The organism is Corynebacterium mendelii (genome assembly GCF_017307055.1).
Lineage (GTDB): Bacteria > Actinomycetota > Actinomycetes > Mycobacteriales > Mycobacteriaceae > Corynebacterium > Corynebacterium mendelii.
In genome coordinates this window covers 436,932-536,712 of record NZ_JAFLEQ010000003.1, presented here as the reverse complement: position 1 = coordinate 536,712, position 99,781 = coordinate 436,932, and the positions used below count along the sequence as shown (strand labels likewise).

Sequence of the window (99,781 nt, the reverse complement as noted above, 5' to 3'; positions counted from 1 at the left end):
CATCAGGGGGCCGGGAATGTTGTGCGCGCAGTACCAGCCCATGTCCTCCATCACGCGGGCGGCGCTGGACAGTCCGGCACCGGACATGCCGGTGATCAGTACCGGAGCCTCATCGATGGCACGGTCCGTGGATTCGCTTTGCTCGCTCATAGTTGCCCATAGTAGCCAAACGGGCATTGCCTGTGGGAGCCGTGTGTCTCACGGGTGCAAACTGTCGTGGACGGCCTGGGCCAGCTGGGGGCCGAAACCTTTCACCTCGCGGATCTCCTCGACCGTGGCCTGTTTGAGCCGCTTGACCGAACCGAAGTGTTTGACCAGTTCGGTGCGTCTGGCAGGCCCCAGGCCCGCCACCCCGTCCAGTTCGGAAACCCGCAGCCGTTTGCTGCGCTGCTGCCGGTGGTAGGTGATGGCGAAACGGTGCGCCTCGTCACGGATGTGCTGCAGAAGAAACAGCCCGTGGCTGCCGCGGGGCAAAATCACCGGTTCATCATCATCGGGCACCCAAATCTCTTCCAGCCGTTTCGCCAGACCGATCAGGGTGACATCGGTGACCCCCAGTTCGTCGAATACTTCCCGGGCGGCCGCCACCTGCGGGGCACCACCATCGACGATGAACAGCTGCGGCGGGTAGGCGAATTTTCTGCCGTCGGTGGACTGCTCCTCGATGTCGGGGGCTTCATCGCGGAAACGGCTGCCGTCGAATTCATCCTCCCCGGGCACCCGTCGGATGTCCTCGCGGTGGCGCAGGAACCGGCGGCGGGTGATTTCGGCGATCGACGCCACATCATCGGAGTGGCCGTCACCTGCGGCATCTTTGATGCGGTAGCGCCGGTAGTCGGATTTTTTCGGCAGACCGTCCTCGAACACCACCAGTGAGGCGACCACATCGGTGCCGGAGATATGCGAGATATCGGTGCATTCGATCCGCAGCGGTGCGTCCTCCATGCCCAGCGCCTGCTGGATATCGCCCAGGGCCTGCGAGCGGGTGGTCAAATCGCCGGTTCTTTTCAGCTTGTGCTGTTTGAGTGCTTCCGCCGCGTTTTTCGCCACCGTGTCGGCCAGTGCTTTCTTGTCTCCCCGCTGGGCAACCCTGACAGTGACTTTCGCCCCGCGCAGCTTACTGAGGAAATCGCAGGTCTCCTCCACATCACTGGGCAGCACCTGCACCAGGACTTCCCGTGGCACCGGTGATACCCGCGCCAGGTCGGCGTGTTCATCCTTGTCGACTCCCCGCCGCACAATAGTGCCGGTGGTGTCGTTTTCGCGTTCCACGGCATCGCCGTAGAACTGGACGAGAAAGTTCTGCACCATCTCGGCGAGTGCCGGGTCAGAGTCCACATCACCTGCCGCCCGGCCGAAACTGTCACCGGTTTTGTCGACCACCCAGCCGCGCTGGCCGCGGATACGCCCGCCGCGGACGTGGAAGATTTGGATTGACACCTCCAGCTCGTCGGCGGCCAGGCCCACCAGGTCGGCATCGGTGCCGTCCCCCAACACGACCGCCTGGCGCTGCATGGCTTTGGAGATCGCGGTGAGATCATCGCGCAGCCGGGCGGCTTTCTCGAACTCCAGATTTTCCGAGGCTTTCTCCATCTGGCGGGTGATGTTTTTGACGACCGCGTCGGTGTGCCCGGACATGAACGAGCAGAAATCGTCGACGATGCGCCGGTGTTCGGCGGGGCTGACCCGGCCGACACAGGGCGCGCAGCATTTGTCGATGTAGCCCAAAAGACACGGCCGGCCCAGCTGCCGGTGCCGGTTGAGCACCCCGGTCGAACAGGTGCGCACCGGAAACACCCGGGTGAGCAGATCCAGGGTTTCCCGGATCGCCCAGGCATGGGAATAGGGTCCGAAATAGCGGATGTGTTTGCGCCGCGGGCCGCGGTAGACAAACGCCCGGGGAATCTCCTCACCCGTGGAGACCGCCAGAAAAGGATAGGTTTTGTCGTCGCGGTATTTGACGTTGAACTTCGGGTCGAATTTTTTGATCCAGGTGTATTCCAGCTGCAGGGCCTCGACCTCGCTGGCCACCACCGTCCATTCCACGGAGGCGGCGGCCTGCACCATCTGCCGGGTGCGCGGATGCAGCTGCGACAAATCCTGGAAATAGTTCGACAGCCGGGAGCGGAGATTTTTCGCCTTGCCGACGTAGACGACCCGCCGGCTGGCGTCACGGAATTTGTACACCCCCGGATCGGTGGGAATGGTCCCCGGTGCCGGGCGGTAGTCGGTGGGGTCAGCCATGGTGGGCCACCGGTTGCTGGAGGGCGGCCCGGTGGTGTGAACCGGGCCGGACAGAGCTGTTCGAGGTCAACGCCATCGATCAATCTTCGGGCATGTATTTGTCTTCCAGCACACTGAAGTCGTGGACGGCCTTAACCACGTCGGCGCCATCCCCGGCCTGGAAAGCCAGCAGCGGGACGAATTCGAATTCGGGAAGCTCAAGCCTGGCCCACCGGGCGGTGCGGGGAAAGCTCAGCCCGTAGACGACTTCCCACGGGTAGAACCGGGCGGTGGTGAGGTTGCGAACTTCCACGCCGTCGCAGTTGGCGCGCACCCGCGGCCGCATGATCGACAGCGCCAGCCCGGAGAAAATCAGCCCCAGGCCGATAAACGCCCACTGGTCGACCGGGGTGACCCGCACCCCGGTGTCCCCGATACCGACAACAATGGCCATGAAAATGTGCACCGCCATAATCACCGCCACCGCTATCCAGGCGACCACCACCAGTCGTTTTGAGGTATGGGTGAACTCCCACGGTTTCAGGCTCGTCGAGGCACCGTCGGCGATGGCGTACTGCGCGATTTCGGAGCGGTTGTCCACGGCTGCTGACGCGTCGTCTGCGTGCGCGGTTTCGTTTCCAGACACTGAAATAGTCAACGCTTTCATTCGAGTGGTCGGACAGGTGTGCGGTAACCGGTGGCGGGCCGGAAGCCACGGCGCCCGGGCACCTGAGATGATTGTAGTAGCCGGCCAACGTTCGCCCGCAGGCGGCGGGCGAACGGCGGGCTGTCAACCGTGCGGGGTCATCGCCGGGGATTCGCGCTGCGCGTGGCCCTGCCGCATGGCCACAATGGCGTCGATGTATTTGGCGAACAGGTCGATTTCGAGGTTGACCCTGGTGCCGACGGCCAGATCACCGAAAATGGTGTTGCCCAGCGTCAGCGGGATCAGCGAGACCTCGAACCAGTGCTCACCCCGCTCGGAGACCGTCAGCGAGATGCCGTCCAGGGCAACCGGTCCTTTGCGCACCAGGTGGGTGGAAAAACGCTCCGGAACCGTAAACCGCAGGGTGTCGAAGTGGTCGGTGCTGCGGCGGGCGACAAGTTCGGTGACATCATCGATGAAGCCCTGCACCAGATGCCCGCCCAGCGGGGTGTGCAGCGCCAGCGGGGTTTCCAGGTTGACCCGGCTGCCCTCGGTGAGAAGCCCCAGGTTCGTCGCCTGCAGGGTATCTTCCATCACCAGCGTGGAAAACACGCCGCCGGCACTGGACAGCACCGTCAGGCAGCAGCCGTTGACGGCAATCGAGCTGCCTTTGGTGATGGTCTCGCCCAGCCTCGGCGCGGACACTTCAAGCCGTGCCGCATCCCCCAGATCCTCTGCCTTGGTCACTGTGCCGATTTCCTGCACGATTCCGGTAAACATAAGCGGACGAACGGCTCCTTTGGTTGGCGGCTGCGGGCGGCCCGCGGGGCGCGGGGGCTTCCCGGCCCGGGCACCTGTCGGTTGCCCCGGCCGGGATCGGCGGGGATGGGTTGGACACTGCTGGCTTGCGGCGGGTGCGCCGGGGGAGAAAAACTCCGCCGGACACCCTTTTCATGCCCTGTTGCGGACATGGACCTGTCCGGGGGTGGAAAACGGTCGCCACCAGTGCCTGTGCAATAACGGCATAAACCTAGGTCAATGCTAGTTGCTCCGTCGGCGCGCCGGGTAATCCGGGGGTGGTGAACCAACCCCGACGGTATCCGTAGCTGGCAATCTCGGGTTGGGTTTTCGGTCCCGGACGCGGTCAGTCACGCCCCGCCGGGACACCACGGGCGGTATCCGCCAGCTCCCGCAGGACAGTGATTTCCCCGTTGGGGTCATCCGCCCCGTAGACCGCCGAACCGGCCACGAAGGCGTCACACCCGGCTTCGGCGGCCTGGGCGATGGTGGCGCGGGAAATACCGCCGTCGATGTTGATGTCGACGTCAAGCCCGTGGCTGTCGATGTAGCTGCGCAGGGCACGGACTTTACCGAGGACCTCCGGCATGAACGCCTGGCCGCCGAAACCGGGTTCCACACTCATCACCAGCACTTCGTCGACGTGGTCGAGACCGGCCAGATAGTCCTCGATGGGGGTGCCCGGCTTCACCGAAATACCGGCCCTGGCGCCGAGTTGGCGGATGGTGTCGCACACCGCGGTGAAATCCTGGTCCGGGGCAAGCGCTTCGACGTGGAAGACAACCGTGTGGGCGCCGGCCCGCACATAATCCGGCGCCCACCGGGCGGGATCGTCGATCATCAGGTGCACATCCAGCGGAATGTCGGTGCTGGCGTGGACGGCTTCGGTGACCCCGACGCCGAAGGTGAGGTTCGGCACGAAATGGTTGTCCATGATGTCGACGTGAATCCAGTCGGCGTTGCTGACCGCGTCAAGTTCGTCGGCCAGCCGGGAAAAATCGGCGGACAAAATGGAGGGGGCAATAAGGGATCGTCGCATAGTCCACGAGTCTATCCGCCGGATTCGGCCGCCGCCGCGGATTGCCCGACCCGACGCACCCGGTCGCGGCACCGGCCGTGTCGACCGGGTGGGCGGGTCAGATGGTTTTTTTCAGCACCGCGGCAAACATGGCGTCGGTTCCGTGGCGGTGCGGCCACATCTGCACCGAGGCAAACCCACCGGTATCCCTCATGCCGCAGAAATAGCTGCCGGCGGGCAGTTCCACCAGGTTGTCGTGGGATCCCGCAACAGCATCGACCACCCCGCGGGTTTCCCGGATATCGGGCGAACAGGTCGAATAGATGATCACCCCGCCGGGACGCAGCAGCCCCACCGCCGATTCCAGCAGTGCCTGCTGCAGTTCGGTCAGCTCCGCGATGGCGGATTCCCGTTTCACCCAGCGGGCTTCGGGCCGGCGGCGCAGCGCACCGAGACCGGAGCACGGCGCATCCACCAGAATGCGGTCGTAGCCGGGCTCCAGCGGCGGGTTGGTGCCGTCGGCGGTGATCACCGTCACCGGCATGTCGCGGACTGTTTTCCTGATCAGCTCCGCCCGGTGCGGGGCCAGCTCCACGGCATCCAGGCGGGCACCGGCAATGGCGGCAATACCGCCGATCAGGGCGGCTTTGCCGCCCGGCCCGGCACACAAATCCAGCCACCGCCCGCCGTCGGGGCCGTCGACGGGCACTTCGGTCAGTGCCCGGGCGATCAACTGCGATCCCTCATCCTGCACGGCGGCCAGCCCCTGGCGCACGCAGTCGAAATCGGCCGGGTTGCCGGAGTCGAGATACGCCCCGTAGGGACTGAACCGGGCCGGTGCGGCACCGGTGAGCGCGCACAGTTCTTCCTGGGTCAGTTCGCCGGGGCGGGCCACCAGGTGGATACCGGGGCGGCTGCTGTCGGCGGCCAGGGCCTCATTCAAATCAGCGGGAAGCTTCCCGTCGGCGGGCCGCGGTCGCGGATCCTCCGGCCCGGCCGCGAGCGCCGCGGCAAAACTCTCGGCAATCCATCCCGGGTGGCCGGTCATCCAGGCGGCGCGCGCCAGCGGATCAGACGGCGCCAGCGTGTCCAGCCACACCGACGCTGGGGTACGGGAGATTCGTCTCATCACCGCGTTGACGAACCCGGTCACCCGTCCCCCTGCCAGAAGCCCCGCCAGACGAACGGTGGTATCGACTGCCGCATGGGACTCCACTTTGGTAAACAGCAGCTGGTAGACGCCCAACCGCAGGCAGTCGAGCACCACCCCGTCCAGTCGGCCCACCGGCCGGTCACTGGCCGCGTCGATAATGGCGTCGCAGATACCCATGGTGCGCAGGCTGCCGTAGGTGATCTCGGTGGCAAACGCCGCATCCCGGCCGGACAGCTGCGCCTCGCTGAGAAACTGCGGCAGCACCAGGTTGCCGAATGCGCCGTCCTCGCGGACTTTCCACAGCACATCGACAGCCACCCGGCGTGCCATATCCACCGCCGGGCCGTCTGCCGGGGCAAGGAACCGTCTGTTTTTCGGGTTGCCTGCTCTGCCCCGTGTGGCGGCCGCACCGCCGCTACCGGCGGCGCCGCGCCGGGAGTGCGCGGCCGGGCCGGCGGTTGCGTTTTCCCGCCCGCCCCGGTGGGTCCGTCGGCCCGGCCGGCCGGCAGCCGACGGGGCGGGGGTTGTCGGTGGGGTGGGTGGGGTGCCGCCTGCCCGGGACCGGAATCCGCCGCTCATTGCAGCACCATCCCGTCAATGTCGCGGTTGCCGTTGACGAAAGCATCGGCGTCCATCATCGGTTTTCCGGGCGGCTGGATTCGGGTGATCTCCACCGGGGTGGTGCCGGTGGCGACAATAAGCCGCATCCCGTCGATAATCACCTGCCCGGGCTGACGCTGCGGGGTATCCGCACTCTCGGGGCCGGGGTCGGTCAACCGGCCGATTTTGATCCGCCTGTCCCCCGCCATGGTCCACGCACCCGGTGCCGGGGTCACCGCCCGCAGCATCCGGTCAATGGTTGTTGCCGGTGCGCTCCAGTCGATGCGGGCATCGGCGGTGGTGATTTTCCCGGCGTGGGTGACCCCTTCGGCGGGCTGCGGCTGCGCGACAATCCGGCCGTCGGCCAACCCGTCCATGGTGGAGCTGAGAAGCTCGGCCCCGCAGTCGGCCAGCTTGCCGAGCAGACTGCCCGCGGTGTCGGTGCCGGTGATCGGGCACGGCTGTGCCGCCAGAATCGGCCCGGTGTCAAGTCCCTTGTCGATACGGAAGGTCGTCGCCCCGGTGGTGGTGTCACCGGCGGCGATCGCCGACTGCACCGGGGCGGCGCCCCGCCACCGCGGCAGAAGGGAAAAGTGCAGGTTGACCCACCCGTGGGGGGCGATAGCGAGAAGATCTTCCGGGATCAGCGCCCCATAGGCCACCACCGGGAGGCAATCGGGTTCCAGTCCGGCCAGTACCCGGCGGATCTCATCGCCGTCGTCGGTTCCCGCGGCAAGCATCTGCGGGGTGAACACGTCAATGCCGTGCTCGAGGGCGAACTGTTTGCAGGCCGAGGGATGCAGGGTGCGTCCCCGGCCGCGGCGGGCATCGGGCCGGGTGATCACCGCGGCGATCTCATGGCGGGGGTTGGCGGCCAGTGCGGCAAGCACATGGGCGGCGGGGGTGGGTGTTCCGGCGAAAACAAGACGCATGGGTGGACTGTGTACCGGTGCCTTCCTGGTGTCGGGAAAAAATCAATGGGCGGACAAACAAGCAAAACTGTTGGGGTGCACCCGGCGGTGCACCCGGCGGCGGCAACGGCCGAAACGGTCCTCCGGGGAAAAACAACCGTTCCCCGGCAACAGGCCGCCGTGGTTTGATCATAGCGGCACACAGACACAGCACCACCCCCCCGGCGGCACCCCAGCGGCCCACGGGGCGCACCCGGTACCCCACGGAACGGCCCCCGGTGGGGGTGGATTCGCCGCGGCTAGCCGACAGTCAAGGGATCAACCTGGATTCTCAGGGGGGCGCCGGGGGCGGTCACCGCCCGCAGTACCCGTGCGGCCCGTAAGGCCCCACCCAGCAGCGTCCGGTCGGCGGCCGTACCCGGGCAGCGGACAATCAGCCGCTGGGCAACCCCCAGGGCTTTGTCATCCCAGTGGCCGGGAAGGCCCACCCCGCGGGGAAGATCGACGGGACCCAGGATGTCAAATTGTTCCGGCAGGTCAAGGCCCGCGGCAAATTCGGTGATGGTGGCCTGCGGGGCGTCGATGACAGCCATGTGCACCGCCGGGGGGAAGCCCACCTCCGCCCGGTCGGCCAGCTCCCGCCGGGCAGCACCCACCGGGTCGAAACGGATCAGATGCTGCACCACCCGGTGGTGGGGTTCGGCAACCACCACCACTTCTCCCCCGGCATCGGCCGGGCGGGCCAGAAACGCCGCCTGCAGCCAGTGCCGGAGGGCTTTTTCCTCCGCCCGCAGATCATCCCGGCCCAAAAGCGCCCAGGTATCCAGCAGCAGTACCGCACCGTAGCCGGGGCCGGTGGCCACCGGTTCCGCCCCCGGGGTGGCCACCACCACCCTGGCAACGTCGCCGTCAACGGAGTCGATGACATGCCCGGACCCGGAGGAAACAACCGAGCAGGGGGCGAACGCCCGACCCAGCTCTTCTGCGGTGCGGGCCACCCCTTTGACCTGTGCCCGCAGCTTCACCGACCCGCACTCCGGGCAGCGCCAGTTGGCTGCCGGGCGCCCGCACCAGCGGCAGGTGAGCACCCCACCGCCGTCGCGGTAGCCGACCGGGCCATTGCACGCCGCGCAGCGCGCCGGGGTGAAACAGCTCCCGCAGCCCAACGACGGCACATAACCGGCCCGGGGCACCTGAACCAGCGCCGGGGTATTGTTGGCCAGCGCTTTTTTCACCGCCTGGTAGGCCACAGACGGCAGCCGGGCGGACCCGGCCCGCGGATCCCGGTGCAGCGCCTGCACCGAATCGGCGGCCGCCCGCACCACCGGTCGGCCGGCCCGGAGGACATGGTCGTCGCCGAGAAGATCATGCGCCCAACCCGACTCGACCATCATCTGCACTTCCGCGGTGCGGCTTATTCCGCCCAGCACCAGCGCGCAGCCGGTCAATGCCGAGCGGGTGGTGACCACCTCCCGGGCATGGTCGTAGGGGCTGCGCGGATTGACCAGATTGTCGTTGCCGTCATCGATGATCACCGCCAGCCGCAGATTGGCCACCGGGGCGAAAGCCGCCGACCGGGTGCCGATGACCAGCCGTGACTGGCCGGAAGCGATGGATAGAAAGCGCCGGTAGCGTGCCTGATCACCCAACGCCGAGTGAAGCACCGTGATCTGTTTGGCCCCCACCCATTTTTTCAGCTCCCGCTCAACCCGGTCCAGATGCCGCTTGTCGGGAACCACCACCAGCACCCCGCCGCCGTCCATGGCGGTTTTCGCCGCCAGCGCCGCCACGGCGGTGGCCGGGTTGTGCCCGGGGGCGATCTGCCAGGCGGCGCGGACTGTTTTTCCCGCCAGCACCGCATCGACGAACCCGGTGCCGTGCCGGTAGAGCGCCCAGGGGGACAAATCCGGCTCTGTTGCCTGGCCCAAGTCCTGCCAGGGGGTGGAAAAGTCCGATTTCTCTGCGGCGGCGATCCGCGGCGGAACAGCCGCCCGGATGACATCCTGGGTGATCGCCCCGTAGCGCACCGCCAGTTTGTCGATCAGGGCGAACATGTGGTCGCCGACAACCGGCGACGGGGTGACAACCTTGTTGATGAAGGCCAGGGACCCGTGGTGGGTCTGCTGGTCGGTGCGGTGGTAGACCAGCCCGTCGACCAGCCTGCCGGAAAAACGGATCCGCACCTTCACCCCGCGCACACAATCGTCGGCCAGTTCAGCCGGGACCCGGTAGTCGAACAACCGGTCCAGGTGGGCGGTCCGCACAAGAGGCAGCACCTGTGCCACATCGTTGTCGGGTGCGGGGGTGCGGGGTGCCATGAAACCTTATGCTAGATCACAACCCGGCGGCCTGCCGCAGTGCCTCGGCGCGGTCGGTGTTCTCCCAGGGAAGGTCGAGATCAGTCCGCCCGAAATGACCGTAGGCCGCGGTTTGGGCGTAGATGGGGCGCAGAAGATCAAGATCCTTGATGATCGCCGCCGGCCGCAGATCGAAGACTTTCTCCACCGCAGCCTGGATGTCGGCGTCGCTCAGCCCGTCGGTGGCGGTACCGAAGGTTTCCACATACAATCCCACCGGTTTGGCCCGGCCGATGGCATAGGCGACCTGCACCTCAACCCGGTCGGCAAGACCTGCCGCCACCACGTTTTTGGCCACCCAGCGCATGGCGTAGGCACCGGAACGGTCCACCTTCGAGGGGTCTTTGCCGGAGAATGCACCACCGCCGTGGCGGGCCATGCCGCCGTAGGTGTCGACAATGATCTTCCGCCCCGTCAAACCGGCATCCCCCATCGGTCCGCCGACCACGAAGGATCCGGAGGGGTTGACCAGAAGGTTCAGCCCATCGTCGACGAAACGGCCCAGATGCGCGTCCCGCACCACGAAATCAACGACGTGTTCCTTAATCTCCCGGGCCAGCTGCTCCTGGGAGACGTCCTCGGCGTGCTGGGTGGACACCACCACCGTATCCAACCGCAGCGGCTGGTCATTGTCGTCGTAGGCGAAAGTGACCTGCGTTTTGCCGTCCGGCCGCAGCCCGGGGATGATGTTGTCCTTGCGGCACTGGGTCAGCCGGCGGGCCAGCCGGTGGGCGGTGGCAATGGGAAGCGGCATGTATTCCGGGGTCTCGTTGGTGGCGTAGCCGAACATCAGGCCCTGATCCCCGGCCCCTGCCTTATCCAGCTCATCGGTGCCGCCGCCGCGGGCTTCGGTGGAGTTGTCCACCCCGGCACCGATCTCCTGCGACTGCTCCCCGATGGCCACGGTGACACCACAGGTGGTGCCGTCAAAGCCCACCTGGGAGGAAGTGAACCCGATGTCTTTGAGTTTCTGGCGCACAATCTGCGGGATTTCGACGTAACCGGCGCAGCGGACCTCACCGACAATATGCACCAGCCCGGTGGTGACCACCGTTTCCACGGCAACCCGGGAATTCGGATCCTGGGCGAGCATGGCGTCCAAAATAAGATCGGAGATAGCGTCGCAAATCTTGTCCGGGTGCCCCTCGGTCACTGATTCGCTGGTGAACAGTCTCGTCGCAGAGCTTGTGTCAGACACGGTCGGTCACTTTCTTTCGCTGCAGATGTTTTTTCAAAAACGCTCGGTGCCGACGGGATCGTCCCCGGCCGGCATCGGCCGGTTCCCGCGCGGGGCAGCCACCGGGCCGCGCACCGGACCATTGCCGACGGCCGTTTACCGGCACCGGACTCAATCTAGACCAAGCTGTCTAAAAAGGCAAGCCCCGGCTTGTTCCCTCCCGTTTTGCCCGTTTTTCCAGCAGTTTTTCCTCGCGGCGGCCGGGTTGTCCGGGTGGGGCACCGCGGTAACCCGGGGAGGTGCCCGGACTAGAAGCGGGCGGCGACCGCCTCCAGGATGCGGCGGGCAACAACAAATTTGTCCCCCCGTTCGATCGTGGTCACCGATCCGTTGCTGCCCAGCACCCATCCTGCATTGATGTTCCGGCCGAACACCTGTCCGTCGGAGACATCGTTGACCATGAGCAAATCCACTCCCTTGGTGGCCAGCTTTGCGCGACCGTGCTCCAGCGGCCCGGCGGTGTCATCGCCGGTTTCGGCGGCAAAGCCGACCAGGGTGATCCCCTCCGGCAGCTGCCCCTGTCGGCGGGCATGAACCAGACCGGCCAGAATATCGGGGTTTTCGGTCAGCTCAATGTGCCCGAGGCTGTCGCGCCCGCCGGCTTTTTTGATTTTGCTTCCCGCGGTGTGGGTGGGCCGGAAATCAGCCACCGCGGCAGCCATGATCACAATGTCGGTGTCAGCGGCCCGGTGATTGACTTCCTGTGCAAGCTCCAGGGCGCTGCGGACACGGATCAGCCGGGCACCGCAGGGAGTGGGAAGACAGTCGGTGGCGGCGGCAATGACACTGACCTCAGCCCCCATGTGGGCGGCGACTTCCGCCAGGGCGAATCCCTGCTTGCCGGAGGACCGGTTGCCGACAAAACGCACCGGATCAATATCTTCCCGGGTGCCGCCGGCGGTGACGAGAAGTTTTTTCCCCTCGAAAAGTCTGGACAGGCTGCCTGTTTCCCGCACCAACGAGGCCATGCGGTGGATTTGCTCCGGTTCAGGCAGGCGCCCGGTGCCGGTGTCCTTGCCGGTCAACCGTCCGCTGGCCGGTTCAAGCACCGTGATCCCCCGGCCACGCAGGGTAGAGACATTGGCCTGTGTCGCCGGATTGAACCACATTTCGGTGTGCATCGCCGGTGCCACCACGATCGGGCAGGTGGCTGTCAAACATGTCGCGGTGAGCATGTCATGAGCCATTCCGGCGGCCAGGCGGGCCATAAAGTCGGCGGTTGCCGGAGCCACCACCACCAGATCGGCGTTTTTACCCACCGACACATGCCGCACACTATCGACATGCTCGAACACACCGGTGGTCACCGGGTTGTGCGACAGCGCCTCAAAAGTGGCGGCCCCGACAAACCGCAGCGCATTCTCGGTCGGAATGACCGTGACATCGCAGCCAGTCTCGGTGAGAGCCCGCACCAGGTGACAGGCCTTGTAGGCGGCGATGCCACCGGTAACGCCGACGACAATACGGGCGGGCTGCTGATCGACCGTTTTCAACGTGGGTCCTTTCGTGACAGAAAAGCGGCGGCAGCCGCGGGGTTTTGAAAAAACCGGAGCGGTTTCCGGTTCAAGGCTATCGGAGTCCCCGTCGGACAGGTGACCAAAGGGCAGTAAAACCCCCGTCCTGTCCGCCCACGTGCGCTGCCGGTGTGCGGCGGATTCCGGGATCATGCGGCGGGCATGAAAAAACTCCCGCGGCGGGCATGGACTGGCCACACCCCGGTGCGGGAGTATTTTTCAAAAAACAACGACGTCTCTTACCGCCCCACGTCCCGGGTCAAGGGCGTGGTCGACGAACCCGGTGGGATGTGTGCGCACACCGTCACCGGGTCAGACCTGGCGCCTGCTCTAGCCTTCTTTGTGCTCGAGAAGGCCTTCGTCGATTTCCCTCAGGGCAATCGACAGCGGCTTTTCGCGCTGCCGCTGCGCGACCAGGGGGCCGACGAATTCGAAGACGCCGTCATTGGCCTGCTGGTTGTAGCTGTTGATCTGCCGGGCGCGTTTGGCCGCGAAAATCACCAGGGCGTACTTGGAGGTGACGTGCTCGAGAAGCTCATCGATCGGCGGATCGGTGATACCGGTCGGCGGATCGAAGACCTTTTTGTTGGCGGTATTGTCCTGACTCACGGTTTCTATTGGTTCACCTTCGAAAAAAATGTGCGGATGGGTGTTGTCTTTGTATTCTGCACCATGGTGCAGCTGCGGTGGCTACTCGGTAGTGCCGGTGAGAATGTCGCGGAGCGCGGCGACAGCGTCGTCGACATTGTCGTTGACGATAATGTGGTCGAATTCTTCCCTGGCGTCAAGTTCCCGGCGGGCGGTTTCCAGCCTGCGTTTGACAGCCTCGTCGGTTTCAGTCCCCCGGCCGGTCAGCCGTTTGACCAATTCTTCCCAGCTCGGTGGGGCGAGAAACACGCTGATGCATCCCGGACGGGAGGCCCGGACATTGCGCGCCCCGGCCAAATCGACTTCCACCAGCACGGGACGGCCTTCTGCCACTGCCTGATCAACCGGTCCGGCCGGTGTTCCCGAGCGTTGCAGCCCACCGTGGATGTCGGCCCATTCAAGCATCTCCCCGGCTTCGATGTGCCGCTGGAACTCGGTGGGGCTGACAAACAGGTAGTCGCGACCATCAACCTCCCCCGGCCGGGGGTTTCTGGTGGTCATGGACACCGAAAAATACAAGTCCGGGATTTCCTCGCGGAGCCTTTGGACAACCGTGGATTTGCCGACCGCGGAGGGTCCGAGCAACACCACGAGACGACCTGTGGAACAACCGGTGGCGGCCATGTACTTCGTGTCTGCCTTTGATCTGGGGTGGAAAAATCTGTGTCGGGGCGGTGGTGCCGGCGGTGAAACCACCGGACCAGCTGCCCCGCCCCCTTGGCTCGGCTCCCCGGGCCGCAGCGGCCGCAGGGTGTGCCGGCCGTTTTGGCGGAAGGGAAAAAGGGGGCTTAAACGGTGATGACCGGGGGCACGGTCTGTGCCCCCGGGAAATCAACCGTGGTGTTTATTTGTCAGCTTCGAAGCCGAAACGCTCCAGCAGAGCGCGGCGCTGGCGGTCACCGAGACCACGCAGGCGGCGGGTCTGGGCGATTTCCAGCTCTTCCATGATCTCCTTGGCCTTAACCTTGCCAACCTTCGGCATGGCTTCGAGCAGTGCGGAAACCTTGGTCTTGCCGATGATCTCATCGGACTGCGCTTTTTCCAGAACCTCTTTCAGGTTCGTTCCACCGCGCTTGAGCTTTTCTTTCAACTCAGCACGGGCTTTGCGCGCTTCTGCTGCTTTGGCGAGGGCTTCTTTGCGCTGCTCATCGGTCAACTTGGGAAGGGCCACTGGGTTCCTCCGTTACTTGTAGGTGTGTTCTATCAAAAAGTGTTGTCCACGCGGCGGCGGAGTCCGCCCGGCATAAAGAGAATCTTTCGCCCCGGCCGCGTGGTGGTCCTGCACCGAAAGGCACAGGTGACGGCATAATTTCACGGCTGTACTTTGCCGAGCTTTGATCAGTGTAGCACTGCGGGAATAAACCGGCAGGTCATAACCGTACTAGGTTACCCGTTATCTTGCGACATCGGGTCTGACCTCGGGTTTTCACCACCCGGGGTATGCCCTGCCGGAACCCTACTCCCCCACCACCGTTTTTACAGCTTTCCGCAGGTCAGCGACGTCCGGACCATGGTGGAGGAGGCTACGTGACACACTTGGCAAACTCAACACCCTCTTGTTCTTTGTGAGTGACGACACATCAGCGAGTGTGGCGCCCTGGGCGCCGACGCCGGGCAAAAGAACCGCCGCATTCAGCTCCGCGATCTCCGGGGGGTCGGTGACCGTGGCGCCGAGAACCACACCCACCGGCCCCTGGCAGGCCGGATAGGCTTTGTTGATCTCGGCTGCCTGGTCGACCATCAACTGGTCGGTACGGCGGCCACCGGCGCCTTCTGCGCGCTGCACACTGGGTCCATCAGGGTTGGAGGTCGCGGCCAGGACGAACAGTCCCCTGCCGGTTTGCTGCGCCATCTCCACTGCCGGGGCCAGCGAACCGAAGCCCAGATAGGGAGACACCGTGACGGCATCGGCTGCCAGTGGTGAGCTGTCGGCAAGCCACGCCGCAGCGTAGGCGGCCATGGTCGAACCGATATCGCCCCGTTTGGCGTCGGCGATCACCTGGGTGGGTGAGTCGGCCAGTTCCGCGAATGCTTTTTCCAGCACCGCAAAACCGGCCGCCCCGTAGGCCTCGTAGAAAGCGACCTGTGGTTTGACTGCCGCGACATGCCCGGCGAACGCTTCCACGCACCGCATGGTGAAGGTGGTCAGCCCGTCGACGCTCACCGGCAGCCCCCAGGATTCCAGCAGCCGCGGGTGCGGATCGATGCCGGCACACAGCGCCGCGTAGGTGCTGGCCGCCGAATGGAGCCGACTCCCGAATCCTGCCGGAACTTCCGTGTCAGCCATTAGTTGTCACCCCGCGGGGCGTTGGCGCCGTGGTTGAGATCCTGCAGGGCGGTGACCCCCAGCTCGCCTTCCTGCAGCGCCTCAATGCCCTGCACGGCAGCAGTAACCCCCTGGACGGTGGTCACCAGGGGAATGCCCTGGTGGACCGCTGCGGAACGGATTTCATAGCCGTCGTGGCGGGTGGTCGACGATCCGGCCGGGGTGTTGAGGATCAGGTCAATCCCGCCGGAGTTGATGCGGTCGACAATGGAGCGTTTACTGCTGTCCTGTTTGGCTTCGGAGGCTTTGACCACGGTTTCACAGTCGATGCCGTTTCGGCGCAGCATCTGGGCGGTACCGGCGGTGGCAACCAGATCAAAACCCATGTGGGCCAGTCGCTGGATGGGGAAGATCAGGGTGCGCTTGTCACGGTTGGCAACTGAAACAAACACCGTTCCACCGGTGGGAAGCCCACCGTAGGCGGCATCCTCGGCTTTGGCGTAGGCGGCGCCGAAGTTGTCGGCCAGGCCCATCACTTCACCGGTTGATTTCATCTCCGGCGACAGCAGCGAGTCGAGCATCGTGCCGTCGGGCCGGCGGAAACGGTTGAACGGCAACACGGCTTCTTTCACCGCGATGGGGCTGTTCAGGGGCAGCGATCCACCGTCGTGGTCGGTGGGGATCATCCCTTCGGCTTTCAGCTGGTCCAGGCTTGCCCCCATCATGATCCGGGAGGCGGCTTTGGCCAGCGGGGTGGCTGTCGCCTTGGACACGAACGGCACCGTGCGCGAGGCCCGCGGGTTGGCTTCAATGACGTAGAGAATGTCGTCTTTGAGCGCATACTGGACGTTCATCAGGCCCTTGACGCCGATGCCGTGGGCCAGTTTGACCGTCGATTCACGCACTTTGGCGATATCTTCCGGCCCCAGTGTCATCGGCGGCAGGGCGCAGGCCGAGTCACCGGAGTGGATACCGGCCTCCTCGATGTGTTCCATCACCCCCGCCAGGTAAACGTCCTCGCCGTCGCACAGTGCGTCGACATCGATTTCGATGGCGTTGTCGAGGAACCGGTCGACCAGCACCGGGTGATCGGAGGTGATTTCGGTGGCCCGGTTGATGTAATCCTCCAGCGACTGCTCGTCGTAGACGATTTCCATGCCGCGTCCGCCCAGCACATAGGAGGGGCGCACCAGCACGGGATAGCCGATCTCACCGGCCACGGCTTTGGCCTCACGGAAAGAGGTGGCGGTGCCGAACTCTGGTGCGGGCAGACAGGCTTTGCGCAGCACCTCACCGAATTCGCCGCGGTCTTCAGCCAGGTCGATGGCTTCCGGTGAGGTGCCGACCACCGGAACGCCCGCATCCCGCAGTTTCGCGGCCAGCCCCAGCGGGGTTTGCCCACCGAGCTGCACAATCACCCCGGCGACAGTTCCGGACTCGCATTCGGCGTGGTAGACCTCCATGACGTCTTCGAAGGTCAGCGGTTCGAAGTAGAGCCTGTCGGCGGTGTCGTAGTCGGTGGAGACGGTCTCCGGGTTGCAGTTGACCATCACTGTCTCGTAGCCCACCCGGGACAGTTCCAGGGCGGCGTGCACGCACGAGTAGTCGAATTCGATGCCCTGGCCGATACGGTTGGGACCGGAGCCTAAAATAATGACTTTTTCCCGCTCGGTCTGCGGGGCGACCTCGGATTCGGCCGCCGGGTCAAGTTCGTAGGCCGAGTAGTGGTAGGGGGTTTTCGCCTCGAATTCGGCGGCACAGGTGTCCACGGTTTTAAACACCGGGCGGATTCCCAGTGACAGGCGCAGCCTGCGCACCCCGTCTTCGCCGGCGAATTCGGGCCGGAGCATCGCGATCTGCTTGTCGGAAAGACCCAGGTATTTCGCCTCACGCAGCAGTTTTTCTGTCAGCACCGGCGCGTTTTCCAGCCGGTTGCGGAAAGCCACCAGGGCTTCGAGCTCCGCCACAAACCACGGGTCGATGCCGGAGGCTTCGTAGACCTCGTCGACACTGGCCCCCAGGCGCAGGGCGAGCTCCGCGACATAGATACGGCCCTCGGTGGGGCGGCGCAGCAGATCAAGTGCCCTGTCCTTGTCCTTCGCGGCGTCACCGGCAAATGATTCATCGGCCACAGTCCAAAAACCGGTGGCTTTGGTTTCCAGCGAGCGCATGACTTTACCCAGGCCCGCAATGTAGTTGCGGCCCAGTGCCATTGCCTCACCCACCGATTTCATGGTGGTGGTCAGGGTGTCGTCGGCGCCGGGGAATTTCTCGAAGGCAAACCGCGGGGCTTTGACGACCACATAGTCGAGGGTTGGTTCGAAAGCGGCGGGAGTTTCGCCGGTGATGTCGTTGGTGATCTCGTCCAGGGTGTAGCCGATGGCCAGTTTCGCGGCGATTTTCGCGATCGGGAAACCGGTGGCTTTCGATGCCAGTGCCGAGGAGCGGGACACCCGCGGGTTCATCTCGATGGTGATCAGCCGACCGTCGTCGGGGTTGATGGCGAACTGGATGTTGCAGCCACCGGTATCCACGCCCACTTCCCGCAGGATCGCAATCCCCTGGTCGCGCATGCGCTGGAATTCCCGGTCGGTCAGTGTCATCGCCGGGGCCACGGTGACCGAGTCGCCGGTGTGCACGCCGAGCGCGTCAACGTTTTCGATCGAACAGACAACCACACAGTTGTCGTCGCCGTCGCGCATCAGCTCCAGTTCGTATTCTTTCCAGCCGAGGATGGATTCCTCGATGAGCACATTGGCTTCCGGTGAGGCGGCCAGGCCACCACCGGCGATGCGCTCCAGGTCGGCGTCGTTGAACGCCAGGCCCGACCCCAGTCCACCCATGGTGAAGGAAGGACGGACCACCACGGGAAGACCGAGTTCGGCGACTGTGGCTTTGACCTCGTCCATGTTGTGGCAGACCCGGGAACGGGCGGATTCGCCGCCGATTTTTTCGACGATGTCCTTGAACTTCTGGCGGTCCTCACCGCGTTCGATCGCCTCGATGTCGGCGCCGATTAATTCGACACCGTATTTGTCGAGCGTGCCGCGACGGTCGATGGCGATGGCGGCATTCAGGGCGGTCTGCCCGCCGAGGGTGGCCAGCACCGCATCAATGGGGTGCCCGGCCTGTTTTTCGGCCTCGAAGATTTTCTCGATGTATTCGGGCCTGATCGGCTCGACATAAGTGTGGTCGGCGAACTCGGGATCGGTCATGATCGTCGCCGGGTTGGAGTTGATGAGGGTGACCCGAAGGCCCTCTTCTTTGAGTACTCGGCACGCCTGGGTGCCCGAGTAGTCGAACTCGCAGGCCTGTCCGATAACAATCGGACCGGACCCTATGACGAGAACGTGGTGCAAATCTGTGCGCTTGGGCATGGAACTCTTTTCCGGAAAATATCTGTGCTACAAGAAAGAAATTGTCTGTCTGATCCGTTACATCAAGCCCGAAGGCTTGTTCCAACGTGCTGCCGCGGCATCACGCCAGGTGTTCGGGCCCATGTGCATGGGTGGCCATCAGCTCGATGAACTGGTCGAACAGGGGGTTGGCGTCGTGCGGACCGGCGGCGGCCTCCGGGTGGTACTGGACCGAGAACCCGAGTCCGTTGTCCAGTGCCAGGCCTTCGACGACACCGTCGTTGAGACAGCTGTGCGAGACATGGGCCGGGCCGAAGGGGGTGGAAAATTTCTCGCCCGGTGTCCCTTCCACGGCGAACCCGTGGTTTTGGGCGGTGATCTCAATGGCGCCGGTGTCGTGGTTTTTCACCGGAATGTTGATGCCGCGGTGGCCGAATTTGAGTTTGTAGGTTTTTCTTCCCAGAGCGCGGCCGAAAATCTGGTTGCCGAAGCAGATGCCGAAAAACGGGATCTTGTGCTCCAGGACTTTTTTCACGGTCTCCACCATCGCATCGGCGGTGGCCGGATCCCCCGGCCCGTTGGAGACGAACACCCCGTCCGGGTGCAGCTCACTGATTTCCTCGAAGGTGGTGGTGGCGGGAACCACGACTGTTTCAATGCCGCGGGCGGCGAAGTTTCTGGGGGTGTTGGTCTTGATACCCATGTCGAAGGCCACCACCCTGGCGCGGGTGATACCCATCGCCTCGACGGTGTAGCTGGCATCGGTTGTGACATCCCCGGCCAGGTCTGCACCGGCCATCGGCGGCTGGTTGCGGACTACGTCGAGAAGTACGTCGGTGTCCTGCTCTGCCTGGGCACCGGTGAACAGGCCCGCGGCGATCGAGCCGTGGTTTCTCAGGTGGCGCACCAGCGCCCGGGTGTCGACACCTTTGATACCCGGAATGTTCTGGGCTTTCATCTCCTCGTCCAGGCTGCGGCAGGCCCGCCAGTTCGATACCCGGTGGGCCAGGTCGCGGATGACCAGTCCGGTCACCCAGATTTTGTTGCCCCGGGACTCGTTGTCCTGGTCATTCCAGCCGGTATTGCCGATCTGCGGGGCGGTGGCCACCACAATCTGCCGGTGGTAGGAGGGGTCGGTCATGGTTTCCTGGTAGCCGGTCATGGCGGTGGTAAACACCGCTTCACCGAGCACGCTTCCGGCTGCACCGAAGCCTTCGCCCCGGTAGATGCTGCCGTCAGCCAAAACCAGGACGGCGGGTAGTGGTTGTGCACATGTGTTGTCTTGCGGCGTGCGGGAGTCTTGTTCACTCATGAACGTTTCGTTTTGCCTGTTCTTGTTCGTGTCTGACTGGGTGCTTGATGTCGGGTTATCGGGCAGGTGTGTCCACGGCGTCGGCGGCCTGACCGTCGGCGCAGGTGATCCGCCCGCGCAAAATGGTGTGGGTCACTTTGGCGGAAAACTCCATGTCCTCATACGGGGTGTTGCAGGCTTTCGACGCCAGCCGGTCACCTTTGACCGTCCAGGAGCAATCCGGGTCAACGATGGTGAGGTTGGCCGGTTCCCCGGCTTCGATGGGCCGCCCGTGACCGGGAAGACGGGTGATTTCGGCGGGCTTTTCACTCATGACCTTCGCCACGAAACGCCAGTCGGCGCGCCCGGTTTCGACGAACAGTTTGGAGATGATCGCCAGTGAGGTTTCCAATCCCAGCATGCCGGGGCGGGCGGAGACGAACTCGCAGGCTTTGTCTTCCTCACCGTGGGGGGCGTGGTCGGTGGCGACACAGTCGATGATCCCGTCCAGCAGTGCCTGCTGCAGGGCCCGGGCGTCGGTCGATTCCCGCAGCGGCGGGTTGACTTTGTTGACCGCGTCGTAGGTCTCCAGCCGTGAATCGTCGAGCAAAAGATGGTGCGGGGTGACTTCCGCGGTGATGCTGCAGCCGTGATTTTTGGCCCATTCGACAAGTTCGACGGTGCCTTTGGTGGAGGCATGGCAGATGTGCACCCGGCCTTTGTAGTCGCGCTGCATGATCGCATCGCGGACCACAATGGCTTCTTCGGCGACCCGCGGCCAGCCGGTCAGCCCCAGCCGGCCGGCGGTGGCCCCTTCGTGGGCGCAGGCGCCCTCGGTCAGAAGTGGTTCCTCACAGTGCTGGGCGAGCAGCACATCTTCACCGGCGGCGTATTCCACGGCCCGGCGCATCAGCAGCGGGTTGGCGACGCATTTGCCGTCATCGGAAAACATCCGGACTTTCGCGTCCGAGTTTTTCATCATGCCGAATTCGGTGAGTGTTTTGCCTTCCAGGCCTTTGGTGATCGAGCCGACCGGGTGGACATCGCAGATGTTGTAGCGCTGTCCTTTCGCCCACACCGACTCGGCGATGATCGGCTGGTCGGTGACCGGGTTGGTGTTGGCCATGGTGAATACGGCGGTGAAACCGCCGCGGGCGGCGGCCCGGGAGCCGGTGAGAATCGTTTCCGTATCTTCCCGTCCCGGTTCACGCAGGTGCACGTGCATATCGACGAGACCGGGCAGAAGCACCCGGTCTGTGCCGTCGATGATCTGGTAGCCGGTTGTGTCGAGGTTGGCGCCGATGGCGGTAATGGTTCCCCGGTCGATGAGAACATCCACCGGGGTGCCCTCGCCGTAGGGGCGGATATTGGTGATGGCCAGCGGGGTTTGTGCACTGGGGGCCAGGTGGCCGGTGGGCGCCCAGGTGCTGGGTGTGGTCGGTGTCATGGGGTGATTGTTGTCCGATTCCGTGTTGGTTTTTTTGAAGTAAGTCGTCTCAGGGTCAGTGGCTGCCCCGGCGGCGCGAGCCACCCGCGGGGCTACAGGGTGCTGTCAGCGGCCAGCAGGGTGAACAACACCGCCATGCGGACATGGACACCGTTGTTGACCTGCTGGAGAACCGCCGTTTTGTCTTTGTCGGCCACCGCGTAGTTGATTTCCATGCCACGCAGCATCGGCCCCGGGTGCATGACGATCGCATGATCGGCCATCGCCGCGTACCGGGCTTTCGACAGCCCGTAACTGGTGGCGTATTCCCGGTGGGAGGGGAAAAAGCCGCCGTGCATGCGTTCGGCCTGCACCCGCAGCATCATCACCACATCTGCATCCGGAATCTCGGCATCGAAGTCGCAGGTGGTTCTCACCGGCCAGTTGCCCACTCCCGGCGGAAGCAGGGTGTTGGGCGCCACCAGCACCACTTCGTTGCCCAGGCTGGTGAGCAGGTCCACATTCGAGCGCACCACCCGGGAATGCAGGCAGTCACCGACAATGATGATCTTCCTGCCGGACAGATCACCCAGTCGCTGGCGCATGGTCACCGCATCCAGCAATGCCTGTGTGGGGTGCTGATGCGCCCCGTCACCGGCGTTGATGACACTGGGGCCGTGGCCGTCGGGGGCCACCCAGCGGGCCAACTGGTTGGGCGCACCGGAGGCCGGGTGCCGCATGATGATCGCATCGGCGCCAACGGCTTTGAGCGTCAGCCCGGTGTCCTGGAGTGATTCGCCCTTGGCCACCGATGACGAGGAGGCGGAGATGTTGATGACATCGGCACTCATCCATTTGCCGGCGGTTTCAAACGACGACCGGGTGCGGGTGGAGTTTTCGTAGAACAGGGTGAAGATGGTTTTACCCCGCAGGGTGGGAAGCTTTTTGATCTCCCGGTTTTTGAGAACCGCGACAAAACGGTCGGCCTCATCCATCAGCCCGGTGATCTCATCGGCGGTGAGATCCGCGATCGAGATAAGGTGTTTCATTTATTTCTCGCCTTCCGGGTTCGCCTTGTGTGTCAGTTCGACGCCGTCACGGCCGTCAATTTCGGTCAGGTAGACGGTGACGTCCTCCCGGATGGAGGTCGGAATATTTTTGCCGACATAGTCGGCGCGGATCGGCAGCTCCCGGTGTCCCCTGTCGACGAGAACAGCCAACTGTGTTTTCGCCGGGCGGCCGATATCGCGCAGCGCATCCAGGGCGGCGCGGATGGTGCGGCCGGAGTAGAGCACATCGTCGACCAACACCACAATTTTGTTGTCCACCCCGCAGTCGGGGATGGTGGTTTTCTTCAGTGCCCGGTGCGGTCCGCGGCCCAGGTCATCGCGGTAGAGAGTGATATCCAGGGCGCCGCACGGAATCTCCGCGGAAGTGAATTCCCCGATTTTACCGGCCAGGCGTTTCGCCAGCGGCACCCCGCCGCTGGGGATCCCCAACAACACCACCTCCCCACAGGATCCGGACCCTATCTGGGTTTTCTCGATGATCTGGTGCGCGATGCGCGCCACCGTGCGGGAGACATCGTCCGGGCTGAACAGTTCAGCCGGTCCGCTCTCCTGGTTAGGGCTTGACATCGTGACCTCCTTTCCCGCCTCACAGTGCGGTTCTTTAAAGGACGTCCAACCGCGTGAATCCCGCGGTAAAACGACTGGTGTTGATTTGTATGCGCCGCCGGCACCGGTATTCCGGATGCCAACAGCTACCCAGACTAGCACCCGGGACCGTTTCCCGGGCGGTGGCGCAACCCCCTTCCCCACCCACGAAATCCCCACCTGGAAAACCCGTGGCGGGGGCTTGACCGCCCACGCAATCACCGGGGCCAATCCCCGGTGCACCACCGCAGAGTGCACCCTGCCGCCGACCGTGCCGCAGCCTGCCTTGTGTCTTTCGGCTAGATTGGCTGGCAGTACCGTTTCCCAGCTCCTGTACCCCACCCGGACAGCCCCCACCATGACCCTGACAACCTCCCATTTCCTGCCCTCCGACAGACAACAGGTGTGGAACTGGCACACCCGACCCGGTGCCGTGGTCCGCTTGACTGCCCCTTTCACCTACATGACACCGGTAGAGCAGGCATCCAATCTGCGCGACGGAAAGACTGTCTTTGCCATGCCCGCCGGTCTCCGGTGGGTAGCCCAGCACCGACCCGACGGTTACCGCGACGGACACCAGTTCACCGACGAAGTGGTCTCCCACCCCTTTGCGGCCGCCACCCGCTGGGTGCACCGGCACACTTTCTCCACCGATTCCGGTGGAACCATCATCACCGACCGGGTCGCAACCACTGTTCCCGGCTTTGTCCTCACCGCCCCGTTCGCCTACCGGCAGCACCAGCTCATCGCTGATTTCGCTTTCCTCAAACGGCTGGGACACTGGGCCGGCGGACTCGATACCACCGCCACGGTGGCGGTGACCGGTTCATCGGGCACTGTCGGCCGCCAACTCACCGCCCAACTGTCCACCCTGGGTTTTTCGGTGATCAAACTGGTGCGCTCCCACCCTGCGGCGGGTGAAAGACTGTGGAACCCCGACAACCCCGACCCCGATTTACTGCAAGGCACACGTGCCCTCATCCACCTTGCCGGGGCACCGATAGCCGGGCGTTTCACCACCGAACACCAGCAGGCGGTGCGTGACTCACGGGTGCGTCCAACCGAAAAACTCGCCGAATTGGTGGCTCGAACCCCCTCGGTTGACACGATGGTGTCGGCCTCAGCGGTCGGCTACTACGGTGCCGACCGGGGTGAGGAGAAACTGTCCGAATCCTCCTCCAGCGGCGATGACTTCCTGGCGGCTGTGTGCCGCGACTGGGAAAAAGCCACCGCCCCTGCCGAAGCCGCCGGCAAACGCGTCGTTCGTGTCCGCACCGGTCTGGTGCTGGCGGGCAACGGCGGCCTGCTGCCGATCCTGCGGCACGTGTTTTTGACCGGTTTCGGCGGCCGGATCGGTTCCGGAAACGCCTGGTTTCCGTGGATCGCCATTGATGATCTGACCGACATCTATATCCGTGCCACCTTCGATGACTCACTGACCGGGCCGATCAACGCTGTGGCCCCGAATCCGGTCAGAAACAAAACAATGTCGAAAAAACTCGCCGCGGTCCTCCACCGCCCGGCCCTCGTCCCGGTTCCCCGCTGGGCGCCCGGGATTGTTCTGGGAGCCGAGGGCGCGCAGCAAACCGCACTGTCGAACCAGCGGGTGGTGTGCACTGCCCTCGACAGTGCCGGACACCAGTTCAGGTATCCGTCGATAACCGGTTGTCTGGCCCACGAACTGGGTGCCGAAAAACCGGTTGGCGTGAAAAACACCGGATAGCACTGTGCCCGTTACCGCCCGCACAACTGCGACGGCTACGGCCGAATGGCGTGCGGCCCTGTGAACTTTTTCCCAGTCCACCAACGATTGCGACCACTGTGACACAAACAACACCCCTGCCACCGGTAACGCTTGACCGCATCGGGGAGGCGCTGACCGCATTGAACCTGAAATTCGTCACCACCTCCCGAATCGCCGATCCGCCCGTTGCCCTGGAACGCACCACCATCGCCACCGGCTTCGAGAACTTCTCGATGTTCATCGACATGCTGGATACCACCATCAGGGCCCGCTCTGTCTGGCGCGGGGAACCCGCCGCCGACCGCGCCCCTGATGTGTTGCACCTGTGCAACGACTATCAGCTGCAGTCACAGGCACCGGCCATGTCGTTTTCCACCGGCGTCCATGACACTCTGGTGATCACCATGCACCAGTTCCACCCCGCCCCGGCAGGGGCCACGGACGCACAGATCTCCTCCGCGGTCACCGCCATGATCCGGTGGGCCATGCAGGCCTGCCACACCCTGGACACCACATTCCCGGATCTTGTCGACTGGAGCACCAACCATGGCTGACCATTTTTCCGCAACACCGAACCCCGTCACCGTGGACCGGGTGCTGGCCATGGCCACCGGCGCCGGTTTCAATCTCGATCACGTCACCGACCCCGTCTCGGGTGAGGAACTGGTGGCCGGAATGGTCGGCGACTATCCGGCCAATATTCTCCTCTGGCAGGACTGGCTGCTCATCCGATTGGACCATCCCACCGGCAGTCACGACAACAACCAGCTTTCTTCCCTGCTGCTGGCCGCCAACCGGTGCAACAATGCCGCCCCACGGGCGCGCACCCTGATCATTGACACCCCCGACCAGTTTGTGGTGCGCACCGACTACTCTGTCGATATCGGCGAAGGACTGACCGACACCCAGTTGAAAGCAGTCATCCGCCAGTCATTCGTGCTGGCGATGGGCGCGATGGAAAGCTTCCACCTCGCCCGAAAAAACATTGCCACCGGGTAGAAAACAACCACCCAAATCCTCTGCGCGACACCGCTGCGCCCACCGCTAACCCCGTCGGGGTTGGCGGTGGGCGCAAATATTTCCCCGGTGCCTGCGACCGCACCCCCTGGCGTCTGCTGATGCAAAACGGGTGAGTGGCAGCCCCGGCGGGATTAGGTGGCGGCCAGGCGGCGGCGCTGGGTCTCGATGTCGAAATCGGCCGGCGGCCACGACATATCCATGCTGCGCAGCGCATCAAGCAGCAGATATTTCACCACCATCCGGGCATAGGGTTTGTTGTCGCTGGGCACGCAGTACCAGGGTGCATCCGGGGTGGAGGTCCGCCGCAGAGCGATCTCGTAGGCCTGCTGATAGTCATCCCAGAAGGCACGCTCGTCAATGTCACCGGGGTTGAATTTCCAGTACTTGTCTTCCCGGTCGAGCCGCTTGAGCAGGTTTTCCCGCTGGAACTCGGGACTGATGTGCAGCATCACCTTGATGATGCGGGTGCCGTTTTTGGCCAGCTCATGCTCGAAATCGCGGATCATGCCGTAGCGTTTTTCCACCTCCTCCAGCGGGGTGAGTTCGTGGACACGGTGAATGAGCACATCTTCGTAGTGGGAACGGTCGAACACCCCGATATGCCCGATCCGGGGAAGTTTGTTGCGGATGCGCCACAGAAAATCGTGGGCTTTTTCTTCCTCGGTGGGCGGGCCGAAGGCGGCCAAATCCACGCCCTGCGGATCCAGGGTGCCGATAACATGCCGGATCATGCCTCCCTTACCGGAGGTGTCCATGCCCTGCAGAACAATCAGCACGCTACCGGTCCCGGGAACCTTCGCCCGCCAGTTGGCGTAGAGCATCTCCTGGAGTTCGGAGAGTTCTTTGTCGATCTCTTCGAACTCGTGCTCCAGCTTGTCTTTGTCGCCTTTGAAATGGGGGGTCGACTGCGGGGAAATATCAGCCAGGCTAAAACCCGGGCCGACGAACAGCTTTTTCGCGTCTCCAGTACTGAAATTGGCCATGGTTCCATCCTAGGGTCGCCGCCGGTGGACGCTGTATCCGGCATCCACCACGAGGTAACCCAATCCAGGGGTGGTTCCGGATTCATGACTGCACGGGCCCGGTTCCGGCTGCAGGTCAGGGAGGTTTACACTGAATCACATGGTAGATACAGACGATAGGCGACGCGGGCCGAAACCGAAGTTCACGTTGGAGGATGCCGTCGACATCGCCCTGGATTTGGGACTGGCGGAGTTTTCCCTGGCGGCCGTGGCGAAGGAACTCGGCTTTTCCACGCCCTCGCTGTACCGGGTGATTGAAAACCGGGACGATCTGGTCGACAAATGTTTGGAGCGCATCAGCCGGACCCTGCAGCTTCCCCCGGCTGACCAGCCGTGGCAGGACCAGCTGCGTATGTTCACCGACGAGATGTGGCGCGTGCTGGACGAGTACCCGGGTCTCGGCGAGGTCGTGCTGACCCGTCCGCTGTCAACCCTCCACGCCAAAGACTACATCTGGCAGTTGGTCGACCAGTGCCAGGAGGCCGGCTACGGCGATGACCGCATGGGCTTTTCCTTCGGCCTGATGATGCTGTCGGACATGATCTTCATCAATCACATTGAGGTGGAGCAGCGCCGCAAGCAGCACAAAAATCATCCCCGGCTCTCGGAGGAAATGGTCAAGCCGAAGGGCCGGATTTCACTGTCCCAGCGGCTGTTTTTCAAAACCGACGAGATTTGGCTCGACCGCGGCAATCTGCGGGACAAAGTCAACTTCATCATCACCGGTATGGAGGCCCAGCGTCAGCAAAACTGCGCGAACCAGACCGCAAACGACGACAACTAGCCCCACTTCAACGGTGCCGCCTCAGGCCCAGGTGAGCTCACACAAAAAACCGGCGGCGGAGTTGTTTCCGCTGCCGGTTCTCTGTTTTTTTAGCTGCCACACTCAGATAACCCAGTTTGATACCTGGGTTGCGCCGGTGCCGTTGTCACTGTCGGCGTTGTCTTCGTTGTCCGTGCAGTCACTGTGCCGGGTTGACGGCTGATCCGGATTCCGGCTGCTTTCCGCCTCCGGCTCAGCCGCCGGTGCGGCAGAATCCGGGGTGCTGTCGCTGTCTGAATTCCCGGCCGGAGCATCGGATCCTTCGGCTGCTGGGGCCGGGGTACCGGTGCCGTCACTGTCATGCACAGCCGGTGCATCGTCTGGTCCGGCGCACTCACCGGTCTCAGGGGTCGACGCGGTCTCCGCCCCGGCACCGGTGTGGGGCGAGCAGTCACCGGAGTCTGCCGCTGTATCTGCTGGTGCGGTGCCGGTGCCGGAAACAGGTTCGGGTTCACCTTCCACGGGCCTGTCGACGGTGGTGGCGCCTTCCTCGTCGGCCCGGTCACGGTTGATACGGGCTTTGATGTCGTCGACATCGTCTGCCATGCGGTCGAGCATGGCGTTGATGTAGGCCGGGGACGACGCGTCGGAATACTGGCTGGCGAGTTCGGTGGCTTCCACAACCGCCACTTTGGCGGGAACATCCGGGCTGTAGAGCATCTCCCAGACAATGACCCGCAAAATAGCGCGGTCGGTGGCCGCAATCCGGCCCAGTTCCCAGTCATCGGTCAAATAGTTCACGATGACTTCGTCAACGGTGTTGAGTTCGACTGCCACGCCTTCAACGATTTTCCTGGTGTAGGCATTGACGGGTCGAACGTCGGAATCGGGCTGGCAGGCCATCGAGCTGCGTTCGTCGCAGATGGCCACCGGATCCACGTCGCGGGCTTCCGCTTCGAAAATAATGTCGACTGCCCGCCTGCGTGCCTTGTAGCGGGAACCGTGGCGTTTGTACCTCGGTGTGCTGTTGCGTTCGCCGGGATGGGAGGAATTCGGTGAATCCATGGGAATCGTCAATGTCCGCTTCTAGGAAATGAGGTGCAGATGGTCAGTTGTCACAGAGCAGGAGTCCGGCGGGTGCCCGCCGGTGTTTGTTACCGGAAAAAACACGGAAGTTCACCGGTGGTATCCGGCGACAGGCGTTGATGGGCGGAAAAACCCACTCGCCCGCCTCTGTTGGGTGGGAACTCTACGGGCCTGGTGCCGGGTGTGCAACACCACCGGTTGGGCAACCGGTGGTGTCTGGGGGAACAAGGCGATCGGCCACCAGGCCGAACAGCATTTAGTTGTTCACGCGGGAGACGTATGAGCCGTCACGGGTGTCGATTTTAAGGACGTTACCGGTTTCGATGAACAACGGAACCTGAACCTCGGCGCCGGTTTCCAGGGTGGCGGGCTTGGTGCCGCCGGTGGAACGGTCACCCTGCAGACCGGGATCGGTGTGTTCGACTTTCAGCTCGACGGTGACGGGAAGCTCGACGAACAGCGGCTCGTTTTCGTGGAAGGAAACCTGGACGGTGGTGTTTTCCAGGAGGAAATTGGCGCCGTTACCCATCAGGTGGTTGCCGATCTCGATCTGGTCGAAGGTTTTCTCGTCCATGAGAACGAAGGATTCGCCGTCGTGGTACAGGTAGGTCATGTCACGGCGGTCAACGGTGGCGGTTTCCACCTTGACACCGGCGTTGAAGGTCTTGTCAACAACTTTGCCGGAGACAACGTCCTTGAGCTTGGTGCGCACGAAAGCGGGTCCCTTGCCCGGCTTCACGTGCTGGAACTCGACGATCTGCTGCAGCTTGTTGTCGATTTTGAGCACAAGGCCATTTTTGAAGTCAGCGGTTGTTGCCACGCGGGTACAGCTCCTCGGATTATTTAAACGGATATTTCGTTGACTATGCGGTGCGGCTGCCGGAGAACCCAGCCACACACCTGACGGGTGCGCCGGATCCGGGCCGAAAGACATGATAGCACCAGCAGCGCACAACCTAGGGAGCAGTCTGCTGGCGCGGCCCGCCCGCACGCACCGGGGATCCGGCACGCAACGCGTGGTGGTGGGGCCTCAAGCCACCGCCCCGCCTTGCGTGCCGGTGCCTTCGCTTAACCGATGACCGTCAGGTCCTTGCTCATGGTGGTGATCACCTTGGGGGCGCCGTCGGTGATGATCAGGGTGTCTTCAATACGTACGCCACCTTTGCCCGGAATGTAGATGCCCGGCTCGATGGTCAGTGTCATATCCGGCTCCAGAATGCCCTCTCCCTTGGTGGATGCCATCGGTTTTTCGTGCACATCCAGCCCGATGCCGTGTCCGGTGGAGTGGACGAAGTATTCGCCGTAGCCGGCCCGGTCGATAATGTCGCGGCACACGGTGTCGACGTCAACGAGTTTCGCCCCCGCCACGGCGGCTTCCACGCCGGCGGCCTGGGACTGGTGGACGACACCGTAGATTTCTTCGGCGAAGTCGGTGGCATGCCCCATGATGAAGGTGCGGGTGCAGTCGGAGTTGTAGCCGTCCAGATGCGCACCGTAGTCGATGGTGACGATGTCACCGTCGTCAATGATCTTGTCGGACACACCGGCATGCGGCTTGGCTGAATTCAGCCCGGAGGCGAGGATGGTGTCGAAACTGGTTCTTTGGGCCCCCAGTTTCAGCATCCGGTACTCCAGATCGGCGGCGACTTCATGTTCTTTGCGCCCGACCGCCAGCTCACCGGCATCTAGCAGCTGTTTGAGGGCTTCGGTGGCAAGCTCGGCCACAGCCTGCAGGCGATCGAGTTCGGTGTGGTCCTTGATCAGCCGGCACTGTTCGATGATGCCGGTGACCGGAACCAGGGTGACGTTGTCACCGGCGGCCTCTTTCAGTTTTTCCAGCTCGCTGACCGAGGTGTAGTCGGCTTCGAAACCAACCCGCCGGGGCCCCTCAACCTCCCGCAGCAGATCCGGTCCGCAGGCCCGGGCGCACAGGCAGTCAAGATCAGGAACCTGATCGGCGATCTGGGTGGTGTAGCGGCCGTCGGTGGCGACTTTCGCCGACAGATCCTTGTTGACGATGACCCCACCGTTGGAGCCGGTGAAACCGGTCAAATACCGCACATGGGTCAGATGCGTCACCAGCATGGAGTCCAGACGTTGGGCCGCGAAGTGGGCGGCAATCTTGCGGCGGCGGTTTTCGAAACGGGTGTCGGCGAGCAAAGCCACGGTTATCTTGTCCTCCTTGGTGACGAACGGCACGGAAGACTCCCGTATGCCACAACGGGAAAAGACATGCCGTCCGCGTAACGGTACAAAGTGCCGGTAGCCGGTATCCGGCCCCGACGGTGCTGGTGCCACACGGTGCGCGGGGTAGGCGGGAAAATACCCGGTGTTCCCGCGCTGCCGCATCACACCATTCTACCGCCTAGCGCGCACCAGTGGACTGCAACCGGTCGACGGTGGCGCGCAAAGCCAGAAGATAGCCCTGGGTTCCCACACCGGCGATCACCCCGACCGCGATCGGCGACAGATAGGAGTGGTGCCGGAACGGTTCCCGGGCGTGGATGTTGGAGATATGCACCTCAATGAAACCGGGACCGTCGGCGATTTCGGCCAGGGCGTCTCGCAACGCAACAGAGGTGTGGGTCAAGCCGCCGGGGTTGATGATCACCGCGGAGTTGGTCTCTGCCGCCCGGTGAACCCGGTCGATGAGTTCACCTTCATGGTTGGACTGGAAAAACGACACCGTGCAGCCGAGGGTGCCGGCCAGGTCAGCCATTTTCTTTTCGACATCGGCCAGCGTTTCACGGCCGTAGATGTCGGGCTGTCTTTTACCCAGGCGGTTCAGGTTGGGTCCGTTGAGACAAACAATGTGCATGCGGTCAAACCTACCGGCACAGCGCACCGGCCGTGGCATCCATCCCCGCTGCCGCTTCTGCCGCAGCTTCTAGCCGCTGATGCGCCCATAGGCCAGCGTCAACTGTTCCACCGATGGGCCGGTGAGAATCGTGGGCTGGCACAGCCCCTCCAGAACCACAAAGCGCAGCACCCCGGCACGGGTTTTTTTGTCCCGCAGCATCGAGGCGAGCAGGCTGTCGAACATTTCCGGCCGGTAGCTGGTGCCAAGACCGACCGAGGAAATGATTGCCCGGTGACGGTCAACCAGCTGTTTGTCGATCAGTCCTGCCGTATGCGCCAGTTCGGCGGCGAAAACCATGCCCACGGCCACGGCGGTGCCGTGACGCCAGGTGAAGTTTTCCTTTTTCTCGATCGCGTGGCCGAGAGTGTGCCCGTAGTTGAGAATCTCCCGAAGGCCGGCTTCCTCCAGATCGGAGGCGACGACGTGCGCTTTCACCGCCACCGAGCGGGCGATCAGTTCCGGCAGATGGCTGCCGCCCTGTAGACAGTTGGCGGGATCTTTTTCGTAGAGTTTGAGGATCTCTTCATCGGCGATGAACCCGGTTTTGATGATCTCCGCGCTGCCGGCCACGATTTCGTCTTCGGGCAGGGTCGCCAGACGGTCCAGGTCAATGAACACCGCCGCCGGTTCATGGAAGGCACCCACCAGGTTTTTGCCGGCCCCGGTGTTGATTCCCGTTTTTCCGCCGACCGCCGCATCGACCATGGCCAGCAACGTGGTGGGCACCTGAATGACTTTCACGCCCCGCATCCAGGCGGCGGCCACGAACCCGGCCAGGTCGGTGGCTGCTCCCCCACCGACACCGATGACGATGTCTTTGCGGCCGAATGCCTTCTCGCCGAGCACATCCCAGCATTTCTGGCAGGTCGCCAGTGTTTTGCCGGCTTCGGCGTCATCGATGACCATGCTGGTTACTGCAAGACCGGCCTGTTCCAGCTTGCTGGACAGGCTGTGGGCGGCATCGCCGAGCACCGGCTGGTGGATGATCGCCACCTGGGTGGCTTCGCCGGAGGAGACCACAAAGTCGACGATGGCCCGGTTGAGGTCGTGGCCGATGGTCACGTCATAGGGTTTGTTGCCGTTGACGCTGATGACGCGGGAAAAATCGCTGGTGGTGGTCATGGCCGGGGGCCACTGTCCTTTCGGGGTGGGAGAAAAAATTACACGCGGGGTACCCGATGCCCGGATCCGACTGTCTGCTGTGGACCGGGGTGAATGGAGGATTGTCGGGTGTTGCGGCGGGTGCCGCCGGGAAGTGATGTCTTCGCAGCCGACGGCACCCGGCAGCGGTGGAGGCGTTGTCAGTCGGTCTCGGGGTGGTGGATGACCGGACGGCGTTCCTGCCGGTCGGCGGACTTTTCCTCATCCAGCCAGTTGAGCACGTCGGCGACGATCTGCGGGGGCCGTTTGTTGTCGGTGCGCACCTTGTGGGCGGCAACCGACCGGTACAGCGGTGCGCGGCGGGCGAGAAGTGCCGTGTATCTGGCTTTCGGATCATCGGCGGCCAAAATGGGGCGGGAATCATCACCGGAGGTGCGCCGGGCGCCTTCCTCGGCGGAGACATCCACCCACACAACCCGGTGCCCGGCCAATAAGGTGCGGACGGCCTCGGTTTCGACCGCGCCCCCGCCAAGAGCCACAATGCCACCTTTGGCCAGGGCTTTTTCCACGGCAGCGTATTCGAGTTCGCGGAACGCTTCCTCGCCGACTTCGGCGAACACTTCCCCGCAACTGGTGCCGTGGTCCTGGGCTATGAGGGCATCGGTGTCGGTAAATTCAGTGCCCAGGGCACTGGCCAGCCGGCGGCCGACGGTGGTTTTCCCGGCACCGGGGGGTCCGACGAGAACTGCTTTGGGACGGTGGGACATGGGACTAGGACTCCTCCTGCCCGTTGAAGGCCAATCGGGATGTCACCTGCTCGAGGTAGCCGTCGATGTTTCGTTTGGTTTCTTCCAGGCTGTCGCCGCCGAACTTGGTGAGCACGGCACGGGCAACAACCAGGGCGACCATGGCTTCGGCGACGACACCGGCTGCCGGGACCGCACACACATCAGAGCGCTGGTGGATGGCGGTGGCGGGTTTGCCGGTGGCCATATCCACCGTTTTCAGTGCCCGCGGCACCGTGGAGATCGGTTTCATGGCCGCCCGGACAACCAGCGGCTGGCCGTTGGTCATTCCGCCTTCCAGGCCGCCGGCCCGGTTGCTGGTGCGGGTCACCCCGCGGTCGGTGTCGACAACCATTTCATCGTGCGCCCGGGTACCGCGGCGACGGGCCTCAGCGAAACCGTCACCGATTTCCACGCCTTTGATCGCCTGGATACCCATGACGGCGGCAGCCAGCTGGGCGTCGAGCCGGTCGTCGCCGGAGATGTGGCTTCCCAACCCGATCGGCAGACCGTGGACCACAACCTCAATGACCCCGCCGAGGGTATCGCCCTGTTTTTTGGCTTTCTCTATGCAGTCGATCATCGAGGCTTCGGCCTCCGGGCCAAAGGCACGCACCGGGGAGGCGTCAATGGCGTCCCGATCGGAAAATTCCGGCAGCGGGCCGGAATAGGGTTCCGATTCACCGATGGAGATGACATGGCTGACCACTTCCACGCCGAGGGTTTCCCGCAGCAGGGAACGGGCAATCTCCCCGCAGACCACCCGGGCGGCTGTTTCCCTGGCCGAGGCGCGTTCCAGAACCGGACGGGCTTCGTCAAAACCGTATTTGAGCATGCCGGCGAAATCGGCGTGACCGGGGCGCGGCCGGGTCAGTTTCGCCCCACGGCCCGACTCCATGGCTTTGACGACCTCCGGGTCATCCATGTCGACGGGTTCGGCGGACATGATGGTGGTCCATTTGGGCCACTCACTGTTGCCGATGACAATGCTGATCGGCCCGCCGAGGCTTCGTCCGTGCCGCACGCCGGTGAGAACGGTCAGTTCATCGGCCTCGAATTTCATGCGGGCGCCGCGCCCGTAGCCCAGTCGCCGCCGGGCGAGCTGCTCGGCTATCTTCCCGGTTGAGACGGGCACACCGGCCGGCATGTGCTCGACTGTCGCGACGAGCGCCTGACCGTGGGATTCACCTGCTGTTGTCCATCGGAGCATGCACCCATTGTGTCAGAACGGTGACCATCACCGGCCACGGGGCGCAGTTTTGGTTGAAAAATCGTGGCGCATACCCCTCATCCGCCCCGGCCGCAATGCCCGCAACACTGTCACCGGGAGCGTTGTTCGGGGTCGTCTCACACCGGGGCGCCGGTGATGGTGCAGGCCACCGAGACCAGGCATCCCACAACCATCGCCGGTGCATGCGGGATTGTGTCCCGTTTGCCCGCCACCAGCATGACCACAGTGGCCACCGCGGCCACGGCGATGGCCAGACACACCCCCAGCACCCCGCCGGTGGCACTGGCTGTGCCCAGGGCCGGGGCGAATTTGATGTCGCCGCCGCCCACCCCGCCCACACACCCCGCCACCACCAGATACAGCACCGCCCAGGCCAGCCCGCCGACGGCGAGTTCCGGCCGCCCCCAGGCCACCGCCCCGATGAGGGCGGCAACCGTTCCCGGCCAGGTCAACACATCGGGCAGAAAACCCGTGCAGCAGTCCATGACCGCCAGCCCCACCGCCCAGACACCGACAGTGATACAGGCCACCAGGCCAAATACCACCGCCCCCTGGGTGAGGGAGCGACAGATGATCACCACCGCCACCGTTGCCGCCGTGGCGGCGGCACACACCGCGGCTACCCGGCCCGGAGGAACTGCGACAAGACCACGACACACCCCGCCAGGATCCCGGCCGACACATCGGGTGCCGGTGCAGCTGGTGGGTGCGGATGCGGGGTGAGCGGTCATGGGCCATGACGCTAGAACCTGCCGGGCAGGCCGAACAAGGACGATGACAGCTTATGGGGCGTGCGCTGTGGAGCACACCCGGTTATCCACCGGGCCGGGGCCCTGGCGGCACCGGGCATGCCGGCGGATCCACGGACAGCGTGTGCCCGCTGCTGGAAACCTGATCCGGCTGAGCCTGCTACAGGTAGGCCTCAAGGCTGGCGCGCATGGCTTGGGTGGGTGCCGGATGACCGGTGAACTGCTCGAATTGGGAATAGGCCTGGCAGGCCAGCATCACGTGCCCCCCGACGGCGGCAACGCCGTTGGCCCGGGCCGCCGACACCAGTGCCGTGGGCCACGGGTTGTAGATGACATCGACAACCGGAACCTTCGCCAGACGGTGTTCCAGACCGACAATCGCCGCCGACGGGACAGTGGAGACCACCACCGCACTGGCTGCCACCAGCGTGTCGAGGTCGGCGTGTTCGGTGGGATGGAAACTGACACTGACCCCGCAGGCGCGGGCCAGATCACGGAACTGGTCGCTGCGGTCGGAACGGTTGACGATATCAATGTGGTCGACGCCCCTGCCGCCGAGCGCCCACACCGCCGGGCGGGCGGTCCCCCCTGCCCCGACCACCAGCGCCCGGGCGCCGGACAAGTCACGGGCCACCCCCAGCTCGTCCAGTGCGCCGGCCACGCCGTCACAGTCGGTGTTGTCGGCCCGCCACACCCCCGGTTCCACCTGCACCAGGGTGTTGGCCGAGCCGATTGATGTGGCCCTGTGCGTGGCATGGTCGGCCACCGCCAGGGCCGCGAACTTGCAGGGCATGGTGCAGGAAAAACCGGCGTAGCTGCGGCCCTGACCGGCGAGAAGGGGCGCAACCCCGTCAGCGTCGCAGTCGATGCGCCCGTAGCTGAAATCGTCCAGGCCTAAGGCGGTGTAGCCGGCAGTGTGCAACACCGGCGACAGCGAGTGGTCGACCGGATGGCCGATAACAGCCGCCCGGCGGGCTATCGAGGGGTGTGCGGGAGCAAGAGGGGTGTTCACGGTGGTGGGCAACCAATCCTTGGAAAAAGGGTGCGGGCACGAAACGCTTTATCCGCGGACACAGCCCCGGGACCGGCGATGCGGCTAGGGCGGTGCCTGCCACCGCGGCAGGATTTATCCCACTGTGGTGGCGGGGGTGGGAACCTGGTGGACTACTGGGCGGGCGGAGCCTGGTCGGGGTCGGCGGTATCGGACGGGCTGTCGCCGCCGGCCGCCGACTGGTCACGCTTGGAATCCAGCACCCCGGCATCGAGTGCTTTCTGGGTGTCGCTGAGATGCTCGTCGAAGGTGTTGTTGAACACGGTGGTGCCGTCTTTGTCGATGGTGACGAAAAACAGCCAGTCGCCGTCGGCCGGGTTTTCCATCGCTTCCAGCGCCTCCACCGACGGGGAGGCGATCGGGGTGTCGGGCAGGCCGTCTTTGGCGTAGGTGTTCCACGGGGTGACCCGGGCACGGTCGTCGTCGGTGGTGGCGACTTCCTGGTCGGCCAGGTCGTAGTTGACGGTGGAATCAAACTCCAGCCGCATGGGGGTGTTTAGCCGGTTGATGATCACCCGGGCGACTTTGTCGAACTCGCCCGCCGGGGATTCCCGTTCCACCAGCGAGGCCGCGGTCAGAAGCTGGTAGGGGGTCAACCCGGTGGCCTCGGCTTTTGCGGTGATGCCGGTTTTGTCCCACACCGCGGCGGAGCGGGTGACAAGATCGGTGAGGATTTCGGTGGCGCTCATGTGCGGGTTGACCACATAGCTGCCCGGGGCAATCAGCCCCTCGATCCGCCGGGGATCATCGCCGCGGGCGGTGACCGCGTCAACGGCCCAGGCCGGAACCCCCAGTTCCACCGGGTCGGTGGTGGCTGCGGCATCGGCAAGTTTCGCGACGGTGACACAGTTGGAGTCGGGTTTGTCCCCGCAGGCCAAAGCCGCGATGTCGGAGAAAATCCCGAAGCGGGTGCCGCCGCCGACCACGGTCACATCGTTGAGTGTCGACCCGCCGTTGACGGTGAGCAACTGCACCTTGTTGGCCGGATCCACGAGTGCTTCCACCGCGGAGACCGCCGACATCTGTCCCTGCAGCCGGTAGAAACCGGGGGTGACGGTGGAGGCCTTGTCGTTGGCGCCGGCGGCTTTCTGGAAAGCGGCGTTGGATTTGACGATGCCGCGTTCGACAAGCTCCGGGCCGAGAGCCGACACCGAGGATCCGGGGGTGATCTCCACCAGCTCGGTCACACCGTTGCCGGTGCCCTCGAAATCAGGGGTGACGGGCATTCTCAGCCGCCCCAGCCCCACCAGTGCCAGCACCATCACGATGATGAGAATACTGGCGCTGGCCACCCCGATAAAGCGGGCTTTGCCTCTGGCATTGGAAGAAGATCTGCTCATCGGTTTATCTCTTACCCCGGGATTGTCGTTCGACGGAAAAAATGGCTGGCCCGGCACACACGTGTCCCGCGGTGCCGGACAGCTGTGATGGCAACACCACCGGTACCGGCAGCACGGATGCGGACCCTAGCGGGCGTGGCACCTTTTCAAGGCGTGGTCCCCAGCTTATATGTTTACCGGTTGGTTTATCCCCGCCGAGGCCCACCCGGCGTGCCGGCGCTGTGGGCGGCAGGCTACGGCGCGGCAAGCCGCCGGGACCGGGCATCCAGCCAGGACTGCAGGATTTCACAGGCGGCGGCCTGGTCGATGACGGCGCGGCCTTTTTTGGTGTTGACACCGCAGTCCCGCAAATGCCGTTCGGCGGCCACGGTGGTCAGCCGTTCATCGGCGAAACGCACCGGCACCACCGGCAGGGAATCGGTGTTGGTCATCCGGCGGGTGAGCCTGAAGCCGATTTCTTTGGCGTGTTTGACCGACGACGAGCCGTTGGCTTTCAAATCCCGCGGTAAACCGATGATGATTTCCACCGGCCGGTACTGCCCGATCAGCCACAGCAGCCGGTCGATGTCGGCTTTGTCGCGGTCTTTGAAACCGGTGAGCCTGTCGACGGTTTCCACCGGTGAGGCCAGCATGGCGGCCGAATCACTGACCGCCACCCCGATGCGCACCGTGCCGACATCAAGCGCCAGCCTGCGGCCGGGGCCGGGATCGTCGGCGCCGGGGGTGTCCGGTGTTGGTTTAGCCATGGCTGAGATCTTCCTTGTCTGACCCGGTCACCAGCTGCTGTCGGCTGTTCTGGTCACCGGTGCACTAGAACACCGGATACAGGCGGGTTTCGCCGCGGCGCATCGCCTGCACCTGGTGATGGGTGGGGTGAGAGAGATCACCGCGCCGGGATCTAGCGGGTGGCCAGATCATCGGTGACGGCGGTAAACGCCGCATCGAAACCGCCGGCGTCGGTTCCCTGGCCCTGGGCCATATCGGGTTTTCCGCCACCGCGGCCGTTGACGTGCCGGGAAACGAGCTTGACCATATCCCCTGCTTTCACGCCGCGGGCGATACCTTCGGCGGTGACACCGACAACAAACGGTGCTTTCCCGCCGTCATCGGAACCCAGCACAACCACACCGGGCACATCGCCGAGACGGTTTTTCAAATCGGTGGCCAACTGCCGCAGCTCGCCGCCGCCCAGGCCCTCCAGTTTCTCGGCGATCACGGTGAAGGCACCGACGGTGGAGGCATCGTCGACGAAGGTGCCGGCCTGCTGCTGCAGCTGCTGTTTTTTGAATTCGGCGATCTGTTTCTCGGCGGCTTTCAGTTTCTCGGTCAAAGCGGCAATACGGTCGGGAAGCTCGTCGGTGGGGGCTTTCATCGACGATGCCAGACCTTCGGCCAGGGCGCGTTCCTTGGACAGGTAGCCGAAGGACTCGAGACCCGAATAGGCCTCGATGCGGCGCACCCCGGAGCCGACGGATGATTCTCCGAGCACCGCCACCGGGCCGATCTGGGAGGAATGGTCGACATGCGTGCCGCCGCACAGCTCCATCGAAAACGGTCCGCCGATTTCCACGACGCGGACATTGTGGCCGTAGTTTTCACCGAACAGTGCCATCGCCCCCATGGCTTTGGCTTCCTCCAGCGTGGTTTCGATGGTGTTGACCTGCCAGTCGACATCGACGGCCTCGTTGGTGACTGTTTCGATCTGCTGCAGCTGCTCGGCGGACAGCTGCTCGGTGTAGTTGAAGTCGAAGCGCAGGTATCCGGGTTTGTTCATGGAACCGGCCTGGACTGCCGTGGGCCCCAGAATCTGCCGCAGGGCAGCGTGGATGAGGTGGGTGGCCGAGTGCGCCTGGCGGGCGGCGTGCCGCCACTTTTTATCCACTTCGGCAACCGCGGTATCGCCCACCCCGATCTCACCGTTGGTCACCACTGCCTTGTGGACCCACAGTTTCTTGCCGATTTTCTGCACATCGGTGACATCCAGCACGGTGTCGCCCACCCGGATGGTTCCCCGGTCACCCAACTGCCCGCCTGCTTCGGCGTACATGGGGGTGGTGTCCAAAATGACTTCGACCTGCTTGCCCTGACCGGCGTGGGTGAGCTTTGTGCCGTCGTGGACCAGGCCCAGCACCGTGGCCTGGTCGGTCAGGTTGCCGTAGCCGGTGAAACGGGTGGGGTGACCGTCGACGAATTCGCGGTAGACACTCAAATCAGCGCCGCCGTGTTTTTTCGCCCGGTTGTCGGCCTTGGCGCGGGCTTTCTGCTCGGCCATCAGCGCATTGAAACCTTCCCGGTCAACCTCCAGGCCGGCTTCGTGGGCCATCTCCAGGGTGAGGTCGATGGGGAAACCGTAGGTGTCGTGCAATGTGAAGGCCTTGTCCCCCGACAGGGTGGTCTGGCCTTTCTCCTTCGCCGCTCCGAGGGCGTCCTCGAACAAGTGGGTGCCCGATTCGAGGGTGCGCAGGAAAGCTTTTTCCTCGGCGACCGCGGTTTTGATGATGCGTTCCCGCGATGAGGCGATCTCCGGGTAGGACGGTGTCATGGTGTCCATGATGGTGGTCATGAACTTCTCCATTGTGGCCCCTGTCGCCCCCAGCAGCCGGGCGGAACGGATGATGCGGCGCAGCAGACGGCGCAGAATGTAGCCGCGGCCCTCATTGCCGGGGGTCACACCGTCCAGGATCAGCATCATGCCGGTGCGTGAATGGTCGGCGATGACCCGGAAACGGATGTCGGAGTCGTGGTCTTTGCCGTAAGGGCTGCCGGTCAGTTTCTCGGCAACATCGATCACCGGGCGCAACAGGTCTGTTTCGTAGACATTGTCGACGCCCTGCAAAATGCAGGCGACACGTTCGATACCCAGACCGGTGTCGATGTTCTTTTTCGGCAGGGGACCCAAGATCTCGAAATTGTCTTTGCCGGTACCCTCCCCGCGGCGGTTTTCCATGAACACGAGGTTCCAGATCTCCATGTAGCGGGTGTCGTCGACAACCGGTCCGCCGTCTTTGCCGTATTCCGGTCCCCGGTCGTAATAGATTTCCGAGCACGGCCCGCAGGGGCCGGGAATACCCATCGACCAGTAGTTGTCGGCCATGCCCAGCCGCTGGATGCGGTCTTTGGGCACCCCGAGTTTTCTGTGCCAGATATCGGCGGCCTCATCGTCGTCGAGGAACACCGTCACCCACAGCCGCTCCGGATCAAGTCCGAAGCCGCCTTCGTCAACCGGGTCGGTCAGCAGCGTCCAGGCGTGGGTGATCGCCCCTTCCTTGAAGTACTGGCCGAAAGAGAAGTTTCCGGCCATCTGGAAGAAAGTGTTGTGCCGGGTGGTGATGCCCACTTCGTCAATGTCGAGGGTGCGCACGCACTTTTGGATCGATGTCGCGGTGCCGTTGGCAAACGGCGGGTTTTGCTGCCCGAGGAAATAGGGTTTGAACGGCACCATGCCGGCGTTGACGAACAGCAGCGTCGGATCGTCGAGGATCAGCGGGGCGCTGGGGACCTCGGTGTGACCGGAATTGACGAAATGATTGATGAACCGTTCCCGGATCTCGTGGGTCTGCACTGTTAAATCAACAACCAATCTGGAAAAGACGTGTGTATGGGTGATCGTTTTATCTGGGGCACCAACCGGCCGGGGCCGCACCGGTGTGTGGCTGCACACCGGCGCCCGGGTGCGGGCGGCCCTTTCGGGTTATTCCCAACCGGTCACTCTACCCGGGAGATTGCCGATGGTGATACTCAACCGGCCGACGGGCCGCCGCGGACAATCCCGCGCAGCCGGGCAAGGAAGGAACGGATGCGTTTTTCATCCCCGTGGTCGGTGGGCCGGTAGTAGACGGCACTGTCGAGGGTGTCGGGAATATAGCGCTGGCCGACCACCCCGTGCGGGTTGTCGTGCGGGTAGACATAGCCGACGGCATTGCCCAGTTTTTTCGCCCCCGCATAGTGGCCGTCGCGCAGGTGCGGCGGCACAAACCCGGCTTTGCCGTCGGCGACATCTTTCAGCGCCCGGTCGATGGCCACATACACGGCATTCGATTTCGGTGCCAGCGCCAGGTGGATGGTCGCCTGCGCCAGGGTGAGCCGGGCTTCGGGAAGACCGATCATGGCCACCGCCTGGGCGGCGGCGGTGGCGGCCTGCAGGCTGGTCGGATCGGCCATGCCGATATCTTCGCTGGCCAGAATGATCAGGCGGCGGGCGATAAAGCGCGGATCTTCCCCGGCGTGGATCATCCGGGCCAGATAGTGCAGGGCGGCATCAACATCCGATCCCCGCACCGATTTGATGAAGGCACTGGTGACGTCGAAATGCTGGTCGCCGTCCCGGTCGTAGCGCACCACCGCCTTGTTCACGCTGTCGCGGATGGTGTCGATGGTGATGGTGCCGCCGTCGCCGACGGCCTCTGCGGCGGCCTCCAGGTAGGTCAGGGACCGTCGGGCGTCCCCGCCGGCCAGAAGGACCAGCTGGTTGATGGCTTCGTCGGTGGCGCTGACACTGCCGCCCAAACCCCGCTTGTCGGCCAGGGCCCGGGTGATCACCGTGGTGATGCCGGCATCGTCGAGCGGCTCCAGCTGCAGCAGAAGCGACCGGCTCAGCAGCGGGGCGACAACCGAAAACGACGGGTTTTCCGTGGTGGCGGCAACCAGCAGCACAATCCGGTTTTCCACCGCCCCCAACAGCGCATCCTGCTGTGTTTTGGAAAACCGGTGGACCTCGTCGATGAACAGTACCGTGCGGGTCCCGGCGATGAGATCCTTGCGCGCCCGGTCAATGACGGCCCGGACATCTTTCACCCCGGCGTTCAGGGCGGACAAAGCGACGAAGCGGCGGCCGGTGGCCGATGAGAGCAAAGACGCAATCGTTGTTTTGCCCGTCCCGGGAGGACCGTAGAGAATCACCGACGCGTCGCCTGAGCCTTCCACCAGCCGCCGCAGCGGTTTGCCCTCGCCGAGAAGATGCTCCTGGCCGACCACCTCGTCGAGGTTGGTCGGGCGCATGCGGGCGGCCAGCGGCGCGGTGGAGCCGGGATGGAAATAGCTGGTGTGCTCATCCGTGCCGCCGGGGCTGACCGGATCGTCGGCGGCATCACCGAACAGTGCATGTTGGGCCATGGCGTAACGTGACCTGCTCCCCGGTTTAACTGCCGTCGGCGCCGTGGTTGCGGTGCGCCATGGCGGTGGGGGTGGCCCCCAGTTCCTCCAGGCGGGCAAGAACGGTGTCGGCGAACTCTTTGACCGGCGCAAAACGCGGATCACCGCCGCGGGCGGCAAGCCGCGACAGGGCGGAAAAAGTCTCGTGCAAATCCCGCCTGGCCAGCTGACCGTCTTCGCCCATATCGTGCAGCAACGATCCGGCCAGCACATCCTCGTCGTCATCGGTGGCGGTGGCCATGGCCAGATGATCCATATCCGGTACCGCCGAGGGATCATCCGGGTGGCGCCGCAGGGAGATTTCCATCTCCTGGACCATCTGCGCCATCGAACCGTGGTAGAGGTAGGCGATCGAGCTGAGCGCCCAACCGATCAGCGCGGTGATGATGCGGGCGCGCAGACGCACCGGATTGGTCACATTCGGCCAAATGTCTTTCACTTCGCCCACCCAGGCGGCGATGAACGCCTCCGCTTCGGCGTCGGAGAGCGGATTGGCGAACAGGTACTGCGGGAATCCGCCCACAACGCAGGCCACATCGTAGGCGGCGTCCCGAAAACCCGCCCACTCGTAGTCGAGGAACTGCGGGGTACCGGCCATGAGAATATTGTCGGGGCTTAAATCAAAGGGGGTGAATGCCCGGTGCCTGCCCGATGACAGGCGGCGTTTGGCGTCGATGGCGAATGCGGTGACGATCTCTGGCACCGGGATACCCGCGGCGGTGACCAGCTGCAGTCCCCGGTCGACGGCGGCCAGAAGAGTCTGGTCCCGCAACCGGTGGATATCGGCGGTATCCGGGTATTTGGTGAGCATCCTGTTGAACAGGATGTCGAAGTGTTCCTCCCGGTCGGCGGTGGCCGCATGCATCGATCCGATGGCCCGGCCCAGCAGGCGGATCAGTTTCATTCGCTCGGCCGGGTCGGCATCCTGCAGCAGGCTGTCGAAGGTCTCCCCGTCACCGGCATCACCGATCACCAGAATCCGCCGGTCAATGTCGTAGGCCAGCAATTCCGGCCCGGGCCGCGCTGTCGTCGGCAGCGAGGTGGTGAACTGGTAGGACACCACTTCCCTGACCAGGGCCGCATCATCGAACAGATCCCCCGACAGCGGCACAAATTTCAGCACCACACTGCGGGCCTGCAGAAATGGCGACGGCGCCACCCGGCAGCGCAGGACTTTGGCGGTCCCCAACCCCCCGAGATCTTCCGGGTCGGTGAGGTTCTGGGTGCCGCCGAACCGGTTGGTCAGCAGTTCTTCGGCGATCCCCACAATCTCGTCGGTGGTGCGCATCGGATCCATCCCGCTTTCTCATTTCTCGCTGTCGGGCCGCAGCCCCTCCCCCGGCACCGAGTGGTCCCGGCCCGGCCGGACACGGCCGTGGGTGGCGGTCCGCGGCGTGCGGGCCACCGGTAGGCAGTTTAGCCCACCCGGCCGGCACCCGATCCCCCCGGGGATTGCGCACCACAGCTCCCGCCCCGCCGGCACACCACCCAATTAACCCCTTTTAAGGGGGTGGCACCACCGTTTATCCGGGCAGTGCCGCCACCAACCGCCCACAACGGGTGGGCCTGCGGCGCTTGATCGGGGGCGGCGGCGCTGTCGGCCGGTCCGCTGTGGTGGAGGGCAGAGTTTTTCTTCCCGCCCACAACCACCGCCACCCGGGTAGATTCGGCTGGCATGGACACCACGCGCGAGGGCCGGACAGTGCCCGGCAGCCACACCACCGCCCTGGCCAGCATGCTCTCGGGCAACTGGTACACCGCCGATGATGGGCAACTGGTGGCCATGGCCGACCGGGCGCGCCGCGCGCAGCATGAGTTCAACACCACCTACCCGTCCGATCCGTCCCGGGCGCAGACAATCCTGGCCGGGATTGCCGCGCACGTTGGGTCCGGCACCCATGTCAGGGCACCGATTGCCATCGACTACGGGGCGCATCTGTCCATCGGGGACGACACCTTCATCAACTTCGGGTTGACCGCGCTGGATGTGGCCATGATCGTTATCGGCAACCGCTGCCAGATCGGGCCGAACTGCCAGTTGCTGACTCCGGTGCATCCGCTTGATCCGGCGCTGCGGGCCACCGGGATCGAGGCCGCCGATCCGATCACCGTGGGCGATGATGTGTGGTTGGGTGGCGGGGTGATTGTCTGCCCCGGGGTCACGATCGGCAGCGGCAGTGTCATCGGCGCCGGGGCGGTGGTCACCCGCGATATTCCGCCGTATTCGGTGGCTGTCGGCAACCCGGCCCGGGTGGTGGGAACCTCTCCCGGCCATCCTGCAGGCGGGAACTGACATCCCGGCCAGGACGGTACCGGGGGTGTGGGAGAACCACCGGTATCAGCCGCTGCCGGCAGCAAAGCCCAGGCGCTGCCGTTCGGCGGCGATAATGGCCTCTGCCATCGCTTTTTCGCTGATATCGACCGCGTCGGCCACATCGGCGGCGGCGGAATCCCTGGCGAAGCTGTCGAACAGGGTTTTTTTGCCCTTGAGGATGACCAGCATCCGTTCGTCGACGGTGTCATCCCCGATGAGCCGGTAGACATGCACCGGGCGGGTCTGGCCCATCCGGTAGCTGCGGGCGATCGCCTGTTCCTCGACGGTTGGTTTGACCTGTGGTTCAGCCAGCACCACCACATCGGCGGACTGGATGTTCAACCCCTGTCCCCCGGCGGTGATCTGACTGACCAGCACACTTCCCGCCGGGGCAGCGGCCAGCCCATCGACCAGTTCCTGCCTGCGCGACGGCGTGACAGAACCGTCGATCACCCCGCACACCACTTGCCCCAGGTGCGCGGCGATGACGTCAATGACCTCCCGGAAAAAGCTGAACACCAGCACTTTTGAGCCGTCGGTTGCAGCTTGGGCGACAATCTCGTCGAGCCGGGCGAGTTTGGCCGGTATCCCGCGGTCTGTCAGCCAGGCGGCCCGTCGCATGAGCATCCAGTTTCCTTCCTTGACCGCCCGGGCGTAGATCTCCTGGTCGGCGGCGGTCAATTCCACCCATTCGGTTTCCTCTGTTTTCTCCGGCAGCTCGTCCAACACTTCGTCGACATTGCGGCGCAGATACACCGGGGCGATACGGGTGGCGAACACATCGGCCGGAAGGCCTGCCATCGCCTCGGTGACCAGACCCGGACTGACATAGCCGACCAGTGTGACGAACTCGTCGACCCGGTTTTCCATCGGGGTGCCGCTGAGCAGCATCACCGTCGGGGCCGCGGTGATCAGGGCCGCTGCCGCCCGGGAGCGTTGGGCCCGCGGGTTTTTGATGAAGTGGGCTTCGTCGACAATGAGGAAATCGGGTACCGCCAGCCGCATAACGCGGGCGGTACCGAAGGTCGTCACCGCCACCCCGCCGCGGGAGATCCAGGCCGCGTGGTTGGCCTGCCGGGCAGGACCGTGCAGCCGCCACACCGGGAAATCGGTGTGTGTGTCTGTCTCGTGCAGCCAGTTGACCAGCACGCTGGCCGGACAGATCACCAGGATGCGGGCCGGGCGGGCAGGAGCGGCCCCGGTGGCTGACGCCGCCGGCGGGGTCCAGGACTGCCCCGGAGCGGCATTGCCGCTGTCGTCGGTGTCATCGGTGTCATCGGCGGTGTCGCTGTCGTCGCCGCCGGTATCGGCCCCGCAGAAACACACCGGCCCGTCCAGCCACGGCCCCCGGGCGGCGATGTGGCTGGCAACGGCCAGGGCCTGGATTGTTTTGCCCAGCCCCATCTCGTCGCCGAGGATGGTTTTTCCGCCCACCACCGCAAACCGGGCACCGAAAGACTGGTAGCCGCGAAGACTCAGCCCCCGCAGTCGTGACGTGTCCAGCTGCAGGGCACGGATTTTTTCCACCGTGCTGTCATCGAGATGGTGCTCCCGGCCACCGACACTGTCGTGGTCGAGGTTGATCAGCTGGGCTACAAGCGCATGGTAGCGGGCCGGGTCGGCCTGGTAGTCCTGCCAGGGGTCGGTGACCCGGCCGGCGGTTCTCCCCGGGCTGAGCACCCGCGGATCGACGATGGCCCACGCCAGATCCTCGGTGAAGCTGTCCCATGCGGCGCGGTCGCTGACCAGCACGTCCCAGCTGGTGGTGGAGCCATGTGGGGCGGGTACCCCGGCCAGCACCTCCACCAGGCGTGCCCGGCGGGCGGTGACCACCGGGTCGGTGTCGGCCACCGCGGCATACCGGGCCGCCACAGCGACCAGCTGCTGGGCGGCCGCGGTGGGTGTGTGGCCGATGGACAGCCTGTGGCAGCTGGCCCGGGCTTCATGGTCCAGGGTGCGGGCCGCGGCCAGAATCCGGCGGGCGGTTTTCTCCCCGATGCCGTCGACCGCCATCAGTTCGGCGGTGGTGCGGGCCAGCACATCGTTGACTGTTGTCACCCCGATGGTGTCCAGGCCGGCCAGCCGCAGCCGGTGGGGGCTTGTTTTGGCCAGCACATCAACAGCCATCCCGGACAGGAGTTGGGCGGCGCGTTCCCGGGTGAGTTCGGCGACCGCCTGCCGGGCCAGGCGTGCCAGATTGCCCGGTGAATCCGGATCCTGTTTCAGCCGGGTGATCCGCGCGATCACCGCCGGAAGGTCGGTGACCGGCAGGCTGGTGACGGTGACCGTGCCCTGCATTCCCGCCGCTTCAGCCAGCCGGTAGCGGGCGGTGGTGGTCCAGGAATCCGGTTGCCCGTGGATACCGGGGGCCACATGCACGCCGCGGCGCTGCTCGGCGGCGGCCCGCCGCACGGCGTGGCCGATCTCGCCGCAGCGGGCCGAAAGAGCGGCAAGCACCGGATCGTCGAGATGGGAGCGCAGGCGACCGGCTGCCGCGGCTGCGGCGGGGCTGACCGTGCGGGAAAAAAGCGACCGCAGAAACGATCCGCCGGCTGCCGCAGCGACAGCGTTGTCGCGGTGGAACCGCAGCGTTTCAACGCGGGCGGCGAACTCGGGGAAATCCGCGAGGCCGCCACAGTCGTCGGCTGCCGCCCGGGCGTAGAGATCATCCGGCCATTTCACGGTGTGCGGGGTGATGATCAGCGCCCCGGGCACCCTCGGGCCGGGTGTGGCACGATCCCCGCTGCCGGGGGCCGGGACGATACCGGCACCGGTCACCAGCGGCGCTGCGGGAGGCCGTGACAGCGCCGCCACCGCCCCCGTGATGGTGGCGGCGTGACCGATCACCGTGTCCGCCCGGGAGATGATGCGGTCGAATTCCGCCTTGTCCATGCCGCCAATTGTGGCAGAGACAACCGGTACCCGCCGGATGCAGGGGACGAAAAACCACCGGCCGGTGATGCGGAGGCAGGCATCACCGGCCGGTGGGCGCGGTCATTTGTTTTACCGGATCACGGACCCGGGGTCAGCGGCTGTCACCCGGAAGGTGGTGCTCAGGCGTCTTTTTTGCCGTCTTTTTTGGCTTCGCCGGGTTTTTTCGGCTTGGCGTCGATACCGGATTCGCGCCGCTGCTCCGGGGTGATCGGGGCCGGTGCATCGGTCAGCGGATCAGCACCGCCACCGGACTTGGGGAAGGCGATCACGTCGCGGATCGACTCGTAGCCGCCCAACAGTGAGGTGATGCGGTCCCAGCCGAAAGCGATGCCGCCGTGCGGCGGGGCGCCGAAGGCGAACGCATCGAGCAGGAAGCCGAATTTCTCCTGCGCTTCCTCCTCGGTGATTCCCATCACCTTGAAGACGCGCTCCTGCACATCGCGGCGGTGGATACGGATCGAGCCGCCGCCGATTTCGTTGCCGTTGCAGACAATGTCGTAGGCGTACGACAGGGCGCTGGCCGGATCCTCGTCGAAGGTGTCCATGCATTCCGGCTTCGGGGAGGTGAACGCATGGTGCACCGCAGTCCACTTGGAGTGGCCGAGCGCGACATCCCCGGAGGCGGTGGCATCGGCGGCCGGCTCAAACAGCGGGGCATCGACAACCCAGGTGAAAGCCCAGTCACCGTCTTTGATCAGACCCAGCTTGTTGGCGATCTCCCCGCGGGCCGCCCCCAGCAGCGCACGGGAGGGCTTGGCCTCGCCTGCGGCGAAGAAGATGCAGTCGCCCGGCTTGGCGCCGACATGGGCGGCGATTCCGGCTTTTTCCTCGTCGGTGATGTTTTTGGCCACCGGGCCGGTCGGCTCGCCGTCCTCCCCGATGAGAATGTAGGCCAGGCCCTTCGCGCCGCGCTGTTTGGCCCATTCCTGCCAGGCATCCAGCTGGCGGCGCGGCTGGGAGGCACCGCCGTCCATGACCACCGCACCGACGTACGGGGCCTGGAAGACCCGGAAGGTGGTGTCTTTGAAAAACTCGGTGCATTCGGTGATCTCGATATCGAAGCGCAGGTCCGGCTTGTCGGAGCCGTAGCGTTCCATGGCTTCTTTGTAGGTCATGCGCGGAATCGGGGTGGGAATGTCGTAGCCGATCAGCTTCCACAGCTCAACCAGGATTTCCTCCGACAGGGCGATGATGTCGTCTTCGTCGATGAACGACATTTCCACATCGAGCTGGGTGAATTCCGGCTGCCGGTCGGCGCGGAAATCCTCGTCCCGGTAGCAGCGGGCGATCTGGTAGTAGCGCTCCAGTCCCGCCACCATCAGCAGCTGCTTGAACAGCTGCGGGGACTGCGGCAGGGCGTAGAAGGTGCCGGGGCGAAGCCGCGCGGGCACCAGAAAGTCGCGGGCGCCCTCCGGGGTGGCGCGGGTCAGGGTGGGGGTTTCGACCTCGGTGAAGCCGTGCGAATCCAGCACACTGCGGGCCGCCCGGTTGGCCTGGGAGCGCAGTTTCAGTGCTTTGGCCTGGGATTCGCGGCGCAAATCCAGGTAGCGGTACTTCAGGCGGGCTTCCTCACCGACTTTGTCTTTGCCGGCGTCTTCCACCTGGAAGGGCAGCGCGGCGGAGGCGTTGAGAATCTCCAGCCTGCTGACATTGACCTCGATCTCGCCGGAGGCCAGGTTCGGGTTTTCGCTTCCCTCGGGGCGGGCTTCCACCACACCGGTGACCTGGATGCAGTATTCGCTGCGCAGGTGGTGGGCTTTTTCGGCGACCTCCGAGTTGCGGAAGACAACCTGTGCCAGACCCGTCCGGTCGCGCAGATCAATGAAGATGACCCCACCGTGGTCGCGGCGGCGGGCCACCCAACCGGTCAATGTGACCTCTTTGCCTGCCAGGTCTTTTCCTAATTCTCCTGCGAGATGGGTACGCAACACGGTTGTTCTACCTTCTTACCTTTCATTCGTCGGCGCCCGACCGGGCATGGCGCCCGGTTGTGCCGCCGGTTAACCCCCGGGGACAGGTTCTTTTCCGCTCCGCACGGGGGTGATTGTTTCACACGGCGATTATTACCGTCGGCCATCCTACCCGCCGGGGTAACGCCGGGGTTGTGGCGCTTCCGGTTTGGGCGTGCACCGCACGCACCGGTTGTGTCCCGCCGGTCCCCCGGCCTGTCAGCTGTGATGGCCGTGGTCGGGAAAAACGCCACCGGCCTTGCCCGGGCCGTCGCCGTGGTGGTGTGTGGCACAATAAGCGCCATGACGTTCAAGGACAATGTGGCCAAAAGCGGCAACCGGGCTTCCCGCGGCGGAATGTCGCGCGGTGGAATGATCGCCGGGGGCGGCGGCATCGGGACCCTGATTTTGGTGGGGGCTTTCCTTCTTCTCGGCGGGGATCCCTCCCAGTTGGGCAGCCTGGTGGGCGGGCAGTCACCCAACCAGCTTCCCGCCGGTCAGAACCAGCAGGCCCCGGAAGGTGTGGACAACTGCCAAACCGGCGCCGACGCCAACAGCAATGTCGACTGCCGACTCGAATTCACCGCCATCTCCTTGGACAAGGTGTGGCAGACCCAGCTTCCCGACCAGGCCGGAATCGACTACGAGAAACCGGGGCTGACACTGTTTAACCAGCAGGTTCAAACCGGCTGCGGTATCGCCGGTTCCTCCACCGGGCCGTTTTACTGCCCCCGCGACCGGACAGCCTACTTCGATTCCTCCTTTTTCCGGCAGATCGAACAGCTCGGGGGAAGCAACGCCCCGCTGGCACAGGAATACATTGTCGCCCACGAGTTCGGCCACCACATCCAGAATCTGGAGGGCAACCTCGGCCTGTCGGACTACTCCGATCCCGGCGCCGACTCCAACGCAGTGAAAATCGAACTGCAGGCCGACTGCTACGGCGGGGTGTGGGCGCACTACGCCGACAAAGGCGAGGACGCCCTGCTCGAGCCGATCACCGACGAGCAGCTTCTCGACGCCGTCGAAACCGCCCGGGCGGTCGGCGACGACAATATCCAGCAGCGCACCCGGGGCCAGGTCAACCCGGACGGCTTCACCCACGGAACCTCCCAGCAACGCCAGGAGGCGTTTTTGGCCGGATACAACTCCGGCCGCATGGCATCCTGTGATTTCCTCGGCACCGGCGGATACCGGTAGCAGCCCCGGACCCCGGCCACTTAACCGATAGTGTGCACTATCGGTTAAGATGGTTCCGTTACACCGGACCGTCCGGACTCGTCCCGGGCCCAGCCCCCTGCCCGACCGGCGGTCCCCGACGGGTTTTTTCCAGGAGTGGTCCGTTCATGCGCAGGGACGCCAAAAAACGCAGGCTGAAAATCATTGACGCCGCCACCGAGCTTTTCCGCGAGCATTCCCACACAGTGCCCCTGGAAACCGTCGCCGCCCGCGCCGGGGTCGGTATCGCCACGCTCTACCGCAACTTCCCCGACCGCACCTCGCTGCTGCATGCCTGCGGATCAGCTGTTCTGGCCCGGGCGATTGATCTGCAGGACGATGTGCTCGCCCATTTCGACGATGATCCCCGCAGCCAGTGGCACCGCTATGTCACCGCACTGGTGGATATGGGGCTGGGCGCGATGGTGTCCACCTTCGCGCCCGAAGACATGGACCGTTTGCCGGCTGATGTGGCGGCTTTGAGAACCCGGGCGGCGGAACTGGGCAATGAGATTTTGTCCCGGGCACATGCCGCGGGCCTGGTCGCCGAACCCATCACCCACCAGCGTTTTCTGGCGGGGCTGGTGACAGTCACCCGCCCGCCGGTGGTCGGTATCAGAAAACTCGAACCCGACACCCTGCCCTGGCTGGTCGGCATCTATGTGGCCGGACTCGCACACGGCGGCACCCCGCAGATACCCACCGGCGGGACCGCCGGATAACCGGCCGAAAGCCCGCGCAGCCACCCCGGCGGATCTACCAGGCCCACACCTGGGCGGTACCGCCGTCCCGGTCGGCGCACACAAACAGCGTCCCATCATGTTCGGTACAGATCATGTTGTACTGTCGCCCGGTCGCAGGCGAGGTCACGGTCATTGTCCGCGGCGAGGAGTAGTGGATGTTTTTGGCCGGATCGGCACCTGTCATCGAGGTGGCGAACACCTTCATGGCGAACCCGCAGCTGGTATCGGGTCCCGCCACCACGATCCGGGTGCCGTAGGCGTTGAATGTCCGGCACACCGTACCGGTGGCCCCGAGCACTGTCAGCGGCTGTCCGGTCTGCCCGTCACGCGGCAGCCGGGCAGCAAGATTTCCCCCCGCGACATCCGGGGTGCGCTGCACTGTCGGCGCCAGGGGGTTGGCGGGCAGACGGGTTGTCCCGCCGCCGAGAACCTGTGACGACAGCGACAGCCAGCTGGTCGCGTAGTCGTGGAGCGGTCCGGCTGCCGCCGGGGCGGGAAAGGCCACCAGCGCCACGGAACTGGCCACGGCTGCCGCAACCATTGAAAGACGTTTTTTCACTCGGGTCATAACGGTCTGGGTCCCTTACATTTTCTTTTGCACGCAACCGGCACAATCCGCCCGCGCACCCGCTGGGGGCAGCAACTGTGAGCCCGGCACGGGACGTGCGGCCGGTGGTCCATTCCTTCAAACACCAACACCACCGGTGTTGCGCACGGTGTCTTTTGTTCACCAGTGTGACACACGGGGTGCGATTTCGGCCACCATCACCCTTCCCTTTTTTGCTTTGCCCGGCTCCCGGCGGGGGCTTGTCCCGCAGACCCCTTCGGCACACCGGGTGTGACAAGTTTTCCGGTTCCAGCCCCGCGGTGCCGGCGCAGAAGCTCTCCCGCCGCGGCCACCTCGCCCGGGGGCACCACTTTTTCCTAGGCTGGGGGCGTGAGTGAATCAACAAGCAACGACCATGGCGAGACCATCACCCGGGCGGAGCGTTTCATCGCGGCCTTCAACGGTATCGAGCAGACCCTGCGGGAAGAGTTGAACATGCGCCCCGGGGTCTATTTCACCGAGGTCGTGAAAAAAGCCCGCCGCACCCACCTGATCACCGACGATATCGCCGAGTCGCTGTTCGCCTACGCCCGGCTGCGCAACGCCATCAGCCACGACCGCTACAAAGACGGCGAACCGATTGCCGATCCGCGCGCCGATGTGGTGGAAAAAATCGAGGGCATCCGCGACGTCGTCACCGCCGATACCCGGGTGGTCAGCATTTTGGGCCACACCGAGGTTGTCACATTAACCCCAGCCACGCATCTGGACGAGGTACTGGCGGCGGTGAGGAAAACCGGCTACGCGCGCTTTCCTGTCTATGACGGGGATAAATTCGTCTATCTTCTCACCGTGCAGGCCATCGCCAAATGGCTGGCCAATGATCTCTCCGACAACAACACCATCAACGCCACCACCGTCGCCGATGTCCAGCAGTACCTGTCGGCCTCTGACCGGGCGGAGCTGGTGGCCAAAGACGTCACCGCCCCGCAGGCACTGACCCGCTTCAACAAACTCGACGACAGCGGCCACTCGCCTGCCGCGCTGATCATCACCGAACACGGCCGCCCGACCCAACGTCCCATCCAGATTGTCGTCGCCTCCGATATTCCGCGTCTTCTGGCAGCCGTCGACTATTAGGCCAACCGCCGGCCCAGGCGGCGAACACCAAAAACCCGCCCGTGGCACACACCACGGGCGGGAAAGTCAAGGCAAAAACCTTGTCTTTTTGTTGTTTTTCACGGTTTCAGCGGCCCAGTTTGGTTGCCAGGTAGTCAGTCAAACGGTCAAAGGAGACGTCCTCCTGAGTGTGGGCGGCCAGATCTTTGACAGCCGCAGTCGAGGTTTCCAGTTCCCGGTCACCGATGACAAGCGCAAATTTCGCGCCCGCCCGGTCGGCACCTTTCATCGCGCCTTTCAAACCCCGCTGGCCGAAACTCATGTCCGCCCGAAGACCATGGGTGCGCAACACATGGGTGATCGCACCGAGTTTGATGCGGGCCGCATCCCCCATGGCGACACCGTAGATATCGCAGCGGGAGCTGTCGACCGGGCCGACGCCTTCAGCCTCCAGCGCGAGAATGGTGCGGTCGACCCCGAGGCCGAAACCGATGCCGGACAAATCCTGTCCGCCCAGTTGCGCCATCAAACCGTCGTAGCGGCCGCCGCCACCAATACCCGACTGGGCGCCGAGTCCGTCGTGGACGAATTCGAAACAGGTCTTGGTGTAGTAGTCCAGCCCGCGGACCAGCCGTTTGTTGATGACATAGTCCACGCCCATCTCATCGAGCAGCCCGGTAACGGTCTCGAAATGCTCGCGGCATTCGGCTGAGAGATGGTCCAGCATCAGCGGCGCGTCGGCGGTCATCTCCCGCACTTCAGCACGTTTGTCGTCGAGCACCCGCAGCGGGTTGATCTGCGCCCGGTGGCGGGTCTGCTCATCCAGCGGCAGGTCGAGCAGGAAGTCCTGCAGTTTCTGCCGGTAGGCCGGACGGCAGGAATGATCGCCCAGGCTGGTGATCTCCAGCCGGTAACCGGTAAGCCCCACCGACTTGTAGCAGCGGTCGGCCAGGGCAATGACCTCTGCATCAAGGACCGGATCATCCACGCCGATGGCTTCCACACCGACCTGCTGCAGTTGCCGGTAGCGCCCGGCCTGCGGGCGTTCGTAGCGGAAAAAAGGTCCGGCGTAGGTCATTTTCACCGGCAGCTGACCGCGGTCCAGATTGTGTTCGATCACCGCACGCATCACTCCGGCGGTACCTTCCGGACGCAGCGTCACCGACCGGTCACCTTTGTCGGCGAAGGTGTACATCTCTTTGCTGACCACATCGGTGGATTCACCGACTCCGCGGGCAAACAGAGCGGTGTCCTCGAAGATCGGCAGCTCGATGTGCTCGTAGCCGGCCAACCGGGCCTGATGGCTGAATGTGTCCCTGACATGCAAAAATGCTGCCGATGACGGGGGAACGTAGTCGGGGACGCCTTTGGGGGCGGAAAAGGATGTTTTCTTCGCTTGGCTCACGGGCGCACAGTATAGGCGAGATGACCGCTTCCGCGGCCAGGTGCCCTCCCCGGCAAAGCAATAACGATTGCCAGGGGCGGCACGACAGCCAGCAACACCGGCCGGCCTGGTCCCAAGGGCCGCTACCGGTTGTGGAACTTGCGCAGGAACGGATTGGTGGCGCGCTCCGATTTCATGGTGCTCGACGGACCGTGGCCAGGAAGAATCTGCAGTCCGTCATCGAGCGGCCAGACCTTGTTCTCCAGGGTGTTGTCCATCTGCGGCCAGCTGGAACGCGGCAGATCGGTCCGGCCGATCGATCCTTTAAACAAAACGTCACCGCTAAAACACAGGGTTTTACCCACCAGCAGCACCGAACCAGGCGAGTGCCCCGGCGCATGGTGGACAGCAAAGCTCTCTCCGCCGATGGTGATGGAATCCCCGTCGGAGAAAAAGCTCCGGGCCTGCGGATCGACGGTGACCAGATGATCCGCATCATGGAGGGCCATGGCCTGCACCGAGACCCCGGCAGCCGGATCGTCGAGCATGAATTCATCATCGGCATGGATGAACACCGGAACGTCATAGGCCTGCTGCAGGCTGCCGGCATCGCGGGTGTGGTCGATGTGGCCGTGGGTGAGGATAACCTTCTCCAGGCGCAAACCGTTGTCTTTGATATACCCGTCAACGGTGGCAAACGCCCCCATACCGGGGTCGATGACCGTCAGCGCTTTACCCGCAACGGCAATCCAGCAGTTGGTTTGGAAAGGGCCTGCAACACATCCGTAAAGCTCCATAGGGCAAATGGTAGACCCAGGCCCGGTCCCCGCCCACGGGCGGTACCCCACGCACTATCGGCCCGGACCACCCCAACCGGAGGTACGGCCATCCGATCCGGTACCGCTCAGCCGGGGTGTCACCCCCAGTTTTCGGGGTCATAACAGACAAAACACCTGCCACACCACGGCGCACTTCGCCGACTGTCGCTGCTGCGGGTACAATCCGTGCGGTCACACGACTGTGGGGAGTTTGCCCGTGGTCCGCTGTGGCAGTTGACACAATTCATCCGATACCGATTCACCGAGTGTGTATAAGGCAGTGACCCGTTGAGCACCAATGAACAACGTCGCCAAGAGGCAATGAAGAAACTGGACCGTGAGTTGAAAACCCGCGACCGGCAGGAAAAAACGAAACCTCTGGGTGTCGTGGCAGCGTCCGTCGCCGTGATTCTCGCCTTCGTCGGGGGCATCTGGTGGTTGAACACCCACGAAACCGACAGCGATTCCACCACCCAGGCCGAGTCGTCATCGGCGTCAACCGCGGCCTCGGCCTCCGCATCCGCGGAAGTTGAACCCACCGACGACACCACCCCGGAGGAAGAGACAACCAAACCGAAGCCGAAGAAGAACCAGGTTCTCGACGGCAAGAGGGCAACCCCGCTCGCCGAGACGGTCGCCTGCACCTACGACGAATCCGGCAGGAGCGCAGCCAAAGACGTCGGACTTCCGCCCACCGCAGATGTTCCCGCCACCGGAACCGTCGATGTGACCTTCCAAACCAATGACGGCCCGATCCCGCTGAGCCTGGACCGTGCCGCGGCTCCCTGCACCGTCAACGCGATCACCTACCTGGCTTCCAAGGGGTACTACGACAACACCATCTGCCACCGTCTGACCACGCAGGGCATCAAGGTCCTGCAGTGCGGCGATCCCTCCGGTACCGGCGCCGGTGGCCCCGGCTTCCAGTTCGCCGACGAATACCCGGTCGATGAAATGGATGGCGCCCCGGTTGTCTACCCGCGTGGTTCGGTGGCCATGGCCAATGCCGGCCCGGGAACCAACGGCTCCCAGTTCTTCCTAAACTACGGTGATTCACCTCTTCCGGCGAGCTACACCTACTTCGGCACCATCGGTGAAGAAGGCCTGACAACCGTTGATGTTGTCGCTGACCGCGGCACCGAATCCGGCCAGCCTGACGGAAAACCGAAGCAGGAAGTCACCATCGAAAACGTCTCAGTCAAGTAACACATACTGACCCCCGACTGCTGCAGCCTTGCTGGCCCCGCACCGGCCGGTGGCATTCGGACGGTTGTGTGTCCGGATACCCGAACGACAACTGCCGGATACACAATCCCCACGGCCCGCACCCCCGATGACGGGGTGCGGGCCATTTTTTACCTCCCAGTTGAATACGATGACGAACCAATTCGTCGGGGATGCACAGCCTGGGGGCAGCACGCTGTCATTCACAGACAATGGCACCACTTCCTCCACCACTTCCCCCGGCCACGCATCCACTACCTGCCACTAACTACCCCGTACCCACCCCCACAGGCACCGCAACAGATGCAGAGCCGATACACCTTCGAAACCCCCTGTAACCGCACTCCCATAACAAGCGCTGCAAACGATCTGTTCACGGTTAGGGATTTTATGAGCAGGCCACTAAAAAAATTATTAGCGGCGTAAAGCAACGGACCTGTATAGTGGGCTCCGGTCCACAACTGAACTGTTGACCGGACAACTGGGAGGCCTCCGCTTTCCGGTAGACGGCGTAACAGCCGCTGCTGCCACGCCGATACGCAAGTGTCCAAGGGTTGCCATCGTCAAGAAAATGACTACCCTTGCAGAAGTTGTCCGCTTCACCATACGAGAAGGAATACCTACATGAAGCTGAACGTCCGCAAGTCCATCGCCGCTGTCGGCACCGCCATGGCCCTGGCCGTCACCCCGGTTGCCGTCCCGAGCATGGCCCCCACCGCTTTCGCAGCCTCCGACGATCAGTACACCACCCGTAAGGGCGCAGTCGAATCCGGCCTGACTCAGATCAAAATTGCTTACGCTGCCAAGATGGCCGAGATCGAGTCCACCTCCACATCGGTTTCCGGCAACGACGATGCTGACCTGAAAGTCAGCCAGGCCCGCACCAAGGCTTCTGAAGCTGACGGCCTCATCAAACTGGCCGAGGGCTACCTGGAAAGCGTTGAGGGCAAAGGCAACGATGACGGTAACTACGGAACTCTCGGCTCCGCTCAGACTGCGCTGAACGATGCCAAGACCGCTCTGACCCGCGTTGATACTTACCTCACAGAAGCCCGCGCCGCGAAGAAGAAGGCCGAGGACTCCAAGTTCGAGTGCCCCGGTGCAACCAACTTCGACAAGAAAAAAGACAAGGTCACCGAAGGCTCCACCACCGCTGGCCTGAAGTCCTTCTTCACCTCCTCCGGTAACCGCGTTGTCTACAAAAACGGCAAGAAAGAGTGTGTCTCCAACCGCGAGTACTACACCGACATGCTGACCAAGCTGGTTGCCGTTCTCGGCACCGTGCTGACCCTGATCACCACCGCCACCAAGATCTCCGACGTGGTCATGAAGGCCGCCCCCGGTGCCCCGGCCTAATCTGATCGTTTCCCACTGACAAGTCAACAGCCGGAATCTCTGATTCCAGCTGTTTGGCTTGCGCGAGGACTTGATCCACTCCGCCCACCGGGCGGTTGCGGTCGTTACAGCTCAGGCATTCCCGGACCCCGCCGGTTCCAGTTTCTGGTTCCGACGGGGTCCGGTTGCGTTCACACCCGGGTCCGGAAACGTATTTTTCAAGCTTTTTCCGCCCGACCCGTAACTTCTCGGGTACCTTGAGGCGATAGACTCCATAGGACGCCAGGCGCCGAGCCTGTTGCCGTTTTCTTTTAGCCGACTGACAGGAAGCACACTTTTTCTGATGACTTACCAGTTCCGCAAGGCCGCAGTAGCCTCCATCACAGCTGTTGCTGTCGCCACCGCTTCAAGCCTGGCTCCGGTTCCGGCTTTCGCCGATGACGATTCACTCGCTTCCCTGACCAGGTCCATGGATTCCGCGCCGCAACAGGAATACGACAAACTCATTGGCACGGTTAAAAAAGAGATCGAGAAAGCCACCAAGTCCATTGACGAGCTGACGCCGAAAGCGACCAAGCAAAAGGATGACTGGGGCTACGACGCCGCTTTTGAGGCCCTCAACCGTCTCGATGAGGCCCAGGTAACCATCAACAACATCAATCGTATTCTGGACAATCTTCCTGCTTCGCCCGATGACCATGCTCTCGATGAGCTGAAGCAGGCACGCAAGATGTCGTTCACCCTGAACCAGAAGATTTCCGACGCCGAATACGATGTTGATCTCGCCAACAAGATCCACAAGGGTGAAAAAGAAGACTCCTTCGAATGCAAGGACGCCATCGATGTCGGTGATACCTCGGGTTCATCTACCGGATCGTCGACCACGGGTATTTTCAACCCGCTCGGTAACAGGATTGTCTACAGCAAGGACGGCCAACCGAACTGCACCACCAACCTCGAGTACTACTCCACCAAGTTCACCAGTACTTTGACCACGCTGCTCACCATGGCGTCCTTCCTCGCAGGCTTCAACAAGGTGTTCCAGGCTTTCACCCAACGTGGACAGCAAAAACCTGACGCAAACGCTGACAAGGATGCGGCAGCCGCTCCCGCCACTGCCGGCTAACCACCAGGCGACCGGCCTGCCCGTTGCGGCACCCCCGACGAGAACACCACCCCGGATGGCTTTAGAAACTGGATGTGAACTGTGATGTTTCAACCGCTTAAAGCGGAAAACATCCTTTCTGTTTCCAGGCACCGGGGTGGTGGTTTCTTTTCGGCTTCTCTCCCCCCTGGCTCAGCCGGAGGTCAGCCGATAGACGTCGTAGACTCCCTCGATATTGCGCAGTGAAGTCATCAGGCTTCCCAGTTGTTTGGTGTCGGAGACCTCGAAAGTGAATTTCGCGAAAGCCACATGGTCGTCGTCGGCGTAGGAATTCATCGACACCACAGCGACTTTCTGCTCGCTGATGACCTTCGTCAACTCCAGCAGCAGACCACTGCGGTCCAGTGCTTCCAATTGGATGGTGGCGGCAAATGAACCGCCCCCGTCCCGCGCCCAGGACACGGTGATGAGACGCTCGGGCTGATCCTCGAGTTTTTTGGCGTTGGTGCAGTCAGAACGGTGCACGCTGACTCCCCCGCCGCGGGTGACGAAACCGAAGATCGCGTCACCGGGTACCGGCATACAGCATTTGGCCAGTTTCGCCATCACATCCGGGGAGCCTTCCACCAGGATGCCGGTGGCATCGGGGCTGACTTTTTTGGTTTTCAGCTCACTGAACGGGGTGCGGGCAACCAGTTGGTCCTCGGCGTCGGATTCGTCACCGAAGGTGGCCATCAGCCGGTTGACCACATGTTTGGCAGACACCCGCTGCTGGCCAATCGCCGTATACAGGGCGTCGACGTCCGGGTAGTGAAGCTCCTCGGCCACCTGCTTCATGGTTTGGGCGGTAAACAGCCGGTGCATCGGAAGCCCACCGCGCTGAACCTCTGCGGCCAGCGCATCGCGTCCGGCTTCCAGGGTTTCCTCGCGGCGTTCCTTGGCGAACCATTGGCGGATTTTCGCTTTCGCCCGCGGGGAGACCACAAATTTCTGCCAGTCGCTGGATGGGCCGGCATTCTGGTCCTTGGAGGTGAACACCTCCACCCGGTCGCCGGATTTCAGCTGCGATTCCAGGGCCACCAGTTTGCCGTTGACTTTCGCCCCGATACAGCGGTGGCCGACCTCGGTGTGGACAGCGTAGGCGAAATCGACCGGGGTGGAATCCACCGGCAGGTTGACCACATCACCTTTCGGGGTGAACACGAAGATTTGTTTCGCCTGCAGGTCATAGCGCAGGGAATCGAGGAACTCGTTGGGGTCGGCGGCTTCTTTCTGCCAGTCGAGCAGCTGCCGCATCCACGCCATCTCGTCGACTTCTTTGTCCGAGCCTTTGTGGGAGCCCTTGGTTTCCTTGTAGCGCCAGTGGGCGGCAATGCCGAATTCGGCGTTGTAGTGCATCTCGTGGGTGCGGACCTGGACTTCCAGCGGTTTTCCGCCGGGTCCCATCACCGTGGTGTGCAACGACTGGTAGACGCCGAAGCGTGGGGCTGTGATGTAGTCTTTGAACCTCCCCGGCAGCGCCGCGTACAGCGAGTGCACCGACCCGATGGCGGCATAGCAGTCGTTGAGGTTGTCGACCAGGATGCGGATCCCGACCAGATCGAAGATTTCGTCGAAGTCGCGTCCCCGCACCACCATTTTCTGGTAGATCGACCAATAGTGTTTCGGCCGCCCCAGAACTTCCGCCGGGATGCGGTTGTCCCGCATGGTTTGCTGCACCTGGGCGATGATTTCGGCGAGATACCGGTCCCGGGAGGGCGCCCGGTCGGCGACCAGACGCACGATCTCGTCGTATTTTTTCGGGTACAGGATCGCAAAGGACAGATCCTCCAGTTCCCATTTGATGCTGGCCATCCCGAGGCGGTGGGCCAGCGGCGCAATGACCTCCAGGGTCTGGCGGGCTTTTTTGGCCTGTTTTTCCGGCGGCAAAAAACGCATGGTGCGCATATTGTGCAGGCGGTCGGCGACCTTGATCACCAGGACCCGCGGATCGCGGGACATCGCCACAATCATTTTCCGGATGGTTTCGGCTTCCGCCGCCGCCCCCAAAGCCACTTTGTCCAGTTTGGTCACCCCGTCGACCAGCCGGGCTACCTCGGCGCCGAAGTCACCGGTTAAATCCTCCAGGGAGTAGTCGGTGTCTTCCACGGTGTCGTGCAGCAGAGCAGCAACAATGGTGGTGGTGTCCATGCCGATTTCGGCGGCGATGGTGGCCACCGCCAGCGGATGGGTGATGTAGGGGTCACCGGATTTGCGGAACACCCCGTCGTGAAGTTTTTCCGCGGTGTGGTAGGCGCGCTGGATCAGTTCCACATCCGCTTTGGGATGGATTTTGCGGTGGATGGTTACCAGCGGATCGAGTACCGGGTCGACTTTCACCCGGTTTCCGGCGAGACTGCGGGCCAGCCGCGCCGACATGCTGCGCACCGGCGACGCCGGTTTCTTGTCCTTGTCCTGGGCCAAGGCAGGTCACCGGTCCTGCGCTAGGCCCGGGCGGGCGCCATGACCGGTGACGGGGGCAGGATCCGTGCCAATGACGGTCAGCGGCAGACCGGTGGTTTTCTCCCGGCCACCCAGCCCCTCCACTTCCAACACCACGGCCAGGCCGCTGACATGCGCGCCGCAGTGTTGTTCCAGCAGGTTGCGGGCGGCCGCCAGGGTTCCCCCGGTGGCCAGCACATCGTCGATGAGAACGATGTTTTTGCCTTTCAGTCCCATATCGGCGTTTTTCGGCACTTCCAGTGCGGCGGTGCCGTATTCCAGGGCATAGGACTCGTTGTAGACCGGCGGGGGCAGCTTGCCCTGTTTCCTGATGGCCAGGACCCCCAGCCCCAGTTTGTAGGCGACTGCCGATCCGAGAAGGAATCCGCGGGCATCCAGTCCGCCGATCATCTCCGCGCCGTAGGCTTTCGCGGCCGCCGCCAGCTCATCAATGACCAGGGCGAAAGCCTCGGCATCGGCGAGTACCGGGGTCAAGTCTTCAAACAGCACCCCTTTTTCCGGAAAATCCGGGACAAGCCGGGTCTTGTCTTTGAGTGCCTGACGGGCATCAGCGTAAGCCATGGTGGGTCAATCCATTCTTTCCGGTGAAAAAGACAACTTCCGTTGTCGGTGCTGGTGTGGGGGGTGTGTTGTTTTAGTAAAGATTCGGGTGTCGCAGGTTCCGGCCACCGGCGGTCAGCCGGGGGCCGATGCCGGCGGTGGGGCCGGTTGACGGGTGTCGGTCCACCGGTCCATATTCCATCCAAGTCCCGCCAATCCGGTGTTTGCCATCACATTACCGATGCCTTCTTCCACAATAAACGCACGGGGCTCGGCGTTCAGCGGAATCGAGGGAACGGTCTGCCACAAACGGTTTTCTTCTTCCCGGATCTGCTCCGGATCACCACTGTCGGGGTCCACGGTTGCGAAGCCACTGGCCGGTGCCAGCGGTACCAGGAAAGCATCGACCTCCCCGCGTCCGGCCCGTTTCAGATCGGCCAGACTGCTGGCCGGTCCGGTGGCGTCGGTGACGGTGATTCCCCAGGGGGCGCAGGTGGCGCGGATCTGGTCGACCATGAGCGCGAAACGCCGGTGTCCCGGAAGATGGGCAATGCGGATGGTATGTCCGGCAAGCGGGGTGGTGGCCAACGGGTCGATACCGGTGTGGGCGGCGGCGATATCGGAGTTCTTCTCGCTGGCCGGGTCATCGGCGGCGGATAAAAACAGCCCCACCGGTGACACCGTCACACCGGAAGCTTCGGAGGCGACTTCGGCCACCTGGGCCTGGTCGACGCACCCGGAAAACGCCCGTCTCAGCTCCGCATCGGCGAAGGTTCCTTCCTCTGCCAACACCAGCTGCTCGGTGAGCATGCCCTGCCCGGAAGACACCGAATACCGTGGCGTGTCCGCACGATCGTCCAGCCATGCTACCCGCGACAGGTGGGTCAGGTCGCTGACCGCCGGGGCCGGGGTGCCGGCGAAGCCGGTGGGTTCTTGCCCGAAGGCGTAGATGGTGATGGTGCCTATTGCCGGGGCGTCACCCCGGTAGGCCGGATTGGGGCCCAGAGTCACCGACACACCGGGATCGGAGTCGACGATCATGTACGGGCCGCTGGCGACCTGCAGTTGCCGGTCCAGGTTGTCCAGGTTGAATCCGGTGTTCCATATCTCGGCGACCGGGCGGAGTTCCTCGGTGTCGCCGCCTTTGAGACGCCGGTTCAACTCCACGATCGGAATATTGAGCCGGTCGGCGAAGACATGGGAGGCAAGTACTGTCCCGGAGGCGAACAGTTCATGCCACCGTGCCCCCATCCCCTCTTTGAAGTAGACGGTGAATTTGCGCTGGCCGGGATCACAGTCGACCCGGTCGACGGCGTCATAGACCGGAGCGAAAGAGGAAAACAGCCACGGCATGGTGGCCGCCCGCCAGGTGAGCATGAAGTCCGTGCATGTCACCGGCACCCCGTCGGAATACACCGCATCGACGTTGATGCGGTAGAGCACGCTGCGCTGGGTTCCGGGAAGAAAATTGGCGGTGGCGAAATCCAGGTTCGGCACATATTGCCCGGACGGCCCCCGGACGAACACCCCGGGATAGATGCGCGCCGAAATCATGTCCGCCCGGGCGCTGACCCCGGCCGCGGAGATGGCGTTGGTTGTCACCAACGGCACTCCGGCGGCATAGGCGAACGGTGCCGGTTCGGTGGGTTCAACCGGTTGGGGTTCTCCGGAGGGCGCACAGGCCAGGCCTGCTGCCGCCAGAAACAAAGCGGCAGCGGCCACCAATACACCGCGTGCCCGCTCGACCAGGCAGCGGCGCAAGTGGAAAGCCATTTTTCCTCCGCGGGAATAGACAAACAACGGTGCCCCTTCCCGGCGCTGCAGCGGATGTGACGGAAGTTCCGGAAGGGGTCGATTGCCCCCAAGTTTACAAGCCTGCGGCCACGACGCCCCAACCGAACCCGAACAGAAGACCCGCACAGCGTTGTTTGCTTTCACCGCCGCGGCCACTCCCGGTGGGGACGGCCGGAAAGTGTCCGGGAAAACACCACCGGCCACCGCCGGGGGCGGACTGTGGTCCGCCACCCTGGATCTCTGCGGTGGCCGGTCAAGTGGTGGTAATCGCTGCCCCACACCCCATGGGGATGTTCAGGGCCGCGAAGCTAGGTTCTTCCCGGTCTCCAGGAAGCACCCATCGGATTGGCCGGATCGACCGGCGCCACGGTTCGTGCCGGACGGTGGTCATCGGTGTCTACGTCTTCACCGTCGGCGTCGACGTTTTTGCCTTCCCGTTGGGCGGCGACCCGCTTGTTGTGGTCTTTGACCTTCTTCTGCATGTTTTTCAGCGTCACCAGAATCGGGGTGGCCAAAAACACCGAGGAGAACGTACCTTCGATGACGCCGATCAGCTGCACCATCGACAGGTCCTTCAGGGTGCCGACGCCCATCAGCCAGACGGCGATAACCATCAGGGAGGCGATCGGCAGCGCGGAGATGACGGTGGTGGTAATTGAACGCATCACCGTCTGGTTGACCGCCAGGTTGGCGTGCTCGGCGTAGGTTTTTCTGGTCGAGCCTTCGAAACCGGCGGTGTTTTCCTTGACTTTGTCGAACACCACCACCGTGTCGTACAGGGAGAACGCCAGCACGGTCAACAAACCGATGACGGTGGCGGGCGAGACTTCCAGGCCGATGAGGGCATAGACGCCGGAGACCACGATGCCGTCGACGGCGATACCGGCCATGGCGGCAATAGCCATGTCCCGTTCAAAGCGCAGCGTGATGTAGGCGAAGATGAGGATGAAAAACACCGCCAGCGCCATCAGCATGCGGGAGGTGATTGTCGATCCCCAGGATTCCGAGACCGTCGAATCGCCGATGACATCCGGGGAAGCTTCGCCCTCGGCGTTTTTCGGCTGGAACTCGTTGTAGAGATCCTCGCGGGCCTGGTTGATCTGCTGCTCGGTCAGACGGCGGGAGTTGATTTCCAGGATCTTGGAATCCCCGGCACCGACCACCTGGACCTTCGCGGCTTCCACGCCGGTGGCGTCCTCGAAGGTTTTCGACACGGCGGTCTCATTGAGGTTGGCGGAATAGGGCATGTTCATCTTGGTGCCGCCCTCGAAATCGATGCCGAGGGTGAAGCCCTTGAAGATGATGGCGAGGAAGCAGACGATCACCACCACGCCGGTAATCGAATACCAGGTTTTGCGGCGTCCGACGAAGTCGAGTCCGCCTTCACCGGTGTAGACGCGTCGTAACGTTTGTTTGGCGCTCATTGGTCTTCTACGCCTCCTTTCCGTGTCCGGCCCCGCGGCTGCCGGCGGCAGCGTCAGCTCCGGTTATTTCGGCGGGTTCATCCCCGTCATCGGCGTGGTCGCCGGCCAGGTATTCCCCTTTGGCGCGCCGACGGTCGGCGACTTTCATCACTCCGGACAGTCCGTTGATCTTCGCGGAGGCAAAGGCCGGGCGGCGGGAAGCCATCACGACCAGCGGTGCGGACACCAGGAACACGATCACCAGGTCGAAGATGGTGGTCAACCCCAGGGTGAAGGCGAAGCCCTTGACGTCGCCGACAGCCAGCACGTAGAGCACCACGGCGGCGATCAGGGAGACGAGGTTACCGGACAAAATGGTGTGTTTCGCCCTCGCCCAGGCTCTGGGGACCGCGGAACGGAACGTCCGCCCGTCACGGATTTCGTCTTTGATCCTCTCGTAGAAGACGACGAAGGAGTCGGCGGTGGTGCCGATACCGATAATCAGACCGGCGATACCGGCCAAATCCAGCGAGTAGCCGACCCAGCGGCCCAGCAGCACCAGGGCGCCGTAGATCAGCGCACCGGAAGCGAACAGCGATGCCACCGCCAGGAAACCGAACACCCGGTAGTAGACCAGGCACACCAGGGTCACCAGGATCAGGCCGACGATACCGGCGATCAGACCGGCTTTCAGCGACGCCAGACCCAGGGTGGCGGGAATGGTGGTGGCGGTACCGCCGCGCTCACCGTTTTCACCGGCGAAGCTCAACGGGAGGGCACCGTATTTGAGGTTGTTGGCCAGCTGCTGCGCCTGCTCCTGGGTGAACGACCCGGTGATCGAGGTGGCGTTGCCGGCCGGGGTGGCCCCCCGGATCACCGGCGCGGAGATGATTTTCGAGTCCAGGGTGATCGCGACCTGGCGGCCGAGGTTGTCGGCGGTCAGTTTCGCCCAGGTGGCCCCGCCCTGTTGCCCGTCAGAGGACTTGAAGGCAAACGAGATTTCCATCTGGCTGGTCTGCGGGTTCAGCCCACCGGTGATCGGCCGGTTGGTGTCGATTTCGTTGCCGGTCAGCCGGGTGCCGTCGGGGGCGGACTGGCCGATCAGCAGCGGTACCGGATCGAGCACGTAGTTGACGTCCAGGTCCGGGTCACAGGCGACGAAGGGTTTTTCCGGGTCATCGGAACCGGCCATCGGGTCGACGGTCTCGTCGCACACCAACAGCGACTGGGCGGCGGTCTGGGTGGTCGGATCGTCGGACTGCCGGTCCTGTTTCAGCATGGCGATTTCGGCTTTGCGGCGTTCCGCGGCTTCCAGCGAGTTTTTCGCCTTGGCCGGCGGCTGCTCGCTCACCGTCGGCGCCGGGTTGTCCGGCGGGGTGGCCGCCTCGGCGTCCTCCCCGTTGACCTGCACCTGGGCGGCGGCCTGGTTGAGTCCGTCATTGAGTCTGCCCAGCACTTCGTTGGCGTGCTCCGGGGTGATGACACCCGCGGCCACCCACCGGTTGGCCATATCGACGGTTGTCGACAGCAGGGCCGCCGGGTTCGGCGGCTGCGGCTGGGCCACGGGCCTGAACAGCAGCTGCGAAGTCTGGCCCAGGGCGCGGGCCTGGGAGGTGTCGGCACCGGGGACGGTGATCACCAGGGTATTGCCGTCGGTGACGACCTCGGCACCCGAGACGCCCATACCGTTGACACGGTTCTGCAGGATGCGTTTGGCCTGTTCAAGCTGGTCCGGAGTGGGTTCCTGGCCCTGCGGAACCAGTGTGACACGGGTACCGCCCTGCAGGTCGATGCCGAGTTTCGGTTTCGCCTCGCGGTTGCCGGTGAAAAGAACCAGCACATAAATAAGGACCAGAAGCAGCACGAACAGGGCAAGTGCCTGCTTCGGCCAGCGGGTCTGTCCGACGCGTTTGCGTCCGGATGTGGAAGCCAATGGATTATCTCCTCGCCTGACGCCGTCTCCCGCACGCCCTGTCCGACAGGCTGCCGCACACCGGGTACGCCCGCACCCCATACCCCTGCCGTCACCGGCGGGTGAAGTCACCGCCTGACAAAAAAGCGGCTTCCTTTGAGCCGGTGAGGGGCAATGAAGCGGCACCGGCTGCCGGATGGGGTGGGTTGTGCGGGGCGGGTGGGCCCGGGGCGCGCGACAACCGGACAGAGCCGGGGTCGACGCGGAGTGTTGATTACTGCCGGTACGCAGCCGACACGACCCGCGAGATCACTGTGTGTTTTTCTGCCGGGGCCGCAAAACACAGCGGCGGGTCAGGAAAAACAAACGGTGCATGGCACCCGCGCTATCCGCTCCCCCGGTTGCCTGGCAACCACTGTGAAAAGGGGGCGCGGTCACGCGCATGATCTGGCGGGCCGGCGGATACGACGCCGGCAACCTCGTTGACGTGTGATCGAAAAAGGTTGAATGTTGTTGTAAAAGTTGAATCGGTGCAGGCTGACCTGCTCACCGGGGGAAACCGGAAAGGGTAACCGGCCCATGGGTGGGGCAGGTGCGGTGCACCAACGTTTCATCATAAAGGACGGGTGGCCTTACCGGGGTAACCAGGTGCGGTGTGCCGCACCCGTCTTCCCCACCCAGGGATACGGGTTGGCCGCAGGTGGCACCACCGCAACCAGGACAACAGGACCTGCCTGCCTACGGCGCGGCCCCGGTCAGCGCTGCGGGCCGTGCCCGTCAGTCTGACCGGAAGCGGTGTCCCCGCCGCCCTCGGTGTGGTCGGTGGTATCCGTCGTATCGGCCGGGGTCTGGTCGGCGGTGTGGGCGGTGGCGGTCATACCGTCAATGCCCATTTTCTCCGCACCCGCCACACGGATGACCGCCTGCAGGTCGAAGGTGGCCACACAGCCGTCGGCGATGCGCAGATCAACGGTGTTGCTGGCCTCGTCGACGGAGTCGACGGTGGCGTGCAGCCCGGCGGTGGTCACCACCGGCAGGCCGGGGGTCAGTGACGACTGCAGCTGGTTGAGGGAATTTTTCAGCTTGTCGGCGCGGCGCTTTTGCAGGTACATCGGCACCATGAAGATCAAAAGAATAATGATGAGAAACATCGGGTCCATGGGCACACAGTGTGCCAGAACATCTTCTGCCACCCCCACGCGGCCCCGGCAAACAGGTACCGGTGTGGTCTTGCCGCATCCGGGCCTGCACCCTGTCACCACCCGGTGGCACCGGTGGCCGGTGCGTCGGCCGCTGACCGGTGACCGGCGGGGCACCGGGAAAAAGGAACCGGTGGGGCCTTTTGCCCCTGGTTGATCGCCGCTAGAACAGGCCGGGGGCGGTATCCGGGGGTTGAAGTCCCAAATGCCGCCAGGCGGTGACGGTGGCAACCCGGCCACGCCCGGTCCGGGCGACCATTCCGGCCCGCACCAGGTAGGGTTCGCAGACCTCTTCGACAGTGGAGGGTTCCTCGCCGACTGCCAGAGCCAGGGTTCCCACCCCTACCGGACCACCCCCGTGCCCTTTGATCAACGCGGACAGTACCGCCCGGTCGAGCCGGTCCAGTCCCAGTTCGTCGACGTCGAAGACAACGAGAGCTTCTTTGGTGGCGCCCAGATCGATATGCCCGTTGGAGGTGACCTCCGCGAAATCCCGCACCCGGCGCAGCAGCCGGTTGGCGATGCGCGGTGTGCCCCGCGACCGGGAGGCGATCTCTGCGGCGGCCTCGGCGTCGATGGGGACATCCATGATGCGGGCCGCGCGGGTGACCACCCGGGTCAAATCCTCGGCCGAGTAGTACTCCATTTGTGCGGTGAACCCGAAGCGGTCACGCAGCGGACCGGTCAGCATACCGGAACGGGTGGTGGCCCCCACCAGTGTGAACGGGGCGATCTCCAGGGGAATGGAGGTCGCACCCGGTCCTTTGCCGACAATGACGTCAATACGGAAATCCTCCATGGCCATGTACAGCATTTCCTCCGCCGGCCGGGCCATGCGGTGGATTTCGTCGATGAACAGCACATCGCCTTCCATCAGGTTCGACAGCATGGCCGCCAAATCCCCGGCCCGTTCCAGCGCCGGCCCGGAGGTCATCCGCAGGGAGGTTCCCATCTCCTGGGCGATGATCATCGCCATGGTGGTTTTGCCCAATCCCGGGGGGCCTGACAACAGCACATGGTCCGGCGCCGTGCCCCGGTTGCGGGCGCTGGTGAGCACCAGGTCCAGCTGGTTTCGCACCTTCGGCTGGCCGATGAATTCATCCAGCGATTTCGGCCTGAGGTTGGTTTCGATGTCCCGGTCGGTGGGTTGCACGGACGGATCAACCGACGAGCCGTCGGGACGCCCCATGCCCCGGGTGGTGTCGGGGGGAAGATTGAATTCTGTTTTTTCGACGTCACCCACTGGTGGACACCCGTCCTTCGCTGCTTGTTATCTCGCTGATTGATTGTCGTGGTTAAAGCCGTGGAGAACCACCCAAGGCCCGGTGAGGGTGGGCGGTCACAGTTTTTTCAGGCATGCCTTGAGCAGCTCGCCGACATCACGGGTGTCGGTCTCCGCCAGAACCGACACCACAACCGGTTCGGATTCCGCCTGGCTAAAGCCCATGTTCTTCAGCGCCACCACAAGATCCTCGCCCTCGGTTGTTGTGACTTTCCCGACCGGCCCGCCGGTTCCGCCGGGGTGTCCGCCGGGGGTGGCGAAGGCGTCTGTTTTGCCTTTCAGCTCCAGGCACATGCGCTTGGCCATCCGGTCACCGACCCCGGCAATTGTCTGCAGTCTTTTGGAATCCCCGGCGATCACCGCATCGGCGATCTCCGCGGGATCCAGGGTGGCCAGGGCGGCCACCGCGATTTTGGCGCCCAGACCTTTGACTGTCTGCAGCAGGGAAAACATTTCTTTTTCCGTCTCGTCACCGAAACCGTAGAGGGTCATCGCGTCTTCCCGCACCACCATGCTGGTGATCACCCGACCCTGCTCACCACGGCGCAGGGTGGCCAGGGTTTTGGGGGTGGCGGTAAACAGGTAGCCCACCCCGCCGCATTCAATGACGGCGTGGTCGGATCCCAGGCTGATAACTGGTCCGTGAAGCGATGCGATCATGGTGGTTGGTGGCTCCTTGGTCAAAGAGTCCGTCCGGGTATCCCGGCGGTGACGGTGTGTGGGAACATCAGGGTTTTTCACGCTCAGCCCGGGCCGCAGGGTGGGCTGGGGCTGTCGACAGGCTGCCGACCACCCGGGGTCAGCGCCACGCCGCTTTGCCGATCTGCCGGATCACCCGGTGCTGTGCATCCTGCCCGCGCAGGCCTTTGCTCGCCGCGCCTTGGGTGGCCTGTTGTTGATCGTATTCGGCTTTCAGTTTCGCCAACCGACCCTGCTGGTGGCGTCGTCTGGCCTCGTCGTCGGCGTATCCGGCCAGGGCAGCCGACTGTTTCGAACGCTGCAACAGCGGTGCCCGCCAGCAGTGGCAGACGGCCAGCGCCAGGGCATCGGCGGCATCGGCCGGTTTCGGCGGCTGCGACAGACCCAAAATCCGGGTGATCATGGCGGTCATCTGTTTTTTATCGGCCCGGCCGTTGCCGGAGACTGCTTTTTTCACCTCGCTGGGGGTGTAATTGTGCACCGGGATCTCCCGCTGCGCGGCCGCCAGCATGAGCACCCCCACCGCGTGGGCGGTGTGCATGACGGTGGATACTTCACCGCGTTCGAAAACCCGCTCGATGGCCACGACATCGGGATGGTACTGGTCCATCCACTCCCCGACCGCGCGGGATATCCGCAGCAGCCGGTTGGGCAGTTCATCACTGGCCGGGGTGCGGATGACCCCGACGGCAACCGGGTAGACGGTGCGGCCGCGACCGGCCTGCACCACCGACAAACCGCAGCGGGTCATGCCGGGATCGATTCCCATCACCCGCAGTCCCTCAAGATTCACGGCTTTTCCCGTCCCGCCTGTTGTCGTTTGGTGGATTGCCCTTTTTCCGGCCCACGGTACCCCGGCTCCGGGGGGTGGACCATGCCCCTGTTATAGCACATTTTTGCGATAGTTCTCACTGCTGCCGCAGCTGACGGTGTCAGCGGTGGATGCCATCCACGGGCCTGCCGGTGGAAAAACCCACACCCCGCCGGTGCGGTCGCCGGTTGGCGGCGGTCACGGGCGGGGTGTGCCGGATTCTGCGGGGGCGGCTGGCTGTCCGGCCAACCGGGATGGTGTTTCTAGTCTTCTTCCTCCAGGGCTTGGAGCACCTCGTCGGAGAGATCCATGTTGGTGAACACGTTTTGCACGTCGTCGGATTCTTCCAGCGCATCGATGAGCTTCATGATGCGCTTGGCGTCGGCCAGCTCCAGGGGAACCTCCACCGAGGCACGGAAATCGCTGTCGTGATCCTCAACCTCGATGCCCGCTTCCTCCAGGGCTTTGGTGACAGCCAACATGTCGCCTGCCGCGGAGACGATTTCAAAACCCTCCCGCAGCTGGTTGACTTCGTCGACGTCAATTTCCGCTTCCAGCACCGCCATGAGCAGATCGTCTTCGGTGACACCATCGGCGGTGACGGTGACAACGCCTTTGCGGGTGAACAGGTAGCTCACCGCACCGGAATCGGCCATGTTGCCGCCGAATTTGGTCATGCGGGTGCGCACCTCGGTGGCGGCCCGGTTGCGGTTGTCGGTCAGGCATTCAATGAGCATGGCCACACCGTTGGGGCCGTAGCCTTCGTACATGATCGTCTGCCAGTCGGCGCCGCCGGCTTCTTCGCCGGATCCGCGCTTGCGGGCACGCTCGATATTGTCGTTGGGAACCGAGGCCTTTTTGGCCTTCTTGATCATGTCGTCCAGCGTCGGGTTGGCGGCGGGGTCACCGCCACCGGTGCGGGCAGCCACTTCGATGTTCTTGATCAGCTTGGCGAACTCTTTGCCGCGTTTGGCGTCGTTGGCGGCTTTTTTATGCTTGGTGGTAGCCCACTTTGAGTGGCCGGACATGCAAGCTCCTCGGGAATTGACAACAGGGATTATCAGTTTAAATTTTCCGCGGTGCAGTCCATGCCCGCAGATCGGTGCCAGTATAGCGGCCCCCACGGCGGCAGCCGCCATCCGGCGGGTCACACAAGACCACCCGCCCGTGGTCAGGCACCGACGAAACGGTTGATGAACAACTCGTGCACCCGGGTGTCGTCGGTGACTTCCGGGTGGAAGGAGGTGGCCAGCACATTGTTGTGCGCCACGGCCACAATCGCCCCGGCGGCCGGCCCCTGGTCGACCCGGGCGAGAACCTCACAGTCGGCGCCGCACTCGATGACCTGCGGGGCGCGGATGAACACCGCATGCACCTTACCGTCGATTCCGGTGACGGTGAGATCGGATTCGAAAGAATCGACCTGGCGGCCGAAGGCGTTGCGTTTGACGGTCATGTCGATGGCACCGAAGCTGACCGCGTCATCCCGGGTGTTTTCCACCCTGCTGGCCAGAAGAATCATTCCGGCGCAGGTGCCGTAAGCGGGAAGACCGCCATCGAGCAGTTGTTTGACCGGCTCATACAGGCCGCCGAGCACCAGCAGTTTCGACATGGTCGTCGATTCCCCGCCGGGGAAAATCAACGCGTCGATGCCGGTGAGGTGTTCGCGGCGGCGGACAAGACGGGATTTCACGCCGAGGGCGCCGAGGCTGCGTTCGTGTTCCGCCACGCCGCCCTGCAGCGCCAAAATGCCGATAACCGGTGACATGGCCGGGGCCTCCTTGAGGGTTCGGGTTTTTCGGTAGAGCTTGATTGTGGATGATTCCGCCCGGCAGTATGCCCGGCCGGGTGGAGCGGGCCGGGCCGCAGAGGTGGACCGGGGGGCGCGCCTGCCCGCAGGGCCGGCTGGATGCCGGAGCGGCCGGAGACTCTAGGTCCCGGGTGTCTCTGCCATCGGGATGGGGGAGGTTCCGGGAGCCAGGGTCCTGGTCAGCCCTTCCTGGGTGACCACCGCCACCAGTTGGCCCGAGCGGTTGAAAATCCGCCCGTGGGTCAATGCCCGCCCGGCGTGGGCCACCGGTGAGACCTGGTCGTAGAGCAGCCACTCATCGGCCCGGAACGGCCGGATGAACCAGATGGCGTGATCGAGGGAGGCTTCCTGCACCGCGGCCCCGGGATGTGGTACCAGCGCCGACTGCAGCAGTGTCATATCCGACATGTAGGTCAGGGTGCACACATGCACGGTGTCGTCGTCGGGCAGCGGGGTTTTCGACCTGAACCACACGCACTGCTGGGATGCGGTGTACGGGTTGGGCCGGTAATCATCCGGGTGAACCACCCGGATATCCCAGTCGCTCCACTCTTTCAGCAGCGCCTTGAGCGTGGAGCGCAGATGGGAGGTGTCGGTGGTGATCTCTTCCGGCGACGGTAGCTTGCGCATCCGGTCGGCGTGTTCGATACCGGTTTCACCGGCGGCGTGAAACGACGCCTGCATGGTGAAAATGGTCCGGCCGTGCTGGATCGCGGTGACAGCCCGCGCGGAAAAGCTTCTGCCGTCTTTGAGCCGGTCCACCCGGAAAACAACCGGGTCAGCCGCACTGCCGGGGGCGACGAAATAGCCGTGCAGGGAATGCACCCGGTGGTCGCTGTCGACTGTCCGGATGGCGGCCACCAGCGCCTGCGCGGCAACCTGGCCGCCAAACGTCCGGGTCAAACCGGATTCGACCGTCGGACCACGGAAGATGTCACGGTCAATGCGTTCAACATCCAGCACAGTGAAAATACGGGCCATTGCAGTGAGTTTAGCGTCGTTTCACGCCGGAACACAGGCACGCGGCACCCGGCGGGGTGTGCCGCCCGGATCTCGCCTGCCCCCACCGCCCGGACAGCCACAAAACTGGTGCACGGGCAGGCGGATCCGTGTTGTTCTACCAGCCGCGCTCGGCGAGCCGGTGGGGCTTCGGGATGTCGTCGACATTGATGCCGACCATGGCCTCGCCCAGGCCGCGGGAAACATCGGCGATGGTTTTCGGGTCGTCGAAGTTCTGGGTGGCCTGCACAATGGCGCGGGCGCGTTTTTCCGGGTCCCCGGACTTGAAGATCCCGGAGCCGACGAACACGCCCTCCGCCCCCATCTGCATCATCATCGCGGCATCCGCCGGGGTGGCGATACCGCCGGCGGTAAACAGCACCACCGGCAGTTTGCCGTTGGCGGCCACCTCGCGGACCAGTTCATAGGGGGCCTGCAGCTCTTTGGCGGCAACATAGAGTTCATCCTCGGCCATCGAGGTCAGCTGCGCGATCTGCTGGCGGATGGTGCGCATGTGGGTGACCGCATTGGACACGTCCCCGGTTCCCGCCTCACCCTTGGAGCGGATCATCGCCGCGCCCTCGTTGATGCGGCGCAGCGCCTCACCCAGGTTGGTGGCGCCACAGACAAACGGCACAGTGAACTTGAACTTGTCGATGTGGTTGGCGTAGTCGGCCGGGGTGAGGACCTCGGACTCGTCGATGTAGTCGACCCCGAGGGACTCGAGCACCTGTGCTTCCACGAAATGGCCGATGCGGGCTTTGGCCATCACCGGAATGGACACGGCCTTGATGATGCCCTCGATCATGTCCGGATCCGACATGCGGCTGACCCCACCCTGGGCGCGGATATCAGCGGGAACCCGCTCCAGGGCCATCACCGCCGTGGCACCGGCGTCCTCGGCGATTTTCGCCTGCTCCGGGGTAACGACATCCATGATGACGCCACCCTTCAGCATTTCGGCCAGCCCCTTTTTGACGCGGGGGGTTCCGTGGGTTATCTGGTTTTCGCTCAACTTACAACTGTCGCTTTCATCATCCGGTGTCTGCCGCGGGGGCTGTGGTGGCGCAGAGGCCGTCGGGCAACTGTCCCCCGGGGCTCGGTCATGTGGTCGGGCACCGGCGGCATGCCGCCGGCTGATCTCAGCCGCCCCGAACAGGCGGGCCAAGCCAAAAAAGAGGCGCGCAATACCGGTGCCGCCAACCAATCGTAGACCGCCGGATACCCCGGCAGCCACACCACCCCGGCACCAGCGCGGAAAACCCCAGGCCACGACTAGACAGCATGGTCTGTGACGCTGTCTTTTTCATGGTGCCGTCCGGTGGGTTGCCACCGCCAGTTCACAGTAGGCCGGAAGCGGCGCGGTCCCGCCCAGGCGCAGCAGCCTAACCAGCGCCCTGGTGCGCACCGCCCGGGTGTCGGTGACCGCGTCATTGTAGAAACGGTGGGCAAGGGCCACCCGCGCCTCGGCGTCGGCGATCTGGGGGTGGGCGGCGGCCGGCGACGCGGCAAGAAGATCCGTCAGCTCATTTTCCGCCGCCACCCGGGCACTCATGTCGCCGGGACCCAGGCCGGTTGCCTCGGCGCGGCGGCATGCGGCCACCAGTGACGGATCAAGTGCCGCGGCCACCGCCGCCCGGCGGTCCAGCGCCCCTTTCAGCGTGATGCGGGCGGCATCGGTGCGGATGTGCAGCCGGTTGAGCCGCTGGGCGGTAAAGCAGGCCCACAACACCACGGTGGTGACCACAACCGCGGCCAGCACCAGACACACAGCGTTCACACCGACACCACCGTTCCATCGGCCACGGTCTCATAGACCCTCAGTACCTCGCGTGCCACCGTATCCCAGTCATAGTCTGCGCACCGTTTTCTGCCGTTGGCCACCAGCTGTGCGCGCAGATCCTTATCGCCTGCCAGCCGGTCAATGGCGGCTGCCAGCGCCTGCGGGTCACCGGTGGGAAAGACCAGCCCGGCCGGGTGGTCGCTGTCCTGGTCGGTGACGGCCCGGAAGGCCTCCAGGTCGCTGGCGATCACCGCCGCCCCGGCGGCCATGGCTTCGATGAGCACTATGCCGAAGGATTCCCCGCCGGTGTTGGGGGCGACATAAATATCGGCGCGGGCCAGATAGTCGGCTTTGGCGCTGTCACTGACCCGTCCGACATAGCTGATCCGCTCGTGAGGAATCTGTGTACCGGAGCCGATGACGGTGACATGCACGGGGCAGTGCACATACCGCAGGGCTTCAACCAGCAGGCCGAAACCTTTCCGCGGCTCATTGAGACGGCCCAGAAACACCACCTCCACACCGGTGCCGCCACTGTCTGCGACCGCATCGGAACCGGTGGCGGCAGCCCTTGTGGCCGCGGCGGCAAAAAGGCCGGTATCCACCCCGTTGGGTATCAGTACCGGATCCCCGCCGAGCTGATTGACCTGGAAACGGCGGGCCATCTCGGACACGGCGATGCGCCCGCGGATTTTCTCCAGCAGGGGTTTCAGCGCCGGGCGGGCCAGGCGCAGCGCCGTCGACTCCGCCCCGGAGGTGTGGAAGGTCGCCACAATCGGCCCGTGGCACATTCTCAACGCCGCCATGGAATAGCTGGGGGAATTCGGCTCATGGATGTGCAGCACATCGAAGTGGCCTTGGGTGATGAACCCGGCCAACCGGGCATTGACTTTCGGCCCCACCGACAGCCGGGCCACCGACCCGTTGTAGGGCACCCCGATCGACCCGCCGCCGCGGGTGACGAAATCCGGCACCGGGGTCTCCGCCGAGCAGGGGCCGATCACTTTGGCGGTGTGGCCGTGGTTGTTCAGCCACTCGGCCAGATCAAGAATGTGGGCCTGCACCCCGCCGGGTTCATCGAAGGAGTACGGGCAGACGATACCGATGCGCATGGGTTCTTCCTCACCTGGTCCGGCCTGCAGCCCGGGCGCGGCGGGCAGACAAAGCCTCGAGGTCGCTGTCGAATACCGGCTGCAGCATATGCCAGTCCGTGGGGTGTGCTGCGATGTTGGCGGCAAACCGGTGGGCGATGTCCTGGGTCAGCGACTGCACCGTCTCCGGGGCCGTCGGTTCCCCTGCAGGCCCCCCGCCCGGATTGAGGTTGCCGGAGATACTCAGCCCCCATCCGCCGGATTCAAACCAGGAGTGGCCGACATGCAGCGCCGCGCCTGTGGCTGCGGCCAGTTTCGCGGGCCCCACGGGAAAATGGGCCGGTTCGCCGAAAAAATCGACCCGGCACCCGGAGCGTTTCAAATCCCGCTCCCCCAGAAGGCACACGATCCCGCCGTCGAGCAGGGTGCGTGTGAGCACCGGGAAAGGACGAACTCCCCCGCTGGCCGGCAAAACACTGAACCCGAGGGAGGACCGGAAAGAAACAAACTCCCGGTAGAGCACTTCCGGTTTCAGTCTTTCGGCGACGGTGACAAAGCTGCCGAACCGGCGGGCAAACCACAGCCCGGCCAAATCCCAGTTGCCGGTGTGCGGCATGGTCACCACCACACCCCGGCCCTGACGGTGGGATTCCGCGACATGGCAGGCACCGGTGGCCGACTGGTCAACCTGTTTGAGCAACCTCTCGTCGCCGGCCAGTGAGGGCAGCCGGAAGGCTTCCGCCCAGTAGCGCATATAGGAGCGCACCGAATCTTTGACCAGCTGGCGGGTGACATTGTCGGGGCCGACCACCCGGGTGAGGTTGCGCCGCAGCTGATCCATCGAACGGCCGTTGCCACTGGCGATATCGGCCCCCAGATTGAACAACCCGGTCACCACCGCCGGCGGCAGTTTGTTGACGGTCCGCCAGCCGAGCAGGTACCCCACGGCGGCCGGATCTTTGTCGGCAAGGGCTTCGAGTAAGGGATCAGTCACGGCATCTCACATCGCTTTTTTGAAAAAACAACAGGGACTACAAACGCAAAACCCCGGCCTGCCTTCCCGCCGGGGACACGCAGGCCGGGGTGCTGCTAGCGCCGGGGATCGGCGGCACCTGCCGGGGGTTTGATTCCGTCGGCTGCAAGGGGATCATTTTTGGCCATCAGCAGCCGCTGAACCACGGTGAACACACTGCCCGCAGCCAGAATCCACAGCGCCGCATCAATGGCATAGGTCACCCCCAGCCCGGTCAGACCCAGTCCACCCAGCGCCAGGATCAGCCGCTCGGGGCGTTCCACCAGGCCCCCGATCATAGTGAACCCGGATGCTTCGCCGCGGGCCTTGACATAGGAGATGACCTGGCTTGTCACCAACACCACCATGGTGGCGGCCACCAACCACCGGTTGGCGCCGCGGACATAGATTTCCCACCACAGGATCGCCGAAAACAGCGCTCCGTCGGTGATCCGGTCACAGGTTGCATCCAGCGTGGCCCCAAACCGGGTACCACCCCGCCTGAGTCTGGCCATGGTGCCGTCGATCATGTCGAAGGCGGTGAAAAGCCCGGCCAGGACAGCAGCCGCCAGCAGATGGCCGGTCGGTATCAAAAACACCACCACCGCCACCGACAGCGTCGCCGAGGCGATGGTGATCTGGTTGGGTTTGCACCCCAGCCGCAGAAACCACCGGGCCACCGGTTCCACAACCAAAGCGGCGGGTTTTCTTCCCTTCACGCTAAGCACGGGCCACCCCCGGGTTGGCGGGATCAGCGGCCCAGGCGCGGGCCAGCAGCTCCCGGGTGGCGCGCAGCGCCTGCGGCAGCACTTTCGTGCCGTCAATGACGGTCATGAAATTCGCGTCCCCGGTCCACCGGGGAACAATGTGCATGTGCAGGTGGTCACCCACCGATCCGCCCGATGCCCGGCCGAGATTGAATCCGGCGTTGATCGCATCGGGGGCGGATACTTTTTTCACAACCTTGATGGCTGTTTGCGCGAACAGCATCAATTCGCCGGATTCGGCTTCCGAGAGATCCTCCAGATTGGCGACCTTGCGGTAGGGAATGATCATCATGTGGCCGGCATTGTAGGGAAACAGGTTCAACACGCAGAACACCGTCTCGCCGCGGGCCACAATGAGACCATCCTCATCCGACATGGTCGGAACTTTGAGGAAAGGATCCCTGTCCTTGTTGCCCGTGCCTTTGTCGACCTGGTCACCGTCGCCACCGTTGTTGACGATGTAGTCCATGCGGTAGGGAGCCCACAGGCGGATCAGCCTGTCAGGCACCCCCACTCCCCCGTCGACCACCGTGGTGTCACGGTCGTCGACGGGGCCGGGGGCTTGCTTGTCGGTTGCCACGCCGATCACCCGAGCTTTTCGATTGTCTCATTACTCGGCTGGGTGTTGTTGCGCGAGTTGATCCATTCGGAGATGATGTCGACGGCCTCATCGACGGGAACACCGTTTTTCTGGGATCCGTCCAAAAAGCGGAAGCTGACCGCATTGTTTTCCACGTCCCGCCCGCCGGCCAGCAGCATGAAGGGCACCTTGCCGGTGGTGTGGGTGCGGATTTTCTTCTGCATCCGGTCATCGGAGGTATCCACTTCGGCGCGGATTCCCTTCGCCCGCAGTGTGGCGGTGACATCGTCCAGGTAGCCGATGAATTCTTCGGCCACCGGGATGCCGACCACCTGGTGCGGGGCGAGCCAGGCGGGGAAAGCACCGGCGTAGTGCTCGAGCAGAACACCGAAGAACCGTTCGATCGAACCGAACAGCGCCCGGTGGATCATGATGGGCCGTTTCTTCGACCCGTCGGAGGCGGTGTATTCCAGTTCGAAACGCTCCGGCAGGTTGAAGTCCAGCTGCACCGTCGACATCTGCCAGGTCCGTCCGATCGCATCCTTGGCCTGCACGGAAATCTTCGGCCCGTAGAAAGCCGCGCCGCCCGGATCGGGAACCAGTTCCAGACCGGATTTTTGGGCGACCCGTTCCAGGATGGCGGTGGATTTCTCCCAAATCTCATCCGAGCCGACGAACTTGCCTTCATCCTTGGTCGACAGCTCCAGGTAGAAGTCGTCGAGACCGTAGTCCTTGAGCAGGGACAGCACGAATTCCAGCACCCGGGTCAGTTCTGCTTCCAGCTGGTCTTCGGTGCAGTAGATGTGGGCGTCATCCTGGGTGAAACCGCGGGCGCGGGTCAGCCCGTGAATGACACCGGATTTCTCGTAGCGGTAGACAGTGCCGAATTCGAACAGCCGCAGCGGCAGCTCCCGGTAGCTTCTGCCCCGGGAGGCGAAGATCAGGTTGTGGAACGGGCAGTTCATCGGCTTGGCGTAGTAGTCCTGGGGCTGTTTGGTGCAGTTACCCTCATCGTCGTACTCGCCGTCGAGTTTCATCGGCGGGAACATCCCGTCGGCGTAGAAATCGAGGTGGCCGGACTTGGAGAACAAGTCCCCTTTGGTGATGTGCGGGGTGTTGACGAAGCTGTAGCCGTGGGCCAGGTGCTGACGGCGGGAATGCTCCTCCATCTCCAGGCGGATGATGCCGCCGTCGGGGTGGAACACGGGAAAACCGGAACCGATCTCATCCGGGAAGGAAAACAGGTCGAGTTCCTGGCCCAGACGCCGGTGGTCGCGTTTTTCGGCTTCGGCCATCATGTGCTGGTATTCGTCGAGTTTTTCCTTCGACTCCCAGGCGGTGCCGTAGACCCGCTGCAGGCCCACATTCTTCTGGTCGCCGCGCCAGTAGGCGGCCGACGACCGGGTGAGGGCGAACGCCGGAATGTATTTGGTGGTGGGCACATGCGGCCCACGGCACAGGTCATACCACTCGTCTTCGTTGGTCCGCGGATTGACGTTGTAGTAACCGGTCAGTTCCCCGGCACCGATTTCGGTGGCCTCATCGGAGTCCGGATCAACGTTGCCTTTGTCGTCGATCAGCTCCAGCTTCAGCGGCTCGTCTTTGAGTGCCTGCCGGGCGGTGGCGGCATCGTCGTAGACGCGGCGTTCGAAACGCTGCCCCGACTTGATGATTTTTTTCATGCGCTTTTCGATGCGCTTGAGATCGTCCGGGGTAAACGGCTCGTCGACCAAAAAGTCGTAGTAGAAACCGTTGTCGACCGCCGGGCCGATACCGAGTTTGGTGCCGGGGAATTCAGCCTGCACAGCCTGAGCCATCACATGGGTGCAGGAATGGCGGATAACGGCGCGGCCCTGTTCCGTGTCAGCGTGCACCGGGGTGAATTCGGTGTCCACCCCAGGGGTGTGCGAGAGGTCCCTCAACTGTCCTGCGGCATCCTGGACCACCACCACAGCTTCGGGTCCTTTGTTGGGCAGGCCCAGCTCGCGCATGGCTGCCCCCACCGGCGTACCGGCGGTGACAGTGAACGGGACACCGTAGCCCTGACAGTGCTCGGCCGGGGAATTCTTTTCGGATTCAGACACGGTTTTAAAGCGCTCCTTACTGCGCTCGGGCGGACCCGGCATACCTGGCCGGGGACCGCTTGATTGGTGTGTTACCGGCCCGGCAACGGATACACCGTTTTTTCACACGCCGGGCTGGGAGGTTGTCCACCTGGTGCGACAACACTGCCAGCACCGCATGAAAGCGATGTCACGCACTGCGGGCCGATGGTCCCTCATGCTACCGCACCACCGGCGGACAACCGGCGGCGGGAGCCGCGGTGCCAGCTGCAGCCCCACATGCCGTGGCGGGGGCTGATGTTCCCGGTCGTTGAGCACCGTCCACCGGGGCGACGGGCATCCAGCCGGTGGGCCACAGCACCCGCTGCACTGCACCTGCCGACGCAGACCAGCATCCCCGCTGGAACTGGGACCGGTCATGGGCACGACACCTGAAATATGCCCTCTGTGACCTGGTTCGATGCGCCATTGCCAGACGACCCCCGGCCGTTCACCACCGGTGTCACGGCAATGGTGCCGAACCCGATGCTCTCCGGTTGCCGGTTTGTCCCGCTGCCGCCCCGCGGCATACCGGCCGGTCACGGTCGAAGACCGGGTGATGGCCACGGGAGTATCCGCGTCGACCCTTGACTCAGGCGAACATCACAAAAGCGGTGAAACACACGGTGCCTGGGGCAAACGGGCAGCAGCAAGGGAACATTGTGCGCAATCAACGGAGCCTCCCGGCAAAAACGAGAGGTCACCGGACCGGATGTCTGTCACTGCTTGTTCCCTCCCAACAGGCGGGAAACCCGGGCTTTTGTCAAGGTTGACCACCTGACAGAGGCGAATCGTTGCCGCATCCATCCACACACCGGGCGTTGCTTTGCACACCAGACACGCCCATCACCCCTTGGACCGACAGCGGCGGGACAAGGCCGCGGATGTCAACCGCCGCGGTGGTAACCGGTGGGTCTGCCGACGCTTGCGGGAGCAGGCACATCGTCCAGTTATCGCAACAGCACAGCGCAACAGAACCGGGCGACCGGCCACCAGGACCTCTTAGCGCGCCGGAACCGGCGGGCCGGGTGTCCCCCGGGGCCGGGCAGTGGTGACCCGGCTAGAGGATCCCCGCCGCCGGCAGTAGCCGGAACCGGGAAAATCCAGATGCTTTAGGACTCAAACAACGACTGACCCCAATAGGTGTCCAGGCCATCAGCACCCGTGGGGTCGGTTCCGGGGGGACAGACGAACACCGCCGAGCCGATGTGGGTGACCCACTGGTTGAGCCGATCGATTTTATCCAGTCGCTGCTGGATCGGAACGAACTGATCCAGGGGGTTTTTCTGGTAGCAGATAAACATCAGACCCTGGTTGTAGTCGTCGTCCACGGCGGGGTTGAGATTCAGATCGTAGGAATATGCACGCCGCCGGAGCTTCTGGGTGGGCTTGTCTTCCGGGTTGGTCGCCCGTGCCATGTGACTGGTCGGGTCGATCACTGGAAGCCCGTACTGATCCAGCTTGTTGAAGTCGGGGTCATCGTGCTCGTATTCACCGGTCAGGGGTGCCCCGCTGGACAGTTTGCGGCCGAAGACGTTTTCGCGGCTGGCGCGATCGAGCTTTTCCCAGTCAGCAATATCGAAGGCGATACGGCGGATAATCATGCAGCTTCCGCCCCGTGCCCACTCAGGCCCCTCATCGATCCAGACGATGTCGTTGTATTCGCGCTCCGATCCCGGATTGACTGTTCCGTCTTTCAGACCGAACAGGTTGCGGGGCGCGCCGCCCCCACGGGAACCGGCCCGGGGAAGAAATCCCATCTGGATCCACTTCGGAGTGACATACGCCCGCCCGGAGCGAATCATGTGCCTGGTGGCGTGGGTCAACGTCAACTGATCATCACAGCAAAGCTGCAGCATCAGATCTGTCTGGCCCCACTCGTCGGAAAGCTCATCACGCTCGAAGGCCGGCAACGGGGCCAGCCAGTCGGGCTTGTGCTGTTTCTTGCCGATCAAATCGAAAAATCGTTCACCGAATCCGCAGGTGATTGTCAGTGACGCCGGATTTTCCGCGAGTTCCTCATCCAAATCAGCAAGCGGGTGCTTTCCGGCGGTGATCCGCCGCGCGTCCTCTGTCCATATCACCATCAACCGCCGAAGATCGTCGGCGCTGACACCCCTGCGGACAGTGAAACCGACGACATTTCCGTTGGCTTGGGCAGGCTCACGGATACCGGCTTGATGCGGACCATCGAAGGGAATCGTTTTATCTGTTTCAGACACCTGCTCTGATTTGCCCGAACCAGCCCCGGTGGTGGATGTCTCATTGGCGGCATGAGCTGTTCCCGCGGCAGCCAGACCAGCGGCTCCGGCAGCGGAAACCGAGAGGCCCGCCAAAAAGTTTCGGCGTGATAGCCGACTGGGTACCGGGCAGGCGGTTTCGTGTTCGGTGTTATCTGTCATAGATCGATCATCCTCGAGGGCTGTGTGTCGTCCGTGCCCGATCGGCGGTCCCTGTGTCGGGTGCCGCCGGGAAGCTGCAAAGAACCAGAGAATATTTATTTTGCTTCCACGATCCGGCGACGATGCGAGAAGGGGTCAAGTCATTGGTGCGCAAGTACGCCGTAGCCGGTTGGCGCCAGGTGCGTGCAGCCCCGCCGGACTGGGTGATCGAACCGGCGGCGCTGACGGCAACCCAGCACCGGGAAACAGAAAAATACCGGGTTCCGGCAAACTCCGTTCCACCGCCCCGCGGGCAGTGTCGACCACTGCCCGCGGGGCAACCTTGCTTTTCCTACAGCGTTTCCCTGCCGGCACAACTGCCAGCAGCAAAATCGCTACTTGTTGTCATCGGTTTCCATTTTGTCGCCGTCCATCTCGTGGTCGGCGTGCATCTTGTGGTCACCGTCTTTCATCTCGCCGTCCATGTCGTGGCCTTCCATCTTGTGGTCGGAGGAGTATTCCTCGTCACCTGCGGCCAGGTCACGCACCGGGATATCGGCGTAGGTCACTTCGTCACCGTTGTCGAATTCCAGGGTGACAGTAATTTTCTCACCCGGTTTGATGTCCTTTGTCAGACCCATCAGCATCAGGTGGTCACTACCGGGCTTAAGAACATGCTCGGAGTCGGCGTCGATGACCAGGCCGCCTTCTTTCTCCTGCATTTTGCCGTTGACCACTTCGTGGATTTCATGGCTTTTAGCACCGGTGTTGTCCGTGAATGCAACAATGTGGGCCGTTTCATCGGACTTGTTGACGATGGTGCCGAAAATAGCGGTCATGCCAACCATGCCGTCGGTTTCCGGCGACTCCTTGGCGTAAGCAGCCTTGACGTAGGCGTCTTTGAACATGATGTTGTCACTGGTGAACACACCTGTGGCGGAGTTTGCCGCCGAGCTTGCCGTGGCACTTGCCTCGGACGCTGCGGAGGTGGCGGCCTCCTTGGCACTGGATGCTGCGGTGGATGCGGCGGCGGCAGCCGAGGTGGCTGCCTCCGTGGCGTCACCAGCGTCGGTATCTTTGCCGCAACCAGCCAAGGTCAGGGCGGCTGCAGATACGAGTGCGATGGATGCGCGGGTAAAGGTTGTAGTCATAGGAAGAGATCTCACTTTCGTTTTACGTACAGAAACACCACAGCGGCAAGGATGCCGACAATGGCGATACATCCGACGACCAACCCGAGGGACGGGCCGGAGGAATCACCGGATGCAGGGGTGTTGTCATGGAATTCACCGTCAGTTGTGACATCTTCCGGTTTGACAGCAACAGAAAACGTCACGCCACCCCGGGTAGCGTGACCATCCGACGAAGTGATCTGGAAGCCGACAAGGTAATTGCCCGGCCCCGGATCAATATCCGCCGGAACATCGACGTGGACGAACTGTTGGTCGAGTATCGGTTCCACGGAGAACAGCACCTCACGGGTATCCGCATTGGATACTGCCACCGTGTTGAAGTTCGGCTTGGGAATCCCGGAAAATTCCAGCACGATTTCCCGGGGGAATTCGGCAACCGTGCCGCCGTCTTCAGGTTTGGAATTGATGACACTGTCGTGGGCGACAGCAACGGGCGGGGCCACAGCCCCGGTCAGCCCTGTCGGTACCGCAACAGCAACCGCAGCGAAAGCTCCCGCCACCAACTTGGTAGCCCACCTGTTACGGCGGAATGCAGGATCAATCAGCACAGAGTAAAACCTTCATCTTTCCTTGTTGAACAGCGGGACACTGCGATAGCAGAGTTGCGAATGCAACCCTGGCGCCGGATTGTACAGCTTGTGGTTGGGCTAAACGACCGGCCCCTAGCGCAACTATAAGCTACCGGCGGCAACAAGCTGTCATCGGTGAAAATTTTGCACCTCCACCAAAACAAAAAGGAAGCGCGGTATTTCTACCGGCACAACCTGCCGCCGGTCATGCGGCGCACCGCCCCGGAAGACAAGCGGTCACCATCGTCGCGACCAATTCCGCCACATGATCGGGACAAGGCGCGTTACCTGGCCCGAGTTGAAAAAGCGGCCAATCGGGTGGGAAACCACAGCAGCGATCACCCAATCGATCGGACGCCCTTGTTAAGTAGTCGGCCATGGCCGCCGATTAGTTCCCGCATCTTTTCAAACCCGCACACCCGTCCTGCCGGAAACACCTCAACTACCGGCGTTGAACTCCGGGTGGGGGCAGCCCCGGATTGGGGCGCACCCACCGGCGGCGAAAACTGTGAACCCACACTGTTCAGCGCCTATTTTCCGCGTCTGGGATTTCCTGTGCGGCCGCGGGAGACCCGGAAGTATCGCCTGTGTTTTCAAACCCCACTCGCCGTGTCCCATTCCACCCCCGACAGCCTGCCGCCACACTGGCGGGTTCCTCCATGCCCGACCAATCACCGCTTGGGAACATGGCCGGGAGAAGCAAAACCCCTGAAATGCGAAATATCCGCCAGCCGGGGCTGACGGATATTTGCTGTCTGTGGTCCCAGCTGGGATCGAACCAGCGACCTTTCCGGTGTGAACGGAACGCTCTTCCACTGAGCCATGGGACCGTATGCATGTGCTGCGCGATGATCTCGCGTGCACCGCAATAATTTAGCATGTCACATTCTCGGCTACATAATCGCCAGCTCACGCTGGTGTTACGCCACCATCGCCCCGTCGTTTAGCCCTCTTTTTCCGCTTCACCGCCTGCGACCGCGGCGGCTTTGTCACTTACTTTTTAAAGCGTACCGTCACTGGGTCCGCGATACATCCAACCGTGCTCGAACGGTGACGCCGAAGAACGCCAACGTCAGTCAACAGCACCCCGGGGTTTTCCCTTCTCCGCCAGCTGTCGCCGGAAAAATTCCCCCGCCAGCTGATCCGGCACGTTCTGTAAGTCGCACAGCTTGGTGAGGGATCATGCACAAAGCCAACACCGATGGTGTTTCCACGGGCGGCGAGCACCCACACCACCACGGCGAACTGGGGATTTGTCGAAACAGTCCCCGGCAATATAATGTTATCCATCGTCTTACACACCGTGTAGTTCTGCTTCACGGCCGGTGTTCGATATGCGGATGTAGCGCAGTTGGTAGCGCATAACCTTGCCAAGGTTAGGGTCGCGAGTTCGAGTCTCGTCATCCGCTCTGGTATGGTCTCAAACCTGAATACCACGGTGGAATGGCCGAGTGGTTAGGCAACGGTCTGCAAAACCGTGCACACGGGTTCGATTCCCGTTTCCACCTCCAAGCGCGTTTAGCTCAGCGGGAGAGCGCTTCCCTGACACGGAAGAGGTCACTGGTTCGATCCCAGTATCGCGCACAGGGATTTAGAGAGAAATCCCCACAACTAAATAATCATGCGGATGTAGCGCAGTTGGTAGCGCATAACCTTGCCAAGGTTAGGGTCGCGAGTTCGAGTCTCGTCATCCGCTCCACGGACATCAGTCCGTTTCCCGCGCGTTTAGCTCAGCGGGAGAGCGCTTCCCTGACACGGAAGAGGTCACTGGTTCGATCCCAGTATCGCGCACTGGGAACTGGCCCACTGAAGCCATCTTCCCTATAATTAAATCACCGTGCGGATGTAGCGCAGTTGGTAGCGCATAACCTTGCCAAGGTTAGGGTCGCGAGTTCGAGTCTCGTCATCCGCTCCACGAAACCGGATCGGGCAACAGCCCGGTCCGGTTTTTTCATGCCCGCCCATAACCGGTTGCTGCCATGGCGCCATACCGGTTGGATCGGGCCGGAAACTTTACTGCCATCGGGCGGGGCACCCCATATCGGGCCGGGCGCGCCGGTAGGGTTTGTACGGTGACAAGCAACATGAGACGGACAATGGCGACAGTGTGGACATCCCCTGCTCTGGGATTCGCTGAACCCAAACCGGGCGATCCCTTGAAAACAACCGCCTTCGACGCAACCGGGCGCTGCATTTTCTGGCCGCTCGCGATCATCCTCATGGTGCACCGGGTTTTCATCCTTGCCGTCAACGGCTCAGTCACCGATGACTTCACGACCGTCTACTCGGCGCTGCGCCGGTTCCTGGCCGGTGAAGCTGTCTACAACGAAACCTATTATTTCGTCGACCCGCACTACCTGTACTCCCCCGGCGCCACAGTTTTACTCTCCCCATTGGGGATAACGGACAATTTTTCCATCGCCCGGCTGCTGTTCATCGGAGTCAACGCGGCAGCCATTGTTGTGGCCATGGCTGTCACCACCCGTCTTTTCGGATACAGCCTGAAATCCGTGGTTTTGCCGGCGGTGATCACCCTGGCGTTTTTCTCCGAAGCAGTCAGAAACACACTGGTGTTTTCCAATATCAACGGCATCCTGCTTCTCGGATTCGTCTGTTACTTGTGGGCTGTGCTGCGCGACAGGGACTGGATTGCCGGTCTGGTGATCGGCGTACTGATATTGATCAAACCGATCTTTTTGCCACTGTTGTTTTTGCCCTTTGCCCGGGGGCGGTTTGTTCCTGTAATCCTCGGGCTGGTTGTCCCGGCCGTGCTCAATGTCATTGGCTGGTTCCTGCTGGTCGATGCGCCGGACTACGTCACCAGACTCATGCCGTATCTGGGTGTTGCCCGTGACTATTCCAACTCGTCGCTTCCCGGTATCGCCGCATATTTCGGGATGCCGACCTGGCAGGAGAAGTTCTGGTTTTTCCTGTTTGCCGCCGCCTGCCTGATAGCTGTTGTATTCCTGGCCCGCTACAGGTTCTCGGCCCCGCTGACATGGGCCACCCACACTGCCGGGCTTTTGCTCACCGGCGTGTTCTTTCTGTCGTCACTGGGCCAGATGTACTACTCGATGCTGCTCATCCCGCTGTTTTTCACGGTCGTACTCAAACGGTCGGCAATGAAATCGTGGGTGTCCTGGGTGGGTGTCTACTGCGTTTTGACCCCGGACTCCTGGAAAGACGGTCTTTTCCACACCGGCCGTTGGGTCAACGACTTTCTTGCCTGCGCAGGCTGGGGGCTGATCATTATTTCCGTCGCCGGTACCGCTGTCGGTTGGTGGCTGGCTGACGGACGGCTCATGCGCCAGCAGCGGCAGGCACTGTCAGAGCAGGACACCACGAATAACCGCACCGCGCCCCAACCAGTTGCTGTCACCGATGACGCCGCGCCAGCGGCCGGCAACTGATTAGCGGCTCCACCCCACGGATGATCCGGAACATCACACGGCCACACCGACCAGCATGCCCACCCCGTAGGTGACGGCAAGGCCCAATCCACCGCCGACCACCAGCCGCAGCACGGCGAGAGGAATACTGGTTCCGGCGATTTTCGCCGAGATGGCACCCGTTAAGGCCAGTGTGCCCAAGGTGACAATCACCAGTGCGAGGGCGGTCACGGATGGCGGGGCCAGCAACACCGCACACATCGGCAAAATAGCGCCCACAATAAATGCCAGGGCGGATGAGCCTGCGGCAGCCCACGGGCTGGTCAAGTCATCCTGGGCAATTCCCAGTTCAAGCTGAAGGTGGGCCGGCAGTGGATCACCCGACTCAATTTCAGTGGTGGCCTTTCGCGCGGTGGGTTCGGAAATGCCGTATCCGACAAGAATCTGGACCATTTCCTCGTGCTCTTCATGGACCAGTTCAGCCAATTCCCACTTTTCTTTTTTGATCATTACTTTTTCGGTGTCCCGCTGCGCGGACACTGACACGTACTCGCCCAGCGCCATGGACACCGCACCGGCGACAGTGGAAGCAAAACCGGTCATGGCAATCACCGATGCTGACTGGCTGGCACCGATGACACCCATCATCAGGGCCGCCACCGAGACAATGCCGTCGTTGGCGCCGAGCACTCCTGCCCGCAACCAGTTCAGCTTGGCGGCGTGACTTTGCTCATGCGGCTCATGCACATGGGCCGCAACCTTGGTGTCGTTCAACACATTCTCCTTTGCCTTCCGCGCGGTTGGTGCCGTAACGATTGCCGGCGCACACCACGTGGAATACTGCGGCCGCCACTGGGCCGTTCCCCACGAAAACTAGACAGAAAAGGAATTGTTTTCAAGGGTGCAAAGCCATACCGAATATATGGTTCCTCACCCTTATTCCGGTAAGCCTCAACTACTTTCAACAAGCCATTTGTTTTTCAGATTGATATTTTTTTCCGCAGATTGCAATTCATTGACAAGGCCATATCAAAACCAAACCACTCTTCTTTTCATCCGCTTCATCTTGGGGTTTCATCGTCAGCGATCTCATTAAACTGACACGCAAGAACCGAAGACATTGTTTTCGGCGGTTTTCACCGGTGGCCAATGGCCGTAAAAAACACCCGTGAAGCCTTTTGAAAACAGCTTGTTTCACCCCCGGACGGCACGTGGAGTCCCACCCGATCATTCGCTGCTAACAGCGCATTTAACATACAATGCCCATTTTATTAGATTTTCTGTTCGATTCCTTCGAGCCGTGACAGCGAAGTCCATCTGGGGGCGGATTGATAACTTTAAATCATTCCAGCCAACAAAGGCAGGAAAATCCGGGACAAATCCCTTTCTTCCGGTCTGCAACCCCAACAAAAACAATCGAGGAGATTGACATGCACACCAACATCAACGCCGCCAAATGCGCTTCCTTCGTGACAGTGGTGATGGGCTTTCTCGCCACCCGGCTCGACGAGCGCATGAGCGAATACTTCGCTGCCACATACGCCGGCCAGGACTGGTTCGACGCGTTCCTGGAGCACTACCACCCCAGAACCAGCAAGGAGGTCAAGAGGACCGACGTGTCGATCCAGCTGCTCGCCCTGTACATGTACTACGGCAATATTCAGCCGTTCCGTGACAACGACCAGATGGTCAATGTTCCCGCCTACGCCGCCAGATTGCGGGATATCCGCAATAACTGGGCACACACCGAGGAACTCACGGTCGACGACTGCGTCACCGTTGCACACTCCGCCTCGGCGCTGCTGAAAGCCTTCAATGACGACCGGGGCGTCGCCGCCCTGAAGACCTACGTCTACGAGGCCGATGCCATTGCCAGGACCAACGAGCCGGCCCCCGGCCAGGTGGAACAGCCCTGTGCCGGTGGCGTCTGCGCCCGGGCGTTCGTTCCCTGGACAGTCAAGGAAATAGGAACCCCGGCAATGCTGGACAACATGCGCAGCAAAGCCAGCCGGGAGGCTGTCGCCGAGGTAGCCATCCAGGTTGTCAGGGTGGAAGGTCCGGTCCACATTGACCGCGTCAGCAGGCTGATCAAAAAGGCGTGCGGCCGCAAACGCCTGAGCCGGTCCTCGGCAGCTGCCCTGCGCCGCCAGCTGGAAAACCTCGATACCATCACCCTGGACGGTGAAGGATTTCTGTGGCCTGCCGACATCGATCCGACCATTTGGAGGGTGTTTCGCCCGAACACCACGGTCGGCAGCCGCCCGCTGAAGGAAGTCTCCTCGGTTGAACTTGCCAACGCCTGGCGCTACGTGCAGGCCAACAACCCCGATGCCAGCGAACAGGAGTGGATCGCCAAACTGGCGTGGCTGTTTGACCGCAAGACCCTGCGGCGAGGCGACAGGGACCGGCTGATCCAGGCCCGCCGCCTTATGGGCACCCAGTCGGATATGGGTCTGGTCCGCTAAGCAGCAGGCCCCACCCCCGCGGCCCGGTCCACCCGCCCACGAGACGGGCCGCGGGACGGTGCCCCTGTTCTTTGTGTACCGGGCTTGTTGTCCCTGTCCTGTGGAGCGGTTTCTAAACTGTTAGTGGCTGTGTTGGTGGGAATCCGGTGATCCTGCCGGTTCCGCCCGCACTGTTTTTTTACCCGTCACTGTCCCAGACAAGGTAAGGTCCCCGCCGCCATGAACCATCCCCTTCCCGATGATTTTTCACAACTGACCGATCAGCAGTGGGCTGAACGACTCAGCGCTGAAGAATTCCGTGTCTTACGGCAGGCCGGCACCGAAGCGCCCGGAACAGGTGAATACACCGATACAGACACCCAGGGCGTCTACTCCTGCCGGGCCTGTGGTGCCGAACTGTTCCGCTCGGACACCAAATTCCATTCCGGCTGCGGCTGGCCGTCGTTTTTCTCCCCGGCCGACAGCGATGCCGTTGTGTTGCGCCCCGACCATTCCCTGGGCCGAACCCGGACCGAAGTTATCTGCGCGAACTGTCATTCACACCTCGGGCACGTGTTTTCCGGGGAAGGCTTCGACACGCCAACCGACCAGCGCTACTGCATCAATTCGATTTGTCTGGATCTTCATCCGACAACTGATGACGCCTGATACCGCCCGGCCGGTGTCAACAGCCACAAAAAACCGACCCTTGTCATCCGGCATTCCACCAGATGACAAGGGTCGGGTTGTTCGGGATTTTCATCCGCAGCCGTCTCCCGCCACCGCGTCAGCGACGGCGGGCACGGGCTTATTTGCCGCGGCAGCTGAGCTTGTCGACCAGTTCCGCCGGGCAGATGCGTTTGCCGGAGTGGAAGGGCAGCTCGTTGCGGACATGCAGGCGGGCTTCGGTGTAACGCATGGAGTGCATCAGCTCCATGATGCGGGACATGTCGTCGCATTCGAAGGCCAGCATCCACTCGTAATCACCGAGGGCAAACGCGTAGACGGTGTTGGCTTTCACATCCGGGTACTTGCGGCCCATCTGGCCGTGCTCGAGAAGGATTCGGCGACGGTCGTTGGTGTCAAGCAGGTACCAGTCGTAGGAGCGGACGAAGGGGTAGACGGTCATCCAGTCGCCGCCTTCTTCCCCGCGGATGAACGTCGGCAGGTGTTCTTTGTTGAACTCGCTGGGGTGGTGGACACCGGTGCCAGACCAGGCGACGGTGGATGCACGGCCCAGGGCGGTGCGTTTGAAAGCATGGAAGGATTCCTGGATGCTCTCCAGTTCCTTGGCGTGCCACCAGATCAGGAAGTCGGAGCCTTCCCGGATCGATGAGGTGTCGTAGACACCACGGACCACGGTCTCCGGGGGAAGGTGCGGGGTACCGGTGCTGTCGTCGATGACTTCCGGATCAATGGTGGCAAACGAGGAGAAGAACTCCTTCGCTTCCGCCATGGCCGCGTCGACATCACCGTCGCGCAGCGCCTTGTCGTCGACGGTGAAACTGATCCACTGGGTGTAGCGCTGAACCTGATTGAGCGCCTCGATGTTTTTCTGGTCGGCCACTTGTGGCTGCGTCCTTTCTTGACGTGGTGTGTTTTCCGCTGCACAGCGGCCCGGGGCCGCCGACCGGTGTGTGACCGGGTGCCGCAAAAATAGCTGCGGCTGTGGGGTGTCCCGCCGGCGGCCCGCTGTCTGTCACCAGATAACGGGACTCCGGCACATCAGCCGCAACAGGGGACAGACTACCGCCTGCCCCATCACCCGCGGGGGTGGACCCCTGCGGGATGGAACAAAAACGTCCCTGATCCAACTTCACATACGGCCTGAGCTTTATGTTTTTCCGCCAGTCCCGGGCGACTGTGCTGTCACCTGACGCCAGCGGTGGAACTACCGGCACCGGTCGTAAGTCGGTCTGGTTATCCATCATAAGTTGTAGACGGCTGTTTGTCCCGATATCCCGCCCGCGATTCGCGTTGCTTCGGCGCGCCTTTCCCGTTTACACGGGCAAACAGGTTAAGTTCAAATCCGTGACCGACTCTGACAACCTCCTGCGAGAAGCCGGCAGTGCCGCTGACTGCCGCGACGAGACTACCCCGGAACAGTTCAACCGGGCTGTCGAAGCCATGCACGCCGCGTGCCTCCGCGAACAGATCACCCTCGGCACCATCCGACCTCCCCAGCGGCTGGCCCCCTACTCGCATGCCGTGGGCCTGGAAGTCACCCCTGCCCTGCCGGATGATCTGTCGCTGCCGGTGCACTCCGACGGCGATGCTTTCGGCAGATTGATTCTGCTGCACGATCCCGCGGCCGACGAAGCGTGGGACGGGCAGATGCGGATGGTGGCCTACATTCAGGCCGATGTCGACCATGTCATGGCCCAGGATCAGCTCATGCCGGAGGTCGCCTGGGACTGGCTGAAAGAAGCACTGGACACCAACGGCGCCGGCTACACCAATCTGGGTGGCACGGTCACAGCCACCTCCTCGATGAGATTCGGCGAGATCGGCGGCCCGCCGCGCGCCTACCAGTTGGAGCTGCGCGCCTCGTGGACTGCCACCGGCCTGGATCTGAACCACCATGTGGAGGCGTTCGCCGAGGTCCTGGCCCATGCGGCGGGTCTTCCGGAAGAGGGAACAGCCTCCATCACCCCCCGCTGACAGCAGCGACCGGGTTGGTTTCCCGCGTTCCCCGGCCATCACCGCGCCGCCGGCCCGCCGCATCCGGGCCGGCGGATTTTTCTGTGTCCCGTCCGTGTCACCGCCGTTTCACCCACCGTCTCCCGCGGCAGGCGGGTTGGCCGATTCGCCGGCGCGGCCCGAGTCCCGGGTATTAAACTGGAATCCATGGCCCACGCACTTTCCGCACCCCGCGACGGGGTTCCCCCACTGGCACACAGTGCCCGGGAAATCCGGCAGGCGGCGGAGCTTCTGGCCGGCGGTATCGGCCCGCTCGCAGTCGACACGGAACGGGCCAGCGGGTACCGCTACGACGACCGGGCTTTCGTCCTGCAATTCAAACGCCGCGGTGCCGGTCTGGTGCTCATTGACCCGGAAGGCCTGCGGGAAGTGGTCACCGCCCACCTGGCCCCGGCGATCAACGGTGTGGACTGGATCATCCACGCGGCCACCACCGACCTGCCGTGCCTGGCGGAGCTGGGACTGTACCCGGGAAGCCTGTTCGACACCGAACTGGCCGGCCGGCTGGCCGGATACAGCAAAGTCAATCTGGGCGCGATGGTCGAGCAGGTGCTCGGCTACGAGCTGGCGAAAAACCACGGTTGGGAGGACTGGTCCACCAGACCGTTGCCCGCCGACTGGCTGACCTACGCCGCCCTGGATGTGGAACTTCTCATCGAACTTGCCGAAGCCATGTCCGAGATCCTGTCACTGCAGGGGAAACTCGACTGGGCGGAGGAGGAATTCGACTATATTCTGCGCACCCACGACCACGGGCTGTCGGATATGGCGCACACCTGGCAGGACTCCAAAGGGGTGCTGGGCCTGAAATCCAACGAGCAGCGCTGTGTTTTCCGGGCGCTGTGGACCGAGCGGGAGAAAAGCGCCCGCAGCAGGGATGTGGCCGTTGGCCGGGTTCTGTCCAACCGGGCCATGCTGGCGGCCGCCCGCACACTTCCCGACAGTCCCGATGAACTGGCCAAAGTCAAGGGTTTTCCGGGCAGGCACCGGGGGGCGCGGCACAAGTGGTTCCAGGTCATCGCCGCAGCCCGCAACACCGACCCGGCCACCTGGCCGGGTCCGGTCAGGCGCCCCCACCGGGTGCCGGGCCGTTCCGGGTGGGCCAATTACCCGGAAGCCGAAGCAGTACTGGCCGATGTGCGCCACAGCCTCCAGGACATCGCCGATGAAGTTGATGTTCCACTGGAAAATCTGCTCAAACCGGCCACCGTGCGCGAACTCGTGTGGCTTACGGTGGAGGAACACTCCATTGTCTGCATCGGTGAACTCATTGACGAGATGACCCGGCTGGAAGCCCGCCCCTGGCAGATCGGGTTGACCGCCCCGACGATGGCGGCGGTTATCTTCGGCGACCGGGGCTAAGCTGCCCCTGGTGGCCGGTGGAGCCGTTTCCCAAGCCGTGTTCCCGCACCCCGGGGAAGTCGCTGACCGGTGTGCCCCGGCCACTGTCGGCTACGACTCCGCTGTGCCCGGCTCACCGGCGGTGAGACCATCCACCCAGCCAAGCACCGCTGCAGCGATGCCCTCGGCGGAAAGACCGATGTCATCCATGATTTCCCGGCGGGAGGCGTGGGCGAGGAATCTCTCCGGCACCGCCAGCTGGCGGACGGGAGTGTCGATCTCTGCGGCGTTGAGCACTTCCTGCACCATCGACCCGACGGAACCGTGGATGACCCCGTCTTCAATGGTGACGACCAGATCGTGGGTGTCGGCGAAGTTCACCACGGTCGGCGGAACCGGCACCGGCCAGCGGGGGTCAACCACGGTGACGTTGATGTCATGGGCGGCCAGTTGCTTGGCGGCGGCGACAGCCGGGTGGACCATCGCCCCCACCGCCACCAGCAGCACGGTGACGATGCTGTCGCTGGTTCCCGGGTTGTCCCGCCCGGCGATCTCGTCGTTGAGCAGACACTCGGCGGTGTAGGTGACCATGTCACACCCGTCGGGCATGCGCCCCATTGATTCCAGTGCCGGGGGCAGCGCTCCCTTGGGGAAGCGGATGACGGTCGGCCCGTCGCTGATGTCGAGGGCCTCGGCCAGGGCCTGTTTCAGGGTGTCGGCGCAGCGGGGGGCCGCCAGTCTCAGCCCCGGGATAATGCCGCAGATCGACATATCCCACACCCCGTTGTGGCTGGGCCCGTCGGAACCGGTGACCCCCGCCCGGTCCAAAACCACTGTGACCGGCAGTTTCAGCAACGCCACATCCATCAGCAGCTGATCGAAAGCCCGGTTGAGGAACGTCGAGTAGACGGCCACCACCGGATGCATTCCGCCGAGAGCCAGCCCAGCCGCCGAGGTGATTGCGTGCTGTTCGGCGATACCGACGTCGAAGCACCGGTCGGGATAGTGCTCGGCGAACTCCGCCAGGCCGGTGGGTCCGGCCATCGCGGCGGTAATGGCCACAATATCCCGGCGTTTTTCACCCAGCCTGATCAGTTCCCTGGAGAAAACAGACGTCCACCCGGGTTTGGTGACGGTGCGCGGTTTACCGGTCTCCGGATCAATGATGCCGGTCGAATGCATCAGATCCGCAAGATTGTTTTCCGCCGGCGCATAGCCGCGGCCTTTTTCGGTGACCACGTGAACAATCAGCGGCCCCTGGTAGGACTTGGCGTAGCGGAAAGCGCTCTGCAGGTCTTTGAGATTGTGCCCGTCGACCGGCCCGACGTATTTCATCCCCAGTTCCGGGAACATCTCCTCCGGAATGACGGTGTGGCGGATGCCTTCTTTGACCGCCCGCAGGCCCTCGAAGGTGCGTTTGCCGAACCAGCCCATCGAATTGAGGGTGGTTTTACCGGTGTCCATCACCTTGTCGTAGAACGGCTGCATTCTCAGCTGCGCCAGATTGTCGGCCAGCCCGCCGATGGTCGGCGAATAGCTGCGGCCGTTGTCGTTGACGACAATGACCACCTTGCGGTTTTTGTTCGCGGCGATATTGTTCAGTGCTTCCCAGCACATTCCCCCGGTCAGCGCCCCGTCGCCGACAACGGCGACAACGGTGCGGTCGTTGCGGCCGGACAGCGCGAAAGCTTTGGCCAAACCGTCGGCCACCGACAGGGCAGCCGAGGCGTGGGAGGATTCGGTCCAGTCGTGTTCGGATTCCCCGCGGTCGGTGTAGCCGGACAGGCCGCCTTTTTGCCGCAGCTGATCGAAACCATTCGCCCGGCCGGTGACGATTTTGTGGACGTAGCTTTGGTGGGAGGTATCGAAAATAATCGGGTCCTCCGGCGAGTTGAACACCCGGTGGATGGCCAGTGTCAGCTCCACCACCCCGAGGTTGGGACCCAGATGTCCACCGGTGGCGCACACTTTTTCGACAAGGAAGTCGCGGATCTCGGCGCCCAAGAGTTCAAGCTGCTGCTCATCGAGTGCTTGCACGTCAGCGGGCGAGGATATGCGGTCGATCATTCCCATCAGTCAGAAGATCCAGTTCCAGTCGTTTCTCGTCACTTGTCTTGAAAGTCGTTAAGCCGGGGTGGGGCTTCCGCCCAATCCTACTCTGGTCGGCGCCGCCCACCGGAAAACAAGGTAACCCATACCTCCGGCTGTGGGGTGGGACGGTGGGTCAGTTGCGGACGAACAGGCCGATGCTTTCCACATGGTGGGTTCCGGGGAAGGTGTCGATGATCTCCAGCCGGTGCAGCCGATAGCCGTGCGCCATCCAGGAGCCGGTGTCACGGGCAAATGTTGCCGCGTCACAGCCCAGATGCACCACCACCGGCGGGGCGGCCGCGGCGCAAGCGGCAATGGCTTTTTCCCCGGCGCCGGTGCGCGGCGGGTCACAGACCACACCCAGCGGGGCGGGAAGCTGTGCGACGGCAGCTGCCACATCGCCGGTGACGAAGGTGACGGGTATGTCCGCCAGTGCCTGCCGCCCGGATGCGGCCGCCGCAGCCGAGGCTTCCACCGAATAGACGGTCACATCCTCGCCGACGGCTTCTTCCAGGGCTTCCCCCAGCGCCGGGGCGAACACACCCGCACCGCCGTAGAGATCCCAGCCGGCCGACCGGTCATCGGTCAATGTCGGATCAACGACCCGCAGACCCTCGGCCGTGAGTCTGCTGATTGCTTCGGCCAGCAGGCCCGGGGCCGCGGTATGTGCCTGCCAGAAAGCGGTGGCGGGCAACCGCCAGGCCAATTCGCCGAGTGTTTCGGTCACCTCCCCGGTGCCTTCGATTACGGTCGCCTTCGAGGCTGTGGCCCTTTTTCCGCGGCCCGGCCGGGGAACCTCGACGACATGGCGTCTGCCCAGGCCATCGATGACGGCCACCACTTCCATGCCCGGGGTGAACCGGGCCGCGTCATCGCCGATGATGCCGTCGGTCAGCCCCGGCACGGTCTGCGCGCACCGGCTGGTGATGATCCGGTTTGATTTCGCGGCCCGCAGCCCCGCCCGGCCCTCATCGTCAACGCCCAAACGCACCCGGGTACGCCACCCCTGGTAGGGCTTCGCGGTGGCGACGGTAATGCCCCCGGCGGGCGGGGTTTTCCCGACATCGAGCCGGCCGATGCGCCGCAGCTGGTCTGTGACCACATCTTTTTTCAGCTCCGGCGCGGCGTCCGGATCGACATGGCCGAAATCGCAGCAGCCGGCACCGGCGGCCGCGGCCGGGCAGCGCTGCGGCACCCGGATATCAGACGGTGTCAGCGACACGATCTCAGCCAGGGCGAAGCTTTTTTTCGACCTGGTCACACGCACCTCGGCCACGTCGCCGGGAAGTGCGTCGGCAACCATGACGACCCGGCCGTCGGGAAGTTCACCGATACCGCCGCCCCCGTGGCAGGGACGGGTGATGGTGACTGTTGCCGTATCCCCTGCAGCAAGGCGCGGGTTGGTCGGATCGGGCTGTGTCATGGGGACTCCTGGTCGAATGGTGAACAATCGGTGCCGGTGTGCAGCAGGCGGTCAAACACCCAACAGTAGGTGCCGAAGCTCCCGCACGCGAATCGGCACGGACCGACACCGCGCGGCTGCCGCCCCATCACACGCCGCGCCGCCCAGGTTGACACCTGGGCGGCGCGGAAGAGAAAAAGCCCGCCCCGGGCAGGCCGGGGGCGGCGGTGGACCGGGCTAGTCGGAAGCCGGGTCCGGGCGGGATCCCGCCGCGGGGGCCGGATCCGCCTCCG

General features: G+C 63.5%; 81 protein-coding genes and 7 tRNA genes. 22 read left to right on the top strand and 66 right to left on the bottom strand.

Annotated elements, in window-relative coordinates; translation table 11 throughout:
- The 19 genes from JZY06_RS12135 to pyrR form a co-directional block, all read right to left on the bottom strand.
- On the bottom strand, positions 1-150 hold a 150-nt coding region (locus JZY06_RS12135; RefSeq protein ID WP_304503397.1), incomplete at its 3' end, for an RNase adapter RapZ.
- Positions 151-198: 48 nt separating this feature from the next.
- Positions 199-2,244, bottom strand: coding sequence for an excinuclease ABC subunit UvrC (uvrC, locus tag JZY06_RS02140; RefSeq protein ID WP_207118117.1), 2,046 nt, complete (start codon positions 2,242-2,244; stop codon positions 199-201).
- Between the two features lie 79 nt (positions 2,245-2,323).
- Entirely contained in the window at positions 2,324-2,881 is a 558-nt protein-coding gene (locus JZY06_RS02135) for a PH domain-containing protein (protein WP_377769007.1), read from the bottom strand.
- 132 nt (positions 2,882-3,013) lie between these two features.
- Complete coding sequence (locus tag JZY06_RS02130; protein WP_207118113.1) at positions 3,014-3,649, bottom strand: riboflavin synthase; 636 nt, start codon at positions 3,647-3,649, stop codon at positions 3,014-3,016.
- A gap of 364 nt (positions 3,650-4,013) precedes the next feature.
- Positions 4,014-4,706 carry a ribulose-phosphate 3-epimerase gene (rpe, locus tag JZY06_RS02125; protein WP_207118111.1) on the bottom strand — a complete coding sequence of 231 codons (693 nt, stop codon included), beginning with the start codon at positions 4,704-4,706 and terminating at the stop codon, positions 4,014-4,016.
- A gap of 97 nt (positions 4,707-4,803) precedes the next feature.
- A complete protein-coding gene (locus JZY06_RS02120) occupies positions 4,804-6,417 on the bottom strand; it encodes an RsmB/NOP family class I SAM-dependent RNA methyltransferase (protein WP_207118109.1) in 1,614 nt (537 codons plus the stop codon).
- Positions 6,414-7,370, bottom strand: coding sequence for a methionyl-tRNA formyltransferase (gene fmt / locus JZY06_RS02115; protein WP_207118107.1), 957 nt, complete (start codon positions 7,368-7,370; stop codon positions 6,414-6,416). The genes JZY06_RS02120 and fmt overlap by 4 nt, the downstream gene beginning before the upstream one ends.
- Before the next feature lie 278 nt (positions 7,371-7,648).
- Positions 7,649-9,667 (bottom strand): primosomal protein N', encoded by a 2,019-nt coding sequence (locus tag JZY06_RS02110; protein WP_207118105.1) that lies wholly within the window; start codon positions 9,665-9,667, stop codon positions 7,649-7,651.
- Positions 9,668-9,683: 16 nt separating this feature from the next.
- Positions 9,684-10,904: a methionine adenosyltransferase gene (gene metK / locus JZY06_RS02105; protein ID WP_207118103.1), complete on the bottom strand. Its 1,221-nt coding sequence runs from the start codon at positions 10,902-10,904 to the stop codon at positions 9,684-9,686.
- A gap of 287 nt (positions 10,905-11,191) precedes the next feature.
- Positions 11,192-12,436: a bifunctional phosphopantothenoylcysteine decarboxylase/phosphopantothenate--cysteine ligase CoaBC gene (gene coaBC / locus JZY06_RS02100; RefSeq protein ID WP_242516436.1), complete on the bottom strand. Its 1,245-nt coding sequence runs from the start codon at positions 12,434-12,436 to the stop codon at positions 11,192-11,194.
- Positions 12,437-12,787: 351 nt separating this feature from the next.
- Positions 12,788-13,066 carry a DNA-directed RNA polymerase subunit omega gene (rpoZ, locus tag JZY06_RS02095; protein WP_207118099.1) on the bottom strand — a complete coding sequence of 93 codons (279 nt, stop codon included), beginning with the start codon at positions 13,064-13,066 and terminating at the stop codon, positions 12,788-12,790.
- Between the two features lie 81 nt (positions 13,067-13,147).
- On the bottom strand, positions 13,148-13,729 hold the full coding sequence (gene gmk, locus JZY06_RS02090; RefSeq protein ID WP_207118097.1) for a guanylate kinase: 582 nt from the start codon (positions 13,727-13,729) through the stop codon (positions 13,148-13,150).
- Between the two features lie 220 nt (positions 13,730-13,949).
- Positions 13,950-14,276 carry an integration host factor, actinobacterial type gene (gene mihF, locus JZY06_RS02085; RefSeq protein ID WP_207118095.1) on the bottom strand — a complete coding sequence of 109 codons (327 nt, stop codon included), beginning with the start codon at positions 14,274-14,276 and terminating at the stop codon, positions 13,950-13,952.
- A gap of 285 nt (positions 14,277-14,561) precedes the next feature.
- Positions 14,562-15,392: an orotidine-5'-phosphate decarboxylase gene (gene pyrF / locus JZY06_RS02080; protein ID WP_207118093.1), complete on the bottom strand. Its 831-nt coding sequence runs from the start codon at positions 15,390-15,392 to the stop codon at positions 14,562-14,564.
- A complete protein-coding gene (gene carB / locus JZY06_RS02075) occupies positions 15,392-18,748 on the bottom strand; it encodes a carbamoyl-phosphate synthase large subunit (protein ID WP_207118091.1) in 3,357 nt (1,118 codons plus the stop codon). The genes pyrF and carB overlap by 1 nt, the downstream gene beginning before the upstream one ends.
- Positions 18,749-18,848: 100 nt before the next feature.
- The gene (gene carA / locus JZY06_RS02070) at positions 18,849-20,039 is read right to left on the bottom strand and encodes a glutamine-hydrolyzing carbamoyl-phosphate synthase small subunit (protein ID WP_207118089.1); all 1,191 of its coding nucleotides are present in this window, start codon (positions 20,037-20,039) and stop codon (positions 18,849-18,851) included.
- Between the two features lie 55 nt (positions 20,040-20,094).
- Positions 20,095-21,465 carry a dihydroorotase gene (locus JZY06_RS02065; protein WP_207118087.1) on the bottom strand — a complete coding sequence of 457 codons (1,371 nt, stop codon included), beginning with the start codon at positions 21,463-21,465 and terminating at the stop codon, positions 20,095-20,097.
- A 92-nt stretch (positions 21,466-21,557) separates the two neighbouring features.
- A complete protein-coding gene (locus JZY06_RS02060; protein ID WP_207118085.1) occupies positions 21,558-22,493 on the bottom strand; it encodes an aspartate carbamoyltransferase catalytic subunit in 936 nt (311 codons plus the stop codon).
- Entirely contained in the window at positions 22,494-23,081 is a 588-nt protein-coding gene (gene pyrR / locus JZY06_RS02055; protein WP_207118083.1) for a bifunctional pyr operon transcriptional regulator/uracil phosphoribosyltransferase PyrR, read from the bottom strand. It abuts the gene before it with no gap.
- 376 nt (positions 23,082-23,457) lie between these two features.
- On the opposite strand from pyrR, the gene JZY06_RS02050 reads away from it, so the two are divergent.
- The 3 genes from JZY06_RS02050 to JZY06_RS02040 all read left to right on the top strand — a co-directional run bounded on the left by JZY06_RS02050 (position 23,458) and on the right by JZY06_RS02040 (position 25,842).
- A complete protein-coding gene (locus JZY06_RS02050) occupies positions 23,458-24,822 on the top strand; it encodes a TIGR01777 family oxidoreductase (RefSeq protein WP_207118081.1) in 1,365 nt (454 codons plus the stop codon).
- A gap of 98 nt (positions 24,823-24,920) precedes the next feature.
- Positions 24,921-25,397, top strand: coding sequence for a type III secretion system chaperone family protein (locus tag JZY06_RS02045; RefSeq protein WP_207118079.1), 477 nt, complete (start codon positions 24,921-24,923; stop codon positions 25,395-25,397).
- Complete coding sequence (locus JZY06_RS02040; protein ID WP_207118077.1) at positions 25,390-25,842, top strand: hypothetical protein; 453 nt, start codon at positions 25,390-25,392, stop codon at positions 25,840-25,842. The genes JZY06_RS02045 and JZY06_RS02040 overlap by 8 nt, the downstream gene beginning before the upstream one ends.
- A 152-nt stretch (positions 25,843-25,994) precedes the next feature.
- Here the strand turns inward: JZY06_RS02040 and JZY06_RS02035 are convergent, their stop codons facing one another.
- Complete coding sequence (locus tag JZY06_RS02035; RefSeq protein WP_207118075.1) at positions 25,995-26,846, bottom strand: PPK2 family polyphosphate kinase; 852 nt, start codon at positions 26,844-26,846, stop codon at positions 25,995-25,997.
- Between the two features lie 139 nt (positions 26,847-26,985).
- Here JZY06_RS02035 and JZY06_RS02030 point away from each other — a divergent pair, with 139 nt between their 5' ends.
- Entirely contained in the window at positions 26,986-27,669 is a 684-nt protein-coding gene (locus JZY06_RS02030; RefSeq protein ID WP_207118073.1) for a TetR/AcrR family transcriptional regulator, read from the top strand.
- A gap of 102 nt (positions 27,670-27,771) precedes the next feature.
- On the opposite strand, the gene nusB is transcribed toward JZY06_RS02030, so the two are convergent.
- The 14 genes from nusB to JZY06_RS01960 all read right to left on the bottom strand — a co-directional run bounded on the left by nusB (position 27,772) and on the right by JZY06_RS01960 (position 44,290).
- Entirely contained in the window at positions 27,772-28,713 is a 942-nt protein-coding gene (gene nusB, locus JZY06_RS02025) for a transcription antitermination factor NusB (RefSeq protein WP_207118071.1), read from the bottom strand.
- Between the two features lie 277 nt (positions 28,714-28,990).
- Positions 28,991-29,554 carry an elongation factor P gene (gene efp, locus JZY06_RS02020; RefSeq protein ID WP_207118069.1) on the bottom strand — a complete coding sequence of 188 codons (564 nt, stop codon included), beginning with the start codon at positions 29,552-29,554 and terminating at the stop codon, positions 28,991-28,993.
- 248 nt (positions 29,555-29,802) lie between these two features.
- The gene (locus JZY06_RS02015; protein ID WP_330617021.1) at positions 29,803-30,900 is read right to left on the bottom strand and encodes a M24 family metallopeptidase; all 1,098 of its coding nucleotides are present in this window, start codon (positions 30,898-30,900) and stop codon (positions 29,803-29,805) included.
- A 199-nt stretch (positions 30,901-31,099) separates the two neighbouring features.
- Entirely contained in the window at positions 31,100-31,552 is a 453-nt protein-coding gene (gene aroQ / locus JZY06_RS02010; protein ID WP_207118065.1) for a type II 3-dehydroquinate dehydratase, read from the bottom strand.
- A 69-nt stretch (positions 31,553-31,621) separates the two neighbouring features.
- Positions 31,622-32,716, bottom strand: coding sequence for a 3-dehydroquinate synthase (gene aroB / locus JZY06_RS02005; protein WP_207118063.1), 1,095 nt, complete (start codon positions 32,714-32,716; stop codon positions 31,622-31,624).
- A gap of 179 nt (positions 32,717-32,895) precedes the next feature.
- Positions 32,896-33,462: a shikimate kinase gene (locus JZY06_RS02000; RefSeq protein ID WP_207118061.1), complete on the bottom strand. Its 567-nt coding sequence runs from the start codon at positions 33,460-33,462 to the stop codon at positions 32,896-32,898.
- A 4-nt stretch (positions 33,463-33,466) separates the two neighbouring features.
- Positions 33,467-34,690 (bottom strand): chorismate synthase, encoded by a 1,224-nt coding sequence (gene aroC / locus JZY06_RS01995; RefSeq protein WP_207118059.1) that lies wholly within the window; start codon positions 34,688-34,690, stop codon positions 33,467-33,469.
- Positions 34,691-34,827: 137 nt separating this feature from the next.
- Positions 34,828-35,442: a prepilin peptidase gene (locus tag JZY06_RS01990; RefSeq protein ID WP_207118057.1), complete on the bottom strand. Its 615-nt coding sequence runs from the start codon at positions 35,440-35,442 to the stop codon at positions 34,828-34,830.
- A 178-nt stretch (positions 35,443-35,620) separates the two neighbouring features.
- Positions 35,621-36,472 (bottom strand): shikimate dehydrogenase, encoded by an 852-nt coding sequence (locus JZY06_RS01985; RefSeq protein ID WP_330617020.1) that lies wholly within the window; start codon positions 36,470-36,472, stop codon positions 35,621-35,623.
- 152 nt (positions 36,473-36,624) lie between these two features.
- Positions 36,625-37,851: an endolytic transglycosylase MltG gene (gene mltG / locus JZY06_RS01980; RefSeq protein ID WP_207118055.1), complete on the bottom strand. Its 1,227-nt coding sequence runs from the start codon at positions 37,849-37,851 to the stop codon at positions 36,625-36,627.
- A 233-nt stretch (positions 37,852-38,084) separates the two neighbouring features.
- Positions 38,085-38,597, bottom strand: a complete 513-nt coding sequence (ruvX, locus tag JZY06_RS01975) for a Holliday junction resolvase RuvX (RefSeq protein ID WP_207118053.1) — start codon at positions 38,595-38,597, stop codon at positions 38,085-38,087.
- A gap of 152 nt (positions 38,598-38,749) precedes the next feature.
- Positions 38,750-41,413, bottom strand: a complete 2,664-nt coding sequence (gene alaS / locus JZY06_RS01970) for an alanine--tRNA ligase (RefSeq protein ID WP_207118051.1) — start codon at positions 41,411-41,413, stop codon at positions 38,750-38,752.
- A gap of 176 nt (positions 41,414-41,589) precedes the next feature.
- A complete protein-coding gene (locus JZY06_RS01965; protein WP_207118049.1) occupies positions 41,590-42,963 on the bottom strand; it encodes a replication-associated recombination protein A in 1,374 nt (457 codons plus the stop codon).
- A gap of 25 nt (positions 42,964-42,988) precedes the next feature.
- On the bottom strand, positions 42,989-44,290 hold the full coding sequence (locus JZY06_RS01960) for a protein kinase family protein (RefSeq protein WP_207118306.1): 1,302 nt from the start codon (positions 44,288-44,290) through the stop codon (positions 42,989-42,991).
- A 387-nt stretch (positions 44,291-44,677) separates the two neighbouring features.
- Between JZY06_RS01960 and JZY06_RS12470 the strand changes: the two genes are divergently transcribed.
- Entirely contained in the window at positions 44,678-45,295 is a 618-nt protein-coding gene (locus JZY06_RS12470; RefSeq protein ID WP_304503395.1) for a sugar O-acetyltransferase, read from the top strand.
- Positions 45,296-45,340: 45 nt separating this feature from the next.
- Here the strand turns inward: JZY06_RS12470 and JZY06_RS01950 are convergent, their stop codons facing one another.
- Both JZY06_RS01950 and aspS read right to left on the bottom strand, forming a co-directional pair.
- The gene (locus JZY06_RS01950; RefSeq protein WP_207118047.1) at positions 45,341-48,208 is read right to left on the bottom strand and encodes an SNF2-related protein; all 2,868 of its coding nucleotides are present in this window, start codon (positions 48,206-48,208) and stop codon (positions 45,341-45,343) included.
- Between the two features lie 161 nt (positions 48,209-48,369).
- Positions 48,370-50,181 (bottom strand): aspartate--tRNA ligase, encoded by a 1,812-nt coding sequence (gene aspS / locus JZY06_RS01945; RefSeq protein WP_207118045.1) that lies wholly within the window; start codon positions 50,179-50,181, stop codon positions 48,370-48,372.
- A 321-nt stretch (positions 50,182-50,502) separates the two neighbouring features.
- On the opposite strand from aspS, the gene ypfJ reads away from it, so the two are divergent.
- Together ypfJ and JZY06_RS01935 are read left to right on the top strand one after the other, a co-directional pair.
- Positions 50,503-51,399 (top strand): KPN_02809 family neutral zinc metallopeptidase, encoded by an 897-nt coding sequence (gene ypfJ, locus JZY06_RS01940; protein WP_207118043.1) that lies wholly within the window; start codon positions 50,503-50,505, stop codon positions 51,397-51,399.
- Between the two features lie 146 nt (positions 51,400-51,545).
- A complete protein-coding gene (locus JZY06_RS01935; RefSeq protein ID WP_207118041.1) occupies positions 51,546-52,139 on the top strand; it encodes a TetR/AcrR family transcriptional regulator in 594 nt (197 codons plus the stop codon).
- A gap of 34 nt (positions 52,140-52,173) precedes the next feature.
- Here the strand turns inward: JZY06_RS01935 and JZY06_RS01930 are convergent, their stop codons facing one another.
- Entirely contained in the window at positions 52,174-52,728 is a 555-nt protein-coding gene (locus JZY06_RS01930) for a hypothetical protein (RefSeq protein WP_207118039.1), read from the bottom strand.
- A 369-nt stretch (positions 52,729-53,097) separates the two neighbouring features.
- Here JZY06_RS01930 and JZY06_RS01925 point away from each other — a divergent pair, with 369 nt between their 5' ends.
- Entirely contained in the window at positions 53,098-53,847 is a 750-nt protein-coding gene (locus JZY06_RS01925; RefSeq protein WP_207118037.1) for a CBS domain-containing protein, read from the top strand.
- Positions 53,848-53,953: 106 nt separating this feature from the next.
- Here JZY06_RS01925 and hisS read toward each other — a convergent pair whose 3' ends face one another.
- Complete coding sequence (gene hisS / locus JZY06_RS01920; RefSeq protein ID WP_207118036.1) at positions 53,954-55,231, bottom strand: histidine--tRNA ligase; 1,278 nt, start codon at positions 55,229-55,231, stop codon at positions 53,954-53,956.
- Positions 55,232-55,353: 122 nt separating this feature from the next.
- Complete coding sequence (locus JZY06_RS01915; protein ID WP_207118034.1) at positions 55,354-56,007, bottom strand: MBL fold metallo-hydrolase; 654 nt, start codon at positions 56,005-56,007, stop codon at positions 55,354-55,356.
- 309 nt (positions 56,008-56,316) lie between these two features.
- On the opposite strand from JZY06_RS01915, the gene JZY06_RS01910 reads away from it, so the two are divergent.
- The 3 genes from JZY06_RS01910 to JZY06_RS01900 all read left to right on the top strand — a co-directional run bounded on the left by JZY06_RS01910 (position 56,317) and on the right by JZY06_RS01900 (position 59,713).
- Complete coding sequence (locus tag JZY06_RS01910; RefSeq protein WP_207118032.1) at positions 56,317-57,234, top strand: peptidylprolyl isomerase; 918 nt, start codon at positions 56,317-56,319, stop codon at positions 57,232-57,234.
- A gap of 642 nt (positions 57,235-57,876) precedes the next feature.
- Complete coding sequence (locus JZY06_RS01905; RefSeq protein ID WP_207118030.1) at positions 57,877-58,608, top strand: hypothetical protein; 732 nt, start codon at positions 57,877-57,879, stop codon at positions 58,606-58,608.
- 322 nt (positions 58,609-58,930) lie between these two features.
- The gene (locus JZY06_RS01900) at positions 58,931-59,713 is read left to right on the top strand and encodes a hypothetical protein (protein WP_207118028.1); all 783 of its coding nucleotides are present in this window, start codon (positions 58,931-58,933) and stop codon (positions 59,711-59,713) included.
- A gap of 171 nt (positions 59,714-59,884) precedes the next feature.
- Here the strand turns inward: JZY06_RS01900 and JZY06_RS01895 are convergent, their stop codons facing one another.
- The 23 genes from JZY06_RS01895 to JZY06_RS01785 all read right to left on the bottom strand — a co-directional run bounded on the left by JZY06_RS01895 (position 59,885) and on the right by JZY06_RS01785 (position 86,951).
- A complete protein-coding gene (locus tag JZY06_RS01895) occupies positions 59,885-62,110 on the bottom strand; it encodes a RelA/SpoT family protein (RefSeq protein ID WP_242516546.1) in 2,226 nt (741 codons plus the stop codon).
- Positions 62,111-62,161: 51 nt separating this feature from the next.
- On the bottom strand, positions 62,162-62,755 hold the full coding sequence (locus JZY06_RS01890; protein WP_207118024.1) for an adenine phosphoribosyltransferase: 594 nt from the start codon (positions 62,753-62,755) through the stop codon (positions 62,162-62,164).
- A gap of 114 nt (positions 62,756-62,869) precedes the next feature.
- A complete protein-coding gene (locus tag JZY06_RS01885) occupies positions 62,870-64,507 on the bottom strand; it encodes an ABC transporter substrate-binding protein (RefSeq protein WP_207118022.1) in 1,638 nt (545 codons plus the stop codon).
- A gap of 329 nt (positions 64,508-64,836) precedes the next feature.
- Positions 64,837-65,952 carry a protein translocase subunit SecF gene (gene secF, locus JZY06_RS01880; protein WP_207118019.1) on the bottom strand — a complete coding sequence of 372 codons (1,116 nt, stop codon included), beginning with the start codon at positions 65,950-65,952 and terminating at the stop codon, positions 64,837-64,839.
- A 7-nt stretch (positions 65,953-65,959) separates the two neighbouring features.
- The gene (gene secD / locus JZY06_RS01875; protein ID WP_242516433.1) at positions 65,960-67,864 is read right to left on the bottom strand and encodes a protein translocase subunit SecD; all 1,905 of its coding nucleotides are present in this window, start codon (positions 67,862-67,864) and stop codon (positions 65,960-65,962) included.
- A 734-nt stretch (positions 67,865-68,598) separates the two neighbouring features.
- On the bottom strand, positions 68,599-69,003 hold the full coding sequence (locus JZY06_RS01870) for a preprotein translocase subunit YajC (RefSeq protein WP_207118017.1): 405 nt from the start codon (positions 69,001-69,003) through the stop codon (positions 68,599-68,601).
- Positions 69,004-69,205: 202 nt separating this feature from the next.
- Entirely contained in the window at positions 69,206-70,231 is a 1,026-nt protein-coding gene (gene ruvB / locus JZY06_RS01865) for a Holliday junction branch migration DNA helicase RuvB (RefSeq protein ID WP_242516545.1), read from the bottom strand.
- Between the two features lie 150 nt (positions 70,232-70,381).
- Positions 70,382-70,984 (bottom strand): Holliday junction branch migration protein RuvA, encoded by a 603-nt coding sequence (ruvA, locus tag JZY06_RS01860; RefSeq protein ID WP_207118013.1) that lies wholly within the window; start codon positions 70,982-70,984, stop codon positions 70,382-70,384.
- Between the two features lie 139 nt (positions 70,985-71,123).
- The gene (ruvC, locus tag JZY06_RS01855) at positions 71,124-71,816 is read right to left on the bottom strand and encodes a crossover junction endodeoxyribonuclease RuvC (protein WP_207118011.1); all 693 of its coding nucleotides are present in this window, start codon (positions 71,814-71,816) and stop codon (positions 71,124-71,126) included.
- 281 nt (positions 71,817-72,097) lie between these two features.
- Complete coding sequence (locus JZY06_RS01850) at positions 72,098-72,862, bottom strand: YebC/PmpR family DNA-binding transcriptional regulator (RefSeq protein ID WP_207118009.1); 765 nt, start codon at positions 72,860-72,862, stop codon at positions 72,098-72,100.
- 143 nt (positions 72,863-73,005) lie between these two features.
- A complete protein-coding gene (gene pdxT, locus JZY06_RS01845; RefSeq protein WP_207118007.1) occupies positions 73,006-73,602 on the bottom strand; it encodes a pyridoxal 5'-phosphate synthase glutaminase subunit PdxT in 597 nt (198 codons plus the stop codon).
- A 162-nt stretch (positions 73,603-73,764) separates the two neighbouring features.
- Positions 73,765-74,625, bottom strand: coding sequence for an acyl-CoA thioesterase (locus tag JZY06_RS01840; RefSeq protein WP_207118005.1), 861 nt, complete (start codon positions 74,623-74,625; stop codon positions 73,765-73,767).
- Positions 74,626-74,761: 136 nt separating this feature from the next.
- Positions 74,762-75,658, bottom strand: coding sequence for a pyridoxal 5'-phosphate synthase lyase subunit PdxS (pdxS, locus tag JZY06_RS01835; RefSeq protein ID WP_207118003.1), 897 nt, complete (start codon positions 75,656-75,658; stop codon positions 74,762-74,764).
- A 291-nt stretch (positions 75,659-75,949) separates the two neighbouring features.
- The gene (locus JZY06_RS01830) at positions 75,950-76,423 is read right to left on the bottom strand and encodes a LemA family protein (protein WP_207118001.1); all 474 of its coding nucleotides are present in this window, start codon (positions 76,421-76,423) and stop codon (positions 75,950-75,952) included.
- Positions 76,420-77,538: a glycosyltransferase family 4 protein gene (locus JZY06_RS01825; RefSeq protein ID WP_207117999.1), complete on the bottom strand. Its 1,119-nt coding sequence runs from the start codon at positions 77,536-77,538 to the stop codon at positions 76,420-76,422. The genes JZY06_RS01830 and JZY06_RS01825 overlap by 4 nt, the downstream gene beginning before the upstream one ends.
- Before the next feature lie 10 nt (positions 77,539-77,548).
- A complete protein-coding gene (locus JZY06_RS01820; protein ID WP_207117998.1) occupies positions 77,549-78,511 on the bottom strand; it encodes a phosphatidylinositol mannoside acyltransferase in 963 nt (320 codons plus the stop codon).
- Between the two features lie 95 nt (positions 78,512-78,606).
- Positions 78,607-79,257 (bottom strand): phosphatidylinositol phosphate synthase, encoded by a 651-nt coding sequence (gene pgsA, locus JZY06_RS01815; RefSeq protein ID WP_207117997.1) that lies wholly within the window; start codon positions 79,255-79,257, stop codon positions 78,607-78,609.
- Positions 79,250-79,876 (bottom strand): HIT family protein, encoded by a 627-nt coding sequence (locus JZY06_RS01810; protein WP_330617017.1) that lies wholly within the window; start codon positions 79,874-79,876, stop codon positions 79,250-79,252. The genes pgsA and JZY06_RS01810 overlap by 8 nt, the downstream gene beginning before the upstream one ends.
- Positions 79,877-79,881: 5 nt before the next feature.
- Complete coding sequence (gene thrS / locus JZY06_RS01805; protein WP_242516537.1) at positions 79,882-81,867, bottom strand: threonine--tRNA ligase; 1,986 nt, start codon at positions 81,865-81,867, stop codon at positions 79,882-79,884.
- Positions 81,868-83,090: 1,223 nt separating this feature from the next.
- A complete protein-coding gene (locus JZY06_RS01800) occupies positions 83,091-84,380 on the bottom strand; it encodes a Dyp-type peroxidase (RefSeq protein WP_207117995.1) in 1,290 nt (429 codons plus the stop codon).
- 374 nt (positions 84,381-84,754) lie between these two features.
- A complete protein-coding gene (locus JZY06_RS01795; RefSeq protein ID WP_207117994.1) occupies positions 84,755-85,510 on the bottom strand; it encodes a copper chaperone PCu(A)C in 756 nt (251 codons plus the stop codon).
- Between the two features lie 11 nt (positions 85,511-85,521).
- Positions 85,522-86,100 (bottom strand): copper resistance CopC family protein, encoded by a 579-nt coding sequence (locus JZY06_RS01790; protein WP_377768893.1) that lies wholly within the window; start codon positions 86,098-86,100, stop codon positions 85,522-85,524.
- A 779-nt stretch (positions 86,101-86,879) separates the two neighbouring features.
- Positions 86,880-86,951: transfer RNA gene (locus JZY06_RS01785), tRNA-Val, on the bottom strand.
- Positions 86,952-87,457: 506 nt separating this feature from the next.
- Here JZY06_RS01785 and JZY06_RS01780 point away from each other — a divergent pair.
- The 7 genes from JZY06_RS01780 (at position 87,458) to JZY06_RS01750 (ending at position 89,531) form a co-directional block, all read left to right on the top strand.
- Positions 87,458-87,530, top strand: a tRNA-Gly gene (locus JZY06_RS01780).
- Positions 87,531-87,558: 28 nt separating this feature from the next.
- Positions 87,559-87,632, top strand: a tRNA-Cys gene (locus JZY06_RS01775).
- A gap of 1 nt (position 87,633) precedes the next feature.
- A tRNA-Val gene (locus JZY06_RS01770) sits at positions 87,634-87,705 on the top strand.
- A 39-nt stretch (positions 87,706-87,744) separates the two neighbouring features.
- Positions 87,745-87,820 (top strand) — tRNA-Gly (locus JZY06_RS01765).
- A gap of 20 nt (positions 87,821-87,840) precedes the next feature.
- Positions 87,841-87,912, top strand: a tRNA-Val gene (locus JZY06_RS01760).
- A gap of 48 nt (positions 87,913-87,960) precedes the next feature.
- Positions 87,961-88,036: transfer RNA gene (locus tag JZY06_RS01755), tRNA-Gly, on the top strand.
- Positions 88,037-88,205: 169 nt separating this feature from the next.
- The gene (locus JZY06_RS01750; protein WP_242516431.1) at positions 88,206-89,531 is read left to right on the top strand and encodes a glycosyltransferase family 87 protein; all 1,326 of its coding nucleotides are present in this window, start codon (positions 88,206-88,208) and stop codon (positions 89,529-89,531) included.
- Positions 89,532-89,564: 33 nt separating this feature from the next.
- Here JZY06_RS01750 and JZY06_RS01745 read toward each other — a convergent pair whose 3' ends face one another.
- Entirely contained in the window at positions 89,565-90,287 is a 723-nt protein-coding gene (locus JZY06_RS01745; protein WP_377768896.1) for a VIT1/CCC1 transporter family protein, read from the bottom strand.
- 653 nt (positions 90,288-90,940) lie between these two features.
- Here JZY06_RS01745 and JZY06_RS01740 point away from each other — a divergent pair.
- Complete coding sequence (locus JZY06_RS01740) at positions 90,941-91,975, top strand: DUF3320 domain-containing protein (protein WP_207117991.1); 1,035 nt, start codon at positions 90,941-90,943, stop codon at positions 91,973-91,975.
- 219 nt (positions 91,976-92,194) lie between these two features.
- Positions 92,195-92,623 carry a peptide-methionine (R)-S-oxide reductase MsrB gene (msrB, locus tag JZY06_RS01735; protein ID WP_207117989.1) on the top strand — a complete coding sequence of 143 codons (429 nt, stop codon included), beginning with the start codon at positions 92,195-92,197 and terminating at the stop codon, positions 92,621-92,623.
- Positions 92,624-92,762: 139 nt separating this feature from the next.
- Here msrB and hemQ read toward each other — a convergent pair whose 3' ends face one another.
- Positions 92,763-93,521 (bottom strand): hydrogen peroxide-dependent heme synthase, encoded by a 759-nt coding sequence (gene hemQ, locus JZY06_RS01730; protein WP_207117987.1) that lies wholly within the window; start codon positions 93,519-93,521, stop codon positions 92,763-92,765.
- Between the two features lie 485 nt (positions 93,522-94,006).
- On the opposite strand from hemQ, the gene JZY06_RS01725 reads away from it, so the two are divergent.
- Both JZY06_RS01725 and JZY06_RS01720 read left to right on the top strand, forming a co-directional pair.
- Positions 94,007-94,615: a DUF3000 domain-containing protein gene (locus JZY06_RS01725; protein ID WP_242516533.1), complete on the top strand. Its 609-nt coding sequence runs from the start codon at positions 94,007-94,009 to the stop codon at positions 94,613-94,615.
- A gap of 186 nt (positions 94,616-94,801) precedes the next feature.
- Complete coding sequence (locus tag JZY06_RS01720; protein ID WP_207117983.1) at positions 94,802-96,016, top strand: HRDC domain-containing protein; 1,215 nt, start codon at positions 94,802-94,804, stop codon at positions 96,014-96,016.
- A gap of 90 nt (positions 96,017-96,106) precedes the next feature.
- Here the strand turns inward: JZY06_RS01720 and dxs are convergent, their stop codons facing one another.
- A complete protein-coding gene (dxs, locus tag JZY06_RS01715; RefSeq protein WP_207117982.1) occupies positions 96,107-98,068 on the bottom strand; it encodes a 1-deoxy-D-xylulose-5-phosphate synthase in 1,962 nt (653 codons plus the stop codon).
- Between the two features lie 151 nt (positions 98,069-98,219).
- Positions 98,220-99,509: a class I SAM-dependent RNA methyltransferase gene (locus JZY06_RS01710; protein ID WP_207117980.1), complete on the bottom strand. Its 1,290-nt coding sequence runs from the start codon at positions 99,507-99,509 to the stop codon at positions 98,220-98,222.
- Positions 99,510-99,781 lie beyond the last annotated feature (272 nt).

Excerpts from the sequence above, each read along its gene's own strand:
- uvrC (WP_207118117.1), bottom strand. The coding sequence starts at position 2,244 with ATGGCTGACCCCACCGACTACCGCCCGGCACCGGGGACCATTCCCACC.
- JZY06_RS02130 (WP_207118113.1), bottom strand. The coding sequence starts at position 3,649 with ATGTTTACCGGAATCGTGCAGGAAATCGGCACAGTGACCAAGGCAGAG.
- rpe (WP_207118111.1), bottom strand. The coding sequence starts at position 4,706 with ATGCGACGATCCCTTATTGCCCCCTCCATTTTGTCCGCCGATTTTTCC.
- JZY06_RS02120 (WP_207118109.1), bottom strand. The coding sequence starts at position 6,417 with ATGAGCGGCGGATTCCGGTCCCGGGCAGGCGGCACCCCACCCACCCCA.
- fmt (WP_207118107.1), bottom strand. The coding sequence starts at position 7,370 with ATGCGTCTTGTTTTCGCCGGAACACCCACCCCCGCCGCCCATGTGCTT.
- JZY06_RS02110 (WP_207118105.1), bottom strand. The coding sequence starts at position 9,667 with ATGGCACCCCGCACCCCCGCACCCGACAACGATGTGGCACAGGTGCTG.
- gmk (WP_207118097.1), bottom strand. The coding sequence starts at position 13,729 with ATGGCCGCCACCGGTTGTTCCACAGGTCGTCTCGTGGTGTTGCTCGGA.
- pyrF (WP_207118093.1), bottom strand. The coding sequence starts at position 15,392 with ATGGCTGACACGGAAGTTCCGGCAGGATTCGGGAGTCGGCTCCATTCG.
- carB (WP_207118091.1), bottom strand. The coding sequence starts at position 18,748 with ATGCCCAAGCGCACAGATTTGCACCACGTTCTCGTCATAGGGTCCGGT.
- carA (WP_207118089.1), bottom strand. The coding sequence starts at position 20,039 with ATGAGTGAACAAGACTCCCGCACGCCGCAAGACAACACATGTGCACAA.
- JZY06_RS02065 (WP_207118087.1), bottom strand. The coding sequence starts at position 21,465 with ATGACACCGACCACACCCAGCACCTGGGCGCCCACCGGCCACCTGGCC.
- JZY06_RS02060 (WP_207118085.1), bottom strand. The coding sequence starts at position 22,493 with ATGAAACACCTTATCTCGATCGCGGATCTCACCGCCGATGAGATCACC.
- pyrR (WP_207118083.1), bottom strand. The coding sequence starts at position 23,081 with ATGTCAAGCCCTAACCAGGAGAGCGGACCGGCTGAACTGTTCAGCCCG.
- JZY06_RS02050 (WP_207118081.1), top strand. The coding sequence starts at position 23,458 with ATGACCCTGACAACCTCCCATTTCCTGCCCTCCGACAGACAACAGGTG.
- JZY06_RS02040 (WP_207118077.1), top strand. The coding sequence starts at position 25,390 with ATGGCTGACCATTTTTCCGCAACACCGAACCCCGTCACCGTGGACCGG.
- JZY06_RS02035 (WP_207118075.1), bottom strand. The coding sequence starts at position 26,846 with ATGGCCAATTTCAGTACTGGAGACGCGAAAAAGCTGTTCGTCGGCCCG.
- JZY06_RS02030 (WP_207118073.1), top strand. The coding sequence starts at position 26,986 with ATGGTAGATACAGACGATAGGCGACGCGGGCCGAAACCGAAGTTCACG.
- nusB (WP_207118071.1), bottom strand. The coding sequence starts at position 28,713 with ATGGATTCACCGAATTCCTCCCATCCCGGCGAACGCAACAGCACACCG.
- aroQ (WP_207118065.1), bottom strand. The coding sequence starts at position 31,552 with ATGCACATTGTTTGTCTCAACGGACCCAACCTGAACCGCCTGGGTAAA.
- aroB (WP_207118063.1), bottom strand. The coding sequence starts at position 32,716 with ATGACCACCACCAGCGATTTTTCCCGCGTCATCAGCGTCAACGGCAAC.
- JZY06_RS02000 (WP_207118061.1), bottom strand. The coding sequence starts at position 33,462 with ATGTCCCACCGTCCCAAAGCAGTTCTCGTCGGACCCCCCGGTGCCGGG.
- aroC (WP_207118059.1), bottom strand. The coding sequence starts at position 34,690 with ATGCTCCGATGGACAACAGCAGGTGAATCCCACGGTCAGGCGCTCGTC.
- JZY06_RS01990 (WP_207118057.1), bottom strand. The coding sequence starts at position 35,442 with ATGACCGCTCACCCCGCATCCGCACCCACCAGCTGCACCGGCACCCGA.
- mltG (WP_207118055.1), bottom strand. The coding sequence starts at position 37,851 with ATGAGCAGATCTTCTTCCAATGCCAGAGGCAAAGCCCGCTTTATCGGG.
- ruvX (WP_207118053.1), bottom strand. The coding sequence starts at position 38,597 with ATGGCTAAACCAACACCGGACACCCCCGGCGCCGACGATCCCGGCCCC.
- JZY06_RS01965 (WP_207118049.1), bottom strand. The coding sequence starts at position 42,963 with ATGGCCCAACATGCACTGTTCGGTGATGCCGCCGACGATCCGGTCAGC.
- JZY06_RS01960 (WP_207118306.1), bottom strand. The coding sequence starts at position 44,290 with ATGCGCACCACCGACGAGATTGTGGGGATCGCCGAAGAACTGCTGACC.
- JZY06_RS12470 (WP_304503395.1), top strand. The coding sequence starts at position 44,678 with ATGGACACCACGCGCGAGGGCCGGACAGTGCCCGGCAGCCACACCACC.
- JZY06_RS01950 (WP_207118047.1), bottom strand. The coding sequence starts at position 48,208 with ATGGACAAGGCGGAATTCGACCGCATCATCTCCCGGGCGGACACGGTG.
- ypfJ (WP_207118043.1), top strand. The coding sequence starts at position 50,503 with ATGACGTTCAAGGACAATGTGGCCAAAAGCGGCAACCGGGCTTCCCGC.
- JZY06_RS01935 (WP_207118041.1), top strand. The coding sequence starts at position 51,546 with ATGCGCAGGGACGCCAAAAAACGCAGGCTGAAAATCATTGACGCCGCC.
- JZY06_RS01930 (WP_207118039.1), bottom strand. The coding sequence starts at position 52,728 with ATGACCCGAGTGAAAAAACGTCTTTCAATGGTTGCGGCAGCCGTGGCC.
- JZY06_RS01915 (WP_207118034.1), bottom strand. The coding sequence starts at position 56,007 with ATGGAGCTTTACGGATGTGTTGCAGGCCCTTTCCAAACCAACTGCTGG.
- JZY06_RS01905 (WP_207118030.1), top strand. The coding sequence starts at position 57,877 with ATGAAGCTGAACGTCCGCAAGTCCATCGCCGCTGTCGGCACCGCCATG.
- JZY06_RS01900 (WP_207118028.1), top strand. The coding sequence starts at position 58,931 with ATGACTTACCAGTTCCGCAAGGCCGCAGTAGCCTCCATCACAGCTGTT.
- JZY06_RS01895 (WP_242516546.1), bottom strand. The coding sequence starts at position 62,110 with ATGTCGGCGCGGCTGGCCCGCAGTCTCGCCGGAAACCGGGTGAAAGTC.
- JZY06_RS01890 (WP_207118024.1), bottom strand. The coding sequence starts at position 62,755 with ATGGCTTACGCTGATGCCCGTCAGGCACTCAAAGACAAGACCCGGCTT.
- JZY06_RS01885 (WP_207118022.1), bottom strand. The coding sequence starts at position 64,507 with ATGGCTTTCCACTTGCGCCGCTGCCTGGTCGAGCGGGCACGCGGTGTA.
- secF (WP_207118019.1), bottom strand. The coding sequence starts at position 65,952 with ATGAGCGCCAAACAAACGTTACGACGCGTCTACACCGGTGAAGGCGGA.
- JZY06_RS01870 (WP_207118017.1), bottom strand. The coding sequence starts at position 69,003 with ATGGACCCGATGTTTCTCATCATTATTCTTTTGATCTTCATGGTGCCG.
- ruvB (WP_242516545.1), bottom strand. The coding sequence starts at position 70,231 with ATGGGGCGTCCCGACGGCTCGTCGGTTGATCCGTCCGTGCAACCCACC.
- ruvA (WP_207118013.1), bottom strand. The coding sequence starts at position 70,984 with ATGATCGCATCGCTTCACGGACCAGTTATCAGCCTGGGATCCGACCAC.
- JZY06_RS01850 (WP_207118009.1), bottom strand. The coding sequence starts at position 72,862 with ATGTCCGGCCACTCAAAGTGGGCTACCACCAAGCATAAAAAAGCCGCC.
- pdxT (WP_207118007.1), bottom strand. The coding sequence starts at position 73,602 with ATGTCACCGGTTATCGGCATTTTGGCGCTGCAGGGCGGCGTGGCGGAA.
- JZY06_RS01840 (WP_207118005.1), bottom strand. The coding sequence starts at position 74,625 with ATGGCCCGTATTTTCACTGTGCTGGATGTTGAACGCATTGACCGTGAC.
- JZY06_RS01825 (WP_207117999.1), bottom strand. The coding sequence starts at position 77,538 with ATGCGCATCGGTATCGTCTGCCCGTACTCCTTCGATGAACCCGGCGGG.
- thrS (WP_242516537.1), bottom strand. The coding sequence starts at position 81,867 with ATGCGCGAGCTGGGCCTGCCCAACAAAGGACCCGAAGCTGTGGTGGTG.
- JZY06_RS01800 (WP_207117995.1), bottom strand. The coding sequence starts at position 84,380 with ATGACAGATAACACCGAACACGAAACCGCCTGCCCGGTACCCAGTCGG.
- JZY06_RS01795 (WP_207117994.1), bottom strand. The coding sequence starts at position 85,510 with ATGACTACAACCTTTACCCGCGCATCCATCGCACTCGTATCTGCAGCC.
- JZY06_RS01750 (WP_242516431.1), top strand. The coding sequence starts at position 88,206 with ATGAGACGGACAATGGCGACAGTGTGGACATCCCCTGCTCTGGGATTC.
- JZY06_RS01740 (WP_207117991.1), top strand. The coding sequence starts at position 90,941 with ATGCACACCAACATCAACGCCGCCAAATGCGCTTCCTTCGTGACAGTG.
- msrB (WP_207117989.1), top strand. The coding sequence starts at position 92,195 with ATGAACCATCCCCTTCCCGATGATTTTTCACAACTGACCGATCAGCAG.
- JZY06_RS01720 (WP_207117983.1), top strand. The coding sequence starts at position 94,802 with ATGGCCCACGCACTTTCCGCACCCCGCGACGGGGTTCCCCCACTGGCA.
- dxs (WP_207117982.1), bottom strand. The coding sequence starts at position 98,068 with ATGGGAATGATCGACCGCATATCCTCGCCCGCTGACGTGCAAGCACTC.
- JZY06_RS01710 (WP_207117980.1), bottom strand. The coding sequence starts at position 99,509 with ATGACACAGCCCGATCCGACCAACCCGCGCCTTGCTGCAGGGGATACG.